The 113,351-nt window shown below is 68.7% G+C and carries 105 protein-coding genes and 1 pseudogene (2 of these 106 cut by a window edge); 53 read left to right on the top strand and 53 right to left on the bottom strand.

The genetic code is table 11. The annotated features are described in order from the left end of the window. From BHE75_RS02155 to BHE75_RS02140, 4 genes are all read right to left on the bottom strand, one after another. A protein-coding gene (locus BHE75_RS02155) for a DUF2312 domain-containing protein (RefSeq protein ID WP_015459103.1) crosses the window boundary here: on the bottom strand, positions 1-108 show its beginning. Its footprint begins 135 nt before the window's first position; the window shows 108 of its 243 coding nt (coding positions 1-108); it begins with the start codon at positions 106-108; its stop codon lies off the left edge, out of view. Between the two features lie 181 nt (positions 109-289). Further along, on the bottom strand, positions 290-898 hold the full coding sequence (locus BHE75_RS02150) for a PEPxxWA-CTERM sorting domain-containing protein (RefSeq protein WP_015459102.1): 609 nt from the start codon (positions 896-898) through the stop codon (positions 290-292). 163 nt (positions 899-1,061) lie between these two features. Then, complete coding sequence (locus BHE75_RS02145; RefSeq protein ID WP_070932068.1) at positions 1,062-2,414, bottom strand: metal-dependent hydrolase family protein; 1,353 nt, start codon at positions 2,412-2,414, stop codon at positions 1,062-1,064. Between the two features lie 113 nt (positions 2,415-2,527). Further along, entirely contained in the window at positions 2,528-2,941 is a 414-nt protein-coding gene (locus tag BHE75_RS02140) for a DUF1244 domain-containing protein (protein WP_015459100.1), read from the bottom strand. A gap of 79 nt (positions 2,942-3,020) precedes the next feature. On the opposite strand from BHE75_RS02140, the gene pyk reads away from it, so the two are divergent. Beyond that, entirely contained in the window at positions 3,021-4,484 is a 1,464-nt protein-coding gene (pyk, locus tag BHE75_RS02135; protein ID WP_015459099.1) for a pyruvate kinase, read from the top strand. Positions 4,485-4,514: 30 nt separating this feature from the next. Here the strand turns inward: pyk and msrA are convergent, their stop codons facing one another. The 3 genes from msrA to pabB form a co-directional block, all read right to left on the bottom strand. Next, positions 4,515-5,225 (bottom strand): peptide-methionine (S)-S-oxide reductase MsrA, encoded by a 711-nt coding sequence (gene msrA, locus BHE75_RS02130; protein ID WP_070932066.1) that lies wholly within the window; start codon positions 5,223-5,225, stop codon positions 4,515-4,517. Between the two features lie 119 nt (positions 5,226-5,344). Further along, positions 5,345-6,547 carry a pyridoxal phosphate-dependent aminotransferase gene (locus tag BHE75_RS02125; RefSeq protein WP_070932064.1) on the bottom strand — a complete coding sequence of 401 codons (1,203 nt, stop codon included), beginning with the start codon at positions 6,545-6,547 and terminating at the stop codon, positions 5,345-5,347. A gap of 177 nt (positions 6,548-6,724) precedes the next feature. After that, positions 6,725-8,485, bottom strand: a complete 1,761-nt coding sequence (gene pabB, locus BHE75_RS02120; RefSeq protein WP_070932062.1) for an aminodeoxychorismate synthase component I — start codon at positions 8,483-8,485, stop codon at positions 6,725-6,727. 44 nt (positions 8,486-8,529) lie between these two features. Here pabB and BHE75_RS02115 point away from each other — a divergent pair, with 44 nt between their 5' ends. Continuing rightward, complete coding sequence (locus tag BHE75_RS02115) at positions 8,530-9,198, top strand: MBL fold metallo-hydrolase (RefSeq protein WP_070932060.1); 669 nt, start codon at positions 8,530-8,532, stop codon at positions 9,196-9,198. Between the two features lie 20 nt (positions 9,199-9,218). On the opposite strand, the gene BHE75_RS02110 is transcribed toward BHE75_RS02115, so the two are convergent. After that, entirely contained in the window at positions 9,219-9,650 is a 432-nt protein-coding gene (locus tag BHE75_RS02110; protein ID WP_015459094.1) for an MAPEG family protein, read from the bottom strand. Positions 9,651-9,847: 197 nt separating this feature from the next. On the opposite strand from BHE75_RS02110, the gene rpmF reads away from it, so the two are divergent. The 5 genes from rpmF (at position 9,848) to BHE75_RS02085 (ending at position 12,977) form a co-directional block, all read left to right on the top strand. Next, positions 9,848-10,027: a 50S ribosomal protein L32 gene (rpmF, locus tag BHE75_RS02105; RefSeq protein ID WP_015459093.1), complete on the top strand. Its 180-nt coding sequence runs from the start codon at positions 9,848-9,850 to the stop codon at positions 10,025-10,027. Positions 10,028-10,181: 154 nt separating this feature from the next. Continuing rightward, positions 10,182-11,219, top strand: coding sequence for a phosphate acyltransferase PlsX (gene plsX, locus BHE75_RS02100; protein ID WP_015459092.1), 1,038 nt, complete (start codon positions 10,182-10,184; stop codon positions 11,217-11,219). After that, positions 11,216-12,178 carry a beta-ketoacyl-ACP synthase III gene (locus BHE75_RS02095; RefSeq protein WP_070932058.1) on the top strand — a complete coding sequence of 321 codons (963 nt, stop codon included), beginning with the start codon at positions 11,216-11,218 and terminating at the stop codon, positions 12,176-12,178. The genes plsX and BHE75_RS02095 overlap by 4 nt, the downstream gene beginning before the upstream one ends. A gap of 114 nt (positions 12,179-12,292) precedes the next feature. Next, positions 12,293-12,592, top strand: coding sequence for an integration host factor subunit alpha (locus tag BHE75_RS02090; RefSeq protein ID WP_015459090.1), 300 nt, complete (start codon positions 12,293-12,295; stop codon positions 12,590-12,592). A gap of 22 nt (positions 12,593-12,614) precedes the next feature. Further along, complete coding sequence (locus BHE75_RS02085) at positions 12,615-12,977, top strand: MerR family transcriptional regulator (RefSeq protein WP_070935384.1); 363 nt, start codon at positions 12,615-12,617, stop codon at positions 12,975-12,977. 120 nt (positions 12,978-13,097) lie between these two features. Here BHE75_RS02085 and BHE75_RS02080 read toward each other — a convergent pair whose 3' ends face one another. Next, positions 13,098-15,536 (bottom strand): zinc-dependent metalloprotease, encoded by a 2,439-nt coding sequence (locus tag BHE75_RS02080; RefSeq protein ID WP_070932057.1) that lies wholly within the window; start codon positions 15,534-15,536, stop codon positions 13,098-13,100. Positions 15,537-15,626: 90 nt separating this feature from the next. Next, positions 15,627-16,067, bottom strand: coding sequence for a MarR family winged helix-turn-helix transcriptional regulator (locus tag BHE75_RS02075; RefSeq protein ID WP_070932055.1), 441 nt, complete (start codon positions 16,065-16,067; stop codon positions 15,627-15,629). 104 nt (positions 16,068-16,171) lie between these two features. On the opposite strand from BHE75_RS02075, the gene BHE75_RS02070 reads away from it, so the two are divergent. Both BHE75_RS02070 and BHE75_RS02065 read left to right on the top strand, forming a co-directional pair. Further along, positions 16,172-16,930: a DUF899 domain-containing protein gene (locus tag BHE75_RS02070; RefSeq protein WP_070932053.1), complete on the top strand. Its 759-nt coding sequence runs from the start codon at positions 16,172-16,174 to the stop codon at positions 16,928-16,930. Between the two features lie 29 nt (positions 16,931-16,959). Then, positions 16,960-17,730 (top strand): VOC family protein, encoded by a 771-nt coding sequence (locus BHE75_RS02065; RefSeq protein ID WP_070932051.1) that lies wholly within the window; start codon positions 16,960-16,962, stop codon positions 17,728-17,730. Between the two features lie 99 nt (positions 17,731-17,829). Here BHE75_RS02065 and BHE75_RS02060 read toward each other — a convergent pair whose 3' ends face one another. Continuing rightward, positions 17,830-20,601 (bottom strand): TonB-dependent receptor, encoded by a 2,772-nt coding sequence (locus tag BHE75_RS02060; protein WP_070935382.1) that lies wholly within the window; start codon positions 20,599-20,601, stop codon positions 17,830-17,832. Between the two features lie 202 nt (positions 20,602-20,803). On the opposite strand from BHE75_RS02060, the gene BHE75_RS02055 reads away from it, so the two are divergent. Genes BHE75_RS02055 through BHE75_RS02040 form a run of 4 tightly spaced genes read left to right on the top strand, consistent with a single transcriptional unit; the run spans position 20,804 to position 24,314 of the window. After that, entirely contained in the window at positions 20,804-21,187 is a 384-nt protein-coding gene (locus tag BHE75_RS02055; protein ID WP_015459083.1) for a VOC family protein, read from the top strand. Positions 21,188-21,219: 32 nt separating this feature from the next. Then, positions 21,220-22,137 (top strand): 4-hydroxybenzoate octaprenyltransferase, encoded by a 918-nt coding sequence (ubiA, locus tag BHE75_RS02050; protein WP_070932049.1) that lies wholly within the window; start codon positions 21,220-21,222, stop codon positions 22,135-22,137. Positions 22,138-22,195: 58 nt separating this feature from the next. Then, entirely contained in the window at positions 22,196-23,542 is a 1,347-nt protein-coding gene (locus BHE75_RS02045) for a TldD/PmbA family protein (RefSeq protein WP_070932047.1), read from the top strand. Continuing rightward, the gene (locus tag BHE75_RS02040; protein WP_070932045.1) at positions 23,529-24,314 is read left to right on the top strand and encodes a 3'(2'),5'-bisphosphate nucleotidase CysQ; all 786 of its coding nucleotides are present in this window, start codon (positions 23,529-23,531) and stop codon (positions 24,312-24,314) included. The genes BHE75_RS02045 and BHE75_RS02040 overlap by 14 nt, the downstream gene beginning before the upstream one ends. 5 nt (positions 24,315-24,319) lie before the next feature. Here the strand turns inward: BHE75_RS02040 and gcvA are convergent, their stop codons facing one another. Next, positions 24,320-25,246, bottom strand: coding sequence for a transcriptional regulator GcvA (gene gcvA, locus BHE75_RS02035; protein WP_070932043.1), 927 nt, complete (start codon positions 25,244-25,246; stop codon positions 24,320-24,322). A 97-nt stretch (positions 25,247-25,343) separates the two neighbouring features. On the opposite strand from gcvA, the gene BHE75_RS24330 reads away from it, so the two are divergent. Both BHE75_RS24330 and BHE75_RS02030 read left to right on the top strand, forming a co-directional pair. After that, complete coding sequence (locus tag BHE75_RS24330; protein WP_015459078.1) at positions 25,344-25,508, top strand: hypothetical protein; 165 nt, start codon at positions 25,344-25,346, stop codon at positions 25,506-25,508. Positions 25,509-25,520: 12 nt separating this feature from the next. Then, complete coding sequence (locus BHE75_RS02030; protein ID WP_070932041.1) at positions 25,521-25,871, top strand: hypothetical protein; 351 nt, start codon at positions 25,521-25,523, stop codon at positions 25,869-25,871. A 57-nt stretch (positions 25,872-25,928) separates the two neighbouring features. On the opposite strand, the gene BHE75_RS02025 is transcribed toward BHE75_RS02030, so the two are convergent. The 7 genes from BHE75_RS02025 to BHE75_RS01995 form a co-directional block, all read right to left on the bottom strand. Then, positions 25,929-28,541 carry a M1 family metallopeptidase gene (locus tag BHE75_RS02025; RefSeq protein WP_070932039.1) on the bottom strand — a complete coding sequence of 871 codons (2,613 nt, stop codon included), beginning with the start codon at positions 28,539-28,541 and terminating at the stop codon, positions 25,929-25,931. A 120-nt stretch (positions 28,542-28,661) separates the two neighbouring features. After that, positions 28,662-31,031 carry a phenylalanine--tRNA ligase subunit beta gene (pheT, locus tag BHE75_RS02020; RefSeq protein WP_070932037.1) on the bottom strand — a complete coding sequence of 790 codons (2,370 nt, stop codon included), beginning with the start codon at positions 31,029-31,031 and terminating at the stop codon, positions 28,662-28,664. Then, a complete protein-coding gene (gene pheS / locus BHE75_RS02015; RefSeq protein WP_070932035.1) occupies positions 31,028-32,110 on the bottom strand; it encodes a phenylalanine--tRNA ligase subunit alpha in 1,083 nt (360 codons plus the stop codon). Before pheS ends, pheT begins: the two co-directional genes overlap by 4 nt. Before the next feature lie 41 nt (positions 32,111-32,151). Further along, positions 32,152-32,466: a GIY-YIG nuclease family protein gene (locus tag BHE75_RS02010; RefSeq protein ID WP_070932033.1), complete on the bottom strand. Its 315-nt coding sequence runs from the start codon at positions 32,464-32,466 to the stop codon at positions 32,152-32,154. A gap of 200 nt (positions 32,467-32,666) precedes the next feature. Next, positions 32,667-33,044: a 50S ribosomal protein L20 gene (gene rplT / locus BHE75_RS02005; protein WP_070932031.1), complete on the bottom strand. Its 378-nt coding sequence runs from the start codon at positions 33,042-33,044 to the stop codon at positions 32,667-32,669. A gap of 12 nt (positions 33,045-33,056) precedes the next feature. Further along, positions 33,057-33,260 carry a 50S ribosomal protein L35 gene (rpmI, locus tag BHE75_RS02000; RefSeq protein ID WP_015459071.1) on the bottom strand — a complete coding sequence of 68 codons (204 nt, stop codon included), beginning with the start codon at positions 33,258-33,260 and terminating at the stop codon, positions 33,057-33,059. Positions 33,261-33,391: 131 nt separating this feature from the next. Beyond that, complete coding sequence (locus tag BHE75_RS01995) at positions 33,392-34,594, bottom strand: phospholipase D-like domain-containing protein (protein ID WP_254684337.1); 1,203 nt, start codon at positions 34,592-34,594, stop codon at positions 33,392-33,394. Between the two features lie 163 nt (positions 34,595-34,757). Between BHE75_RS01995 and rpoZ the strand changes: the two genes are divergently transcribed. Then, complete coding sequence (gene rpoZ / locus BHE75_RS01990) at positions 34,758-35,099, top strand: DNA-directed RNA polymerase subunit omega (protein WP_015459069.1); 342 nt, start codon at positions 34,758-34,760, stop codon at positions 35,097-35,099. 84 nt (positions 35,100-35,183) lie between these two features. Here rpoZ and BHE75_RS01985 read toward each other — a convergent pair whose 3' ends face one another. Then, on the bottom strand, positions 35,184-35,696 hold the full coding sequence (locus BHE75_RS01985; RefSeq protein ID WP_051128838.1) for a winged helix-turn-helix transcriptional regulator: 513 nt from the start codon (positions 35,694-35,696) through the stop codon (positions 35,184-35,186). Between the two features lie 122 nt (positions 35,697-35,818). Here BHE75_RS01985 and BHE75_RS01980 point away from each other — a divergent pair, with 122 nt between their 5' ends. The 3 genes from BHE75_RS01980 to BHE75_RS01970 all read left to right on the top strand — a co-directional run bounded on the left by BHE75_RS01980 (position 35,819) and on the right by BHE75_RS01970 (position 39,890). After that, positions 35,819-36,124 carry a CC_3452 family protein gene (locus BHE75_RS01980; RefSeq protein WP_070932028.1) on the top strand — a complete coding sequence of 102 codons (306 nt, stop codon included), beginning with the start codon at positions 35,819-35,821 and terminating at the stop codon, positions 36,122-36,124. 104 nt (positions 36,125-36,228) lie between these two features. Further along, positions 36,229-38,325: a RelA/SpoT family protein gene (locus BHE75_RS01975; protein ID WP_015459066.1), complete on the top strand. Its 2,097-nt coding sequence runs from the start codon at positions 36,229-36,231 to the stop codon at positions 38,323-38,325. Positions 38,326-38,372: 47 nt separating this feature from the next. After that, complete coding sequence (locus tag BHE75_RS01970; RefSeq protein ID WP_015459065.1) at positions 38,373-39,890, top strand: lipopolysaccharide biosynthesis protein; 1,518 nt, start codon at positions 38,373-38,375, stop codon at positions 39,888-39,890. Between the two features lie 6 nt (positions 39,891-39,896). Here the strand turns inward: BHE75_RS01970 and opgC are convergent, their stop codons facing one another. The 3 genes from opgC to tsaD all read right to left on the bottom strand — a co-directional run bounded on the left by opgC (position 39,897) and on the right by tsaD (position 43,115). Then, positions 39,897-41,000, bottom strand: coding sequence for an OpgC domain-containing protein (gene opgC / locus BHE75_RS01965; RefSeq protein ID WP_070932026.1), 1,104 nt, complete (start codon positions 40,998-41,000; stop codon positions 39,897-39,899). A gap of 109 nt (positions 41,001-41,109) precedes the next feature. Further along, the gene (locus tag BHE75_RS01960; protein ID WP_070932024.1) at positions 41,110-42,087 is read right to left on the bottom strand and encodes an NAD(P)H-dependent glycerol-3-phosphate dehydrogenase; all 978 of its coding nucleotides are present in this window, start codon (positions 42,085-42,087) and stop codon (positions 41,110-41,112) included. Next, a complete protein-coding gene (gene tsaD, locus BHE75_RS01955) occupies positions 42,084-43,115 on the bottom strand; it encodes a tRNA (adenosine(37)-N6)-threonylcarbamoyltransferase complex transferase subunit TsaD (RefSeq protein WP_070932021.1) in 1,032 nt (343 codons plus the stop codon). Before tsaD ends, BHE75_RS01960 begins: the two co-directional genes overlap by 4 nt. Before the next feature lie 42 nt (positions 43,116-43,157). Here tsaD and hemC point away from each other — a divergent pair, with 42 nt between their 5' ends. From hemC to BHE75_RS01935, 4 genes are all read left to right on the top strand, one after another. Further along, positions 43,158-44,072 (top strand): hydroxymethylbilane synthase, encoded by a 915-nt coding sequence (gene hemC / locus BHE75_RS01950; protein WP_070932019.1) that lies wholly within the window; start codon positions 43,158-43,160, stop codon positions 44,070-44,072. Further along, complete coding sequence (locus tag BHE75_RS01945) at positions 44,069-44,761, top strand: uroporphyrinogen-III synthase (protein ID WP_070932017.1); 693 nt, start codon at positions 44,069-44,071, stop codon at positions 44,759-44,761. The genes hemC and BHE75_RS01945 overlap by 4 nt, the downstream gene beginning before the upstream one ends. Positions 44,762-44,776: 15 nt before the next feature. Beyond that, positions 44,777-45,700 carry a hypothetical protein gene (locus BHE75_RS01940; protein ID WP_070932016.1) on the top strand — a complete coding sequence of 308 codons (924 nt, stop codon included), beginning with the start codon at positions 44,777-44,779 and terminating at the stop codon, positions 45,698-45,700. A gap of 128 nt (positions 45,701-45,828) precedes the next feature. Continuing rightward, on the top strand, positions 45,829-46,524 hold the full coding sequence (locus tag BHE75_RS01935; protein ID WP_015459058.1) for a pirin family protein: 696 nt from the start codon (positions 45,829-45,831) through the stop codon (positions 46,522-46,524). A gap of 28 nt (positions 46,525-46,552) precedes the next feature. Here the strand turns inward: BHE75_RS01935 and BHE75_RS01930 are convergent, their stop codons facing one another. Then, positions 46,553-47,044 carry a hypothetical protein gene (locus tag BHE75_RS01930; RefSeq protein ID WP_015459057.1) on the bottom strand — a complete coding sequence of 164 codons (492 nt, stop codon included), beginning with the start codon at positions 47,042-47,044 and terminating at the stop codon, positions 46,553-46,555. A 136-nt stretch (positions 47,045-47,180) separates the two neighbouring features. Between BHE75_RS01930 and BHE75_RS01925 the strand changes: the two genes are divergently transcribed. After that, entirely contained in the window at positions 47,181-47,930 is a 750-nt protein-coding gene (locus BHE75_RS01925) for a sulfite exporter TauE/SafE family protein (protein ID WP_041865374.1), read from the top strand. Positions 47,931-48,470: 540 nt separating this feature from the next. After that, positions 48,471-48,797 (top strand): annotated as a pseudogene (locus BHE75_RS24825) (glycine zipper 2TM domain-containing protein); the annotation flags it as partial. A gap of 19 nt (positions 48,798-48,816) precedes the next feature. Here the strand turns inward: BHE75_RS24825 and BHE75_RS01915 are convergent. The 3 genes from BHE75_RS01915 to gmk all read right to left on the bottom strand — a co-directional run bounded on the left by BHE75_RS01915 (position 48,817) and on the right by gmk (position 50,560). Beyond that, positions 48,817-49,281, bottom strand: coding sequence for a cupin domain-containing protein (locus BHE75_RS01915; protein WP_070932014.1), 465 nt, complete (start codon positions 49,279-49,281; stop codon positions 48,817-48,819). Further along, positions 49,278-49,838, bottom strand: coding sequence for a hypothetical protein (locus BHE75_RS01910; protein ID WP_015459053.1), 561 nt, complete (start codon positions 49,836-49,838; stop codon positions 49,278-49,280). Before BHE75_RS01910 ends, BHE75_RS01915 begins: the two co-directional genes overlap by 4 nt. 89 nt (positions 49,839-49,927) lie before the next feature. Then, the gene (gmk, locus tag BHE75_RS01905) at positions 49,928-50,560 is read right to left on the bottom strand and encodes a guanylate kinase (RefSeq protein WP_015459052.1); all 633 of its coding nucleotides are present in this window, start codon (positions 50,558-50,560) and stop codon (positions 49,928-49,930) included. A gap of 167 nt (positions 50,561-50,727) precedes the next feature. Between gmk and BHE75_RS01900 the strand changes: the two genes are divergently transcribed. The 3 genes from BHE75_RS01900 (at position 50,728) to BHE75_RS01890 (ending at position 53,328) form a co-directional block, all read left to right on the top strand. Continuing rightward, entirely contained in the window at positions 50,728-51,162 is a 435-nt protein-coding gene (locus BHE75_RS01900) for a lipocalin-like domain-containing protein (RefSeq protein WP_015459051.1), read from the top strand. Then, positions 51,159-51,731 (top strand): DUF2585 domain-containing protein, encoded by a 573-nt coding sequence (locus tag BHE75_RS01895; RefSeq protein WP_070935376.1) that lies wholly within the window; start codon positions 51,159-51,161, stop codon positions 51,729-51,731. The genes BHE75_RS01900 and BHE75_RS01895 overlap by 4 nt, the downstream gene beginning before the upstream one ends. A 97-nt stretch (positions 51,732-51,828) precedes the next feature. Further along, complete coding sequence (locus BHE75_RS01890) at positions 51,829-53,328, top strand: catalase (RefSeq protein WP_070932012.1); 1,500 nt, start codon at positions 51,829-51,831, stop codon at positions 53,326-53,328. A 395-nt stretch (positions 53,329-53,723) separates the two neighbouring features. Here the strand turns inward: BHE75_RS01890 and dnaN are convergent, their stop codons facing one another. The 3 genes from dnaN to BHE75_RS01875 form a co-directional block, all read right to left on the bottom strand. Continuing rightward, the gene (gene dnaN / locus BHE75_RS01885) at positions 53,724-54,836 is read right to left on the bottom strand and encodes a DNA polymerase III subunit beta (protein WP_015459048.1); all 1,113 of its coding nucleotides are present in this window, start codon (positions 54,834-54,836) and stop codon (positions 53,724-53,726) included. 152 nt (positions 54,837-54,988) lie between these two features. After that, positions 54,989-55,504 carry an outer membrane protein gene (locus BHE75_RS01880; RefSeq protein ID WP_070932010.1) on the bottom strand — a complete coding sequence of 172 codons (516 nt, stop codon included), beginning with the start codon at positions 55,502-55,504 and terminating at the stop codon, positions 54,989-54,991. A gap of 290 nt (positions 55,505-55,794) precedes the next feature. Continuing rightward, positions 55,795-56,370: an outer membrane protein gene (locus BHE75_RS01875; protein ID WP_070932008.1), complete on the bottom strand. Its 576-nt coding sequence runs from the start codon at positions 56,368-56,370 to the stop codon at positions 55,795-55,797. Positions 56,371-56,523: 153 nt separating this feature from the next. Between BHE75_RS01875 and BHE75_RS01870 the strand changes: the two genes are divergently transcribed. The 6 genes from BHE75_RS01870 (at position 56,524) to recF (ending at position 63,253) form a co-directional block, all read left to right on the top strand. Beyond that, positions 56,524-57,012: a hypothetical protein gene (locus BHE75_RS01870; RefSeq protein ID WP_070932007.1), complete on the top strand. Its 489-nt coding sequence runs from the start codon at positions 56,524-56,526 to the stop codon at positions 57,010-57,012. A gap of 111 nt (positions 57,013-57,123) precedes the next feature. Further along, a complete protein-coding gene (rlmN, locus tag BHE75_RS01865) occupies positions 57,124-58,332 on the top strand; it encodes a 23S rRNA (adenine(2503)-C(2))-methyltransferase RlmN (RefSeq protein WP_070935374.1) in 1,209 nt (402 codons plus the stop codon). Positions 58,333-58,543: 211 nt separating this feature from the next. Beyond that, a complete protein-coding gene (lptB, locus tag BHE75_RS01860; RefSeq protein ID WP_015459043.1) occupies positions 58,544-59,323 on the top strand; it encodes an LPS export ABC transporter ATP-binding protein in 780 nt (259 codons plus the stop codon). Between the two features lie 45 nt (positions 59,324-59,368). Beyond that, positions 59,369-60,928: an RNA polymerase factor sigma-54 gene (gene rpoN / locus BHE75_RS01855; protein ID WP_070932005.1), complete on the top strand. Its 1,560-nt coding sequence runs from the start codon at positions 59,369-59,371 to the stop codon at positions 60,926-60,928. Between the two features lie 124 nt (positions 60,929-61,052). Then, complete coding sequence (locus BHE75_RS01850; RefSeq protein ID WP_015459041.1) at positions 61,053-62,063, top strand: GGDEF domain-containing protein; 1,011 nt, start codon at positions 61,053-61,055, stop codon at positions 62,061-62,063. Between the two features lie 83 nt (positions 62,064-62,146). After that, positions 62,147-63,253, top strand: coding sequence for a DNA replication/repair protein RecF (gene recF, locus BHE75_RS01845; protein WP_015459040.1), 1,107 nt, complete (start codon positions 62,147-62,149; stop codon positions 63,251-63,253). On the opposite strand, the gene BHE75_RS01840 is transcribed toward recF, so the two are convergent. After that, positions 63,235-63,825: a hypothetical protein gene (locus BHE75_RS01840; protein ID WP_070932003.1), complete on the bottom strand. Its 591-nt coding sequence runs from the start codon at positions 63,823-63,825 to the stop codon at positions 63,235-63,237. The two genes, recF and BHE75_RS01840, sit on opposite strands and share 19 nt — an antisense overlap. A gap of 140 nt (positions 63,826-63,965) precedes the next feature. On the opposite strand from BHE75_RS01840, the gene BHE75_RS01835 reads away from it, so the two are divergent. Both BHE75_RS01835 and gyrB read left to right on the top strand, forming a co-directional pair. After that, positions 63,966-64,535, top strand: coding sequence for an energy transducer TonB (locus tag BHE75_RS01835; RefSeq protein WP_070932001.1), 570 nt, complete (start codon positions 63,966-63,968; stop codon positions 64,533-64,535). A gap of 103 nt (positions 64,536-64,638) precedes the next feature. Then, on the top strand, positions 64,639-67,134 hold the full coding sequence (gene gyrB, locus BHE75_RS01830) for a DNA topoisomerase (ATP-hydrolyzing) subunit B (RefSeq protein ID WP_438830579.1): 2,496 nt from the start codon (positions 64,639-64,641) through the stop codon (positions 67,132-67,134). 34 nt (positions 67,135-67,168) lie between these two features. Here gyrB and BHE75_RS01825 read toward each other — a convergent pair whose 3' ends face one another. Further along, positions 67,169-67,729 carry a hypothetical protein gene (locus BHE75_RS01825; RefSeq protein WP_015459036.1) on the bottom strand — a complete coding sequence of 187 codons (561 nt, stop codon included), beginning with the start codon at positions 67,727-67,729 and terminating at the stop codon, positions 67,169-67,171. A 155-nt stretch (positions 67,730-67,884) separates the two neighbouring features. Between BHE75_RS01825 and BHE75_RS01820 the strand changes: the two genes are divergently transcribed. Then, on the top strand, positions 67,885-70,218 hold the full coding sequence (locus BHE75_RS01820) for a GH92 family glycosyl hydrolase (RefSeq protein ID WP_070931998.1): 2,334 nt from the start codon (positions 67,885-67,887) through the stop codon (positions 70,216-70,218). A 99-nt stretch (positions 70,219-70,317) separates the two neighbouring features. Beyond that, entirely contained in the window at positions 70,318-71,340 is a 1,023-nt protein-coding gene (locus BHE75_RS01815; RefSeq protein WP_070931996.1) for an alpha/beta hydrolase, read from the top strand. Here BHE75_RS01815 and purT read toward each other — a convergent pair. The 8 genes from purT to BHE75_RS01775 all read right to left on the bottom strand — a co-directional run bounded on the left by purT (position 71,328) and on the right by BHE75_RS01775 (position 81,802). Further along, entirely contained in the window at positions 71,328-72,497 is a 1,170-nt protein-coding gene (gene purT, locus BHE75_RS01810; RefSeq protein WP_070931994.1) for a formate-dependent phosphoribosylglycinamide formyltransferase, read from the bottom strand. The two genes, BHE75_RS01815 and purT, sit on opposite strands and share 13 nt — an antisense overlap. 104 nt (positions 72,498-72,601) lie before the next feature. Beyond that, entirely contained in the window at positions 72,602-73,945 is a 1,344-nt protein-coding gene (locus tag BHE75_RS01805; protein ID WP_070931992.1) for an L-serine ammonia-lyase, read from the bottom strand. A 34-nt stretch (positions 73,946-73,979) separates the two neighbouring features. After that, entirely contained in the window at positions 73,980-75,011 is a 1,032-nt protein-coding gene (locus tag BHE75_RS01800) for a BPSS1187 family protein (protein WP_139181605.1), read from the bottom strand. Further along, positions 75,008-75,772: a phosphatase PAP2 family protein gene (locus BHE75_RS01795; RefSeq protein WP_070931988.1), complete on the bottom strand. Its 765-nt coding sequence runs from the start codon at positions 75,770-75,772 to the stop codon at positions 75,008-75,010. The genes BHE75_RS01800 and BHE75_RS01795 overlap by 4 nt, the downstream gene beginning before the upstream one ends. A 61-nt stretch (positions 75,773-75,833) precedes the next feature. Then, positions 75,834-78,938, bottom strand: a complete 3,105-nt coding sequence (locus BHE75_RS01790; protein WP_070931986.1) for a TonB-dependent receptor — start codon at positions 78,936-78,938, stop codon at positions 75,834-75,836. Positions 78,939-79,032: 94 nt separating this feature from the next. Continuing rightward, on the bottom strand, positions 79,033-80,067 hold the full coding sequence (locus BHE75_RS01785; RefSeq protein ID WP_070931984.1) for a FecR family protein: 1,035 nt from the start codon (positions 80,065-80,067) through the stop codon (positions 79,033-79,035). Further along, positions 80,064-80,555, bottom strand: a complete 492-nt coding sequence (locus BHE75_RS01780; protein WP_041865363.1) for an RNA polymerase sigma factor — start codon at positions 80,553-80,555, stop codon at positions 80,064-80,066. Before BHE75_RS01780 ends, BHE75_RS01785 begins: the two co-directional genes overlap by 4 nt. 164 nt (positions 80,556-80,719) lie before the next feature. Beyond that, the gene (locus tag BHE75_RS01775; RefSeq protein ID WP_070931980.1) at positions 80,720-81,802 is read right to left on the bottom strand and encodes a Rieske 2Fe-2S domain-containing protein; all 1,083 of its coding nucleotides are present in this window, start codon (positions 81,800-81,802) and stop codon (positions 80,720-80,722) included. 139 nt (positions 81,803-81,941) lie between these two features. Between BHE75_RS01775 and BHE75_RS01770 the strand changes: the two genes are divergently transcribed. Continuing rightward, positions 81,942-82,820 carry a LysR family transcriptional regulator gene (locus BHE75_RS01770; RefSeq protein ID WP_254684336.1) on the top strand — a complete coding sequence of 293 codons (879 nt, stop codon included), beginning with the start codon at positions 81,942-81,944 and terminating at the stop codon, positions 82,818-82,820. On the opposite strand, the gene BHE75_RS01765 is transcribed toward BHE75_RS01770, so the two are convergent. After that, complete coding sequence (locus tag BHE75_RS01765; RefSeq protein ID WP_070931976.1) at positions 82,792-84,696, bottom strand: ATP-binding protein; 1,905 nt, start codon at positions 84,694-84,696, stop codon at positions 82,792-82,794. The genes BHE75_RS01770 and BHE75_RS01765 overlap by 29 nt on opposite strands. Further along, positions 84,693-86,576 (bottom strand): putative bifunctional diguanylate cyclase/phosphodiesterase, encoded by a 1,884-nt coding sequence (locus BHE75_RS01760; RefSeq protein WP_070935370.1) that lies wholly within the window; start codon positions 86,574-86,576, stop codon positions 84,693-84,695. The genes BHE75_RS01765 and BHE75_RS01760 overlap by 4 nt, the downstream gene beginning before the upstream one ends. Before the next feature lie 678 nt (positions 86,577-87,254). Here BHE75_RS01760 and BHE75_RS01755 point away from each other — a divergent pair. From BHE75_RS01755 to BHE75_RS01745, 3 genes are all read left to right on the top strand, one after another. Next, positions 87,255-88,349, top strand: coding sequence for a sensor histidine kinase (locus BHE75_RS01755; RefSeq protein ID WP_015459022.1), 1,095 nt, complete (start codon positions 87,255-87,257; stop codon positions 88,347-88,349). Further along, positions 88,346-89,146 carry a LytR/AlgR family response regulator transcription factor gene (locus BHE75_RS01750; RefSeq protein ID WP_015459021.1) on the top strand — a complete coding sequence of 267 codons (801 nt, stop codon included), beginning with the start codon at positions 88,346-88,348 and terminating at the stop codon, positions 89,144-89,146. The genes BHE75_RS01755 and BHE75_RS01750 overlap by 4 nt, the downstream gene beginning before the upstream one ends. Before the next feature lie 104 nt (positions 89,147-89,250). Further along, a complete protein-coding gene (locus tag BHE75_RS01745; protein WP_070931974.1) occupies positions 89,251-90,006 on the top strand; it encodes an isocitrate lyase/PEP mutase family protein in 756 nt (251 codons plus the stop codon). Positions 90,007-90,018: 12 nt separating this feature from the next. On the opposite strand, the gene msrB is transcribed toward BHE75_RS01745, so the two are convergent. The 3 genes from msrB to BHE75_RS01730 form a co-directional block, all read right to left on the bottom strand. Beyond that, a complete protein-coding gene (gene msrB, locus BHE75_RS01740; protein ID WP_070931972.1) occupies positions 90,019-90,519 on the bottom strand; it encodes a peptide-methionine (R)-S-oxide reductase MsrB in 501 nt (166 codons plus the stop codon). Positions 90,520-90,624: 105 nt separating this feature from the next. Next, positions 90,625-91,848, bottom strand: a complete 1,224-nt coding sequence (locus tag BHE75_RS01735) for an ABC transporter permease (protein WP_070931970.1) — start codon at positions 91,846-91,848, stop codon at positions 90,625-90,627. After that, positions 91,845-92,783 carry an ABC transporter ATP-binding protein gene (locus BHE75_RS01730; RefSeq protein WP_070931968.1) on the bottom strand — a complete coding sequence of 313 codons (939 nt, stop codon included), beginning with the start codon at positions 92,781-92,783 and terminating at the stop codon, positions 91,845-91,847. The genes BHE75_RS01735 and BHE75_RS01730 overlap by 4 nt, the downstream gene beginning before the upstream one ends. Before the next feature lie 111 nt (positions 92,784-92,894). On the opposite strand from BHE75_RS01730, the gene queG reads away from it, so the two are divergent. Continuing rightward, positions 92,895-94,046: a tRNA epoxyqueuosine(34) reductase QueG gene (queG, locus tag BHE75_RS01725; protein WP_254684335.1), complete on the top strand. Its 1,152-nt coding sequence runs from the start codon at positions 92,895-92,897 to the stop codon at positions 94,044-94,046. A 24-nt stretch (positions 94,047-94,070) separates the two neighbouring features. Here queG and BHE75_RS01720 read toward each other — a convergent pair whose 3' ends face one another. From BHE75_RS01720 to BHE75_RS01710, 3 genes are all read right to left on the bottom strand, one after another. Continuing rightward, positions 94,071-95,003, bottom strand: a complete 933-nt coding sequence (locus BHE75_RS01720; RefSeq protein ID WP_139181604.1) for an alpha/beta fold hydrolase — start codon at positions 95,001-95,003, stop codon at positions 94,071-94,073. 195 nt (positions 95,004-95,198) lie between these two features. Further along, on the bottom strand, positions 95,199-95,570 hold the full coding sequence (locus tag BHE75_RS01715) for a hypothetical protein (RefSeq protein ID WP_139181603.1): 372 nt from the start codon (positions 95,568-95,570) through the stop codon (positions 95,199-95,201). Further along, the gene (locus BHE75_RS01710; RefSeq protein WP_070931966.1) at positions 95,567-96,256 is read right to left on the bottom strand and encodes an EI24 domain-containing protein; all 690 of its coding nucleotides are present in this window, start codon (positions 96,254-96,256) and stop codon (positions 95,567-95,569) included. The genes BHE75_RS01715 and BHE75_RS01710 overlap by 4 nt, the downstream gene beginning before the upstream one ends. 83 nt (positions 96,257-96,339) lie before the next feature. Between BHE75_RS01710 and BHE75_RS01705 the strand changes: the two genes are divergently transcribed. Then, positions 96,340-97,335, top strand: coding sequence for an adenosine kinase (locus BHE75_RS01705; RefSeq protein ID WP_070931964.1), 996 nt, complete (start codon positions 96,340-96,342; stop codon positions 97,333-97,335). Positions 97,336-97,372: 37 nt separating this feature from the next. Here the strand turns inward: BHE75_RS01705 and BHE75_RS01700 are convergent, their stop codons facing one another. From BHE75_RS01700 to BHE75_RS01685, 4 genes are all read right to left on the bottom strand, one after another. Further along, on the bottom strand, positions 97,373-97,900 hold the full coding sequence (locus tag BHE75_RS01700; RefSeq protein ID WP_015459012.1) for an LptA/OstA family protein: 528 nt from the start codon (positions 97,898-97,900) through the stop codon (positions 97,373-97,375). A gap of 5 nt (positions 97,901-97,905) precedes the next feature. Then, positions 97,906-98,544: an LPS export ABC transporter periplasmic protein LptC gene (lptC, locus tag BHE75_RS01695; RefSeq protein ID WP_015459011.1), complete on the bottom strand. Its 639-nt coding sequence runs from the start codon at positions 98,542-98,544 to the stop codon at positions 97,906-97,908. Further along, positions 98,537-99,154, bottom strand: coding sequence for a ribonuclease D (locus BHE75_RS01690; RefSeq protein ID WP_070935361.1), 618 nt, complete (start codon positions 99,152-99,154; stop codon positions 98,537-98,539). Before BHE75_RS01690 ends, lptC begins: the two co-directional genes overlap by 8 nt. A 51-nt stretch (positions 99,155-99,205) precedes the next feature. Continuing rightward, positions 99,206-100,003: a TerC family protein gene (locus BHE75_RS01685; RefSeq protein WP_070931963.1), complete on the bottom strand. Its 798-nt coding sequence runs from the start codon at positions 100,001-100,003 to the stop codon at positions 99,206-99,208. 255 nt (positions 100,004-100,258) lie between these two features. Here BHE75_RS01685 and BHE75_RS25155 point away from each other — a divergent pair, with 255 nt between their 5' ends. The 7 genes from BHE75_RS25155 to BHE75_RS01650 all read left to right on the top strand — a co-directional run bounded on the left by BHE75_RS25155 (position 100,259) and on the right by BHE75_RS01650 (position 108,837). After that, a complete protein-coding gene (locus BHE75_RS25155; protein WP_070931961.1) occupies positions 100,259-101,035 on the top strand; it encodes a cold-shock protein in 777 nt (258 codons plus the stop codon). Positions 101,036-101,265: 230 nt separating this feature from the next. Further along, on the top strand, positions 101,266-102,549 hold the full coding sequence (gene murA / locus BHE75_RS01675; RefSeq protein WP_015459007.1) for a UDP-N-acetylglucosamine 1-carboxyvinyltransferase: 1,284 nt from the start codon (positions 101,266-101,268) through the stop codon (positions 102,547-102,549). A 237-nt stretch (positions 102,550-102,786) separates the two neighbouring features. Next, complete coding sequence (locus tag BHE75_RS01670; protein WP_070931959.1) at positions 102,787-104,985, top strand: putative bifunctional diguanylate cyclase/phosphodiesterase; 2,199 nt, start codon at positions 102,787-102,789, stop codon at positions 104,983-104,985. Positions 104,986-105,026: 41 nt separating this feature from the next. Beyond that, on the top strand, positions 105,027-105,782 hold the full coding sequence (locus BHE75_RS01665) for a 16S rRNA (uracil(1498)-N(3))-methyltransferase (RefSeq protein WP_070931957.1): 756 nt from the start codon (positions 105,027-105,029) through the stop codon (positions 105,780-105,782). Between the two features lie 57 nt (positions 105,783-105,839). Continuing rightward, positions 105,840-106,199, top strand: coding sequence for a DUF4870 family protein (locus BHE75_RS01660; RefSeq protein WP_015459004.1), 360 nt, complete (start codon positions 105,840-105,842; stop codon positions 106,197-106,199). A 64-nt stretch (positions 106,200-106,263) separates the two neighbouring features. Then, positions 106,264-107,637 (top strand): glutamate--cysteine ligase, encoded by a 1,374-nt coding sequence (locus tag BHE75_RS01655; RefSeq protein WP_070931956.1) that lies wholly within the window; start codon positions 106,264-106,266, stop codon positions 107,635-107,637. A gap of 444 nt (positions 107,638-108,081) precedes the next feature. Then, on the top strand, positions 108,082-108,837 hold the full coding sequence (locus BHE75_RS01650) for a CPBP family glutamic-type intramembrane protease (RefSeq protein ID WP_070931954.1): 756 nt from the start codon (positions 108,082-108,084) through the stop codon (positions 108,835-108,837). On the opposite strand, the gene BHE75_RS01645 is transcribed toward BHE75_RS01650, so the two are convergent. After that, positions 108,834-110,651 (bottom strand): ABCB family ABC transporter ATP-binding protein/permease, encoded by a 1,818-nt coding sequence (locus tag BHE75_RS01645; protein WP_070931952.1) that lies wholly within the window; start codon positions 110,649-110,651, stop codon positions 108,834-108,836. The genes BHE75_RS01650 and BHE75_RS01645 overlap by 4 nt on opposite strands. Positions 110,652-111,197: 546 nt before the next feature. Between BHE75_RS01645 and BHE75_RS01640 the strand changes: the two genes are divergently transcribed. Further along, positions 111,198-112,997, top strand: coding sequence for a hypothetical protein (locus tag BHE75_RS01640; protein ID WP_254684334.1), 1,800 nt, complete (start codon positions 111,198-111,200; stop codon positions 112,995-112,997). A gap of 58 nt (positions 112,998-113,055) precedes the next feature. Beyond that, on the top strand, positions 113,056-113,351 hold the beginning of the coding sequence (locus BHE75_RS01635) for a glucose 1-dehydrogenase (RefSeq protein WP_070931948.1). The gene runs 559 nt beyond the window's last position; only the first 296 of its 855 coding nucleotides appear in the window; the start codon lies at positions 113,056-113,058; its stop codon lies beyond the right edge, outside the window.

The following is a 113,351-nucleotide window of genomic DNA, read 5'->3' as shown; positions in this document are numbered from 1 at the left end:
ATAGACGTCCTTGATGTCGTCCGAAATGCCCTTCTTCTCTTCTTCCAGCCGCTCGATGCGCTCGATGAACAGCCTCAGCTGATCGGCCGCGACATTAGGTTCGCTCATCCGGTCGTTCACTCCTGATTCGGTGGAAGCGGAGCCTCTAGAGCGGTTTCGCCCCGCACGGAACCGGTCTCGTCTTCCGGGGCCGCATTTTCCGCGCCGTCCGCCCGAAACGCGAAAGCGCCGCCGGCCTCATGGCCGACGGCGCCCCCCCTGCGATCCGGGTCCGTCTATGCGGCCGTTATCAGGCGGCGATCGCCACCCGGCGCGGCGCGCGCAGGCGCATCGCGCCGCCGACCAGGCCGAAGCCCGCGATCAGCATCGCCCAGCTCGCCGGTTCCGGCACCGGGGCGGAGACGACGTCCTGCCCGATCAGCGTGACGGTGGCGGAGATGGTCTCGGTGATGGGATGGCCGAAATCGAGGCCGCCGAGATTTTCCAGCGCCACCTGATAGGTCGCGCCGTTGGCGGTGATCGTCGTCGGCCCGTCCCAGGTCAGGCCCCCGGCGGCGGTGAAGAAGGCGACGGCATACCAGCCGCTGGCCTCGCCCGGAGCCGAGCCACCCGGCGTGAGGAACGAAAGCTGGGCGGCCAGTTCCACCGCGCCGGCGCCGATGCCGCCGATCGAGATGTCGATGAAATCGAAAGTCCAGCTCTCGCCGATCTCCAGCGTCTTCAAGCTCGTCGGCAGATCCGCGAGCGTGGCGGAGAAGTTGCTCCACCCCAGCTGATTATAGGAATAATTGACGTAGGTATTGGCGGCGCTCTGGTCGATCTCGAACGTCACCGCCGCATTGGCGGGCGCGATCGCAGCAAGACCGAGGCTGGCCGCGGCGGCGATCTTCAGGAACATGGATTTCACGCTACTACTCCCCTCTGGAATATAACGTCGGGAGCAAAGCAGGAATCGTGCCAACAACGGCAATTCTAGTGCAAAACACTGTTAACTATTACGAGATGTAAACTAGCCCGACAGGAGTAGCGCGGGAGCCCAACCCTCCCGCGCCATCCGAACATCAATCGACGGGGAAGGGCTGGCGCTTGCCGCCGAGCTTGTGGACGGTGCCGTGGCGCATCACGAAATCCACCGTTTCCAGCCGATGCACATCTTCCAGCGGGCTTCCCGCGACGGCGATGATATCGGCATCCTTGCCGGGCTCGATGCTGCCCAGCCGGTCGGCGCGGCCGAGCAAGTCGGCCGCATCCAGCGTCGCCGCACGGATCGCCTGGTCCGCGGTCATCCCCGCTTCCAGCATCAGCGCGAATTCCTGCGCATTGTCGCCATGCTTCGACACGCCGGTATCGGTGCCGAAGGCGATCTTCACGCCAGAGCGCACCGCCAGCGCGTGATTCTTCTTGGCGGCGGCGGCGGCGGCCTCCGCCTTCACCAGCGTCGGCGCGGGCAGCGCGCCGGCCCGGGCGTTGCGCAGCGCCGTCACCGGCGCGATCATCGTCGGCACCAGATAGGCGCCCTTCGCCTTGAACAGCTTCACCGTATTCTCGTCGAGGAAGCTGCCATGCTCGATCGAATCGACGCCCGCCTCAAGCGCGGTCTCGATCCCTTCCTTGCCATGGGCATGCGCGGTCGCCTTGCGGCCGAAGCTGTGCGCGGTCTCGACGATGGCGCGCATCTCGTCCAGCGTCATCTGCCGGCCGAGCCCGCCGGCAACGTTGGAGAGCACCCCGCCCGTCGCCGCGAACTTGATGACTTCCGCCCCATCGCGGATCTGGGCGCGCACCGCGCGGCGGCATTCGTCGGCGCCGTCGCAGATATTGGTCTGATGCTGGTGCATCGCCTCATAAAGATCGCGGTTCACGCCGTTGGCGTCGCCATGCCCGCCGGACACGGAGATCATCTTCCCCGCCGGCACGATCGTCGGCCCCGGCAGGTCGCCGGCGTTGATGGCGTCGCGCAGCGTGGCGATGCCGCGCGGCTCCCCGCCCAGATCGCGCACGGTGGTGAAGCCCGATTCGAGCGTGACGCGGGCATGGCGGGCGGCGATGACGAATTCGTCCTCATAATCGCGCCCCGGCCCTTCCAGCCGTTCCTTCAGCGGATCGCCGTCGCTGTAGAGGTGGACGTGCATGTCGATCAGCCCCGGCAGGACGAAACGGTCCTTGAGGTCGACCAGTTCGGCCCCGCCCTCCGGCGCGGCGAAGCCGTCGCGCACCTCGGCGATCTTGCCGTCGCGCACGATCACGGTGGAGGCGCCGCGCGGCCTGCCGCCCGGCCGGTCGAGCAGCGCGCCCGCGTGGATATAAGTGACATGCGCCGCCGCCTGGGTGGCCGAAGCCGCGGGCGCGGCCTGCGCATGGGCGGTCCCGGCCATCAGGATCGCCGTGCAGGCCGCCAGTATCGTCTTTCGCATTTTTTGTGATTCCCCCTTTTGATCCATCACCTTATCCCGGTTCGGGCGGATGGGAATAGGGGAACGATAAAATCGGGCCGCCACCCGGAAAGAGCGGCGGCCGCCCCCGCCCCTCAGCGCGACGGATCGGTCTGGGAGGGCGGATCGCTGGCGGGGAAGCTGTCTTCCAGCGACTGGTCCAGCCCCTCGTCCAGCGCCTCCTGCTCGCGGGTGCGGTTCAGCGCCATGCTCGCTTCCATCTTCGCGATCTGCTCGGGCGTGGCCGGCGTGTTGTTGCGCGCCTTCCATTCGCCATAGGGCATGCCGTAGACGAGGTGGCGCGCCGTCTCCGCATCGAACTTGCCGTGCGAGGCTTCGGAAACCCAGTCCGCCAGGCAGTTGCGGCAGAAGCCGGCCAGCCCCATCAGATCGATATTCTGGGCATCCGCCCGGTGCCGCAGATGGCGCAGCAGCCGGCGGAAAGCGGCCGCCGCGGTCGCATCGTCGATCACATCTTCCGGGCGCTGGACCGTTTCTGTGGGTTTCATGGCGCAAACTCCAAACTTGATCTGTCGCAAATAGGGACTAACGAGCCGGCTTCATCCCGCAAGCAGAGGATCGATGCCGATGGCAAACAAGTTCGCCGCCCAGGCCCGAGAGCGCAAGGTCCGCGTGCTCGCCACGCTCGGTCCCGCCAGCGCGACGCCGGAGATGATCCGCAAGCTCTATCTGGCCGGTGCCGACGCATTCCGCATCAACATGAGCCACGGCGGCCATGACGACAAGGCGGCGCTGGTCACGGCGATCCGGGCGCTGGAGAAGGAGCTGGACCGGCCGACGACGATCCTGTTCGACCTGCAGGGCCCGAAGCTGCGCGTCGGCACCTTCACCGACGGCGCCGTCCACCTGCGCACGGGCGATCCCTTCCGGCTGGATCGCGATCCCGCGCCCGGCGACCAGCATCGCGTGCAGCTTCCCCACAAGGAGATATTCCAGGCGCTGCGCCCCGGCGCGCGACTGCTGCTGGACGACGGCAAGCTGGTGCTGCGCGTCACCGACGTGGACGAGGATCGCGTCGACACCATCGTTGAGGTCGGCGGCCCGCTTTCCAACCGCAAGGGCCTGAACGTGCCCGACGTGGTGGTGCCGATGGCGGCGCTCACCGAAAAGGACCGGAAGGACCTTGCCTTCGCGCTGGAGCAGGGGGCCGACTGGATCGCCCTGAGCTTCGTCCAGCGGCCCGAGGACGTGGCCGAGGCGCGCCGGCTGATCGGCGGCAAGGCGGCGCTGCTCGCCAAGATCGAGAAGCCGGCCGCGCTGGACCGGCTGGAGGAGATATTGGAGCTGGCCGACGCGGTGATGGTGGCGCGCGGCGACCTTGGCGTGGAGCTGCCGCCCGAGCTGGTGCCGCCCGCGCAGAAGCGCATCGTCGAAACCGCGCGCCGCATGGGCCGGCCGGTGGTGGTCGCCACCCAGATGCTGGAATCGATGATCCAGTCCCCCTCGCCCACGCGTGCGGAAGTGTCGGACGTCGCGACCGCCATCTATGACGGCGCGGACGCGGTGATGCTTTCGGCCGAATCGGCGGCGGGAAGCTGGCCGGAGGAAGCGGTGGCGATGATGAACCGCATCGCCGTGTCGGTGGAGCAGGACCCCGGCTATCAGGCGCGCCTCCACTTCACCGAGACGCCGGCCGATCCCACCACGGCGGACGCGCTGGCCGAGGCCGCCGGCAATATCGCGCGCACGGTTTCGGCCGCCGCGATCATCTGCTTCACCCTTTCGGGCTCCACCGCGCGCCGCATCTCGCGCGAGCGGCCGGACGTGCCCGTGCTCGTCCTCACCCCCAGCCAGGCGACCGCGCGGCGGCTCGGCCTGCTCTGGGGGGCGCACGCCGTCCACACCCGCGACGTCGCGAGCTTCGAGGAGATGGTCGGCAAGGCCAAGCGCATGGCGCTGCGCCACAAGATCGCCCATGCCGGCGATCGCATCATCGTGATGGCGGGCGTGCCGTTCGGAACGCCGGGATCGACCAACGTGCTCCATGTCGTCCGCCTCACGGGCCAGGAGCTGAAGGGGCACGGCGCCTGAGGGATGCGACGGGCCGGCGGGCCGCTCGCCTCACCCGGCGACCAGCACCGGCCTGGCCCGATAGAGCGACGGAAAGGCCTGCCGGAGCGCGGCGATCTTCGGTAGGTCGTTGACGCGGATGTAGAACTGGTCGGGATGCCGGGCCAGATAGTCCTGATGATAGGGCTCGGCCGGGAAGAAGGCCTTGCCCGGCTCGATCCGCGTCACGATCGGGCGGGGCCAGGCCCGCGCCTTGCCGAGCTGGGCGATATAGGCCGCCGCTACCCGCCGCTGCGCCTCGCCGGCGGGCATGATCGCCGATCGATATTGCGGGCCGACATCCGGCCCCTGCCGGTCCTGCTGGGTGGGATCGTGCACCACCGAGAAGAAGATCTGCAGCAGCCGGCCATAGCTGATCTGGCGGGGATCATAGGTGATGCGCACCGCCTCGGCATGGCCGGTGGCGCCCGACCGGACCGTGCCGTAACGCGCCGCCGCCCTGGCCCCGCCGGCATAGCCGGACACGGCGGAGGTGACGCCCTTCACATGCTGGAACACGCCCTGCACGCCCCAGAAGCAGCCGCCGGCGAGGATCGCGGTGTCGGAGGATGCGGTGGAAGGCGGATCGAGCGCGGGCGGCGGCAGGCGCACCACCGTCTCGGCGGCGGTCGCGGCCGAAAAATCGGGCCGCGCGATCGGCGCCAGCATGCCGACCGCGACGCCCGTGGCCAATAAAGCTGCGATCAGATGGGTCCGCGCCACGCTGCACCTCGCATATCCGCGATGATGGATAAGTGGGCGGGCAGCGGCCGGTTGCAAGGCCGGCGGTGGAAAAGGTCGCCCCTTTCGCCTCCGATCTGGCGAAGGGGGCGGCCCCTGGCTTATTTCAGCGCGGCGCAGGCCTCGGCGATGCGATCGCAGGCCGTGGTCAGGATCGATTCGGAGGTGGCGTAGCTCACGCGGAAGGCCGGCGAGAGACCGAAGGCCCCGCCATGGACGGCGGCGACGCGGCCTTCGTCCAGCAGATAGCCGATCAGCATCTCGTCATTCTCGATGACGAGGCCGGCCGGCGTCTTGCGGCCGATCAGGCCCGAAACGTCGGGATAGACGTAGAAGGCGCCTTCGGGGACCGGGCAGTGGATGCCGTCGATCGCGTTCAGCCGGCCGACCACCAGATCGCGGCGGACCTGGAAGGCGCGGGCGCGATCCTTGAGGAAGCCCTGGTCGCCGTTGAGCGCGGCCGTCGCCGCCGCCTGCGCGATCGAGCAGGGGTTGGAGGTCGATTGCGACTGCAGCTTGGCCATCGCCTTGATCAGCCAGGTCGGCCCGCCGGCGAAGCCGATGCGCCAGCCGGTCATCGAATAGGCCTTGGAGCAGCCGTTCACCGTCAGCGTCCGCTCATAGAGGTCGGGCGCGACCTGGGCGATCGTGGTGAAGTGGAAATCGTCATAGACGATATGCTCATACATATCGTCGGTCATCACCCACACGTGCGGGTGGCGGCGCAGCACCTCGGCCAGGGCCTTCAGCTCGGCTTCGCTATAGGCCGCGCCCGAGGGGTTGGACGGCGAGTTGAGCAGCACCCACTTGGTCCGCGGCGTGATCGCGGCATCGAGCTGTTCGGGCGTCACCTTGTAATTCTGCGCGGCGCCCGCCGCGATCATCACGGGCACGCCGCCCGCGAAGGCGACGATGTCGGGATAGCTCACCCAATAAGGCGCGGGGATGATCACCTCGTCACCCGGATCGACGGTGGCGACCAGCGCATTGAACAGGGTGTGCTTGCCGCCCACGTTCACGCTGATCTGCGCGGGTTCGTAGACCAGGCCGTTGTCGCGCTTGAACTTGGCGGCGATGGCGGCCTTCAGCTCGGCCGTGCCGTCGACATTGGTATATTTGGTCTTGCCCTGCTGGATCGCCTCGATCGCGGCGGCCTTCACGAAATCGGGCGTGTCGAAATCGGGCTCGCCGGCCGAAAGACCGATCACGTCGATCCCCTTCGCCTTCTGCTCCAGGACGCGGCTGGTCATGGCAAGCGTGGCGGACGGCTGGATGCGGCCGAGCGCGGCGGACGTGAAGGTCATGGATCGTGTCCCCAGGGGATTGACAGGCGCGCGGGCCTATAGCCTCCGCGCCCCCTTTCCTCAACCGCGGCGGCGCAACATTGGACAAGAAATTGGTGGCTGCCGTGAAGCTGGATTGCGCGGGGCCCGGTTTTGGGAGTGGGCCGGCACCGCCCGAAAACCGCTAGCAGCGAAGTTTCAAACCAGTCGCGCCGGGATCAGCCCACGCAGCGAATTGCCGATGAAGAAGCCGCCGGCCAGGTCGGCGGGCGCGAGGTCCCCCTCCTCGGCGCGGCCCTCGGCGATCAGCACCNCGCGGAGGATGCCGGGCAGCAGGCCGCGCTCCAGCGGCGGCGTCACCAGCCGACCGCCGCGCGCCACGAACAGGCTGGTGAAGCTGCCCTCGGTCAGCCGGCCTTCGGGATCGGTGAACAGCACCTCGAAAGTGCCGGCGGCGCGGCGCGCATCATCATGCGCGGCGCGATCGCTGGTCTTGTGGCGCAGGCGGAAATCGCCCGGCGCCACCGGCAGCGGCGCCATGGCCACGTTCGCCACGGCCGGATTGGCGGGCAGCGGCCGCACCTCCACCGCCAGCGCCCCGCTCGGCGAAAGCATCAGGCGCACGCGGCGCGGATCGCGCAACCGGAAGGTCGCGGCCTGCAATTCGTTGCGGGCGACGTGGCGGTCGAACGGGAAATCCAGCGCGTCGGCCGATGCCTTCATGCGGGCGAGGTGGCGTTCCAGCTCCACCAGCCCGCCGGCAGCGTCGAACCGCATCGTCTCGATCAGATCGAACGGGCGCATCGACGCCGTCACGAACGCGCCCTTGGCCAGGCACTCGCGCCATTCGCCCGCCGCGGTCGAATCGGCGACCACCGCCGATCCCAGCCCCAGTTCCGCAACCCTGCTCCCCTGTTCCATCGCCAGCGTGCGAATCGCGACGTTGAACGCCGCATCGCCCGCCGGATCGAGCCAGCCGATCGACCCCGTATAGGGGCCGCGGGCGTCGGCCTCCACCCCGGCGATGATTTCCATCGCGCGGATCTTGGGGGCGCCCGTCACCGATCCGCAAGGGAATATCGCCGCCAATACGTCCACCGCGTCGCGCCCCGGCGCCAGCCGCGCGGTGACGGTGGAGGTGAGGGTGTGGATGGTCGGGTATGTTTCCACGGTGAACAGAGCGGGCACCGCCACGCTGCCGGCCTCCGCCACGCGGGCGAGATCGTTGCGCAGCAGATCGACGATCATCAGATTCTCGGCGCGTTCCTTGGCATCGGCGGCCAGCGCCCCGGCCAGCGCCGCATCACGGGCGGGATCGGCATCGCGCCGCGCGGTTCCCTTCATCGGCCGGGCGGTGAGGCGCCCTTCCTCCAGCGTGAAGAACAGCTCCGGCGAGCAGGAGAGCAGCCAGTGCCGGCCGGTGAAGACCACCCCGCCCCAGCCGCTCCGGCTGGCGCTGCGCATCGCGGCGTAGAGCGCAAGCGGATCGCCGGCCATAGGGACGTCGGCCCGGAAGCTGAGATTCGCCTGATAGATGTCGCCCGCCGCGATATAGCCCGCCACCCGATCGAAGGCGGCGGCATAGTCCGCAAAGGCGATGCGCGGGCGCGGGGCCCCCGCCCATGCCCCCGCCGGATCGCCCAGCATCGCGGCGAGCGCATCCGCATCGGGCCGGGAAAATCCCTCGAACAGCCCGAACCACAGAAGCGGCGCGCCGCCCTGGGCCACCGGCAGCCGATCGAGCCGCCCTTCCAGCGCCAGCCCGGCCTCGTAACCGATATAGCCCGCCGCATGCAGGCCCCGCGCGGCGGCGGCGCGCAGCGCCGCCAGCGCGGGCGCCACCTCATCCCGCCGCGACGCTGAAACCACCCCGATGGGCCGCACGTAGAGCCGCGCGCCGCCGCCGTCCGCGCGGGCGTCGTCGAGGAGGATGAAGGGCTGGTCGCTGTCGATCGTCACGCCGCCTGTTGCCGCGCCGGAAGCCCTTTCGTAAACCCCCGTCGATGACTGAGACCCTCCCCCCGCTCCGCGCGGCCATCGTGCCCGTCACCCCGCTCCAGCAGAATTGCACGCTGATCTGGTGCACCCGGACGATGCGCGGCGCCTTCATCGATGCCGGCGGTGATCTGCCCCGGCTGAAGGCGGCGGCGGAGAAAGCGGGCGTCACCGTGGAAAAGCTGCTCGTCACCCACGGCCATATCGATCATTGCGGCGGCACCGGCATCCTCGCCCGGGAGCTTGGCGTGCCGATCGAAGGCCCGCACGAGGACGACCGCTTCTGGATCGCGCGGCTGGCCGACGACGGCCGCAATTACGGGATCGAGGGCCAGCCGTTCGAGCCCGATCGCTGGCTTGGCGACGGCGACACGGTGACGGTGGGCGATCTGGTGCTGGACGTGATTCACTGCCCCGGCCACACGCCCGGCCATGTCGTGTTCCACCACGCGCCCTCGCGGCTGGCCATCGTCGGCGACGTGCTGTTCCAGGGATCGATCGGCCGGACCGACTTTCCGATGGGCAACCATGCCGACCTGATCGACGCGATCACCCGCAAGCTCTGGCCGCTGGGGGCGGAAACCGCCTTCGTCTGCGGCCATGGCCCGATGTCCACCTTCGGCCACGAACGGCAGACCAACCCGTTCGTCGCCGATCAGGTGCTGGCGCGGGGATAAGCCCGCCGCGCCGATCCGAATCAGCCGGCCACCATGTCCGCCGTCACCGGCGTCGGCATGCCGAGATAGGCGATCACCAGCGCCCAGCCGGCAAGGCCGATCAGCACCAGCCATGTGACGAGGATGCCGATGATCCGCCCCTTGGCGGGCTTATCCACGCTGTCCATCCCGAAGGCGTGGAGGATGCGCCCCACCACGAAGGCCGCCGCCAGAATCGACAGCCAGAGCTGCGATCCGCGCGCCAGCTCGATCAGGCCGACCAGGATCAGGAAGAAGGGCGTATATTCCGTATAGTTGGCATGCGCGCGCATCCGGGCGAGGAGCAGCGGATTGCCGCCGTCGCCGGTCAGCACCTTGGCGCTGGTGCGGATCTGGCTCACCCGGAAGCCCAGCCAGAGGTTGATGATCGTCGCCGCCGCGGCGAAGGTCAGCGTGATCGGCAGGATCGTCATGCGGCTGTTCCCCCTCCATTTTTGTCGATGAACTGGTTCGCACGGCGCACGGCAGCTTGCAACATGGGCCGAAATCGCTATAGGGCACCCGTTCGCGACGAGCCTGGCCGCTTGGTCCTCCACCCCGACGGGTGCGGGTCCGCTGGCGGCGAAACTCGTCGCTTATTCTTTTTTGCACAGATGGAACAGGTGCCGAGATGGCCGTCCCTAAGAGAAAAACTTCGCCGTCGCGGCGTAACATGCGCCGCAGCCACGATGCGCTTTCGGTCGAATCCTTTCAGGAATGCCCGAACTGCGGCGAGCTGAAGCGCCCGCACAACCTGTGCAACGCGTGCGGCCACTATAATGGTCGCGAGATCGTTTCGGTCGAAGCCTGAACCGGTCGGCCGGTCTTTCTGGCGATAGCGAATCGGGGCGCCTGGCGCCGCGATTTGGATCGCCGGTCCGGCCTGTTCCAGCGGTTGAGACCTTGATGGGATCGACGGTGGCGATTCGCGCCCGTCGGATCGGGGTCTGAGGAGAAGAGGGGTCATGGCAGGAACGCCGCGAATCGCCATCGATGCGATGGGCGGCGACGGCGGCCCCGCGATCATGCTGGAAGGCGCGGCGCTGGCCGCCGCGCGCGATCCATCGCTCAGCTTCATCCTGTTCGGCGACGAAAGCGTCGTCGGGCCCGAACTCGCGCGCCATCCCGCCCTCGCCGGACGGGCGGAAATCGCCCACGCGCCCGAGGCGATCAGCGGCGAGGACAAGCCCAGCCAGGCGATCCGCCGCGCCAAGACCACGTCGATGGGCCTCGCCATCGCGGCGGTGAAGCAGCATCAGGCCGAAGCCGCCGTCTCCGCCGGCAATACCGGCGCGCTGATGGCGATGGCCAAGCTCGCGCTGCGCACCATGAAGGGCATCGACCGCCCCGCGCTCGCCGCCCTGCTGCCGACGCTGGGCGACAATGATCTGGTGATGTTGGATCTGGGCGCCAACACCGAATGCGATGCCCGCAACCTCGTGGAATTCGCGGTCATGGGCGCGGCCTATTCGCGCTGCGCCCTAGGCATCGAACGGCCGCGCGTCAGCCTGCTGAACATCGGCACCGAGGAACTGAAGGGCACGGACGAGCTGCGCGATGCCGCCGCCCGCCTGCGCGCCGAGGATCATCTGCATCTGAGCTTCGAAGGCTTCATCGAGGCCGACCGGCTCGGCCGCGGCGAAACCGATGTCGTGGTGACGGACGGCTTTTCCGGCAATATCGCGCTGAAGACGATGGAGGGCACCGCCCGCTTCGTCGCCGATCTGCTGCGCCGCGCCTTCACCAGCTCCGTCCGCTCGAAGATCGGCTTCCTGATCTCGCGGCCGGCCACGGAATTGCTGCGCCACCGTCTCGATCCCAACAATCATAATGGCGCGGTCTTCCTCGGCCTCAACGGCGTGGTGGTGAAAAGCCACGGCGGGGCCAATGCACAAGGTGTGGCGAATGCGATCGGCGTGGCGGCAAGTCTGGTGAAGAACGATCTGGGACGGCGCATCGCCGAGGATCTCGATCAGGTCCGCGCGCACGAGGTGAAGGCATGAGCCGCCGGGCCGTGATCGCGGGCAGCGGATCGGCGCTGCCGGCCCGCCGCATCTCCAACGCGGAACTGGCCGAGACCGTCGATACGTCGGACGAGTGGATCGTCGAGCGCACCGGCATCCGCTTCCGCCACGTCGCCGGCGAAGGCGAGACCACCGCCACGCTGGCCACCGATGCCGCGCGCCGCGCGCTCGACGCCGCCGGCATGGCCGCCGCCGATATCGACCTGATCGTGCTCGCCACCGCGACGCCGGACCAGACCTTCCCGGCCACCGCCACCAAGGTGCAGGCGGCGCTCGGCATCGACGATTGCGTCGCCTTCGACGTGCAGGCGGTCTGCTCGGGCTTCCTCTATGCCTTGTCGGTGGCGGAAAGCATGATCCGCGCGGGCGGCGCCACCAACGCACTCGTCATCGGCGCGGAAACCTTCAGCCGCATCCTCGATTGGGAGGATCGCACCACCTGCGTGCTGTTCGGCGACGGCGCCGGCGCCATCGTGCTGCGGGCCGAGGAAGGCGGCGACGCCGGCGTCCTCTCCGTCGCGCTGCACGCCGACGGCCGGCACAACCAGCTTCTTTATGTCGACGGCGGCCCTTCGACCACGCAGACGGTGGGCAAGCTGCGCATGAAGGGGCCGGAAGTGTTCAAGCATGCGGTGGTCAATCTCGCCGCGGTGCTGGGCGAAACGCTGGCCAAGGCCGGCCTCGGCGTGGCGGACGTGGATTGGGTGGTGCCGCACCAGGCCAATCGCCGCATCCTCGATGCCACCGCCCGCAAGCTCCATCTCGCGCCGGAAAAGGTGATCGTCACCGTCGACCAGCACGCCAACACCTCGGCCGCGTCGGTTCCGCTCGCCTTCGATACGGCGGTGCGCGACGGACGCATCAAGCGCGGCGACCTGCTGGTGTTCGAGGCGATGGGCGGCGGCTTCACCTGGGGGGCGGCGGCGATCCGCTACTGAAAGCCGATGTCCTCATCGGCCTGAACTGGCACACGGGCTGCGGAATCAACCCTTTGCGTCGCGTTCCTTGCGGCGTATGGTCATTCTCCCACGGACTTGACGAAGGGGACGTTGATGACCGAGGCAGGCACCCTGACCAGAGCGGACCTGGCCGAAGCTGTTCACCGCAATATCGGCCTTTCCAGGGCCGAATCGGCGGGAATGGTTGAACAGATACTGGACCATATGAGCAAGGCGCTGGAGCGCGGCGAGAATGTGAAGATCTCCGGATTCGGCAGCTTCGTGCTGCGCGACAAGGGGGAACGCATGGGCCGCAATCCGAAGACGGGGGTGGAAGTGCCGATCGCGCCCCGCCGCGTGCTCACCTTCCGCGCCAGCCAGATGATGCGCGATCGCATCGTCAAGGCGGGCTGAGCGGATAAACTTGGCCGGTCGCGTGGAATCGGGTCGCACAGACAAGGCCGATTCCGCCTTCCGCACGATCGGCGAGGTCGCCCAGGACCTGGGCATCGCGCAGCATGTGCTGCGTTATTGGGAAACGCGCTTTCCGCAGCTTCGCCCGCTGCAGCGCGCCGGCAACCGCCGTTATTATCGCCCCGCCGATGTCGCGCTCGTCCGCCGCATCGACGCGCTGCTCAACCGCGAGGGCTATACCATCAAGGGCGTGCAGCAATTGCTTGCAGCATCGGCCACGGCGCCCGCCGATTCCGCGCCGGCGCCCGCGCCCAACGATGACGATCTGATCGCCGCGCTCGAATCAGTGCGGGACGAACTGCGCGCCGCCCTCGCTGCCGACTGAGCCCCACCGCGCCGGCAAGCCAGCGGCGGATTCCAAAGCCGATCGGCATTTGCCCGCGACGCCCAAGGGCGCCTGAAACGGGGGTGGCGATTCGCTGGCGCAGCCGCCCCCCCGCCCGCCTCAGGGCAGGGCCATCCAGTCGCTCTCGCCGCCGCCGATCGGCATGCCCGGCGGCACGCGCGATGCCTTGGACTGGGCAGCGGCCAGCTTGTCCAGCGCGCCGCGATCCTGCAGCAGCCGCGCGGTGCTGCGGCTCCAGGCCGCATCGGCCGTGGCGCCCGAAACCTTCGCCAGCCGCGTCGCGATGCCGGCCAGCCGATCCTCGATCAGCGCCGCGACGCCGGGATCGCTATCCCCGTCGCGCGCCGTGGCCGCCAGCGTCAGCAGGGTGCGCCAGGCGACGCGGCGGCCGAGCTCGCCGGGCCGGTTGTCGATCACCGCCGCCGTCAGCCTGTCGATCAGGCCGGCCACGCCCGGCCCGTCCTGCCGCGCCACCCGCGTCAGCCGCNCGGGTGCCAGCAGCGCGTTCAGCGTCACCGTCGCGGCGGCATCGGCAGCGGCCAGCGGATCGAAGATCGGCCCGCCGGCATTGGCGAACACCTCGATATCGAACTGGCGATCGTCATTGCCTTCCTTGCCGGCCGACATCAGCGGCAGCAGGCCGGCGGGCACCGTCAGCGCCTCGGGCGATAGCGTGGCGATCAGCGCGTCGATCGCCGCGGCCTGCGCATCGGCCGGCACGGGCTGCGCCACCTCATGCCCGTCGCCGCGCACGGCATAAGCGAAGTCCACGCCGCCGATCAGCTTGGCGGCCGCCTCCACCTGATAGCGATGCAGCAGCCAGATCGGCACGAACTTGCGGCGCAGGTTGCTCACCGGTTCGCCGGGATGGAGCGCCGCCAGCCCGAAATGGCCGATCGCGGCGCGGCGCACCGCCATCATGCGATTCAGCTCCGCCACCGGATCGGCGCCGTCGTCCCACAGGCTCGCCCAGCGGTGGCTGGTGTCCACGGCGCGCGCATCGCCGTCGCTGGCGAAGCGGAGGCCCGCCGCCTGCATCGCCGCCGCCTTGGCCGCCGCCGCGCGATCGGCATCCTCGCCGGGCGCCGGCGCGCCATAGAGCCAGTCGACCGCGAACAGGTCCCACCGGCCCACGCCCACGCCATAGGCATCGGAAAGGTCGGGCACGCCATCCTTCAGGCCGATGCGCGGCGCCGGATAATCCATCACCGATGCGCGATCCTGCGTGCTGGCCGCGAAATTGTGGACGAGGCCCAGCGCATGCCCCACCTCGTGCGCGGCGAGCTGCCGCAGCCGGGCGAGCGCGACCTGCGCCGGATCATCGGGTCCGCCCGATCCCACCTTGTCGGCCCCCACCAGCCCTTCGAAGATCAGCATGTCCTGCCGCACGCGCAGCGAGCCCAGCAGCACCGATCCCTTGACGATCTCGCCCGTGCGCGGATCGGCGATCACCTGGCCGTAGGACCATCCCCGCGTCGCCCGGTTCACCCAGTTGACGACATTGTAGCGCACGTCGAGCGGATCGGCGCCCTCGGGCAATATCTCGGCGCGGAACGCATCCTCATAGCCCGCCGCCTCGAACGCCTTCGCCCACCAGGCGACGCCGTCGCGCAGCGCGCTGCGGATCGGCTCCGGCGCGGAGCGATCGATGTAGAAGACGATCGGCTTCTTCACCTTCGATCGCGGCGCGGCCGGGTCCAGCTTCTCCAGCCGGAAGCGGTTGGCGAGATCGTAGACGATCGGGCTGCCCAGCGGCACGGCATAATCCACCGCCTGGCTGGCGAAGCCGCCCGCGCGCGGATCGAACCGGCGCGGCTGGTAGCCGGCGTCCGGCAGGCGGATCAGCGAATGGCGGACGACGAGGCTGATCTGGCGCGGATCGGGGGCGATGTTGGCGATCTCCTCCCCCGGCGTTTCGGAGGCATAGGTCTGCCGCGCCTCCAGTTCGATATTGTCGGGAAACACCTTCACCGCCGCCGGATCGGCCGCGCTCAGCGCATCGACCAGCTTGAAGCCCGGCGCCCCGCCGCGCTTCAGCGCATCGGCGATGCCGATCACGTCGCGCGTGAGGAAGCCCGATATGTCGACGAGCAGGCGGCCGCCGGCCTCGGTGCCGGCGACATCGCCCATCCAGATCGTGCTGTAGGCGAAGCTGTCCCGCGCCGCCGCCTGCTCGGGCGCGGGCGCGCTGCTCGCGCGGAAACGGGGATTTTCGAACTCCACGGCGATCTTGCCGCCGATCCGGCGGAAGACGAGGATCTGGGTCGGCCCGTTGAGCGCCTTGTCGAGCCCGATCGGCGCGGAGCCCACGCCCGTGCGGAGCGCGGTGGCATAGAGGAAGCGGCCCGCTATCCCGTCCGCATCCGGCGCCGGCAGCGACAGCAGGATACGGCCGCGATCGCGATCGACATGCACGGGCAGCAGCCCTTCCGCCCGCACCGTGCCTTCGAGCGCCTTTTGCGGCGCGGCGGGCGCGGCATGGACGGCCGGCGCCACAAGCGCGGCCAGCGCGGTTCCGATCAGGAAGTTGCGGATCATATGCCCCCTCGCCCTCGATTTCCCTCACCCGTCGCTACCGGTGGCGGGAGGCGGCGACAAGCCCTTCGCGGAATGGGGAAAACAAAGGCGTCAGGCGATGGCGCGCAGGCTGCCGCGCAGCGCATCGGCATCGCCCGCCTGCACCTCGATCGCGGCATGGGTGCGTTCCCAGATCGGCACGGCGGCCGCGAGCAGAGTGCGGCCCGCCTCGGTCAACGCCAGCCGCCGGCTGCGCCGGTCGTCCGGGTCGACCGCCACCGTCACCAACCCGCGCCGTTCCAGCGGCTTCAACGCGGCGGTCAGCGTCGTCCGGTCCATCGCCAGCAGTTCCGCCACCGCCTTCATCGCCGGCGGAAACGGCCGGTTGAGGGACATCATCAGCGAGAATTGCCCGCTGGTCAGCCCCACCGGCCGCAGGGCCTCGTCGAACCGGCGGGCCAGCGCCCGCGCCGCCCGCTGCACATGCAGGCAAAGGCAGGAATCGCGCACGAGCAGCGTGGTTTCAAAAGGAACGGCGGCCGCTTTTGACATGATCGATATATGTTGATATCAACCTAAAAAGTCAAGCGAGACTCGGGGAAAACGGGACGTCGCCGGGGCGCGGCCGCCCCTCCGCAAGGCCCAGGAGAGTGACGATGCAGACCCAGTCCACCACCCATCACGCCGTCGCCAGCCGCGAGGAATGGCTGGAGGCGCGCAAGGCCCTTCTCGCACAGGAAAAGGCCTATACCCGCGAGCGGGATCGCCTGACGGCCGAGCGCCTGGCGCTGCCCTGGGTGCGGATCGACAAGGATTACATGTTCGATACGCCCGCCGGCCGCCGATCGCTGGCCGATCTGTTCGACGGGCGCAGCCAGCTCGTCATCTATCATTTCATGCTGCCGCCCGAATGGGAGGCCGGCTGTCCGGGCTGTTCCTTCCTCGCCGATCATCTCGGCGGCACGCTCGCCCATCTCAACCATCATGACGTCACCGTCACGGCCGTATCCCGCGCGCCGCTGGACCGGATCGAGGCCTATCGCCGCCGCATGGGCTGGCATTTCCCCTGGGCATCCTCCCACGATTCCGATTTCAACCGCGATTTCGGCGTGACCTTCACGGCGGAGGACGTCGCCGCCGGCACCGCCATCTATAATTACGAGCCCACCTCCGCGACCGGCGAGATGCCCGGCCTCAGCGCCTTCCACAAGGACGAGGCGGGCCAGATCTTCCATACCTATTCCACTTACGGGCGCGGACTGGAGGAGGTGCTGGGCACCTACATGATCCTCGATCGCGCGCCGTTCGGCCGCAACGAGGAAAGCACGATGGACTGGCTGCGCCGGCATGACGAATATGAGGATGCGGCCCCGACAAGCTGCTGCGGCAGCGCATCCTCCCAGGCCGCCGCCTGATCCTTGCCCCGGAAGATGGAGATCGCGCGATGAACCCCCATCATGGCCGCTTCGCCTGGTATGAGCTGCTGACCGACGCGCCCGCCGCCGCGCGGGATTTCTATGCGAAGGTCGTCGGCTGGCAGGTGCAGGATTCGGGCATGCCCGGCGTCGATTACGGCCTGTTCACGGTGAACGGGGTCCCCATCGGCGGATCGATGGCCATTGCCGACGGCATGGGCGCGGACGGCAAGCCCGGCTGGATCGGCTATGTCGCGGTCGAGGACGTCGATGCGTCGGCCGCCGATTTCGCGGCCAATGGCGGCAAGCTGCATATGGGGCCGCACGACATACCCGGCGTCGGCCGCTTCGCGATCGTTTCCGATCCGCAGGGCGCCACCATCGCCCTCATCACCGAACCCGTGGACGCCACCGCCGCCCGGCTGAAGCCGATGGAACCCGGCCACGGTTCCTGGCACGAGCTGCTATCCCCCGATCCCGCCGCCGCGCCCGATTTCTATGCCGGCCGCTTCGGCTGGCGGAAGGGCGACGCGATCGACATGGGGCCGATGGGCACCTACCAGCTCTATGGCCCCGGCGACCAGATCATCGGCGGCATGATGCGCCGGCCGGACGGCTTCGACGGCCCGGCCTGGTGCTATTATTTCGATGTCGATGCGATCGACGCCGCGGTCGACCGGGTGAAGGCGGCGGGCGGCACCGTGGTCAACGGGCCGATGGAGGTGCCGGGCGGCGCCTGGATCATCCAGGCGACCGATCCCCAGGGCGCGATGTTCGCGCTGGTCGCGCCGAAGCGCTGAAAACCGCCAGGAAAAAAGGGGCGGGCCGATGGCCGCCCCTTTCCAGTCGGGCCGGCGGGCCGGGGAAGGACATCCCCTCCCCCGGCCCGCCCGTGCCGATCAGAACTTCGTCCGCACCGTCACGCCATAGGTGCGCGGTTCCGCCAGGAAGGCGTTGAACAGCTGGGTGGAAGGCGTGCCGAAGGCGGCGGTCTGCCCGGTGGTGCCGCTGCCCTGGCCGGGGGAATCGAAGGCCACCTGCATGTAATTGGTGTTGAACAGGTTCTGGCCCCAGAATTCGATGCCCCACTGGCCGTCGCCGCCCGTCAGGCCGACGCGGGCATTGACCACCATCACGCCCTGCTGCCGCTTTTCGATATCAAGGTCCGAGCCGGTATTGATCCCGCTCTGATAGCGATAGTCGGCATAGACCAGGCCCTTCAGCCCGTTCCATCCGATATCGGGCGTCCAGGTCGCCGATCCGGTCAGGGTATAGAGCGAGGAGTTGGACAGCCGCGATCCGGGAAGCTGGAAGAAGGCGGCGTTCAGCGGCTTGCCGTCCGCGCCCACCAGATTCTTGCGATATTTGGTGTCGGCGTAGGTGAAGCCTTGCATCACCATGAAGTTGGGCGAAAGCGTCATATAGGCTTCCGCCTCGACGCCCTTGCTGACCACGCCGCCCTTGGTCTTGCCGGGGCAGGCGCCATTGGTGCTGTCATTATCGGTCGGCGCGCCGCCCAAGTCCGACTTGCAGGCGTTGATGCTCTCGACCACGAAGTTCACGCCGTTGAAGGTGTTGAGCTGGAAGTTGTCGAACACCTGGTAGAAAGCGGAAAGATTGAGATCGAAACCGCGCCCGTTGAACTTGGCGCCGATTTCGGTGGCGTGCACGCCTTCGGGCTTGAAGGTGAGCTGCTGCAGGTTGGGCGCGCGCGCATTGCCGGCGCCGATCGCGCCGGTGCCGTTCACCAGCGTCGATCCGTCCGTGTAGGCGATCCGCCCCGCGCGATCGAGGCTGTTGCGATCGAGGTTGAAGCCGCCGGCCTTATAGCCCTTCGAATAGCTGGCATAGAGCAGCAGCTCCTCGATCGGCTTGTAGCTCAGCACGGCCGTATAGGTGAATTCGTCCTCCTTCTTCTTCGCATTGTCCTGCGCGAAGGCGCCGCCGGGCACCGACGGGATCAGGCAGGCGAGCTGCTGGAGCGCGGAGAAGGGCGACACGCTGATCGCCGGGCAGATATCGTTGTCGATATCCTGGAAGCTGGCATCCAGCGTCTTGCGTTCGTTGGTGTAGCGGCCGCCCAGCGTGACGCTGATCTGGTCGGTCACCTCGAACACATTATGGGTGAAGAAAGCGAAGTTGCGGCTGTTCTGCTTGTAATGATCGCGGCTGCCGACATTGCTGAGCGAGGCGCCCGGCATGCCCAGCGCGGCCGCCAGCGCATTATATCCGCCCACCGGCACGCCCGGCGCCAGCCCGCTCAGCAGGCCCACGAGCTGGCGGATGTTCGCCGGCACGCCGGGATTGCTGGCGATCGCCCCGCCCACGGCGGGGTTGAAGCAGTTCGTGCCCTGCAGCGACAGCAGGCTCGGCGCGCCGAGCTGCGCGCCCAGGTTCGCCGCCAGCAGGCAGTTGGCGAAGTCCTGGAAGTCCGAACCCAGTGTCAGATTGTCATTCAAAGTCAGATCTTCATTGGCGAAATAGCCGCCGACCAGCCAGTCCAGCTTGCCGTCGAAGGCCTTGCCCTGCACCCGCAATTCCTGCGTGAAGGTCTTGAAGCGCTGGTTGGCGCTGCCGTCGTCCTGGCGGTGCAGCAGATCGAGATTGTTGAAATCCGCATCCTGGCCGCGCTTCCACCGCCAGTTGCGATAGGCGGTGATCGAGGTGATCTGCGCCTCGCCCAGATCGTAATTCACCTCGCCCGAAAGGCCCCAGTCGCGCACGTCGCCGCGATAGGACTGGCCCGGCGTGATGGCGACGCGGCGGGCATAGGGATCCTGCGGGATGGTGGCGCCCAGGCCGCGCAGGATGCCCGCCACGGTGGACGGGCCGAAGACGAGGCTGCCGTCCGCCGCGCGCGTCACGTTGCGCGCCGGCAGATAGGGCGCCGCGCAGCATTCCTCGTTGCGATCGGAATAGTCGCCGATGATCCGCACCGAAAGCTCGTCGGTGGGTTCGTAGAGCAACTGGCCGCGCGCCAGCCAGCGATCGCGATTGTTGATGTCGCGGCCGGAAATCAGATCCTTGATGAAGCCGTCGCGCTTGGCATAGACGCCGTCCAGCCGGAAGGCGAGCGTATCGGTGATCGGCCCGGTCAGGCCGAGCTGGGCGCGCCAATAATCGTAATTGCCGTAGGTAAGCTCCGCCGTGCCCTCATGCTCGAACTTGGGCTTGGCGGTGATGACGGAGATGAGGCCGGCGGAAGCGTTGCGGCCGAACAACGTGCCCTGCGGGCCGCGCAGCACCTCGATCCGGTCGATCGCGCCAAGTTCCGTCAGGCCCACGCCCGATCGGTTGCGGTAGACGCCGTCGATGAAGGTCGCGACCGAGCTTTCCAGGCCCGGATTGTCGCCCACCGTGCCGACGCCGCGGATGCGCGCCACGCCCGCGCCCGCTTCGGACGAAGTGGAGGAAACGAGCAGCGAGGGCGATACCTGGTTGAGCTGGCGGATATCCGACGCGCCCGAATTCTGCAGCGTATCCGCCGTGATCGCCGAAACCGCGATCGGCACGTCCGACAGCGCCTGGCTGCGCCGCGTCGCCGTGACGATAATGTCTCCCTGCTGCACGATCGCCGCGTCCCGCGCGGCGATTTCGGCCTGGTCCTGGGCCAGAGCGGGTGCCGCGAACCCCACAAAAGCGGATGAGAGCAGCCAAAGCGCCTTGTTCATCATCACTCCCCCAATTTTTCTGATTGCCGTATACGTAAGCTCACAACTTCCCGGCGGCCAAGTGCAATCCGTGCATCGGGATAGGAAAAAGCGGGGACTTGCGACGTTTCTGCAACAGACCAGACTAAATAGATTTCAATCTGATACTTAATTTCTCCACCTTCCCTTACGGAATGCTTGGCTTTGACAAAGGAGTGGGAAAATGGGTGTGCTTGGCATAGGCGGCCTTTTCTTTCGCGCCGCCGATCCGCAAGCCTTGACGGCCTGGTATCGCGATCATCTCGGCGTCGGGGCGGGGTGCGGCCCGGCGGGCGACAGCCCGGACGACTGGGCATGGCGGGTCGCCGCCGGCCCGGTCGTCTTCCAGCCCTTCGCCGCCGACACCGATTATTTCGCGGCCGATCATCAATGGATGCTGAACCTCAGGGTCGAAGGGCTCGACGCGCTCCTCCAACGCCTCCGCGCCGCGGGCATCGCCATCATCACCCGCGACGATTGGGATACCCCCGAAACCGGCCGCTTCGCCCGCATCCACGACCCGGAAGGCAATCCGATCGAATTGTGGGAACCGCCCGCCGGGGCCTGACAGGGCGGGGCGAGGGCGCTAGGACGGCGTTCATGACCGAGCCCGCCGCCGAACCCGCGATCGTCCCCGATTCCGAACAGCGCGCGATCGTCGCGGCGCTGCCGTCGCGCGCGCGCGATCTCGTGCAGCTCGGCCGCTTCGATCGCCCGATCGGCGCGTGGCTGCTCTTCTGGCCCGGCGCCTGGGCGATCGCGCTGGCCGGCGCGCCGTGGCGCTGGGATCTGCTGCTGCTGTTCGCCGCGGGCGCCATCGTCATGCGCGGCGCGGGCTGCGTCTATAACGACATCGTCGACCGCGATCTGGACCGCAAGGTCGAACGCACGCGCAGCCGCCCGCTCGCCTCGGGGCGGATATCGCTGAAGCTGGCCTGGGGCTTCCTGATCGCGCTCTGCCTCGCCGGCCTCGGCATCAACCTGATGCTGAACCCCACGGCGCAGATCATCGCGATCGCCAGCCTCGCGCTCGTCGCCGCCTATCCCTTCATGAAGCGCATCACGTGGTGGCCGCAGGCCTGGCTGGGCCTCGTCTTCTCCTGGGCGGCGCCGGTCGGCTGGGCGGCGGTGGCCGGCCGGATCGATCCCCCCGCCCTCCTCCTCTATGCCGGCGCGGTCTGCTGGGTGATCGGCTACGACACCATCTACGCGCTCCAGGATATCGAGGACGATGCGCTGGCGGGCGCGAAATCCTCCGCCCGCGCGCTCGGCCGCCATGCCCGCCCCGGCGTCGCCGGCCTCTACGCCGTGGCGCTGCTCTTCTGGGCGGCGGCGCTCTGGTCGATCCGCCCGCAGCCGCTCGCGCTGGCCGCCCTGGTCCCGATGGCGCTCCACCTCGGCTGGCAGATCGCGACGCTGCGCACGGCGGACGTGGCGGACGCGCTTGCCAAGTTCCGTTCGAACCGCTTCGCCGGCCTGCTGATGTTCCTGGCCTGCGGCGTGGTGGGCGCGGCCTGATAGGCCTTCCCACCATTTTGGGCGTGACCTTGGCCCGCGCCCAACCTAAGTCCGGCGGATGCTTACCATCGCCCAAGCCGAAGACCGCGTCTCCACCCTGATCGCCGCCGCCCGCAAGGCCGGCGCGGATGCGGCCGACGCGCTCTACGTCTGCGATGCCTCGACCCAGGTTTCCGTGCGGCTCGGCCGGCTCGAGGATGTCGAGCGATCGGAAGGCGAGGATATCGGCCTGCGGGTGTTCGTCGGCCGCAGATCGGCCAGCGTCTCCTCCTCCGATCTCTCCGCCGACGCGCTGGCCGCGCTGGTCGAGCGCGCGGTGGCGATGGCGCGCGAGGCGCCCGAAGACCCCTGGGCCGGTCTCGCCCCCGCCGATCGGCTGCTGACCGGCGCCGCGCCCGATCTGGAGGCCGACGACGGCGCCGATCCCGCCCCCGCCGCGCTGCGCCAGCGCGCGCTGGCAGCCGAGGATGCCGCGCGCGCCATCGCCGGCGTCACCAACAGCGAGGGCGCAAGCGCATCCGCCGGCCGATCGGTGATCGCGCTCGCCACCAGCCACGGCTTCGCGCGCGGCTATTCGACGACGGGCTACAGCTCGTCCGCCAGCGTCATCGCGGGCGAGGGCCTCGGCATGCAGCGCGATTATGCCTATCACAGCACGCGCCACTTCGCCGATCTGGAGACCGCCGACGCGATCGGCCGCCGCGCCGGCGAGCGCGCGGTGACGCGGCTCAACCCCGGCCGGCTCGCCAGCGGCGCGATGCCGGTATTGTTCGATCCGCGCGCGGGCGCCAGCCTGCTCGGCCATTTCGCCGGCGCCATCACCGGGGCGGCGGTGGCGCGGCGGACGAGCTTCCTCCTCGACAAGATGGGCGAGGCCGTGTTCGCGCCGGGCATCGTCGTCCGCGACGATCCGCACCGCATTCGCGGCCTGCGCTCCAAGCCCTTTGACGGCGAGGGCCTGCCCACCGCGCCGGCGGACCTGATCGCCGACGGCATGCTGACGGGCTGGCTGCTCGATTCCGCTTCCGCCCGCCAGCTCGGCCTGGCGCCGACCGGCCATGCCGTGCGCGGCATCGGCGGCGCGCCGGGGGCGGGCGCCACCAACCTTCACCTGGCGGCCGGCGCGCTTTCGCCCGCCGACCTGATGGGCGACGTGAAGCAGGGCCTCTACGTCACCGAGCTGATCGGCCAGGGGGTGAACCCGGTGACGGGCGATTACAGCCGGGGCGCATCCGGCTTCGTGATCCGCGACGGCCGGCTTGCCGAGCCGGTGGCGGAGATCACCATCGCCGGCAATTTGATCGATATGTTCCGCCGCCTCACCCCGGCGAGCGACCTGGAATTCCGGCGCGGCGTGGACGTGCCGACGATCCGCGTGGAAGGGATGACCATTGCCGGCGCTTGACGCCCTCCTGGAAAAAGTAAGCGCCATCGCATCGGCGGCCGGCCGCCTCGCCCTGCGCCGTCAGCAGGGCGAATATCGCCGCTGGGAGAAGGAACCGGGCCATCCGGTGTGCGAGGTCGACATCGAGCTGGACGGCCTGCTGCGCCAGCAACTGAGCGAGCTGGACCCGGAAGCGGGCTGGCTTTCCGAAGAAACCGCCGACAGCGCGGAACGCCTGCTGGGCGTGCGCACCTGGGTGGTCGATCCGATCGACGGGACGCGCGATTTCCTGCGCGGGCGGCCGGGCTGGTCGGTATCGATCGCGCTGGTCGAGGGCGGCCGCCCGCTGATCGGCGTGCTGGACGCGCCCGCGCGCGGCGAACATTGGCGGGCGCAGACGGGCGGCGGCGCCACCCGCAACGGCGCGCCCATCCATGTCAGCGGCCGCACGCAATTCCCCGGCGCGCGCGTGCCGGCGGATTCGCTGCCCAAGGTGGATTCCGATCTGGTGGCGGTGGCCAAGCCCAATTCGATCGCGCTCAGGATCGCGATGGTCGCGGCCGGCGAGGCGGACCTGCTCGCCACGCTGCGCTGGGGGCATGAATGGGATATCGCCGCCGCCGCCCTGATCGCGCAGGAAGCCGGCGCCACGGTGACGGACGCGCTCGGCCGGCCGCTGCGCTACAATTCCACCAAGGGCGAGGCCTTCGGCGTGCTGGCGGCGACGCCCGGCATCCACGCCGCCGCGATCGATCGGCTGGCGAGCCGCGCCGCTTCCGCCGTGGTGCGATAAGCGGCTCAGCCCGGCCGGAACGCCCCGGTATCGTCGATCGCCGCATGTTCGGCGACGCGGGCCAGCAGCCAATCGCGGAATGCCCGGATCTTGGGCGTGTTGCGCTTATATTCCGGATAAACCAGCCAGAAGGCCCCGCCGCCGAAGACAACATCGTCGAACGGGCGCACCAGCCGGCCGGCGGCGATATCCGCGTGCCACAATGCCGGGGCGAGGATGGCGAAGCCCTGGCCGGCGACGGCGGCGGCGCCTTCGATGGCCTGGGAATCGAGCCGGATCGACGGGCGGTGCGGCGCCTCCGCCACATCGATCCCCTTGGCGGCGAACCAGTCGATCCACCACACATCCTCGGGGCTGAGGCGCGGCTGGCGCAGCAGATCGGCCGGGGTGAGCGGCGCGCCGTCCGCCGGCAGCAGCGCCGGGCTGCACACCGGCGCGAAATGGACGCGGAACAGGAAATGGCGGACGAGGCCCGGCCATTCGCCGTCGCCGCTGCGGATCGCGCAGTCGAACTCCTCGCGGGCGAAATCGATGATCCGGTTGTCGGTATCCAGCGCGACCGCGATATCCGGCTGGGCGATCTGGAACCCGCCGAGCCGGGGGGCGAGCCACAGCGCCGCGAAGCTGTGGACAGCGCTGATCCGCAGCACCCCGCCCAGATCCTCGCTGGCATTGGCGAAAGCCGCCACAAGCTGATCGAACGCGCCGGTGACGACGGGCGAAAGCCGCCGGCCGACATCGGTGAGCACCACCTGCCGCGCCTTTCGCAGGAACAGCCGCGCGCCCAGCCGCTCCTCCAGCAGGCGGATCTGGTAGCTGACGGCCGCCTGCGTCATCCCCAGCTCGTCGGCCGCGCGGGTGAAGCTTTCGTGGCGGGCCGCCGCCTCGAAGGCGCGGACGGCGGCGAGCGGCGGGAGCGATATGCGCGACAAGCCCAAGGTCTCCTTATGGATTCATGCCGAATATCGCGTTGTTCCCTTGGTCTGTCGAGACCAGACTGGGCCCCGACCAGACACAGGGAAACAGGCCATGAGAGACGAATTTCTGGGTGCCGCATGGGCCGACAATCATCGTTTATGGGCCGAAACCATCGCCGACGCGCTGCGCTGGGCCGCCAATCTGCCGGTGCCCGGCCGGGCGGGCGATCCGGCCATCCAGACCAGACAGGAGGCGCGCCTGCATAAGGCCCGCTGAAGGACCGATGCCATGACGAACAGCGGCGACAGCTTCATCCTGCGGCGATGGGCCGGCCGCGTCCGCACCGAGGATGCGGCGACCTACACCGCCTATATCGCCCGCACCGGGGCGATGGATTATGCGGCCACGCCCGGCAATATCGGCTTCCAGCTCGTCACCCGCGACCTGGGCGACGGCACGACCGAGGTGACGACGCTGAGCTGGTGGCGATCGATGGAGGCCGTCCGCCTCTTTGCCGGCGAGGACGTGTCGCGCCCGCGTTATTATCCCGAGGACGATCATTTCCTGATCGCGCGGCCCGACCATGTCGAGCATCATCTCGTCCGGGCATCGCAGCTGCAATGGCCGGGGCCGGCCTGAAAAAAAGGCCGGACCGCCACCGAGGCGATCCGGCCCGAACAGGTGCCTTGCCGGGGATCAGCCGGCGAAGGCGGCGTCGATCTCCTTGCCGCGCGCGGCCTTCAGCGCGCCGCAGCTCCGCACCTTCTCGATCGTGCGGTCGAGCGTCAGCGCGCCGCGGCCGAAGGCGGCGACCTGCGGCTTGAGCGCCGCTTCCAGCACGCCCGCCTGCTCGACCGAGCAGACCGCCGACGGAATCGACAGCATCGAATTGACGCTGGTGAGGTTGGTTTCCCGCGCCAGCTTCTCGAAATTGGCGGTGAGATAATCGACGCCGATCGGCTGGGTGGGGAGCGTGGCGGTGATGCCGTTGACGATGCTTACCTTCTCGCTGGAGCGCAGGCGCTGGTCGCCCATCTTGCCGATCAGCCAGTTGGCCACTTCCGGCCGGCCGGACGCGGCGATCGCGATCACGGCGCGGCCCCGGAAATAGGCGTCGGTCGATCCCATGGCGCGTTCGAACAGCGATTCCGCCACCGGCGCGCCGCCATCCTCCACCTGCACCCTGAGCGCCGTGCCGAGGAAGGCCGGATCGAGCGCATCGGCATTGCCGCCCAGATAGGCGGTGGCGGCGGTGGCGAGCTTGGCGCGGGTGGCGGGATCATGCGCGTCGCGCGTCACCAGCGTGACGAGATCGGTGCGCAGCTTCTGCACGTCCGGGCTGTCCTTGGCGTGCGCGCCGCGCGCCGGATCGAAGCCGATCGCCGCCAGCTTGGGCAGGTAGGTGGCCAGCAGCGTGCGGTGCAGCCCGTCACGCCCCTTGCCGCTCACCACCCCGCGGCGATCCAGCTCGGCCAGCCGCGAACCGCCGCTGACGGCCGCGTTGGAATCGGGGTTGGCGACGAAGGCCTTCGCCGCTTCCACCAGACGGGCGGGCGCGGCATGGCCGGCGCGGAAGCTGGCCCACAGGCTGTCGATCGCGGCCAACGCCTCGCCCGAGGGCAGGCGCGGCGCGGCGGCGATCAGCGCGGACCAGTCCGCATCGCCCAGATCGAAGCGGTAATAGCCGTTGCCGCCGGCATTGGGCACCAGCGGCCCGGCGCCCTTGATCGTCATCCGCCCCTGCGGCTGATCGATCAGGGTGCAGCCCTTCTCGCCGCCATTGTCGACGCAGAAGGGGATCGTCCAGGTCGTCGCCGGCACCTCGCCCGCGCCGATCGCGGCATAGCGCTTCTGCGACAGCGCCAGATCATTGCCCGCGCGGCGGACATCGACCACCGGCACGCCCTGCTGGTCGACGAAGCCCTTCATGCTGGTGACGATGCGCGGATCGCCCGCGGCCTCCGCCAGCGATCCGAAGAAATCGTCGGCGGTGGCATTGCCGCGCGCATGGCGGGACAGGTGAAGCTGGACGCCCTTCTGGAAGGTGTCGCGGCCCATATAGCTTTCGACCATGGCGACCACCTGCCCGCCCTTGCCATAGGTGATGGCATCGAAGGCGCTGTCGATCTCGCCGCTGTCCTCGATCGGCTCGCGGATCGGGCGGCCGACCTTGAGCGCGTCGATATCCATGGCGGACAGCGCCTCGTCGATCGCGCCGACGCCGATGTTCAGCTCCGGCCGCCACTCGTCGGCGATGCGGTAGCCGATCCAGTTGGCGAAGCTTTCGTTCAGCCAGATATCGTCCCACCAGGCGGGGGTGACGAGATCGCCGAACCACTGGTGGCCCAGCTCATGCGCCACGACCATGCCGAAATTCTGCTTCTGCCGGGTGGGCGAGGCATCGTCCAGGATCAGCAGCGTATCGTCATAGACGACAGCGCCCGCATTCTCCATCGCGCCGCCCATCACCGGCGAGGCGATCTGATCCAGCTTGGGGAAGGGGAAGGCCGATCCGAAATAATTTTCCAGAAGCTGCACGATGCGCGGCGTTTCCCGCAGCGCATAGGCCATCTTGTCCTTCTGGCCCTTGGTGGCGACGATGCGCAGCGGCAGCGGCGTGGGGCGCTGCGGGGTCGCCGGCACGGTGCCTTCCACCACATCGAACGGGCCGACGGCGAAGGCGACCAGATAGGTCGGCAGCTTCTCCGTCACCGAATAGGTGTGGCGCACCATGCCGCCGGCCTTGGCGGTGCCGGTCTCCGCGCCGTTGCTGATGGCGACATCGTCGGCCGGCGTCGTCAGCGTGACGGTGAAGGGGGTCTTGAAGCCGGGCTCGTCGAAGCTCGGGAAGGCGGCGCGGGCATCGATCGATTCGAACTGCGTCCAGGCATAATAACGATCGCCCACCTTGATGCGGTAGAGCCCGGCCGCGCCGTCGCCGAAGGCGGCGTCATAATCGAAGGCCAGCGTGGCCTTGCCTGCCGGCAGCGGCCTGGCGAAATCGAGGCGGACGACGCCGAGCTGGTGGACCTGCGTATAGGTGGCGGCGATGGTGCCGCCGCCCGCCTTGGCCCAGGCCTTCGATACCTTGAGGTCGCGGCCGTGGAGGAAGAGCGTGCGGGTGGCCGCCTTCACCTCCACGTCGATCTCGGTATGGCCGGAAAAGCGCGGCTTTTCGGGATCGACGGCCAGGTCCAGCCGATAGGCCACCGGCGTCGCCGTATCCGGCAGGCGGCCGGTGGGGACATTCTGGGCCTGAGCGGCCGCCGGGATCAGCAGGGCGGAGACACCAAAGAGCAAGTTGCGCATGGAAGCAGGCTTTCCGATCGTGAGGATGACCGGATGTAGCCCCGACCCGTGTGCCACTGCAATAAGGCACTATGACGGTGCGAGGGGAGGCGGACGGACATCCGCCTCCCCTTTCGCGGATCAGGCCCTGAGCGTCGCGCCGATCTTCGTGGCGGCGGCCACCACCCTGGCGGCGATCGCCTGCAGATCGGCGTCGGTGAAGCTCTTCTCGCCCGGCTGGAGCGTCACTTCGATCGCTAGCGATTTCTGGCCCTCGGGCACCCCGGCGCCGGTGAAGACGTCGAACAGGCGGGCGTCGACGATGGCCGCCTTGTCCGCGCCCTTCACCGCGCGCACCAGATCGTCCGCCGCGCGATCGGCGGGGACGAGGAAGGCGAAATCGCGCGTCACCGGCTGCAAGGCCGGCGGGGCGAAGGCGGTGCGCATATGGCCGCTCGCCCGCTTGGCGGGGATCGCATCCAGATAGACCTCGCCCGCGATCAGCGTGCCTTCGACATCGAAGGCGCGCGCCGTGCCGGGATGAAGCTCGCCGAATTCGGCCAGCACCGTCTTGGGGCCGAGGCGCAGCGTGGCCGAGCGGCCGGGATGATAGACGGGCGACACCGCCTCCATCACCTGCAGCCGATCGACCGGCGCGCCGGCGGCCACCAGGATCGCCAGCGCCTCCGCCTTCGCATCATAGGCGTCGAAGGCCTGCGCGCGGCCGGCCTGCCAGCTGCGCGAGGCGCGATCGCCCGCCAGCACGAAGCCCAGCGTCGGGCGCTCGGCATCCGCCAGATAGCGGCGGCCGATCTCGAACAGGCGGATCGAAGCCGCGCCGCGATCGGCATTGCGCTTGGCCGCCGCGATCAGGCCGGGCAGCAGCGACGGCCGCATCACCTTCAGCTCCTCGCTGATCGGGTTGGCGAGCGTCCAGGCGCCGCCGCCGAATACGCCGGCCTCGGCCTCGGACACGAAGCTCCACGTCACCGCCTCGTTGAGGCCGCGCGCGGCCGCCGCGCGGCGCACCTTGCGCTCGACGAGCTGGGCGGGCGTCGCGGTCGGCCGGGCCACGCCGTCGACGCGCGGCAGCGGGGTGGAGGGCACCTTGTCGATGCCTTCGATGCGGACGATCTCCTCGACGATATCGGCCGGGCCGTCCACGTCGCGCCGCCAGCTCGGGATCAGCACCGTCCAGCCGGCATCGACCTTGAAGCCCAGCGCCGCCAGGATCGCGCGCTGGCGATCGGGCGAGACGGCGAGGCCGGCCAGCCGCTCGGTAAGCCCGGTATCGAACTTCAGCGTGCGCAGCGCCAGCGGCGGCTCACCCGCCTCCACCGCGTCGGATGCCTCGCCGCCGCACAGGTCCTGCACCAGCCGGGTGGCGATGGCGAGGCCGTCGCCCAGGAAGGCGGGATCGACGCCGCGTTCGAAACGGCTGCGCGCATCACTGGTCAGCCCCAATTTCTGCCCGGTCCGCGCGATATTTTCCGGCGTGAAGTAAGCGCATTCGATCAGCACGTCGGTGGTCGCTTCGGTCACGCCCGAATGCTCGCCGCCCATGATGCCGCCGATGTCGTGGACCTGCGCATCGTCGGCGATCACGGTGATCTCCGGGTCCAGCGCATAGCTTTTGCCGTTCAGCGCCAGCACGCTTTCGCCCGCCTTCGCCCGCCGCGCGACCAGCGCGCCCTTCAGCGTCGCGACGTCATAGACGTGGAGCGGGCGGCCATGATCGAACATCACATAATTGGTGATGTCGACCAGCGCGGAGATCGGCCGCTGGCCGATCGCCTTCAGCCGGTTGGCCAGCCATTCGGGCGACGGGCCGTTCTTCACGCCGCGCACGACGCGGCCGAAGAAGGCCGGGCAGCCTTCGGGATCGTCGGTGCGGATTTCGACCGGGCAGGGGAAGGCGCCGCGGATCGTGGGGATATCGAGCGGCTTCAGCTCGCCCAGCCCCGCCGCCGCCAGATCGCGGGCGATGCCGCGCACGCCCATGCAATCCTGCCGGTTGGGGGTGATGGCGACGTCGATCACCGGATCGGTGAGGCCGGCCCATTCGGCATAGCTTGCGCCCACCGGCGCGTCGGCCGGCAGCTCGATGATCCCCTCATGCGCGTCCGACAGCTCCAGCTCGCGCATCGAGCACATCATGCCGCGCGATTCGACGCCGCGGATGGCGGCGATCTTCAAGGTGACGTCGAGGCCGGGCACATAGGTGCCGGGCGCGCCGAACACGCCGACCAGCCCGGCCCGCGCATTGGGCGCGCCGCAGACGACCTGCAGCGGCTCGCCCTCGCCGGTATCGACCGAAAGCACCTGCAGCTTGTCCGCCTGCGGATGGCGCTCCGCCGTCAGCACGCGGGCGATGCGGAAGGCGCCGAGCTTGGCGGCCGGATCCTCCACCCCTTCGACCTCGAGGCCGACCTGGGTGAGCGCGACCAGTATCTCGTCCAGGCCCGCCTGCGTATCGAGATGGTCCTTGAGCCAGGAAAGCGTGAACTTCATGCGCCGACTCCAGCGGAAAGGGTGGGGACGTCGAGCGCCGCGAAGCCATAATGCCTCAGCCAGCGCAGATCGCCGTCGAAGAAGGCGCGCAGATCGTCCATGCCATATTTGAGCATCGCCAGACGATCGATGCCGCAGCCGAAGGCGAAGCCCTGCCACTCATCGGGATCGAGCCCGCAGGCGGCGATGACGCGCGGATGGACCATGCCGGAGCCGAGGATCTCCATCCAGCCGTCCGGCTCCGCCCCGCCGACGACGCGGCGGCCGTCGACCAGCGTGTAGCCCACGTCCACCTCGGCCGAAGGCTCGGTGAAGGGAAAATAGCTGGGGCGCAGGCGCAGCACGATATCGTCGCGCTCGAAATAGGCCTTCACGAAGGTTTCGAGCGTCCACTTCAGATGGCCGAGCGTGATGCCGCGATCGATCACCAGCCCTTCGACCTGATGGAACATCGGCGTATGGGTGGCATCCGAATCCGAACGATAGGTGCGGCCGGGCGCGATGATGCGGATCGGCGGCTCCTGCGAGGTCATCGTCCGGATCTGGACGGGCGAGGTGTGGGTGCGCAGCAGCATCTTCTTCCCGTCCTTCTCGTCCGGGAAATAGAAGGTGTCGTGCATGGCGCGCGCCGGATGGGTTTCCGGGATGTTGAGCGCGGTGAAATTATGCCAGTCGTCCTCGATCTCCGGCCCGGTCGCCACCGCGAAGCCGAGATCGGCGAAGATTTCCGCCAGCTCGTCCATCACCTGCGCGACGGGATGGACCGAACCCTGCGGCGCGGATGCGACCGGCAGCGTCAGGTCGATCGTTTCGGTGGCGAGGCGGGCCTCCAGCGCGGCGCCTTCCAGCGCGGCCTTGCGGGCGGCGATCGCGTCGGCCACCTCGGTGCGCAGCCCCTGGATCAGCGGCGCCTGCACCTGCCGCTCCTCCGGGCTCATGCCGCCCAGCGTCTTCATCAGCGCCGCGATCTCGCTCGCCTTGCCCAGCGCGGTCACACGCACCGCCTCGATGGCTTCGAGGCTGTCGGCGGCTTCGGTGATCGAAAGCAGCTTCGATCGGATCAGATTCAGATCGGTCATGTCTACCCCGTCATCCCCGCGAAGGCGGGGATCCATAAACTCTAGCGCTGCGGGATTGCAGAGCCGAGGCGAAGTCTCGGCGCCAGATCAACCCAGCCGGGATTGGAGGCTTCGATCAGGTTGAGCTTCCATTCCCGTCGCCATTTCTTGAGCTGCTTCTCACGCGCGATGGCGGAGTGCATGTCGTCGAAGCTCTCGAAATAGACGAGGCGCGTGATGCCGTAGCGGCTGGTGAAGCCCTTTATCAAGCCTTCGCGATGCTCATGCAGCCGTTTCGCCGGATCGGATGTCGCACCGATATAGAGCGTTCCGGGCTTTCCGCTCGCAAGGATGTAGGCGAAGGGCTGCCGGTCCATTCTGTTTCCCCTCCCTCGCCCGTCATCCTTGCGCTGCGGCTATCCCTAAACTCCAGCGTTCGCGACGGAGCCGCAACCTCGAAGAATAGGGATCCCGCCTGCGCGGGAATGACGATCGAGGGCGAACGAGGGGACAAAGAAAAAGGGCGCGGACCACTTCAGCAGTCCGCGCCCCTTTCGAGCTTCAGGCCTGGTGCCGGTTACGCCGCGACGCGGGCGCCTTCCGGCAGGGCGGCCTTGGCCTGGGCGACGATGGCGCTAAACGCGGCGCCTTCGTGCATCGCCATGTCGGCCAGCACCTTGCGGTCCAGCTCGATGCCGGCCAGCTTCAGGCCGTGCATGAACACGCCGTAGGTCAGGCCTTCGACGCGGACCGCGGCGTTGATGCGCTGGATCCAGAGAGCGCGGAACGAGCGCTTCTTAACCTTGCGGTCGCGATAGGCATACTGACCCGCCTTCTCCACCGCCTGGCGGGCGATGCGGATCGTGTTCTTGCGACGGCCATAATAGCCCTTCGCCGACTCGAGAATGCGATTATGCTTCGCCCGGGTGGTAACACCCCGCTTTACGCGTGCCATCCGTCAGTCTCCTTAGTTCAGGCCGTAGGGCGCCCAGAGCTTCACGGTGCGCGAATCGGCATCGGAGAGCACGGTGGTGCCGCGGTTCTGGCGGATATACTTGGCGTTGTGCGAGATCAGGCGGTGGCGCTTGCCGGCCACGCCATGCTTCACCTTACCGGTGGCGGTAAGCTTGAAGCGCTTCTTGACCCCGCTCTTGGTCTTGAGTTTGGGCATTTTCGTCTCCTGATATGCGACGTCATGGGACGGCCACGGCAGCCCATACCGGCCGGGCAGTCCTGCAGAATCGCGGAAGCCGGCGCCTTTAGCGGAGCAGGCCCGCTTTGGCAACCGGCCAGCCGCCTCACTCAATCCGCATCCACGCCGAAGTTCAGCCGCCAGGTGAGCCGCGCATCGACGACGGCGAGCAGATAATAGGCCATCCGCCAGCGCAGCCGGGCGAGCCAGCCGCTTTCCCGGCGGTGGATTGCGCGGGTGACATGGCGGGAGGCCGCGCATTCCCCGTCCACATAGCCGTGCAGATGATCGGCGAAGGCCCGGTCCTCGATCCGGAGCATCAGCTCCAGATTGAGGTAGAGGCTGCGGATATCGAAATTGGCCGAGCCGATATAGACGGTGTCGTCGACGACGATCAGCTTGGTGTGCAACTTGCACGGCTGGAATTCGTAGATCCCCACCCCACGCCGGAGCAGCCGCCTATAGGTGTGGCGGGCGGCGGCGACGGTGGAGAGGCTGTCCGATTTCGCGGCGGTGACGATGCGCACCGGCCCCCGCTGCGCGGCATTGCCGATCCGCCGCACCATCGCCGGGTTGGGGATGAAATAAGCGGCGATCATGTCCAGCCGGCGGGCGGCGCGGATATCGTCCTTCACGGCGCGCGCCCAGGGGTTCAGCCGGCGCGTCGGCCCGCCGATCAGCCAGCGCACCGGGCCGGCAAGCTGGCTCCACTGGCCGAGCGCGCGGCGCAGGTCCCGCATCCGGGCGCGCGGCGTCGCCGCCCAGGCGGCCAGCGCGTCGAAATAGCCGGCCAGCCGTTCCGCCGCCGGCCCTTCCACCACGAGGCCGAGATCGCGCCACGCCTCCGGCCGGGAGGGCGGGGCGAAATAGGCATCCTCGATATTGAAGCCGCCGATCAGCGCGCGGCCGTCATCGGCCAGCGCCAGCTTCTGGTGGTTGCGCAGCAGATAGCGGCGGCCGAAGCGGGGGATGAAGCGGCAGATATCGGCGCCGCGCGCCTCCAGCGGGTGGAAGAAGGCCTGGTTGGCGGGGCTGCCGAACCCGTCGACGATCAGCGACACCCGCACCCCGCGATCAAGCGCGGCCAGCAGCGCATCCCGCACCGCGCGGCCGGCCTGATCGGCGGCGTAGGTGTAATAAAGCAGGCGCAGGCTGGCTCGCGCATCGGCGATCAGCGCGATCAGCGCCTCCAGCCGCTCCGGCCCCTCGGTCAGCAGCGCCAGCCGGTTGCCGGCGACGACGAAATCGCCGCCATGCTCCACGCGGCCGGCATCGCCCCCGATCGCCTTTCCTGTGGCGTCCCGCTCCGTCATTGCCCCCTGCATGCGCCAAGGCCGGGCGCCGCGCAATCGGGCGGCCGCGGCGCTTGCGACGGGCCGCCCGCGCCACGGGCCGCCGCAGTTTCATTGACTCCGGGTCGCCCTGCTGCTAGCGGCCAGCCTTTCCCGAAGCTTCAACAACCAAGCGGAGCGACAGATGGCGCGCGTAACCGTCGAGGATTGCGTCGACAAGATTCCGAACCGGTTCGATCTGGTGCTGCTCGCGGCGCAGCGCGCCCGGCAGATTTCCGGCGGCGCAGAGCTGACGCTCGACCGCGATCGCGACAAAAACCCCGTGGTCGCGCTGCGCGAGATCGCCGAGCAGACCGTCACGCCGGACAACCTGCACGAGGCGGTCGTCTCCAACCTCCAGCGCGTGCGCGTGGACGATGACGACGCGCCGGACGAGGTCGGCTCGCTCGCCGCTTCGGCAGAGGCGCTGCGCCTCACCGCCGCCGCGCCGCCGCGCAACCAGAATATCGGCGGCGACTACGAGTGACCGGACGATAATGACGGGACAAGGGGGCTTCGGCCCCCTTTTCTTTTTGGGGCCGAGTTTCTTGGGGCCGGGCCGGGGGCGCAGCTATTTGGCGCCGATCGGCTCGCCCGTATAGATGCAGCGGGCCTCCGCCCGCTCCAGATCGGCGCGGTCCACCCAACGCAGGTCATGCAGCCCCAGCGGCCGGCCGTCCTCGGCGCGGACGATCACGTCCGCCACCGGCTTGCCGTCGCGCGCATCCACCAACACCGGATTGTTGGGCACGCCGGCTTCCCACTTCTCGCCCCATTGGCGCAGCGCGATCAGCGTGGGCAGCAGCGCCTCGCCCTTGGGCGTCAGCCGATATTCCACCTTGCGGCGGTCCTCGGGGCAATCGCGCCGTTCCAATATGCCATGTTCGACCAGCCGCCCCAGCCGGTTGGCCAGGATGTTGCGGGCAATGCCCAGAGTCGTCTGGAACTGTTCGAAATGGCTTAGGCCGTTGAAGGTCGCGCGCAGGATCATGAAGGACCAGCGCTCGCCCATCGCCTCCAGCGCGGCGGGCAGGCTGCACTGGATCACGATCCGCTTGATCTGGTCGGCCGATCTCATGGCCATGAAGCTAAGCCTTTCCGGCGCCGCTGGCAAAGCCTTCCGGCTCCGCAACGCATTCGCCATTTAAGTTGCAATCTGCAATCTAAGCAGGTAAGTTTCACATCGCAACTTATAGGAGGGATTCCATGTTGCGCCCCATCCTTCTCCCCATGATCGCGCTTGCGGCCGCACTCCCCGCCCAGGCGCAGGTGCAGCCCATGTATCACGCGGGCCTTGCCAAGCCGCTCACCGCCACGCTGGTCGTCAAGGATCTGCGCTGGTCGTGCATCGGCGACAGCTGCTCGGCGATTCGCAACGGCACTTCGCCCGACGTCAACGTCTGCTCGGCCGTGGCGCGCAAGCTGGGGCCGGTCACCAGCTTCTCCGCCGGCCCCCGCACCTTCGATCAGGCCGCCATCGACAAGTGCAACCTCGCCGCCGGCCACGGCTGATCGCTCCCACCTCACGCCCCTGCTTGCGGGCAGGGGCGGTTTCTTGAGCGGTCCATTGCTTTCTTTTGTTGCAAAGATGCGTGGCGACGCCACATCATGGCAGCGTGTTGCGCCAGTATGAACTAGTCGATCGGGTCCTGAGCTACGATCCCAACGCCGATGAGGCGCTGCTTAACCGCGCCTATGTGTTTTCCATGCAGGCCCATGGCAGCCAGAAGCGGGCATCGGGCGACCCTTATTTCAGCCATCCCATCGAGGTGGCGGGCATATTGACCGACCTCCACCTCGACGACGAGACGATCGCCACCGCGATCCTCCACGACACGATCGAGGATACCGTCGCCACGCCCGAGCAGATCGAAAAGACGTTCGGCCCCAACGTCGCCCGGCTGGTGGACGGCGTGACCAAGCTTTCGAAGATCGAGGCCCAGACCGAGAATGAGCGGGCGGCGGAGAATCTCCGCAAGTTCCTGCTCGCCATGTCGGGCGATATCCGCGTGCTGCTGGTGAAGCTGGCCGACCGGCTGCACAATATGCGCACGCTCCACCACATCCCCAATGCCGACAAGAGGCGGCGGATCGCGCGCGAGACGATGGACATCTATGCCCCGCTCGCCGAGCGGATCGGCATGTACGAGTTCATGAAGGAGATGCAGACGCTCGCCTTCCGGGAGCTCGAGCCCGACGCCTATGCCTCGATCACCAAGCGGCTGGAGCAGCTTCAGGACGGCGGCGGCGACCGCATATCGCGGATCGGATCGGGCATCCGCATGCTGCTGGGCCGCGCCGGGGTGAATGCCGACGTCACCGGGCGGGAGAAGCATCCCTATTCGATCTGGCGCAAGATGGCCGAACGGCACATCAGCTTCGAGCAATTGTCCGATATCATGGCCTTCCGCGTCATCGTGGCGGACGAGGCCGAATGCTATCGCGCGCTGGGGATCATCCACCAGAAGTGGCCGATGGTTCCGGGCCGGTTCAAGGATTATATCTCCACCCCCAAGCGCAACGGCTACCGATCGCTCCACACATCGGTGATCCATGGCGAGAAGGCGCGCATCGAAATCCAGATCCGGTCGGCGGAGATGCATGCCCAGGCCGAATATGGCCTGGCCGCCCACTGGGCCTACAAGCAGGGCAACGGCCAGCCCGACGCGCAGGCCAACTGGATCCGCGACCTCCTGGAAATCCTGGAGCATGCCGAATCGGCGGAGGAGATCCTCGAGCATACCCGCATGGCGATGTATCAGGACCGGATCTTCGCCTTCACCCCCAATGGCGAGCTGATCCAGCTTCCCAAGGGCGCGACGCCGGTGGATTTCGCTTATGCCGTCCACACCGATCTCGGCGATCAGGCGGTGGGCGCCAAGATCAACAGCCGCGTCGTGCCGCTGCGCACGCCGATCGAGAATGGCGATCAGGTGCAGATCCTGCGGTCCAAGGCGCAGGAACCGCAGCCCGGCTGGCTCAACTTCGTCGTCACCGGCAAGGCCCGCGCGGCGATCCGCCGCTTCGTGCGCCACAAGGAACGTGACGAGAGCATCGCGCTGGGCCGCAAATTCTATGACGAGATCGTCCGTCGCCTGCCCGCCCAGCTGGGCCAGGAGGCGCTCGCCGCCGCTCTCAAGCGGCTCAACATGGCCGATCAGGACGTGCTGATGGAGGCGATCGCGCGCGGCTCCATATCGGACGCAGAGGTGATGGAGGCGCTGATGCCGGGCGCGGGCGGCGGCGACGTCGCCGGCGCGCGGCCGGCGCCGCAGCAGCGCGAGGCGATATCGATCAAGGGCCTCACCCCCGGCGTCGCCTTCACGCTCGCGCCCTGCTGCAACCCCGTGCCGGGCGACCGCATCGTCGGCCTGCGCCGGCCGGACGAGGCGGTGGAGGTGCATGCGATCGACTGCCCGACGCTGGCCGACGGGGTGGATGCCGACTGGGTCGACCTCGCCTGGGGCGACGGCAGCGACGGCGGCACCGCGCGGCTGACGGTGATCGTCAAGAACGAGCCCGGATCGCTGGGCGTGATGGCCAGCATCCTCGGCGCGCAGCAGGCAAACATCGTCAATCTCGCGCTGGTCCACCGCGATTCGAGCTTCCACACCTTCCAGCTTTCGATCGAGGTGCATGACGTTACGCACCTGATGCGCATCCTGGCTGCCCTAAGGGCCGCGGACGCCATCTCCTCGGCCGAGCGCGCCTGACGCGCTTTACGCTTCAACAGCGGGCGATCCCGCACTAAGAGCGTCCGATGGAGAGGCCGGGGTCGCTGGCGGCGGCAGAACAGCAGGATGATATCGCCGATCTGGCGAAGGGCGGACGCACGAACTTTTTCGGCTTCCTGCTGCGGCTTGTCGCGCGCATCCCCTTCCTGTTCATCGCCGGCCGCCTCTATGGCCCGACCGAGCTCGGCCGCTTCGCGCTGGCCATCCTCGTCCTCGAATTCGCCGCCCAGCTCGCCACGCTCGGGCTGAAGCGCGGGCTGGCCCAGCAATTGTCGCGGAACGAGCGGCCGCACGTCCATATCGTGTGGGATGCGCTGCTGATCGCGGGCTGCGCGTCGGCGATCGCGGCGGCGATCCTCGCGGCGCTGCCCCAGCTCATGTTCCCCAACAGCAAGATCAACGGCCTCGAGCAGCTGATGCCGCTGATCATCTTCGCGATCGCCTGGTCGGACGTGTCGCTGGCGGCGCTCGCCTATCGCCACAACGTCGCCGCCACGGTGCGTGCGCGCGCGATCATCGAGCCGTGGACGATCAGCATCGCCGCGTTCGGATTCTATTTCTATTCGCAGCGCGACGGGCTGATCCTGGCCTATGCGCTGTCGATGGTGGCCGCGCTCGCCGCCTCGCTCTATCCCTTCATCCGCGCCTACGGCCTGCCGCGCGGCTGGCACCCGGAGCCGCGCCCGCTGTTCGCCATCGCCCGGCGCAACATGCCGCTCGCCGCCGCCGACGCGATCGAATGGGGCACGCGCAACGTCGATCGCTTCATCCTCGGCCTGTTCTTCCCGCCGGCCACCGTCGGCATCTACTGGGTCGCGCAACAGATCGTGACGCTGCCGCAGAAGCTGAAGACCAGCTTCGATCCCATATTGGGGCCGGTGATCACCCAGAATCTGGAAGCCGGCAACAAGGCGGCCGTCGCCGCGCAGGTGCGGCAGGTGGGCTTCTGGATCATCGCCGCGCAGGCCGGCATCGCCCTGTCGCTGTCCATCCCCGGCGAGGCGGTGATGGGACTGGCCGGGCCGGAATTCGTGGGCGGCACCGCGGCGCTCGCCTTCCTGCTGCTGGCGGAGGTGGTGGCGGCAACCGCGGTGGTTTCCGAATCGGCGCTCATCTACATCGCCCGCCATCGCAACCTGATGATCTCGCTGGCGACGATCAGCCTGCAGGTGGCGCTGAGCTTCGCCTTCATCCTCGGCGCGCGCGCGCTGGGCCTGCCGCTCGCCGTGCAGGCGGTGGGGCCGGCCGTTGCCCTGCCGGTGGCGCTGGGCTTCGCCTCGATCGCCAAGGCGCGGCTGCTGTCGAAGCTGCTCGGCGCCCCGGTATCGGGCTGGCGCTGGGCGCTGATCTGGGCGGCGGCGGCGGCGGCCGTGGTCGGCTTCATCGCCATCCAGGTGCCCGAATGGCTGGAGCTGACGGTAGGCGTGCCGCTGATCCTGCTGAGCTACGGCCTCGTCATCTGGTATAAGGGCTTCACCCCCGAGGACCGGGTCCTCTTCAAGCTGGGCGGCAGCGGGCCGGCGCCGCTGGCTTCGGAACGCTGATCCCGCTCAGGCCGCCTGCGATGCGGCCACCGGCGGGCGAGCCTTCTTCCGGTGCTTGCGCCGGTCCCCCCAGGCGGCAATCGCCAGCGACAGGCCGAGCAGGGTGGCAAAGGCCAGCAGATAGCCGGCAAAGCCCCAGTCGAGCGAGCCGAAGCCCCAGCTCAGCACGTAGATCAGCGGAATGCTCGCCGCGAAGACGTTGAGGCTGTTGCGGCCGAGGCTGGCGAGGAGCTGGAACGGCCAGAGCTGCAAATGCCCCCTCAACCAGGTGAGCAGGCCGATATAGCCCGCCAGCACCAGCGCTGAATGGAACAGCCAGACCGGCGAGTTGAGCGGGCGGTTCACCAGCTCATATGTCAGCGGCAGCACCCGTTCCGCCGCGACGATCCGCGCCAGCGCGCTGACCGCAAGCGCCCCCCAGATCCACGCCGTCGCCGCCGGCCGCGCCTCGAACCAGGCGAAGATGCGGTGGTGCAGCCGCAGCGCGCCGGCGATCAGCGGCAGGAAGAAGGTAAGCTGCCAGGCCAGCACGTTGAGCGAATGGCCGTTGCTAAGCACCACCCTATCGGGCGTGAAGACGACGCCCGCGACCTGCATGGCCGCCCAGAGCAGGATCGAGCATCCCGCCAGCAGCAGCGGCGACCGGCGCAGCAGCAGGATCGCGACCGGCGTCAGCAACAGCAGCGCGACATAGAGCTGGAGGACATCGAGGAAGGCCGGCGCATCCAGCAGGGTGAGGAAGCGGATCAGCGCGGCGAAGGGCGGCTCGACCATCGGCCGCAGCTTCCAATAGCTGTCCAGCGCCGGCGGGGCGGCATAGGCCAGCGGCACGATCACCGCGAGCACGATCAGGTTGATGACGTAGAGCTCGCCCGCCCGCTTCACCGCCGCCTTCATCGGGCTGGGGCGCTTCAGATAGACCATCCCGACCATGTAGCCGGACATGGCGACGAAGAGCGACGCGGCGGAGGAATAGCCATATTGCGTCAGCGTCGGGATGGTGGGCCCGTGATAGTGGAACAACGTCCGCAGCGGGATCGAGATGTGATTCAGCAGGATGGTGACGATCGCTATGCCGCGAAGGATATCGATACGTTGGTCGCGCTCCATCACGATCGTCTCCTCGGGGCATGCCACGGCCCTGCCGCCGGCATTGCCCGGGTCTTTTAAGGGACGGCGGCGTGATCCGCCAAACGCATTGATGGGCGCTTCGTCCCGTTCAATGCTCCGCCCGCAGCGGCCGGGCGAGCAGCGCATCGACCACCTCGTCCACCGCCATCCGCCCTTCGAGCAGCGCGCACACCGCCTCGGTGATCGGCATGTCGACCCCGGCCTCCCGCGCCGCCGCGCGCAGCACCGGCGCCGTGAACGCGCCTTCGGCCACGGTGCGGCGATCGGCCAGCAGATCGGCCGCGGCCTTCCCCTGGCCGAGGCCGAGGCCCAGCGAGAAGTTGCGCGAGCTGGTGGAGCTGCAGGTCAGCACCAGATCGCCCAGCCCCGAAAGGCCGGCCAGCGTTTCCGCCCGCGCGCCACGGGCGAGGCCGAAGCGCGTCATTTCAGCGAAGCCTCGGCTGATCAGCGCCGCCCCTGCATTCTGGCCGAGCGCGCGGCCCTCGACCACGCCGCAGGCGATCGCCAGCACATTCTTCACCGCGCCGCCGATCTCGGCCCCTACCACGTCGGTCGCGGCATAGGGGCGGAAGGCCGGCCGGGCGATCAGCGCGGCGATGCGCGCGCCGGTATCGGCATCCTCGCAGGCAAGCGTGATCGCGGTGGGCAGGCCCTTCGCCACCTCATGTGCGAAGGTGGGGCCGGACAGCACGGAAAGCGTGGCAGTGGGGCAGGCCTCGTGCGCCACCTCGTGCATCAGCCGCATCGTGCCCGCCTCGATCCCCTTGGCGCAGAGGATCAGGTGGCGCGGCCGGGCATCGAGCTGGGCGAGCACGGCGCGCATATGCTGCGACGGCGTCACCACCAGCAGCGGATCGGCCTCCGCCACCCAGCCCAGGTCGCCGCTCGCCCGGATCGAGGGCGCCAGCGGCACGCCGGGCAGGAACAGCGTGTTTTCGTGGGCGTCGTTGATCGAGGCGACGACCTCCTCCTCGCGCGCCCAGAGCCGCACCTCGCGCGTGCCCTCCGCCGATGCGACCTGTGCGAGCGCGGTGCCCCAGGCGCCGCCGCCGATGATCCCGATCATGCCTTCACCCCCGCGCCGCGCGCCTTTTCCGCATGGGGATCGAGCGGCCAGCGCGCCCGCGCCGGCGCATCGAGCCCGTCCACCAGCCCGGCGCGGAAGCGTTCGGCCCCCGCCCAGGCGATCATCGCCGCATTATCGGTGCACAGCCATTGCGGCGGGGCAACGAAGCGCAGGCCATGTTCGGCCGCAAGCCCTTCCAGCGCGGCCCGCACCGCCTTGTTGGCAGCGACCCCGCCGGCCACCACCAGTGCCGTCGCCTCGACCGCGCCGAGCTGGCGGCGCGTGCGATCGATCAGGCAATCCACCACCGCCTGCTGGAAGGAAGCGGCGATATCCTCCGCCGCATATTGCCCCGAATCGCGCGCGCGCAGCACCGCGCTCTTGAGGCCGGCGAAGGAGAAATGCGGCTCGCCCGATCCCACCAGCGGGCGCGGCAGCGGCACCGCCTTGGGATCGCCCGCCAGCGCCGCCTTCTCCACCGCCGGGCCGCCGGGAAAGCCGAGGCCCAGCAGCTTGGCCGTCTTGTCGAAGGCCTCGCCCGCCGCATCGTCGATCGTGGTGGCCAGCCGGCGATAGGCGCCGACGCCTTCCACCAGCAAAAGCTGGCAATGCCCGCCGGAAACCAGCAGCAGCAGATAGGGGAATTCCAGGTCGGGATCGGCCAGCCGCGGCGAAAGCGCATGGCCTTCCAGATGGTTGACCGCGATCAGCGGCTTGCCGGCGGCCAGCGCCAGCGCCTTGCCGGTGACGAGGCCAACCATCACCCCGCCGATCAGCCCCGGCCCGGCGGTGGCGGCGATCGCATCGACATCGGCCAGCGACACGCCGGCTTCGGCGAGCGCCGCCGCGACCAGCGGGGTCAGCGCCTCGACATGCGTGCGCGCGGCGATTTCCGGCACGACGCCGCCGAAGGGGCGATGATCGGCTTCCTGCCCGGCGAGCTGATGGGCGCGGATCGCGCGATCGGCGGTGACGAGGGCGGCGGCGGTTTCATCGCAGGAGGATTCGAGGCCGAGGATCAGGGTCATGCCCGCTTCCCTGCCACCGCGCGGCGCGTTAGGGCAACCTTCATGCAATTTCCTCTTCGTCTCGGCACGCGCGGATCGCCGCTCGCCCTCACCCAGGCCAATATGGTCAAGTCCGCGCTGATGGCGGCGCATGGCTGGGCGGACGACGCGATCGAGATCGTCCCCATCCGCACCAGCGGCGATCGCATCCAGGATCGCGCGCTGGCCGATGTAGGGGGCAAGGCGCTGTGGACCAAGGAGCTGGACCGGGCGCTGGCGGATGGCGGGATCCATTTCGCCGTCCATTCGATGAAGGATGTCGAGACGGCCCGCCCGGCCGAGATCGTGATCGCGGCGATGCTGCCCCGCGCCGACGTGCGGGACCGGCTGATCGGCGCGGAAAGCCTGGCGGCGCTGCCCGAGGGCGCGGTGATCGGCACCTCATCCCCGCGCCGCGCCGCGCAGGTGCGCCGCGCGCGGCCAGATGCGAGTGTCACGCTGTTCCGCGGCAATGTCGACACGCGGCTGGCGAAGCTCGCCGCCGGCGAGGCGGACGCCACCCTGCNCGCCGCCGCCGGCCTCAGCCGGCTGGACCGGCCGGACGTGGGCGCGCCGATCCCGATCGAAACCATGCTGCCTGCCCCCGCCCAGGGCGCGGTGGGCATCGAGACGCTGGCCGCCAATGCGGACATGCGCGCGGCGCTGGCGGCGATCGATCATGCCCCGACCAGCGCCTGCGTGCGGATCGAGCGCGCGCTGCTCGCCGCGCTGGCCGCCGATTGCCGATCGCCCGTGGCGGCCCTCGCCGAACCCGCGGCCGACGGCGCCTATCGCCTGCGCGCCGAAATCCTGACCGAGGATGGCGGCGAGCAATCGGGCGGCGAGGCCATCGTCCACGGCCCCGACGAGGCGGCCGCCCTTGCCGCCAACCTGCTGGCCCGCGCCAGCCCGCGGCTGAGGCGCCTGTTCGGCCGGTGAGGCGCGTCCTCATCCTGCGGCCCGAGCCGGGCGCGTCGGCCACCGCCGCGCGGGCGGCCGCGCTGGGGCTGGAGGCGGTGGTCGCCCCGCTCTTCGTCACCCGGCCGCTGCCCTGGCAACCGCCGCCGGCGGACCGGTTCGATGCCGTGATGCTGACATCCGCCGCCGCCGCCCGGCTGGGCGGAGACGGGCTGGCCGCCTATCGCGCGCTGCCCGCGTTCGCGGTGGGCGCCGCCACCGCCGATGCCGCGCGGGCGGCGGGCTTTGCCGATATCCAGGCCGGCGATGCCGATGCACCGGCCCTGCTGGAGCGGATCGCCGCCGCCGGCCACCGCCGCCTGCTGCACCTCGCCGGTCGCGAGCATCGTGCGGCGGCGCATCCGGCGATCGCCATCGATCGTGCGATCGTCTATGCGGCCGATGCCGTGGAGGCGCTGCCCCGGCCGGCGCGGGCGGCCCTGGCGGAGGGCGCCGTGGCGCTCCTCCATTCGCCGCGCGCGGCGCGCCACTTCGCCGGCCTGGTCGATCGGACGGCGGGCATCGGCATCGCCGCGATCAGCCCGGCGGTGGCCGAAGCCGCCGGCAAGGGCTGGGCTGCCATCGGCATCGCCGATCACCCCGACGATGCGGCCCTACTGGCGGTGGCGGCCGCGCTGTGCGATCAAGCGGATCGATTGCGAAACGGATGAGGCATGGCGCACCGAATGGAAGAACCAGGCACGGAGCATGAAGCGCAGCCGGCGCCCGCGACGGTGACGATGGAACGGCAGCGCGGCCGAGGCCCCTCCTTGCTTCTGGCCACCACGGCCTTCGTGCTGGGCGCGGGCATCACCGCTTATGCCGTCCATAGCTGGCGCCCGGCGGCGGAGCTGCTGACCCAGCCGGCCGACCCTGCCCAGCCCCCGATCGTGGAGGCACCGCCGCCGCCGCAGGCGGCCCCTTCCCTCCCCCTCATCGATCCGATGGCGCAGGCCGCGATCGACCAGCGCGTTTCGGATATCGAGGCGCGGCTGGGCCGGATCGATGCGCGGGCCAGCGCCGCCGTCGGCAATGCCGATCGCGCCGAAGGGCTGCTGGTCGCCTTCGCCGCGCGCCGCGCGCTCGATCGCGGTGTCCAGCTCGGCTATATCGAGGGCCTGCTGCGCGACCGTTTCGGCGAAAGCCAGCCGCAGGCGGTGGCGACGATCATCGCCGCCAGCCGCCAGCCGGTGACGCTGGACGACCTGCGATCCGGCCTGAGCGACGTCGCCCCGGCGCTGGCCTCGCAGGCCCCCAATGAAAGCTGGTGGGACGGCGTGAAGCGCGAGATCGCCGGCATGATCGTGATCCGCAAGGCCAACCGGCCTTCGCCCGCGCCGGCCGACCGGCTGGCCCGCGCCCGCCGCGCGCTGGAAGGCGGCCGCGTGACCGAGGCGCTGGCCGAGGTTTCGCGCATGCCCGGCCGCGAGCGCGCGCAGGACTGGATCGCCGCCGCCCGCCGCTATGCCGGCGCGCGCGACGCGCTCGATACCATCGAGACGGCGGCGCTGCTGGCGCCCCGCGCACCGGCTCATACCCCGCCGGCCGCGGAAACCCCGGCCCCCGGTGCGCCGGCGAACGAGCGAGCACCCGCCGCGCCCCCGGCCTGAGCGGCGGCATCCCTCCAAGATCGGAAACGATGCTTTTCGATCATTCGCATTTATAATGCAATCGATCGGGCCTATCTCTCCCTGCAAGCAAGGGCGCATTTTCCAGGCGCCCTTCGGGAGACACGACCATGATCGAACTTCGCCCCTTCTCGAGCCTCGGCGCCGCGAACCACGGCTGGCTCGATGCGCACCATCATTTCTCCTTCGCCAACTATCATGATCCGGCCCGGATGGGCTGGGGCAACCTGCGCGTGTGGAATGATGACGTGATCGCGCCGAAGACGGGTTTCCCGCCCCATCCGCATTCGGACATGGAGATCATCACCTATGTCCGCGAGGGTGCGATCACCCACAAGGACAATCTGGGCAATCACGGCCGCACCGAGGCCGGGGACGTCCAGGTGATGTCCGCCGGCACCGGCATCGCCCACAGCGAATATAATATGGAGGATGTCGACACCCGCATCTTCCAGATCTGGATCCTGCCCACCAGCCGGGGCGAAAGCCCGAGCTGGGGCGCCCGCCCCTTCCCCAAGGGCGACCGGGCCGGCCAGTTCGTCGTGCTGGCGAGCGGCTATGACGATGACGACGCGCTGCGCATCCGCACCGATGCCCGCGTGCTCGGCGCGACCTTGAAGGCGGGCGAGAGCGCGACCTACCGGCTGGGTGCCGACCGGCGCGGCTATATGGTGCCGGCCGCCGGCCGGGTGAGCGTCAACGGCGTGGAGGTGAACGCCCGCGACGGCGCCGCCATCCGCGATCTCGACACCATCACGGTGACGGCGATCGAGGATGCGGAGATCGTGCTGGTCGACGCGGCCTGAACGATCCGCCCGAACCCATCGGGGTGCCTTATCCGGGCACCCCGGTGATATGCCATACGGGCTGGCCGGAGGGGGCATCGCCCACATCCTTCGGCCGGCTCAGGCTCACCCATCCCTGCTGGTGGATCGGCGCGCCGTCGGTATGTTCGCCATTCACCTCGACATAGACGGTGATGGTGAACCTGTCCCCCGCGCGCTGCATCGCCCCGATCCCGCCGACCTTGGGCTCGTAGCGGGCGACATCGGCGAAGCCCTCGGCGAATTCGGCGGGCGTCTTGCCCGTCGCCCGGCCGGCGTCCGCCCACAGCTTCCACGCATCGTCGTAGCGCCGCTTGGCAAGCAGCGCATAATAATCGACCACCACCTGATGCGCGCCCAGATGGCTTTCCGGCCCCATCGGGCGCCGATCGATCATGATGCCGGTATCTGGCGAGGCCTCGGCGACACCGGTTGTCGATCCGGTGCCGCATCCAGCCACCGCCAGCACGGCGAAGGTGCCGAAGATCCTGGGTCCGACCACATGTCCCTCCCCTGTCCACAGCCAATGCCTGTCGCAACGATAGGCAGCTTGCACCAATTGCAACGGCACCGAAAGGGGTTAGATGGCGCGGGCCGAAGGCAAGTTTCCAGCCCGCTTCCTTCCTTGCGAGATGCCGATGCCCACCGAATGGACCTTCTACGCCTTCGCCATTCCCGCCGTGATCCTGGTGGGCCTCGCCAAGGGTGGCTTCGCCGGGCTGGGATCGCTCGGCATGCCATTGATGGCGCTGGCGCTGCCGCCGGTGCAGGCGGCCGCGATCCTGCTGCCGATCCTGATCGTGCAGGATGCGGTGGGCGTATGGGCCTTCCGCAAGACGTGGGACGGCCATGTGCTGGCGGTCACCCTGCCGGGCGCCGCGATCGGCATCTTCCTGGGATGGCTGCTGGCGGCGCGGGTATCGGCGGATGCGGTGCTGGCGGCGGTGGGCGTAATCGCGATGCTGTTCGGCATCCATCGCCTGTGGATCGAACGGCGCGGGGCGATCACCGCATCCTCGCAATCGCCCGGCTGGGTGGGATCGATCTTCGGCATGATATCCGGCTTCACCAGCCAGATCGCCCATGCCGGCGCCCCGCCCTTCCAGATGTGGGTGCTGCCGCGCCGGCTGCCGCGCGACATCTTCGTCGGCACCAACGCGATCTTCTTCGCGGCGGTCAACTGGATCAAGGTGCCGGCCTATGCCGCGCTCGGCCAGTTCACCAGAACCAACCTCGCCGCCACCGCCGTGCTGATGCCGGTCGCGATCCTGGCCACCTTCGCCGGGGTGGTGCTGGTGCGCAAGGTATCCGCCGAACGCTTCTACACCCTGATCTACGTGCTGCTGATCCTTGTCGGCGCCAAGCTGCTGTGGGATGCCCTGGCCTGACCGTTTCAGCTACGGAATATTTTTGCGCGGGAAAGCAACCGGTGGCGCGGACGGGAGTTTCCATCCCACCCATGAAGGGAGTTCCGCATGCGCCCATTCATCCTGGCAGGCCTGATCGCGGTGATGGCCACTCCGGCCGTCGATGCCCAGACCAACACCCCTTCCGGCGCCCCCTCGCTGCGCCCGGCAAACCCGTCCGCGCCGGCAGCCCGCCCGGCCCCGGCCCCCAATCGCCAGCCGAGCACCAAGCCGGCGCCGAACCGGCCGCCCAATACGCGCCCACCGCAGAATTCGCGGCCGCCGCAAAATGCGCGACCCCCGCAGAACCGGCCGCCCCAGGCNCGTCCGCCGCAGAACCGGCCACCGCAAACGCGTCCACCGCAGCACCGGCCGCCATCCAGCAGCCGCCCGCCCAATCACCGGCCGCCGAACACGCGCCCGCCGCAGCATCGCCCGCCCGCGACGCGGCCTCCCAACCATGCGCCGTCGCTCAGGCCGGTCTACCGGCCCACGTCGCCCCAGCGTTACACGCCCTATGGCGACTGGCGGAACTACCGCAACTATGACTGGAACCGCTACGATTCCCGTTACGGCGGCTATGACGCGCAGCGTTATTATCGCGACGGGCGCTATTATCGGGAACGGCAGCTCGGCCGTTACGATCGCGTCTATCGCGGCTATGACGGGCGCTATTATTGCCGCCGGCCCGACGGCACCACCGGCCTGCTGATCGGCGGCGCGATCGGCGGCATTCTCGGCAACTCGCTCACCTACGGCGATTCCCAGATATTGGGCACGCTGATCGGCGCGGGCGCGGGCGCGCTGCTGGGGCGGGAGATCGATCGCGGCGGCGTGCGCTGCCGCTGACCGGCTGATCCGCCCTCGATCAGGCGCCGTCCGGGGACCAGCCGGGCGGCGCTAGCTCGAACCCCTCGAAGCGGAAACCGGGCGAGACGACGCAGGAAACCAGCGCCCAGCCGCGATCGGCCGCCGCCGCCTGCCAGCGGTGGGGGGCGATCACATATTGGGGAATCTCCCCGGCGAGGAGATCGCCGCCAAGCCGCACCTCCCGCACCTCCTCCCCGGCATCGTCCTCCCCGGCGTCGCCGCCGGCCACCGACAGGCGCAGCGGCGATCCCGCATGCCACAGCCAGATTTCCGTCGCATCGACCCGGTGCCAGTGGGATCGCTGGCCTTCCTCCAGCAGGAACAGGATGGCCGTGCCGCTGGGCCGGGCGCCGTCCGCCGCATCGGCGCGCCAGGTTTCGCGATACCAGCCGCCTTCGGGATGCGGCGCCAGCGCGAGATCGGCGATCAGCCGCGCGGCCTCGCTCTCGCCCGCCCCCGTCATCGCGGCGCGGGCGTCGCCATGAACCAGCGCGCGATCACCGCGCCCGCCACGACGAGGCCGATGAAATCGCCGATCGCCATGTAGATGAAGTGGCCCCAGCCATAATGGTTGAACACCGGCTGGCCGAGATCGAGATAGAGCACGGCGGCGGCGGCGAAGAGCACCACCAGCTTCAGCCGTTCGGCAAAGGAAGCGGCGCGCCCGGCGACGCTCCACAATGCCAGCCCGATCAGCGCGGCGGTTATGATCGACAGGGTCAGCCCGCCGAACAGCGATCCCGCATCCACCAGCGGGAAGCCGGCGCTGTTATAGTGGATCGTTGCGATCGGCCCCTGGCCGTAGAGCGTGGTGCCCTGCGCGGTGTTGGGCCATGGCACCATGTAGGTGCCGGTGCCGGACCGCGTCAGATTCTGCGCGAGCGCGGCCTGCACGGCGGCATTCTCGCTTTCGTTGGCGACCTTGAAGGCCAACCCGCTGAGCGGCGTTGCCCAGAAGATGAAGCCCACCAGCCATTGGGCGATTCCGCCCGCGATCGCACCCAGCCCCAGCCTGATCATGCCATCCTCCCCAAGGTATGGATGATGAACAGGTTAGGCGCGTTCCTGTTCCGCCGGAAGAGGCTGGCCGGATTCCGGGGCCGGCCCCCTCAGCCCATCAGCTTGCGGGTGAAACCGATCAGCCCCGTCTGGCGGCGGCGCTTCAGCCGTTCGGCCTCCAGGATCGTGCGGACCTGTTCGAAGCAGCGATCGACATCGTCGTTGACCAGCACATAGTCATAGCCGTCCCAGTGGCTGATCTCGGACGCCGCGCGCTCCATGCGGCGGGCGATCACCTCCGCGTCGTCGGTGCCCCGCCCGGTCAGGCGGCGGCGCAGCTCGTCCAGCGACGGCGGCAGGATGAAGACGCGCACCGTATCGCCGCCGGCCTGCTGGTGGAGCTGCTGCGCGCCCTGCCAGTCGATATCGAACAGCACGTCGCGCCCCGATTCGAGCGCGGCATGCACCGGCGCCTTGGGCGTGCCGTAACGGTTGTCGAACACATGCGCCCATTCCAGGAACTCGCCGTCCGCCACCATCCGGCGGAATTCGGTGAGGTCGACGAAATGATAGTCGATCCCCTCCTGCTCGCCGGGGCGCATCGGCCGGGTCGTCGCAGAAACCGACATGGTGATGCCCTTGTCCGCGGCCAGCAGCTTGCGCGCTATGGTCGACTTGCCCGCGCCCGACGGCGAGGACAGCACGAAGAGGACACCGCGACGGGCGAGATTGGCGTAAGGCATGGCCGCCTTTGCCTCCACGCGCCGGTTCGGTCAACGGGTGGCGCTTTGCCACGCAAGAAGGCAGGATAGCGCTTTCGGGGCCTGGCACCCGAAGGAACGATCGGGCGTTCAACAGCATAGGATGCGACGGATGCGATGCCGCAAGGGGACGATCGAGAGGACAGCGCATGACCGCGGATGACGAGAAGCTGCGCCGCAAGCTGCTGGGCGCCTGGGAACTAGTGCTGTGGAAGAACCGCCGCCACGACGAGGATATGGACTATCCCTTCGGCCGCGATGCGCGCGGGCTGCTGGTCTACACCGCCGACGGGCATATGTCGGTGCAGATGGTGCGTCCCGGCGTCCAGCCGCTGGGCGCGCCGCCGGCCAGCGCCCCGATCGAAAAGCTGCGGGCGGCCTTCAACGGCTTTGTCGGCTATTTCGGCCGCTTCACGGTCGATGCCGCCCATTGCATCGTCGTCCATCATATCGACGGCGCCTGGCACCCGGACGTGAAGGGCGATCAGGTGCGCCACTGCCGGATCGTCGACGACCATCTGTTCCTGGAGGGCGAGGCGCCGACCGGCTGGGTGACGATCGAGTGGCGCCGGGCGGGGGCGTGAGGCCGGCGCGCAGGGGTATCGCCCGCACCCATATCCTGATCGCCGCCGCGATCGCCGCGATCGCGATCGCCACGCTCCTGGCGATGGGCCGCCCGCCGATCTGCACCTGCGGCACGATCGAGCTGTGGCACGGCGCGGTCGACGCCGGCAACAGCCAGCATGTCGCCGACTGGTATACGCCCAGCCACATCGTCCACGGCTTCCTCTTCTACGCGCTCGGCTGGCTGCTGCTGCGCCGGCGGCCGGTGGGCGAGCGGCTGGTGCTGGCCGTCCTCATCGAGGCGGCGTGGGAGGTGATCGAGAACACCCCCTTCGTCATCGACCGCTATCGCGAGGCGACGATCGCGCTCGGCTATACCGGCGACAGCGTGCTCAATTCCGCCGCCGATATCGGCTGGATGGTGCTGGGCTTCCTTCTGGCGTGGCGCCTGCCGGTCGCCGCCACCGTCGCCCTTGCCGTCGCGCTCGAACTGCTCGCCTTGTGGGTGATCCGCGACAATCTCACGCTCAACGTGCTAATGTTGCTGTGGCCTATCGAGGCCGTCCGCGCCTGGCAGGGCGGCGCCTGATCGACAGGCCCGATCACTGCCAGCGCCTTTAATCGTTGGAGTCGCAGACCCAGACCCGACACCTTCCCAGTCCTCGCTTCCCAGGAAAGGCTCGACCATGGCTGACCGAACGACGTTGACGACCACTGCCGGCGCCCCGGTGGGCGACAACCAGAACTCGCTGAGCGCCGGGCGCCATGGTCCGCTGTTGCTGCAGGACTATCAGCTGATCGAAAAGCTCGCCCATCAGAATCGCGAGCGGATTCCCGAGCGCGTGGTCCATGCCAAGGGCTGGGGCGCCTTCGGGCAGCTCACCATCACCAACGACATCAGCCGCTACACCAATGCCAGGGTCTTTGCCCAGGTCGGCAAGAAGACGGACCTGCTGATCCGCTTCTCCACCGTGGCCGGCGAACAGGGCGCGGCGGATGCCGAGCGCGACGTGCGCGGCTTCGCCATCAAATTCTATACCGAGGAAGGCAATTGGGATCTGGTGGGCAACAACACGCCCGTCTTCTTCGTGCGCGATCCGCTGAAATTCCCCGATTTCATCCGCACCCAGAAGCGCCATCCCCGCACCAACATGCGATCGCCCACGGCGATGTGGGATTTCTGGTCGCTGAGCCCCGAATCGCTCCACCAGGTGACGATCCTGTTCTCCGATCGCGGGCTGCCGATCGGGCCGCAATTCATGAACGGCTATGGCAGCCACACTTATTCCTTCTGGAACGACGCGGGCGAACGTTATTGGGTGAAGTTCCACTTCAAGACCCAGCAGGGCCACCGCCATTATACCAACGAGGAATCGGTGGGCGTGATCGGACACACCCGCGAATCCTACCAGGAGGCCTTGTTCGGCGGGATCGAGCGCGGCGAATATCCGCGCTGGAACATGTTCGTGCAGATCATGCCCGAAACCGACGTGGGCAAGACGCCTTATGATCCGTTCGACCTCACCAAGGTATGGCCGCACGGCGATTATCCGCTGATCGAGGTCGGCGTGGTCGAGCTGAACCGCAACCCGGACAATTATTTCGCCGAGATCGAGCAGGCCGCCTTCTCGCCTTCCAACATCGTGCGCGGCATCGGCTTCTCGCCGGACAAGATGCTGCAGGGGCGGATCTTCTCTTATGCCGATGCGCATCGCCACCGGCTGGGCACGCATTATGAGGCGCTGCCGGTGAACGCGCCGCGCTGCCCCGTCCACCATTATCACAAGGACGGCGCGATGCGGTTCTTCCGCAACGATACCGGCAACCCCGATGCCTATTACGAGCCCAACAGCTTCGGCGGCCCGGTGGAGGACAGGAAATATCTGGAGCCGCCGCTGCGCATCTCGGGCGAGGCGATGCGTTACGACCATCGCGAGGGGAATGACGATTATTCCCAGCCCCGCGCGCTGTTCCACCTGTTCGACGATACCCAGCGCTACCGCCTGTTCCGCAACCTCGCGGCGGCGATGCAGGGCGTGCCGCAGCATATCGTCGATCGCCAGATCGGCCATTTCGAGAAGATCGATCCGGCCTATGCCGCGGGCGTGCGCGCCGCGCTGGCCGAAGGATCGGGCTTCGAGGATGCGCGCGACACCCAGCCGCCGGCCTTCGAGCCCGCCGAATAAGCGGATCATGATCGAATGAGGCGCGGAGGGCCGCGGGCGAACCATCGCCCGCGGCCTTTCCCTTTCCGGGCCGGATCGTGACGCGGGGAGACGGGGGGCACGGCCGGTAACGGCGATGCCATCGACAGGTCATCGCCGCGTCACGTCGCCATGGGATTCATCCGCTACCGGGCTCCGCGCCGGTATGGGAAGCGCCATCCCGGGCGGGTGGCTCCCCCCTTCCGACCCGGCATCCGGTCCAGCAAAGGCGGCGACGATATCGGCGATGACGATCGCCGGTTTGCGCTTGATCAACGGCGTGATGCGCCGTCGCGGTCCGCCATGTTCGGGATGCGTTTCGCCCGATCGGAAACGCCGTCAGGGGGGCCGGGCACCCACGCCCGGCCCTCATGTCCTCAGACGCGCATCGGCATCAGCACGTAGAGCGCCGGTGCGGTGTCGTTCTCGCGGATCAGCGTCGGTGCCGCGGCATCGGCCAGGTGCACTTCCACCATGTCGCCCTCGATCTGGCCGAGGATGTCCATCAGGTAGCGGGCGTTGAAGCCGATGTCGAAGCTGTCGGCGACATATTCGCCGGGCACTTCCTCCGCCGCCGTGCCGTTTTCCGGGCTGGTGACGGAGAGCGTGATCTTGTCGCGATCCAGCGACATCTTCACCGCGCGGGTCTTCTCGCTCGCGATCGTGGCGACGCGGTCGACACCCTGCATGAAGCTCTTGGGATCGAGCTTGAGCAGCTTGTCGTTCGCGGTCGGGATGACGCGCGTATAATCGGGGAAGGTGCCGTCGATCAGCTTGGAGGTGAGGATCGCCGATCCCAGCCCGAAGCGGATCTTGGTGGGGGAGAGCGACACCTCCACCGTGCCGTCCAGCTCGTCCAACAGCTTGCGCAGCTCGCCCACGCATTTGCGCGGGATGATGACGTCCGGCATGCCGGCCGCGCCGTCCGGCCGCGCCACGGTGACGCGGGCGAGGCGGTGGCCGTCGGTCGCGGCGGCCTTCAGCACCGGCTGCGCCTCGTCCGACACGTGGAGGAAGATGCCGTTCAGATAATAGCGCGTCTCTTCGGTCGAGATGGCGAAGCGCGTCTTGTCGATGATCTGGCGCAGCGTGGCGGCCGGCAGCTCGAACCGGGTCGGCAGCTCGCCTTCCGCGATCACCGGGAAGTCGTCGCGCGGCAGCGTCGGCAGGTTGAAGTTGGACCGGCCGGCGACGATCTTCATCTTGCCGTCCGCGGCCGAAAGCTCGACCTGCGATCCCTCTGGCAGCTTGCGCGCGATTTCGAACAGGGTGTGCGCCGAAACAGTCGTCGCGCCCGGCACGTCCACCGCCGCCTCGATCGTCTCGACGATCTGCAGGTCGAGGTCCGTCGCCATCAGCTTCAGCCCGCCATCGGCGGCCGCCTCGATCAGCACGTTGGAAAGGATGGGGATCGTATTGCGCCGTTCCACCACCGATTGGACGTGGCTCAGGCTCTTCAACAGCGTTGCCCGCTCGATCGTAGCCTTCATACCTTCCCCGGATTCCCCGCAGCCAAAACGGATATGCGTTATAGCGCGGCTTCCCGCGCCCGCCAGTGGGTTGCGCATAAAAAAGAGGCCGGGGCATTGCCGCCCCGGCCCCCTCTTTCATCGCCGCCCGCATCCATGCGGGCGGGCCGGCATCAGAAGCGGATGCCGAAGCCGCCGACGACCTGGTGACGCGATAGATCGTCTTCATAGTTCGAGTAGCGATATTCGCCCTTCACGAACATGTTGCCGCCGATCGCATATTCCATGCCGGCGCCGAGGCGGATGCCGTCGAGGTTCTTGCTGTAGACGTCGCTCTCGAGGCGGGCGTTGGTGTAGCCGACCTTGCCGTAGAGCAGCGCGATGTTGCTGATCGGAACGCCGATGCGGCCGCCGACATAGAGGTCGCGATCCGAGTTCACGCCATACTTCTTGGTGGTGGAATCGGTCCACTCGCCCTCGAGGCCGAGCACGACGCCCTTCACCTGAACGTCGTAGCCGACGCCGACGCCGTAGAGGAAGCCATCGGGATCGCTCACGCCGGGGGTGGAGACGACGTCATAGCCGAGCACGGCTTCGACGCGCGGGCCGGTGAAGGAGGCGCTGTCCTGGGCGAGGGCCGGGGTAGCGACGACGAGGGCCGCGACGGCGGCGGCTGCAAAACGCTTCATACTAAACTCCTGCTTTCTGGCCGGCCTTATTTGGGTTTTCGAACGACCGGCAGAGCGCCATCTAGGAATGCGAATGTGCGTCAGCCAGTGCAAAATTCGCGATGTTGCCGATATACAACATGTCAAACCCAATAAAATATGGCCGATATGGGATAATATGTCGGGAATAGTTGCATTAATGCAACAACAGAAAGGGCGCCGGCAGCAACCTGCCGACGCCCTTTTCCGAATGTTTCCTGCCCGTAATCATGGGCAGGGCGGCCAGGCTGTCGCCCGGCCTCAGGCCCGCATCAGAAGCGGAAGCCGAAGCCGGCGAGCGCCTGGTGGCGCGAAACGCCCTGCTCATAGTTCGAATAGCGATATTCGGCCTTCAGGTAGGAGTTCGGGCCGATCGCATATTCGGCGCCGGCGCCGACGCGGATGCCATCGAGATTCTGGCCGTCCGAGATGCGGACCGTGCCGTCATCGGCCGAAACCTTGTAGCGGCCGTTGGTGTAGCCGGCCTTCGCGTAGAGCAGGGTCGAGCCGCCGACGACATAGCCGACGCGACCGCCGACATAGATGTCGCGGCCAGCCTTGGCGCACAGGCGCGGATCGGCGGCCGTCGCGGCGCCGATGCACTGCTTCACGTCCGAATCGGTGAGTTCGGTCTCAAGCCCGAACACGGTGTTGCCACGCTGGAAGTCGTAGCCGGCGCCGATGCCGTAGAGCACGCCATCGTCGTGACCGCCATTGGCCTGCGTGCGATCCCAGCCGATCACGCCCTCGACGCGCGGACCGGCGAAGGAACCGGCATTGTCCTGCGCCAGCGCGGGCGTCGCGGCCACGGCGGAGGCGAGCAGAAGGGCGGTTGCTACTTTACGCATAAGAAAGCTCCATCAGGTACTTGGCCCCGATCGCGGGACGGGGGCCTTAAGGCACCGCCCCACCTGTCGCCCGGATGAACGATGCGCGACTGCGTCTGCCCTGTTGCAATGATGCAACAATAAGCGGATGAGGCCGCTGGTGGGGATTCGGCGATGATATGGATGGCAGCGACATTGCTGGCGACGGCGCTGGGCGGTGCCGCGCAGGCGCGCGAGCCGCTGGGGCTGTTCGGCGGCTGGGGGGCGTTCCGCGACGTGCGGCCGCTGCGCTGCTATGCGATCGCCGAGGCGGTCGACGCGCCGCTCACCGGCAAGTGGCGCCCCTTCGCCTCGATCGCCCACTGGCCCGGCCGGCAGGTGCGCGGCCAGCTCCACATCAGGCTGCGCGCGGTGAAGCAGCGCGGCGCGCCGGTGACCCTGGCGGTGGACGGCCGGCGCTTCACGCTGGTCGCCGGCGGCGCGGATGCCTGGGCGCCCGATGCCGCCACCGATGCCGCGATCGTCGCGGCGATGCGTGGCGGGGATTCGATGCGGGTGGAGACGCGCGGCGAGGACGGCAAGCGGATGAGCGACCATTATGAGTTGCGCGGCGCCGCCACCGCGATCGACGCCGCCGCGATCGCCTGCGCGCCCGGCCGCTGAGGCGGTTTCGGCGCGGCATCGCCCACCGGCACCCACAAATCCGGCGAGGCCGGATTCGCCCAAACAGCCTCTCACTGGCAAAATCCGCCCGATTTCACTATGTGGGCGCGCATGAACGCCCCCCAGCCCATCACCATGCCGATTCCCGGCGGCATCGATCCTGTGCCGGTTCCGCGCGCCGCCGTGCCCCGCGCCGACGGCCGCGTCGACCTGATCGGCCTTACCCGCGATCAGCTCCGCGCGCTGCTGGCCGATGCCGGGCTGGAGCCCAAACAGGCGAAATTGCGGGCGAAACAGCTCTGGCACTGGATCTACAATCGCGGCACCACCGATTTCACCGCGATGACGGACATCGCCAAGACGATGCATCCCTGGCTGGAGGAACGCTTCGTCATCGGCCGCCCGCAGGTGGTGCAGGCGCAGGTCTCCACGGACGGCACACGCAAGTGGCTGCTGCGGTCGGACGACGGCCAGGATTATGAGATGGTGTTCATCCCCGATGCCGATCGGGGCACGCTCTGCGTCTCGAGCCAGGTGGGCTGCACGCTCAACTGCCGCTTCTGCCACACCGGCACCATGAAGCTGGTCCGCAACCTGACGGCGGGCGAGATCGTCGGCCAGGTGATGCTGGCGCGCGACGCGCTCGGCGAATGGCCCAGCCAGCCCGAGGGCCGCATGCTCACCAACATCGTGATGATGGGCATGGGCGAGCCGCTCTACAATTTCGACAATGTCCGCGATGCGCTGACGCTCGTTATGGACGGGGACGGGCTGGCGCTTTCCAAGCGGCGGATCACGCTTTCCACCAGCGGCGTGGTGCCGATGATGGAGCGCGCCGGCAAGGAGATCGGCGTGAACCTCGCCGTGTCGCTCCATGCCGTCACCAAGGAGATCCGCGACGAGATCGTGCCGATCAACAAGAAATACGGCATCGAGGAGCTGCTGTCCGCCTGCGCCGCCTATCCCGGCGCCAACAACGCCCGGCGCATCACCTTCGAATATGTGATGCTGAAGGACAAGAATGACAGCGACGAGGACGCGCGCGAGCTGGTCCGCCTGATCCGCCATTACAAGCTGCCCGCCAAGGTCAACCTGATCCCGTTCAATCCCTGGCCGGGCGTGCCCTATGAATGCTCGACCGACGAGCGCATCCAGCGCTTCTCGGACATCGTGTTCAAGGCCGGCATCTCCGCGCCGGTCCGCCAGCCGCGCGGGCGGGACATCATGGCCGCGTGCGGCCAGCTCAAGTCGGCCGCGGAAAAGATCAGCCGCGCCGAGCTCGATCGCCGCGCCGCCGAAAAGCAGGCCGCGCTCGGCTGAACAGGGATATCGGGAGGATCGCGCCTCCCGATGCCTTCGCCCGGTTTGCGCACCCTTGCGATGCGTTTCGGCAACACGGCCGATCGCGCCCTCCCGCTCGCCCTGTCGGCTTCGCCCTTTTTCTTGCCGGCGGGGATGCTATCATGCATGAAGCCTGCCAATTCGGCTTGGCTAACCCTTTGCCAACCATTGCCATGCGAACGGACCCGGCATGAACGACAGCGCCACCATCGAAAGGCCGTCCCATTTTCCGGAAGCCGAAGGCGTGGCGCGCGGGCTTTCGATCGTGTCGATCGCCAAGGCCTATGATCGCCGGCAGGTGCTGACGGACGTTTCGCTGGACGTGGCGCGCGGCGAGGTGGTGGGCCTGCTCGGCCCCAACGGCGCGGGCAAGACGACCTGCTTCTATTCGGTGATGGGGCTGGTGAAGCCCGATGCCGGGCGCATCCTGCTGGACGGGCAGGATATCACCCGCCTGCCCATGTATCGCCGCGCGATCCTGGGCCTGGGCTATCTGCCGCAGGAAACCTCGATCTTCCGGGGGCTGACGGTGGAGCAGAACATCCTCGCCGTGCTGGAGATGGTGGAGCCGGACAAGGATGTCCGCGCCCAGCGGCTGGAAACCCTCCTCGCGGAATTTCACATCGAACGGCTGCGCGGTTCGGCCGCGATGGCGCTTTCGGGCGGCGAGCGGCGGCGCTGCGAGATCGCCCGCGCGCTGGCGGCCGATCCCTCGATCATGCTGCTGGACGAGCCCTTCGCCGGCATCGACCCTCTCTCCATCGCCGACATCCGCGATCTGGTGAAGGATCTGAAGCGCCGCGACATCGGCGTGCTGATCACCGATCACAACGTCCGCGAAACGCTCGACATCGTCGATCGCGCCTGCATCATCTATGACGGGCGCGTGCTCTTTTCCGGAAGCCCGGAGGCGCTGGTGGCCGACGAGAATGTCCGCCGCCTCTATCTGGGCGAAAGCTTCGCGCTTTGAGATGATGCGCGCCGTCCTCGCCTTCGCCGCAGGGGAGCGCCGCTGATGGGGCTGGGGCCTCGCCTCGACCTGCGACAGAGCCAGTCGCTGGTGATGACGCCGCAGCTCCAGCAGGCGATCAAGCTGCTGGCGCTGTCCAACCTCGAAATCGAAGCCTTCATCGCCGAGGAGGTGGAGAAGAACCCGCTGCTGGAGGCGGGCGCGGCATCCGGCGAAGGCGAGCGCGACGGCGCGGGCGAGACCCGCGACGCCCCCGATTTTTCCGACGATGCGCCGGGCGATGGCGACGGCGGCGATTTCGACGGGGAAGGGCCGGAGCCCGCCACCGCCGACCGCCTGTTCGAAACCGGCGACGCCACGGCGGATGCGCCGCTGGACGTGGATTATGACGCGGACGTGTTCCAGCATGACAGCGCGATCGATTCGGCGCGCGGGCTGGACGGCGGCCTCGGCCTCGATATCGCCACCTCGGGCGGCAGCTATTCGGAGGACGGCCCCGATTTCTCGGCGATGGCGGAGGATCTGTCCCTCCAGGATCATCTGCTGGCGCAGGCGGGCAGCAGCCTGTCCGGCAACGACCTCATAATCGCCGGCATGATCGTCGACCTGATCGACGAGGCCGGCTATTTCACCGGCGCCCCGCTCGATCTCTCGCAGCGCCTGGGCGTGCCGCTGGCGCAGGTCGAGCGCGTGCTGGCGACGATCCAGACCTTCGATCCCACCGGCGTCGGCGCCCGCACGCTCGCCGAATGCATCGCGCTGCAGGCCAGGGAGGTCGATCGCTACGACCCCGCCATGGCGCGGCTGATCGACAATCTCGATCTGCTCGCGCGCGGCGCCCTCCCCCAGCTCCGCCGCATCTGCGGGGTGGACGAGGAGGATATGGCGGACATGATCCGCGAGCTGCGCAATTATGATCCGAAACCGGGCCTGCGCTTCGGCGGCGGGCGCATCCAGCCGGTGACGCCCGACCTGTTCGTCGCGCGCACCGCCGGCGGCTGGGCGATCGAGCTCAACGCCGCCACGCTGCCGCGCGTGCTGGTCAACCGATCCTATTATGTCGAACTGGCGCGCGGCCCCCGCGACAAGGCGAGCAAGGCCTGGCTTTCGGATTGCCTGGCCAGCGCCAACTGGCTGGTGAAGGCGCTCGACCAGCGCGCCCGCACGATCATGAAGGTCGCGAGCGAGCTGGTGCAGCAGCAGGAAGCCTTCTTCACGCGCGGCGTCGAGCATCTCCGCCCGCTGACGCTGAAGGCGGTGGCGGACGCCATCGGCATGCACGAATCCACCGTCAGCCGCGTGACATCCAACAAATATCTGTCGTGCGAGCGCGGGCTGTTCGAGCTGAAATATTTCTTCACCAGCGCGATCCAGGCGTCCGACGGCGGCGACGCGGTTTCGGCCGAGGCGGTGAAGAGCCACATCGCCAAGCTGATCGCGGCCGAGGGCGACGATATCCTGTCCGACGACAAGCTGGTCGAGCTGCTGAAGGCCCGCGGCTTCGATATCGCGCGCCGCACCGTCGCCAAATATCGCGAAGGCCTGGGCCTCGGATCGTCCGTCCAGCGCCGCCGCCAGCGGGCGCTTTCCCGGCACGCCGCTTAACCATCTGCGTTTAGCGGATTTTTCCAGATCGTTACGTTAACAGCCCGGAAACGGAAGCCGGGGTAACAGGCGTCTGTATCGGGCGTCCGCCCGTTTCGATCCGCCGGGGGGAGCGACCATATTCATGCCGGACATGCCGGAGAGATCGGAAGCGCGGCGGACATGGGATCGCATCGGCGATCTCCTGTTCACGCACGGGCTGGAGCCGACGGTCGCCAATTTCGATCTCTGCCGCCGTTATGTGATGGGCGATACCGCGCTGGTGAAGACCTTCGACCAGGCGATAGAGCGCCATGGCGGGCTGACCCGCACGGCGCTGGCCGGGCTGATGGCGGTCCACAGCCGCACCGTCACCAGCGACGAGATCATGCGCTTTGCCCAGCAGGCCCGGCAGAAGGCGGAGGAAGCCGCCCATGTGATCGGCGAGACGCAGGGCGACACCCGCCGCTTCGCCGACGTGCTGGAAGCGGGTGCCGTCACGCTCGCGACCGGCGAGGGGCCGGAGGCGGTGATCGCCGAGCTGCTGGCCGAAACCCGGCTGATGACCGAGCGCGCCTGGGCGGCCGAGGACCGCATCCGCAAGGCATCCGACGAGATACAGGAGCTGCGCACCCGCCTTGCCGAGGCATCGGTATCGGCCAACAGCGATCCCTTGACCGGCCTGCCCAACCGCCGCGCGCTGGAGGCGCGGCTGCGCGACGCCTTCGAGGCCGCGCGCGCCCAGCGCCGCACCTTCTCCCTCGCCATCTGCGACATCGATAATTTCAAGCGGATCAACGACACGCACGGCCATCCGATCGGCGATCAGGTGATCCGGCTGATCGCGTCCGCCCTTTCCCGCGTGGGATCGGACAGCCTGTTCGTCGCGCGCTATGGCGGCGAGGAGTTCGTCGTTGTCTTCGACGGCGCCGAGCCGCGCGACGCCATGGCCCAGCTCGATACGATCCGCGCCGATGTCGCCGCCCGGCAGGTGACCTTGCGCCAGACGGGCGAGACGCTCGGCCGCGTCACCTTCTCGGCCGGCATCGCCGGCATGCGCGGGCGGCGCGACACCTCGGCCATGCTGAAGGCGGCCGACGACGCGCTCTATCGGGCCAAGAGCGACGGCCGCAACCGCATCTACGCGGCGGATTGAGCGCCCGCCCGGAAATCCGCTGACCGAAGCGCGCCCGATCAGCGGATGATTCCATCCGCCACGAAACCGCTCTAGGGGATGGCATGGCCGTCACCCGCCTCGCGCTCACCGATTTCCGATCCTACGGCCAGGCGCTGCTCGCCTGCGAGCCGGGGCTGATCGTGCTGACCGGCGAGAATGGCGCGGGCAAGACCAATATATTGGAGGCCGTCTCGCTGCTCACCCCCGGCCGGGGGCTGCGCGGGGCGGCGCTTTCCGAAATGGCCCGCAGCGACGGGCCGGGCGGCTTCGCCGTCGCCGCGCGGCTGGCCGGCGATGTCGAGATCGGCACCGGCACGCTCGCCTCTGCACCTGAACGGCGGCAGGTGCGGATCAACGGGGCGGCAGCATCGGCCAACGCGCTTTCGGAATGGCTGGCGGTGCTGTGGCTCACCCCGGCGATGGACCGGCTGTTCGTGGAGGGCGCGGGCGGCCGCCGCCGCTTCCTCGACCGGCTGGTGCTGGCGCTGGAACCCGGCCACGCCGCCCATGCCGCACGCTACGAGGCGGCGATGCGCGCGCGCAACCGGCTGCTGGCGGAGGAGCGGGACAGCGGCCGCCGCGCCGATCCCGCCTGGCTCGCCTCGCTGGAAGCGGCGATGGCGGAACATGGCGCGGCGGTGGCTGAAGCGCGGGCGCGCACCGTCACGGCGCTGGACGAACGCATCGCCCGCCAGCCCGAAGGCCCCTTCGCCCGCGCCGCGCTGGCGATCGAAGGCGGCGAGGCGATGGCGGAGGCCGCGCTGCGCGAGGCGCTCGCCGCCGGCCGCGCCCGCGATGCCGTGGCAGGGAGGACGCTCACCGGCCCGCACCGCGCCGACCTTGCCGTCATCCATCGCGCCAAGGGCCAGCCGGCCGCGCGCGCGTCGACCGGCGAGCAGAAGGCGCTGCTGCTCGGCATCGTCCTCGCCCATGCCGATCTGGTCGCCGAACGGGTCGGCCGCCGGCCGGTGCTGCTGCTCGACGAGGTCGCCGCCCATCTCGATCCGCTGCGCCGCGCCGCCCTGTTCGATCGGCTGGCGGCCGGCGGCGGCCAGGTGTGGATGACCGGCACGGAACCCGCCTTGTTCGAGGCCGCGCCCGCCGGCGCCCAGCACCTCACCGTCGCCGCCGGGGCCGTCGTTCCGGTCGCTCATCCCAGCAGGTCATAGGCCCGCTCGATCCAGCTCAGGTCATAGAGAAGGAACAGGCCGGCGAAGGCGAGGTGAAAGGCGCGATTGCGCGTCGCCATCGCCGCGAGGCACAGCAGCACCCCCGCCGCCAGCCGGACCTCATATTCCGGCCCGAGCTGCGCCAGCCGCGCCGGCCCCTTCAGGATCGTATCGAAATAATCGACCACGAAGGTGAGCGCGAACAGCCCGAAGAACCAGCGCCGCCGCGACAGGAAATAATCCTCATAACCGGCATATTCGGCCAGATCGTCCGGGAAGAGCAGGCTCGCCAGCAGGAACCAGAGGAACGCGTAGAACAGGATGAAGACGAACAGCTCGAACCGCCAGACGCGGATCGTGGCCAGCCCGAATTCCCACCACCAGAAATGAATCGCCGAAACCAGGATCACCAGCACCCACAAGAGGTGCGGGGCATAAAGCGGCACCCGACCGGGATGCTGCACCAGCCGGGACAGGCCGGAAAGGATGCGGGTGAGGCTGAGGCCCAGCACCACCCCGATCAGCACCCGCAGATGCAGGTAGATTTCGTGGCTGTCGGGTTCCGGCGGCATCGGCGGCGCTCCATCCCATCGGGCAGCGAGCCTATCATCCCATTCCCCTACCGCCAAAAACCGGCCTTTTCCTTGCCGCCCTCCGCCATTAGGCTGGCGGCTACGACCATCGCATCGAACAGATATCCGGGGGGATCAGAATGCCATCGTCCACGCGGCCGCTCCGCGCCCGCCTGCTCGCCATCCTGCTGATCGCCGGGGCGGCCGCGCCCGCCGCCGCCGTGATCTTTCCGAGCGGCGCCACCCGTGACGGAGCGTTGTTTCCGGCCGTGGTGATCGACAAGGCGACGCTCGCCTACACGGCCGACGGCATGGGCAATATCAGCCAGTGCACGGCGATCGTCAGCACCAAATCCGTCCGCCGCGACTATCGCGCCTGCGATACGCTGCGCAATCGCGGCGTGCCCCGCGACATCAAGCCCGCCCTGCCGGTGGCGGACGCCCAGCCGCTGGTGACGCCCGCCGACTATCCCGAACGCGCGGTCAGACGCGGCGATTCCGGCACGACGCGCGCGGTGGTGGAGGTGGACGAGACCGGCAAGGCGGCCGCCTGCTGGGTATTCCTTTCCAGTGGATCGGCCGATCTCGACCAGCGATCCTGCACCCTCATCCTCGCCCGCGCCCGCTACATGCCGGCGACGCTAAAAGGCCAACCGGTCCGCGCCATCGGCATGCGCGACGTGGCGTGGGAAGCGCCGCCGAAGCGGTGAAGCGCCGGCGCCGCGGCATCCGGGCCGCGGGCCAGCGCGAACCGCGCGCCCGAAGGGCCCGCCGCCACCCATTTCGCTTGGGTTTGGCGCTTCGATTCCCTATATGCTCGACATGGCTAGCGAACCCGAGAACACCCCTTCCCCCAACGATTATGGCGCCGATTCGATCAAGGTCCTGAAGGGCCTCGATGCCGTGCGCAAGCGGCCCGGCATGTATATCGGCGATACCGATGACGGTTCGGGCCTGCACCATATGGTGTTCGAGGTTTCGGACAATGCGATCGACGAGGCGCTGGCCGGGCATTGCGACCTTATCCTGATCACCCTCAACCCCGACGGATCGGTCTCGGTCGAGGATAATGGCCGCGGCATCCCCACCGGCATCCATGCCGAGGAAGGCGTGTCGGCGGCCGAGGTCATCATGACCCAGCTCCATGCCGGCGGTAAGTTCGACAACACGTCGGATTCCAACGCCTACAAGGTTTCGGGCGGCCTCCACGGCGTCGGCGTGTCGGTGGTGAACGCGCTGTCCGATTTCCTCGATCTCACCATCTGGCGCGACGGGGAGGAGCATTATATGCGCTTCCAGCGCGGCGATGCCGTGGCCCCGCTCAAGGTGGTCGGCCCGTCCAACGGGAAGAAGGGCACGCGCGTCACCTTCCTGCCTTCGACGGACACGTTCAAGAACGTCACCGAGTTCGATTTCGACAAGCTGGAGCATCGCTATCGCGAGCTCGCCTTCCTCAATTCCGGCGTGCGGCTATTCCTGATCGATGCCCGCCATGCCGAGAAGAAGGAGGTGGAGCTGTTCTACGAAGGGGGCATCGCCGCCTTCGTGAAATATCTCGATCGCGCCAAGACCCCGCTGATGCCGGAGCCGGTGGCGATCACCGGCCAGCGCGACGATGTCGGCATCGATGTCGCGCTGGAATGGAATGACAGCTATTACGAGCAGGTTCTCTGCTTCACCAACAACATCCCGCAGCGCGACGGCGGCACCCACCTCGCCGCCTTCCGCGCGGCGCTCACCCGCACGCTCAACGCCTATGCCGACAAGTCCGGCCTCCTGAAGAAGGAGAAGGTGACGCTGACGGGCGACGACATGCGCGAGGGCCTTACCGCGATCGTCTCGGTCAAGCTGCCCGATCCGAAGTTCAGCTCGCAGACCAAGGACAAGCTGGTCTCGTCCGAGGTGCGCCAGCCGCTCGAGGCGCTGATGGCGGACAAGCTGGCCGACTGGCTGGAGGAAAATCCCGCCCATGCCCGCGCGATCATCCAGAAGGTGATCGACGCCGCCGCCGCGCGCGAGGCCGCCCGCAAGGCGCGCGAGCTGACCCGGCGCAAGGGCGTGATGGACATCGCCTCGCTGCCCGGCAAGCTTGCCGACTGCCAGGAGCGCGATCCCGCCAAGTCCGAACTGTTCCTGGTCGAGGGTGATTCGGCCGGCGGCTCGGCCAAGCAGGGCCGTGACCGCCATTATCAGGCGATCCTGCCGCTCAAGGGCAAGATCCTGAACGTGGAGCGCGCGCGGTTCGACCGGATGCTGTCGTCCAAGGAAATCGGCACGCTGATCCAGGCGCTCGGCACCGGCATCGGCCGCGACGATTTCAACATCGAGAAGCTGCGCTACCACAAGATCGTCATCATGACGGACGCCGACGTGGACGGCGCCCACATCCGCACGCTGCTGCTCACCTTCTTCTACCGGCAGATGCCGGACATCATCGAGAAGGGGCACCTCTTCATCGCCCAGCCGCCGCTCTACAAGGTGGCCAAGGGCCGGTCCGAGGTCTACCTCAAGGATAATGCCGCGCTCGACGAATATCTGGTCGATGCCGGCATCGGATCGATGGTGCTGGAAACCGCCGGCGGCGCGCGCTCGGGCGAGGATCTGCGCGGGCTGATCGATCATGCCCGCCGCATGCGCACGCTGATGGGCTATGTGCCGCGCCGCTACGATCCCGCGATCGTCGAGGCGCTGGCGCTGACCGGCGCGCTCGATCCCGCCGGTTCGCCGGAAGCCCATGCCGAGGCCGCCGCGCGCGTGGCCGGCTGGCTCGGCCGCGGCGACCCGGAAGCGAGCTGGAGCGGCACCGCCACTTCCGACGGCGGCTATCATCTCGTCCGCCTGTGGCGCGGGGTGAGCGATCACCACGTCATCGACGGCGCCTTCGTCGCCTCGCAGGAAGCGCGCAAGCNCCACACGCTCGCCGCCGAGCAGGCGACGACTTACGCCACCACCGCGCGCATCGTCGCGGTCAAGGCGGCGGAAAAGGCGGCCGAGGCCGAGGAGGGCGACGAGCCCGCGATCGACACGCGCGGCAAGCCGGTGACGCGCCCGTCCGAGCTGCTGGAGGCGATCTTCGCCGCCGGCCGCAAGGGTCTGTCGATCAGCCGCTACAAGGGCCTGGGCGAGATGAATGCCGAGCAGCTCTGGGAAACCACGCTCGATCCGGCCAACCGCTCGATGCTGCAGGTCGAGGTGTCGCAGGCCGACGTGGCCGACGAGATCTTCACCCGCCTGATGGGCGACATCGTCGAGCCGCGCCGCGAATTCATCCAGGAAAACGCCCTCTCCGTCGCCAATCTCGACGTGTGATCGGATCGCCGGCGCGCCCGGCGCTCCGCCGCGGTCAGGATCGCTTCTGGCTGGCGGACGGAGTGTCGGCGGTGCGCTGGCGGAGGCGGCAATTGCGGGCGGCCTCCAGTCCGCGCAGGAAGCCGCGACGGGCATAGCCCGCATCGATCGCGGCATTCAGGCGGCGCTGCGCCGGGGCGGCGCCGGAAACCTCGCGCACCAGGCCGCGAAAGGGAAGGATTCCGTTCACGATCATCTTGCCGCCGGCCTCGGCCAGCTTGGCGGCCTTGTTTTCCTTCGCCACGGTTCCTTCCAGGTCCGGCCCCAGCACCGCATCCAGCTCCGCCAGCGCATGGCCGATCTGGTCGCAGCTCCCCACCCCCTCCATGGCATAGGGATATTGCGCGGCGGCGATCAGCACCGGCGGGATCTTCTTTTCCATGATGCCGACATCCTGCGCCGGCTGGCTGACGATATCGCCGGTCTTGCGGGCGACCGCCTCCACCGGGTCCGGCTCCGGCTGGGAGGCGCGCGCCACCGATGGCGGCTTCGGCGGCGGCGCGACCGGCCGGGGAATGCAGGCGGTGCCCATCAGCGGCAGGAGAAAAAGGGCCAATCCGGATCGGCCCCGAAAACGGTGTGGAATGATATTCCCTCGGCTCGGTTCGATCGGGGTGATTATCACCGGGCCGGGCGCGAAGGCCAGCCTCTCGATGCCCGGCACCCCGGCAGGCGCTTGGAACCGGCCGGCCGCCATGCTCTAGTGCGGGGATGTCACCACGCGCGCACCGCCTGCTATCCGCCCTTCTCGCCGCCGCCGTCATCGCCGCCCCGGTGGCGGCGCAGACCACCTATGACAGCGCCGATCCGTTCATCGGCACCGGCGGCGAAGGCCATACCTTCCCCGGCGCGGTCGCGCCGTTCGGGATGGTCCAGGTCAGCCCGGATACGGACACCGGCTGCGAGATACGCGACTGCTACGGCCATGCCGCCGGCTATCGCCATGGCGATCCGACCATCCAGGGCTTTTCGCAGACCCATTTTTCCGGCGCCGGCCATTCCGATCTCGGCGATTTCCTGCTGATGCCGGTGGCCGGCGACGCGGTGCCGCTGGAGCCGAGTGATCCCGCCAAGCCCAGGTCCGGCTATCGGTCGCGCTTCTCGCATGACCAAGAGGTCGCGCGGCCCGGCTATTATGCGGTCTCGCTCATCGACCACGGCGTGCGGGCGGAGCTTACCGCCGGGCCGCGCGTCGGCGTGCATCGCTATGCCTTTCCGGCCGGCAAGGCGGCGCATGTCGTGCTCGACCTGCGCAGCTCGCTCTACAATTATCCGGGCAAGATCCTCTGGTCGTCGGTCCGCCTCCGCGCCGACGGCACGATCACCGGATCGCGCGAAACGCGCGGCTGGGCGCCGGCGCGCAAGCTGTTCTTCGCCATCCGCCCGAACGTTCCGCTCCAGGGCCACGCCTTCCTCGATCGCGAGGAAAACATCCCCTATCGCGGCTTCCAGGGGCCGGGTCGAGGCCGGGAGGATGTGGCGCAGCTTCAGGGCCGCGCGCTCGTCGCGAGGCTGGATTTCGGCAAGCTGGCCTCGCCGCTCGAGGTAAAGGTCGCCATCTCCAGCGTCGACGAGGATGCGGCGATCGCGAACCTCGAAAGCGAGGCGGGCGATTTCGATGCGATCCGCGCCCGCACCAGGGCGGCGTGGGAACAGGCGCTCGGCGCCGTCGAGATCGATGCCCCCGCGCCGATGAAGCGCATGGTGGCCACCGCGCTCTACCATGCATTGCTGGCGCCGAGCATCTTTTCCGACGCGGACGGCCGCTATCGGGGGCCGGACGATCAGGTCCATCGGGCGGAGGGCTTCACCTTCCATTCCACCTTTTCGCTGTGGGACACGTTCCGCGCCGAACATCCGCTGCTGCTGCTGGTCCAGCCGGAATCGCGGAACCTGGATTTCGTGAAGTCGCTGCTCGCCAGCCAGCAGGCGAGCCCCTTCGGCCTGCTGCCCGTGTGGCAGTTCCACGGGCGCGAGACCTGGACGATGATCGGCTATCATGCCGTGCCCGTCATCGCCGACGCCTATCTGAAGGGATTGCGCGGCTTCGATGCCGATGCCGCGCTCGACGCCATGGTCCGGAGCGCCAGCTACGGCCCATATGGCGGGCTGGACGATTATATGAAGCTGGGCTTCGTGCCGATCGACCGCGAGCCGGAGGCCGCGTCCAAGACGGTCGAATATGCCTATGACGACTGGACCATCGCCCGCATGGCCGGGGCGATGGGCCGGGCCGACATCGCCCAGCGGTTCGAACGCCGCGCCGGCAACTGGCGCAACAGCTTCGACGCGCAGAGCGGCTTCCTGCGCGCGCGCAAGGCCGACGGCAGCTTCCGCACGCCCTTCGATCCCACCGCCATCAACTATGGCAGCGACTATACCGAGGGAAATGCCTGGCAATATAGCTGGTTCGTGCCCCAGGATCAGGCGGCGATGTTCGCGCTGCTCGGCGGCGATGCTGCGGCGGTGGCCAAGCTCGACCGGATGTTCGAATTCGACAATTCGAAGCTCGATTACAGCCATGCCGAGGATATTGCCGGCCTGATCGGCCAATATATCCACGGCAACGAGCCGAGCCACCATGTCGCCTATCTCTACGCCTATGCCGGCCAGCCCTGGCGCACGCAGGAACGGCTGAAGCAGATCGTGGAAAGCCAGTATAAACCCACACCCGACGGGCTTTCAGGCAATGACGATCTCGGCCAGATGTCCGCCTGGCTGGTCTTCACCGCGCTGGGCTTCTACCCGGTGGCGCCGGGATCGAACGAATATGTGATCGGCCGCCCCTTCGTCGACCGGGCGACGCTGGCCCTGCCCAACGGCAACCGGCTGCTGATCGTCGCGGAAGGCCTGTCGGATGCGAACCGCTATGTCGGCCGGGTGGCGCTGAACGGCAAGCCGCTGGACCGCGCCTATCTGCGGCATGGCGAGATCATGGCCGGGGGCGAGCTGCGCTTCACCATGCAGCCCGGGCCCGAAAGGACGTGGGGCACGGCGCCCGCCGCCCGGCCTTATTCGATGAGCACCGCCCGGCCCGAAAGATAGCGCGAGGGGCAAGGCGGCACGGGCCGCCACCGATTGCGCGATCGCGGCGGCGGGGGCACCATCATCCCTTCCCTACGGACGGGCGGGGAGGAGGCAGGCATGAAACGCGCATCTTTATGGGCCGCCGGCATTGTCGCGCTTCTTCTGCTCCTCCTGCTGCTGGCCTTCCGGCTCAGCCCGTGGCCGTCCGCCGCCGTCATCACCTACATGTTCTCGCGCGGGGACGATGCGTCGGAGGCCGCGCTCGAAAAGCATGTGCCCGCCGGCATCGTCGCGCGGCGCGACCTCGCCTACGGCCCCGGCCGGGACGAGCGGTTCGACCTCTATCATCCGGCCGGCTCCACGGCGCCGCGCCGCATGATCATCTGGGTGCATGGCGGCGCCTGGATCGCCGGCAGCAAGGATGGCGTCGCCAATTATCTGAAAGTGCTGGCCGGCCACGGCTATGCGACGGTGGCGGTCGAATATTCCACGGGCTTCGGCTCCACCTATCCCAGGCCGGTGGAGCAGGTGAACGCCGCCCTCGGCCATCTCGTGCGCGAAGCCGGCGCGCTCGGTATAGCGCCCGGCCGGATCGTGCTGGCGGGGGATTCCGCCGGCGCGCAGATCGCGGCCCAGATCGCGCTGCTCACCACCGATCCCGCTTATGCCCGCGCGGTCGGCATCGCCCCCGCGCTGCGGCCCGGCCAGCTATCCGCCCTGCTGCTGGTATCCGGCGCCTATGATGTCGGCACCATCAATCTGGAGGGCGACTATGGCTGGTTCCTCAAGACCGTGCTCTGGGCCTATTCGGGCACGAGGAACTTCCTGGAGGACGATCGCTTCCGCCTCGCCTCGATCACGCCCAACGTGACGCCCGCCTTCCCGCGCAGCTTCCTGTCGAGCGGCAATGCCGATCCGCTGGCGCCGCAGGCGGTGGCGCTGGCGGAAAAGCTGCGGAGCATCGGCGTGGAGACGGACACGCTCTTCTTCCCGGCGGACTACCGCCCGCCCCTGCCCCACGAATATCAGTTCAACCTCGATACCGCGGCCGGCAGGCAGGCGCTGGCGGCGATGCTGGCCTTCATCGAGGAGGATGCGCCCGCATCGCCGCCCGCCGCCGCCCCGGGTCAGGCGCCGTAATCGATCCGCACGCGGCCGGCCGCCTCGGCGGCGATGCGGCGGGCGTCCTCGACGCTGCCGGCCCGCGCCAGCGCCACGCCCATCCGCCGGTTCGGGCGCGTCACCGGCTTGGCGAAGATGCGCAGGTCCACCTCGCCGCCCGGCACCGCCAGCGCATCGCCCAACCCTTCGAAGCGGAAATCGCCGGCATCGCGATCGGCCAGGATCACCGCCGAGGCGGACGGGCCGTAGAGCCGTATCTCCGGGATCGGCAGGCCCAATATGGCGCGGGCGTGGAGATCGAACTCGTTGAGGTTCTGGCTGACGAGCGTCACCATGCCGGTATCGTGCGGGCGCGGCGAAAGCTCGGAGAAGATCACCTCCTCGCCCTTCACGAAGAATTCGACGCCGAAGATGCCGTAACCGCCCAGATCGTCCACCACCTTGCGCGCCATATCCTCGGCGGCGGCCAGCGCCGCCCTGGACATGGGCGTCGGCTGCCAGGATTCCTGATAGTCGCCGCGTTCCTGCCGATGGCCGATCGGCGGGCAGAAATGCACGCCGTCGCGCGCCCGCACCGTCAGCAGCGTGATCTCATAATCGAAATCGACGAACTCCTCGACGATCACCCTCTTCCGGTCGCCGCGCATGTTGGCGACGGCATAGTCCCAGGCCCGCTCCAGATCGTCCGCCGTCTTCACCGTGCTCTGGCCCTTGCCGGATGACGACATCACCGGCTTGATCACGCAGGGCAGGCCGGTATGGGCGGCGCCCGCCCGCACCTCCTCCAGCGTCTCGGCATAGCGGTAGCGCGACGTGCGCAGGCCAAGCTCGGTCGCCGCCACCTCGCGGATGCGATCGCGGTTCATGGTCATGATCGTGGCGCGGGCGGAGGGCACGATCGTCACGCCCTCGGCCTCCATCTCGGCCAGCACCTCGGTGCGGATCGCCTCGATCTCCGGCACCACAAAATCGGGCCTGTGCCGCTCGATCGCCGCGCGCAGCAGGTCCGCATCCAGCATCGAGAATATCTCGAACCCGTCAGCCACCTGCATCGCCGGCGCGCCCGCATAGCTGTCGCAGGCGATGACATGGCAGCCGAGCCGCTTGGCGGAGATCACGAACTCCCGGCCAAGCTCGCCCGAACCGAGCAACAGGATCCTTGCGGTGAATGTCATGCCATGCCTTCCGGGGCCGATCGCGGCCAGCGCTGTTTGCCGATACCGCCCGATGCCGTCCCGGCGGCGGTCCCGTCAATCACGGTTTTGCGCCGCGCCAGCCCTCAGCAGGCGACCACGTTCACCGCCAGCCCGCCGAGGCTGGTTTCCTTATACTGCGATTTCATGTCCTCGCCGGTCTGGCGCATCGTCTCGATCACCGCATCCAGGCTCACGACATGGCCGCCGTCGCCGTGCAGCGCCAGATAGGCGGCGTTGATCGCCTTGATCGCGCCCATCGTGTTGCGTTCGATGCAGGGGATCTGCACCAGCCCGCCGATCGGATCGCAGGTGAGGCCCAGATTATGCTCCATGCCGATCTCGGCGGCATTCTCGATCTGGGCGTTGCTGCCGCCCAGCGCCGCCGCCAGGCCCGCCGCCGCCATCGAGCAGGCGACGCCGACTTCGCCCTGGCACCCCATCTCTGCCGCCGATATCGACGCGCGCTTCTTGTAGAGAAAGCCGATGGCGGCGGCGGTGTAGAGGAACAGCCGCGATCCGGCCGGTCCGCCGCCATGGACGAAGGTTTCGTAATAGCGCAGCACCGCCGGGATCACGCCCGCAGCCCCATTGGTGGGCGCGGTGACGACGCGGCCGCCGGCCGCATTCTCCTCGTTCACCGCCAGCGCCCACAGGCTGACCCATTCGAACACCGCCGAAGGATCGGATCGCGGGCCGCGCGCCAGCAGCGAATCGTGCATCGCCCGCGCGCGGCGCTTCACCCGCAATCCGCCGGGAAGCTCGCCCTCACCCTTCAGCCCGCGTTCGATGCAGGCGAACATGGTGGCGCGCACCCGATCGAGGAAGGCGTCCGTCTCCGCCTCGTCGCGCCAGGCGGCCTCGTTGCGGCGCACGGCATCCGCCAGCGTCATCCCGCCCGCCTCGCACATCGCCAGCAGCTCGGCCGCGGATTCGAAGGGATGCGGCTCGACCACGTTCACGCGCGGCGGCTCCACGCCCGCCTCGCGGATCGCGCCCCCGCCCACCGAAAGGAAGCGCCGCTCGATCCGGCTGCCATCCTCCAGCACCGCTTCGAACACCATGCCGTTGGGATGTTCGGGCAGGAAGGTCTCGGAAAAGCGCAGGTCGCGATCCTCGGCGAAGGCGATGCTCGGCCCGCCGCCCAGCGGCAGCCGCCCTTCGGCACGAATCGCCGCGATCAGGCCGGGCGCGGCATCGGGATCGATGTCGTCCGGTTCCCATCCCGCCAGCCCCAGCAGCACCGCCGTATCGGTGGCATGGCCCCGCCCGGTGAGCGCCAGCGATCCGTGCAGCGTGCAGCGCACCCGCGCCACCGGCTGCCCGCTTTCGACAAGCCCGCGCGCGAAGCGGCAGGCGGCGCGCATCGGCCCCACCGTGTGCGAACTGGACGGGCCGATGCCGAGGATGAAAAGTTCCGTGACGCTCATTACCGCTGGCAGATCGAGGAAGGGATGGACGTCCTCAACCGGTCGGCCCTGCGACCGGCTGGCCCAGAAGGAAGCGCCAGTCGCCGAGATAGGCCGGCGCGCCCGCAGCATCAAGCGGCGTGGTGAAATCGCTGGAGACGCTGCCGTGCGCACTGCCCTTGCCGCGCGGCGGCAGCGCCAGCACATGGACATGCGCCGCCGGCACCCGGAGCGCGCGATAGGCCTTCAATATGTTGCGCGCCTGCGGCTCGGCGGCGTGCAGCACGGCGAACCAGCGGTCGGGCGGCGTGGCGCTTTCCGGCGCGGAAACCCACGGCGCGACCACGCGCTGGTCGGTGCCGTCCACCATGGCGTGATAATAGTCCCACGGGCTCGAGAAGAGCGCGACGCGCGCCACCTCATGCCGCTTGGCGATGAAGGCGGCGATGCCGGCGCCCTGCGAATGGCCCGAAACCGCGATGCGCGACCATAAGGGCGCGCCCTGGGCGTCGAGATAGGTCTCCCAGCCCTCGTCCGGATGATGCGCCGCCAGCCATTTGAGCGTGGCGACGAGGCGGCTGACCACCGTCTCGGCCGGCAGGTCGTCGATATCGTCGGACACCGGCTCGCCGAAGATGCGCTTCGCCCTGAGCCGCCCCGCGCAGGTCGGATCGGGATCGTGGCTGCACGCCTCGGCCGTGGCGGGCATGTCGTCATACATCAGCCCGATGGCGCGATAGCCCTGGTCGGCCGCCGCGCTCAGCAGCCATTTGGAATGATCGGGCGCGCCGCCGGTGCCGGGCAGGAAGAGGAAGAGCGGCGATTGCGCGGTGGCGATATCGCGCCGGAACAACGCGATATTGTGCCGCAGATAGCGCCGCACCGCCGGATCGGCCTCGGCCGGCGCGACATAATGGACGGTGCGGCGCGGGTCCGGCACCCAGTTGCGCTCGAGCTGCTGGGCGGTCGAGGGCCGCTGCAGGCCGAGATATTCGTCGCTGGTGGCGGTGCCCGGCACGGGTTTCGCCCCCGCGACGGCGGCTGCGAGCCCGATCATCAGGGCCAATGCGCTGGCGGCGGCCCTCATCGGCCCTGCTCCGCCCGCGCCAGCTCCTGCCGCGCCTGTTCCAGATCGGCGAGAAATTCCGGCGACCGATCGAGCCGCGCGACCACCGCCGTCGCCACCACCCGCGCCGCCGCCACGTCGCTCGGGAAATGCATGCCGCAGATCACCCGGCTCTCGCCATAATCCATCGCGCGCTGGAGGATGGCCGGCGCGCGCTCCGGCGCCAGCCTGGCCAGGATCAGCGCCGCCGCCCAGCCATAGGCGCTGTGGCCCGACGGGTAGGAGGTGCGCTTCTTCGCATCGGGGTCCGGCGCCGGCGCCTTCACCTCGCCGCAGACATGGCTGAGCTGCAGCCGCTGATAGGGCCGCGTGCGGCCATGGTCCTTCTTGGCGGCGAACACCGGCCCGCTCACCTGCCGCTCGACCCGGTTGAGCAGCGCCACCAGCGTGGGCGCGCTATCCCGCCGGATCGGCCGGCCGAAGGCTTCGGCAAAGCGGTCGTAAAGCCAGGCGCCATCCTCCTCGGCCACGGCCCGGCGGGCGGCATCCACCTGCTGGCCGCGCATCACCGCCGCGACATCATCGGCATCGGCCAGCGATCCCTCGGCGGGCGGCGGCGGCAGGACGAGGCCCTTGATCGCGACATCGTCGAAATAGGGCTTCACATCCTTATGGCTGATCGCCGGCGCCTCCCATTCGGGGGATGCGGCGCGCGCGGCCGATGCCGCCCCGCCGATCGCCAGCGCGATCAGCAGCGCCCGGCCTGGGGTGGACCGTTTCATGGGCTCTCTCTCCTGCCTGTATCGCCGGGCGCCCGAACCGGATCGGGCGCCCGGTCCGTCATCAGAATTCGGTCTCGACGCCGAACATGAAGGTGCGGCCGCGCACGTCGTAGACCGAATTATAGTTGAGCGCGCTGCCGCTGTCGGTCCCGTCCGGCAGGAAAGGCCCATACTTGTTGAAGATATTGCGGATGTTGCCGAACACGCGCAGCTTCGGATTCTCGCGCGAGGGCGTGAGCTTGAAGCTCAGGTCATGCCGCCAATAGGCGCCGACATGCAGGAACAGCGGATCGGTGATGTCGCTCTCCGCGAAATATTCCTTCATCTCGTTGCTGTCGACGACGGGGCCGAGATAGACGGCCTTCCACTTGATCGAGACCCGCTTGGTCGCCCATTCGATGCTGCCGGTGGCTTCGTCCTTCGACACGCCGACCTCGCCGACATAATCGGCCTTGTCCTCGCCGGCGGCGCCGTCGAACTTGCTCTCCAGCTTAAACCGGTGGGTGTAGCGGATCTGCAGGTTGAGCCTGCCCGGCAGGTTGAAGCGATCGAGATCGAAGCGATAGGCCAAGGCCGCGTCGATGCCCTGCGCGCGCATCTGGTTCAGATTCTCGTCGCGGTTGATGATCTTGGAAAGCTGGCCGTCGGAATCGCGGGTGATCGCATCGCAGAACTTGTTGTCGATGCCGTTCGGGTCCGAATAGCATTCGAACAGCAGGCTGCTATTGTCGAGCGACGAGATCGCGCCCTTGATGCGGATGTCGTAATAATCGACGCTCATCTGGAAGCCCGGCAGGAAGGCCGGGGCCAGCACGACGCCCGCCGTCCAGGTGTTCGCCGTCTCCTCATGCAGATCCGGGTTGCCGGCATTCGGGGCGAATACCTCGGTGCCGATCTGGGTGAACTTGCCGTCGGGCGCGGCCGCGATGGCGGCGGCGATGCGCGGATCGGCGCGGCAGTTCTGCGATACCGTGCCCGTCGACGTCGCGGTGACGCCGCGGCACACGTCGATCACGTCGTCATAATCGTCGCGCGCGGGCGAGAACAGCTCGGTCGTGTCCGGCGCGCGCTGGGCGCGGCTGAAGGTGGAACGGAAGTTGAGGCCGCGCACCGGCGCCCACTGCGCGCCCGCCCGGAAGCTCACCGTCGTGCCCACCGTGTCGATATTGTAATCCGCCACGCGCAGCGCGCCGTCCAGGCTCAGCCGGTAGGCAAAGGGCATGTCGCGCAGCAGCGGCACGCCCAGCTCCATATAGGCTTCCTTGGCCTCGATCTTGCCGGTGAAGTCGGGGATGTAGGATGCGCTGCTGAGGCCGGTCTGGGTCAGCGCATCGGTCATGCTGCTGCTCCGGTCGCTCCGCCAGGAGAAGCCGGCCGCCACCTGCACCGGGCCCGCCGGCAGCGAAAAGGGCGATCCGCTGACATAGCCTTCCACCGTATCCTGCCGGTTCTTGGCGAAGAATTCGGAATTGGCGCGGATATAGTCCGCCATTTCCGGCGTGATGGAATTGAGCCCGAACAGGTTGAGCGGCACGCAGCCGGCGGCGCGCGCATCCGCGTTGCGGCACTGGATCGTGCCGTCGGACAGCTTTTCGGCGCTCAGCGCATACTGAACATTCTGCATGTTCAGATAGTTGGTGCGGACCTGATATTGCTCGAACTTGCCGTAGCCGTAGGTCAGCGCCCAATCCCAGTCGCCGAACACCTTGCCTTCCAGGCCCGCCCAGCCGCGATTGGTGGTGCGGCGGTTGTAGCGCTGCTGATTGCCCAGCTCCGGCAGGCGCCGGTAGAATTTGACGCCGCTGCTGGAGGAATCGGCGGCGATCTCCGCCGGGACGAACGGGTTGTTGCGGGCGATCCGCCCCACCTCGAACTCGTCATTCTGGCCGAAGGTGGTGGAATAGCTCACCGTCTCCGGCTCGGCAGTCGAGCGCGTCGTCACCTTGTTGTAGATATAGTCGGCGGTGAACTTCACGTCGTCGGTGATCTGATATTCGACCTTGCCGGCGGCGCTCAGCGACTTGCGCGGCGTGATGAGGGTCTTGCTCAGCCGATCCTCATAGCCGTTCTTGGCGGTCACGAAATTCCGGTGGAGCCCGGTCTCGTCATAATAGAAATCGTTGCTGTTGAAGCGCCCGCCCGGAATGGTGGAGCTGAGGTCGGGACGCGAAAGCGTGTTGTCCTCGAAATCATAGGTCACCGAATCCATCGCCCAGTCGCGATCGGTGGCGGCGAGGCGATATTGCCGCTCATAGGTGACGCCCGCCATCACATAGAGCCGGTCGTCCATCAGATGCTTGCCGACGCCGCCCGAATATTCCACGGAATCGCCGCCGCCGTCATAGGTGGCGGAGCCGACCGCGCGGGCCTTCACGCCATCGAACCGGCTGGTGACGACGTTGACGACGCCCGCGATCGCATCCGATCCGTAGACCGCCGATGCGCCCCCGGTGCTGACGTCCACGCGATCGACGAAATATTGCGGGATGGAGCTGAGGCTCACAGCATTCTTGTTGCCCGCGTTGGAAACGGTGCGGCGTCCGTCGATCAGGGTCAGCGTGCGGTTGGAACCCAGGCCGCGCAGGCTGATCGTGGAAAGCCCGCTCGCCTGGATCGCGCTCTGGTTGTTGGCAAGGCTGTCGGCTTGGTCGATGCCCGGCACGTCGTCCAGCGCCTCGGCGATGTCGGTATAGCCGTCCTCGAGCAGGTCGGTCCGGTCGACCTCGGCCACCGGGATCGGGCTGTCGAAGCTCGAATGCTGCAGGCGCGATCCGGTGACGATGATGTCGCTGGTCAGCCGCGGCTCGGCGGAGGCCGCCGCGCGGGTTTCACCCCGAACCGCCCTCCGGATGATGATGACGCCGCTATGCCCGTTCTGGACCACCAGCCCCGATCCCGAAAGCAGGATGTCGAGCGCGGCCGGCACGGTATAGCGGCCCTTGACCGCCGGAGCCTGCTTGCCGCGCACGTCGGCCGACGCGAAGGTCACCTGCTGGTTCGTGCTCCGCGCGAACGCCCGCAGCGCCGATCCCAGATCCTGCGCCGGAATATCCAGGTCGAAGCCCTGCTGCTGCGCATAGGCCGGCACCGCCTGGCTGAAAATCGCGAGCGCCGCCAGCGCTGCCCCGCCCCGCAAACCCATGATGCGCGAAATCCGAATCCCCATTCGTTCCCCCTGTTTTCGAACGATCATCGGGTAGGACGCACTTCATCGGCGGCGGGACAGCAGCGATGCAGCCCCGGATTCGAATTTTTCGCGATCAGTTGCGCCGCAGGACGATCGCCTCGCCGGTTCGCGTCGCGCGCACCCCGTCCAGCACGCTCACGCCCTCGATGAAGGTCTCGACATCCCCGGCCGCGAACACGCCGTTCACCTTGAGGCCGGCGATGCGGGCGTCGGCAATCACCAGTTGCTGCCGGCTGTAACGGTTCATCCGTGCCACCGCCGTCGCCAGCGGCTCGTCGTCGAAGTTCAGCAGCCCGGCTTCCCAGGACGGCCCGACCGGCTCGCTTTGCGTCAGCACGGCGGGCGCCAGCGATTCCACCTGCGCCACCAGCTCCCCGCCCGGCTGCAGGATCTGGTCGGCGGCCACCGCGGCATGGCGCGCGCGCGCCATCTGGGGCACCGTCCGCCCGTCCCGCTCGGTCAGCATCGCGACATGGCCTTCCAGCAGCACCACATGCACCTTGTCGCCCAGCAGCNCCACGCTGAACGAGGTGCCCGTCGCCACCACGATCTTGTCGGCGGCGGCCACGCTGAACGGCCGCAGCGGGTCCTTCGCCACGTCGAACTTGGCGCGGCCCTTCACCAGCGTCAGCGCGCGCCGGCCGGCCTGGAGGGAAACCTTCACCTCGGTATCGCCGTCCAGCGTCAGCTTCGATCCGTCGGCCAGCATCGCCACCCGCCGTTCGCCGATGCCGGTGGCATAGGTGTTGGCGGCGTCGCGCAGCCACAGCAGGCCGGTGAACAGCATCGCCACCAGCACCGCCGCCAGCGCGGCCGCCCATGGCCGGTTCCAGGCGATGCCGCCCGTCCAGCGCCGGCTGTTGGCGCGGCGATAGCTTTCCAGCGCGGCGCTGCGGATGTGGATCAGCTCGGGCAGATTGGCGGCGGATTCGGCCGCCTGCCACAGCCGCACCGCCTCATCGAGCGCGCGGGCATTGTCCGGGTCCGCGACCCAGGCGTCGAACTGGCGCTGCTCCTCGCCGGCCAGATGGCCTTCGGCAAGCGCGATGCACCATTCCACCGCCTGCTCGTCGCGGCTGGGGGGCGTGGTATCGACGGGGCCGTTCATTGCGTTTCCCGCATGCGCGCCATCAGGAAGGCCATCGCCTTGGCCACCTGCTGCTTCACCGCGCTCTTGGAGATGCCGAACGCCTCGCCGATCATCTCCTGGCTCATATTCTCGATGCGATAGAGGGTGAACATCGTCCGTTGCCGCTCGGGCAGCTCGTTGAGCGCCGCGGCCAGGGCGGCAAGCTGATCGCGCCCGGCGGCGATGCGATAGGGATCGACCTGCTCGACACCCAGCCCGTCCATGCCGGCCAGCGTCTCGCGATAGCCGGCGCGCACCCTGGCGCGGCGCGCCTGATCGGTCAGCAGGTTGGCCGCGATCTGGAAGACATAGGCATCGGGCGCGCCTTCGCTCTCGCTGCTGTTCAGCATGCGCACGAAAACCTCCTGCGTCAGGTCCTCGGCCTCCGCATGGTTGCGCACCCGGCGCAGGAAGAACGCCATCAGCGCGGGACGCCAGCGACGGTTGATCTGCTGGACCTCGCGCACCGTATCCTTCCGTATCCCTTCTTCGCGCACCGCTCCCGCTGCCCTTTCATGGCGCCATGGCCACGAGGTAAGACGCGGCAGCGGCGCCGAGGGACAGCGGCATCGACATGGGTTCGCCCTATAGCGGGTTTTCCGGCCCTGTCGCGATGCCCGAAAGGGAAAGATCAGGCGGCGGAGGCGCGGTCCTCGCCGAACGTCACCACCTGGCCGCGCACGCGGCGGCGGAACGCCTCCGCTTCCTCGCGCGGGTTGTAGAACTGGCGATACCAGATGCGCACCTTGCCATAGGGGCCGTCCGCCGGGATCTGCATCGGGTTGAAGCTGGGCTCCTTGTTGGCCCAGATCTCCACATCCTGGCCCAGCGCATCGCGGCTCGCCTGCTGGTAGGCGCGGGCCAGCGCGATCCGGCCCGCCTCGTCCGTGCCGCCGTCCCGCGGCACCTTTACCATCAGCGCGTGCCACAGCCGCACCACGCCATCGGCCACCGGCGTATGCGCGATCAGCATGTGCGAGGGATAGGCGCCCTGCATCGCCGCCTGCAGGATGCCCGGCCCCTGATACCAGGTATCGAGCGACAGCACGCCCGATGCCCCGTCGGTCAGCGTCCGGTGGCCAGCATCGAAGCGCTGGACCAGCCGGTCGTCCTCGAACAGATTGTCGAAATAACGGCAGTCCACGCTGCCGTGGATCGGCGACATATGGCCGAAATCCGCCATGTTATCGACGATCTCGATCGGGTGGATCGGCAGCGTGCCGAAATCGTCGACCAGCCAGCGCACCCAGCCGTCGGCTTCCTGGTCCCATTGGGTGAAGGGCGGCAGCTCCTGATCGGGCGCGCCGCCTTCGGGATCGTGCCACATCCAGATGATGCCGGCCCGCTCGATCACGCGGTAGGTTTTCAGGCAGGCCGCCTTGGGAATGAAGTTGGGCGAATAGGGGATATCGTCGCACTGCCCATCCGGGCCGAAGCGCCAGCCGTGGAAGGGGCAGCGGATCGATTCGCCCTGCACCCGATCGCCATCGCGCACGACATAGGATGTGCTGTTGTGGCCGATATGCGCGCCCATGTGCGGGCAATAGGCATGGACGAGGTGCGGCTTCCCGCTCTCGCCGCGATAGAACACCATGTCCTTGCCGAAGAAATGGAGCGTGGTCGGCCCGGTATCCAGCGTCGCCGCGTCGGCGATCATGAACCAGCCGCGCGGATAGGTGAAGCTGCCCAGCTTATAGTCGGCGGTGCCCGCCATGGCTCTCTCCAGTCGATTCCGGCTTTCCCGAATGGGCCAAGGCTGGCCCCTCGGCCGCCGTGGAACAAGACCGCATGTCGCCCGCCAAATGTGCATTTATGCACATGACAGCCCTTCCCGCGCGTGCCAGACCGGCCCGATGCTGGACTGGGATAATCTGCGCATTTTCCTGACGGCGGTCCGCGCCGGCAACTATACCGCCGCCGCCCGCCGGCTGCGGATCGATCGCACCACCGTCGGCCGCCGGCTCGACCGGCTGGAACGCCAGCTTGGTGTGCCGCTGTTCGAGCAGGGCGAGGATGGCTACCACCCCACCGTCGCCGGCCGCCGCGTGCTCGAGATCGCCGATCGCATGGAGGAGCTGGCCGATGGCCTGGCGGAGGAGATTGGCGGCCGCGCCCGCGCGCCGGCCGGCCATGTCCGCGTCATCATCGCCGCCGATCTCGGGGCGGAACTGATGCCCGATCTCGCCGCCTTCGCCGCCGCCCATCCCGATATCCGGCTGTCGATCCAGTCCTCGGCCGATCCGTGCGAGGATGTGATCCAGCGCAAGAGCGACATCGGCCTCTGCCTCGTCGATCAGCAGCCCGATCATCTGCGCGGCCGCCGCGTCGGCACGCTGCGCCAGGCGCCCTATGCGACCGCCGCTTATACCGATCGGGAAAAGCCCGCCGATCCGGGCGCGGTGGCGCACTGGATATGCTGCGCCGGCCGCCCGCCTTTGCCGGCGATGCGCCGCTGGGACGGCGCCATTGCCGATCGCGCGGCGGTGGCCGCCTATGTCGATAGCTGGGCGGCGCTGCGCGGCGCGGTCGACCAGGGGCTGGGCGCGGCCTTTCTCTGGACCTTCGCCGCCGATCCCGCGCCGGGCCTCCGCCGCATCGCGCCGCCCGATCCGGCGATCGGCATCGACCTGTGGCTGCTGGTGCGCGACGACGTGCCGATGGAGCAGGCCACCCGCGCCTTCCTGCACGACATAGCCGATCGTCTCAGCCGGCGGATCGCTCCGGCGGATTGAGGCTCGCGCTGCCCTGCCGCGCGCCGCGCAGCCGGATGACGGCGGTGGCGCCCTGCCCCGGCCCGTCGCTCTCCAGCGTCAGGCTGCCCTGCATCGCGTTCACCGCATTGGCGCACCAATGGAGGCCGAGGCCGCCGCTCTTGTGGGCGCGGGTGGAAAAGCCGCGATGGAACAGCCGCTCGCCCCGCGCCGGATCGAAGCCTTCGCCATTGTCGGTTATGCCGAGCGCGATCCGGTCGCCCTCGGCCCCGGCGATCCGCTCGATCGTCACGGCGATCCGCCCCGGCCCGCCGCCCGCGCCGCGCGCCTCGATCGCCTCGATCGCATTGGCCAGCAGATTGCCGATCACCTGGCTCAGCAGCAGCGGGCTCGCCAGCACCGGGCACGCCGCATCCGGGCACTGGAAGGCGATCGGCCCGCCCGCGGCATAATGCACGATCGCGGCGTTGCGGCGGACCAGCGCCACGATGTCGCACGGCTCGATCTCCAGCCCGCCATGCGCCTCCGCCTGCTGGCCGCCGATGATCTCGATCAGGTGCGACAGGCTTTCGTCGGCCGCCGCCAGATCGGCGCGCTGGCGCTCGAACTGGGCGAGATAGCTGTCATGGGCCGAACCCAGGAAAGCGGCGAGCTTGCGCCGCCGCGCCGCCGGCACATCGGCGCGCGCCAACTCGTCGAGCGCGCGGCGCACATCCGCATCGGTCGCCACCGGCTCGGCCGCCAGCCCCTGCGCCACGATCACGCTGATCGGATTGAGGCCGTTGCGCACATTATGCATCACCCCGATCGCGCTTTCGCTGCGGCCCAGGCGGAAGGATTGCGCCTCCACCCGCTCGCGCAGGCGGCCCAGCTGGGCCAGCATCGCATCCAGGCTCCGCGCCAGCGATCCGATCTCGTCGCCGCGATCGCCGATCGCCAGCGGCAGCGGCGCGCCGGATGCCGACACCGCCTGCATGTGCCGCTCGATCCGGGCGAGCGGGGCGATCACCTCGCGCCCGATCAGCAGGCGCAGCACCATCAGCACCAGCGCCAGCACCGCCACCGTGCCGACGAACATCATCGCCAGCAGCCTGTGGCCCAGCAGGGTGAAATCGCGCGGCACGACGAAGGTGGCGTTGGCGACATGGATGCGGTTCGGCCCGTCAATGTCGACGGCGATGTCCAGCGTCCGGTCCCGCATGCGGACGCCGGTGGGCTCGTGCGCCCGCCCCAGCCCGAAGCGCGCTTCCAGCTGGAGGAGCCGGCCGAGCTGCGCGGACGTCATCTCGCGCGCGACGACGACATAGCCGGGGCTTTCCCCACTGCCGTCGCTCAGCGTGACGCGCGACAGGCCGATCGCCGCCACCCGGTCGCCCAGCCGGGCGTAGAAATGGGCCGATGGCTCGCGCCCGATCCGCGCGCGCACCGCCTGCGAGCGGGCAAGCGCCACGAAGTCGCCGCCGCGCTCATGGTCGTCCGCCTGCGCCTTGGGATCGATGTAGCGCGCGGCGGCCACCGTCCCGTCGCGATGGACCAGCGCCATGCCATTCATGTCCAGGTTGGAAAGCGCCAGCAGCGAAAGCACGCGCCGTTCGAAGGCGCGGTCGCCATGGCGCAGATAGCCGTAGCTTTCGTCCCACACGCCATAGTCGCGCGCGGCATATTCCATCTTGGCGGCATGTTCCTCCAGCGCGGCGCGGGTGCGCTCGATATGGCCGCGCACCGCATCGGCCTCCAGCCGGTCGAAGCTGGGGATGACGACGGCGTAGAGCAGCCCCCATATGCCGAGGAAGCCGGCGATCCCGGCCAGGGTCAGGACCGCCGTCAGCTTGAAGGCGAGCGTCCTGTCCTGCGGGATGATGCGGGAAAGAAGGCGCCGCGCCGCGGTGGCGGTCACGGCCGCCCGACGGCCCCGGCGCCGGGATGGCCGCCCTGCGCCGGCGCTTCCCCCGCCAGCGCCAGTGCGGCGGTGGCGTCGGCATCGGCGGGATGGCCGTAATAGAATCCCTGGAGGTGCGAGCAGCCGGCCAGCCGCAGCGCCTGGTTCTGCGTCTCGGTCTCCACGCCTTCGGCCACCACGCCCATGCCGAGCGAGCGGGCGAGATGCGTCACCGAATTGACGATCGCCGCCGCCTCCACCTCGCGGCCGAGGCCGTCGATGAAGCTCTTGTCGATCTTCAGGCAGTCGAGCGCATAGTTGCGGATGTTGAACAGGCTGGAATAGCCGGTGCCGAAATCGTCGAGCGCGACGCGGAAGCCCGCGTGCCGCAGCCGCCGCAAGGTCTCGGCGGCGCGCGCATCGTCGTCGAAGATCACCGTCTCGGTGATCTCGATCTGCACCCGATCGGGGGAAATGCTGGCAGCCGCCACCCGCGCGGCCAGCGCATCGACGAAATCCTGCCGGCGGAACTGGCGCGCGGAAACGTTGATCGAAACGAAATGGCCCGGCCAGCGCCGGCATTCGGCCAGCGCCTCCGCCGTCACCCATTCGCCCAGGTCGTGGATCAGGTTGCTTTCCTCGGCGATGGGGATGAACACCGATGGCGGAATCTCGCCATGTTCGGCGCTGTTCCAGCGCAGCAGCGCCTCGAAGCCGACGACCTCGGCAGCCTCGCGCGCGATGATCGGCTGATAGACCACTTCCAGCTCGCGCTTCGCGATCGCCTGCCGCAGCCCCGCCTCGATCGAATGGCGGAAGCGGGCGCTCTCGTCCATGCTCCGGTCGAACAGCCGCACCTGGCTGCGCCCGCCGCGCTTCGCCTCGTAGAGCGCAAGGTCGGCGAGCCGCATCGGATCGGCGGCTCCGGCATCCGCGCCCGGCTCGACCAGCACCAGTCCCAGCGATGCGCTCACCTGCACCATATGATCGAGGATCATGTAATTGGTCGAGCAGGCGCGGACGATGCGCTCGCCCCGCGCCAGCACCTCGACGGCATCGGCCGCGTCGAACAGCAAGGCGAACTCGTCGCCTCCCAGCCGCGCCACCATGCCGGGGCCGGGGCCGATCCCCGCCGTCAGCCGCTGGCACACCTCGCGGATCAGCTCGTCCCCGGCGGCATGGCCCAGCGTGTCGTTCACATTCTTGAAGCGGTCGAGATCGAGCATGCCGATCGCGAAGCCGCCGCGCAGCCCCGCCGCCTGCATCCGCTCGCCCAGCTCGCGCAGGAAGGCCAGGCGGTTGGGCGCGCCGGTCAGGGGATCGTGGCTGGCCATGTGCACCGCGCGCGCCTCGTTGGCGGCCAGGGTGATGGTCCGTTCCTCCAGCCGGCGCACTTCCGCGGCCAGCCGCTCACGGGTCCGGGCCAGGTCCCGGTCCACCTCCCATCGCCGGCAGAGCGCGCGCGCCGTCTGGCGAAGGCCCGTCACGTCGAACGGCTTGGTGACGTAGAACAGCTTTTCCACCGGCCCCGCCGCCCTGGCGATGTCGACCGGGCCGTGATCGGAATAGCCGGTGACGATGACGATGTTGATATCGGGATCGATCGCGCGGATGCGCGCCGCGGTCTCCTTGCCGTCGATGCCGGGCGGCATGCGCACGTCGATGAAGGCGACCGCATAGGGATCGCCGGCGCGAATCGCGGCTTCGGCCAGCGCCACCGCCGCCGTGCCGCAATCGGCATGATCGAGGCGGAAGGCATCCGCTTCCTCCGCCGGCCCATGCCCCGCCGGCCGGACGGCGGGGCCGTCGGCGAAAAGCTCGGAGGCGAGGGCCGCCAGCGCGTCGCGCGCGGATGCGCCCGGCGCGACGCCCAGCGTCCGCCGGTAGGCATCATGCATCGCCGGTTCGTCATCTACGATGAGGACGCGCACTTCCACCCCATATGTTCCCAAGTAACGGGTAGACGAAGAGGGATAATATTTCGTTTACACCCGGCTCCGCCCAAGAAATCGGACAGGTGCGGCATGATCCACCGCCCGCCACAGGGGTCGCGTGGCTGTGGCGGGCGGCGGATCGGCAGGACTGGCCTGCCGCCCCGTCACCGTTTCCGGCGACGGAAGAGGGAACATCAAGCAACCTTCACTGGCGCGGAGATTTGGGAGTCCGCGCGAACAACTCGGCCCAGCGGCTATCGGCGCCCTCCTCGGCCGTCTCGTCGGGCGGGCCATCCGCCCGCTCTCCGAAACGCCCGGCCAGAGGTGCCGGCCGATGCGGTTGCCCGGCGAACGGAGCCCGATCACGGAACAAGCTCAGCTTCACGGACACGGCAACGACTTCCCCGAACCAAATCGCAGGTCTTTTGCTAGGGCGGCACGGCCGCGCGCGTCGCGGGGGCGTCGACGGGCCTGCGCGATGAGGCGACGGGCCGGTCGCCTGTCGACAAAAACGTCATGCCCGTCGACCAAATTACATCTTCAAGGACTTGGCAGCACCGCGCATCCGTGCCCGCGCCGCCGCCTTCTTCCTCATGCGTTGGGTGATTCCCCATTGCGCGAAATGCCTCTATGCAGAGGCGCATGGCCCTCTTCAGCCTCGGCTCGAAACCCTTTTTCGACGATAAGAACCGCGCCTTCTGGATTCTCCAGTCGGCGGGATGGGCAGGCTATCTGCTCCTGCGCTCGCTGGGCGGGCTCGCCAACGGCATGGGCGTACTCTTCCTGGTGCCGAGCGCGCTCAACACCGCCACAGGCTATTCGCTCACCCTGCTGATGGCGTCGATCTTCCGCCGGCTGATCCACCAGAAGCCGATCATCACCTGGGGCGTATCGATCATCGTGGTGATGATCGCGTCGGCCGCCTTCTCGACGATCGAGGTATGGGCGCACGCCACCTTCTACCGACCGGGAGAGATGCCGTCGGGCGTCCAGTTCCTCGGCGCCATCCTGCTCGATTTCGCGCTGCTCGCCGCCTGGTCGGCGCTTTATTACGGCATCAATTTCTACCTGCTGCTCGAACAGCAATCGGATCAGCTGCAGAAGCTGGAAACCCAGGCGTCGGCCGCCCAGCTCGCGATGCTGCGTTACCAGCTCAACCCGCATTTCCTGTTCAACACGCTGAACTCCATATCCACGCTCGTGCTGCTGAAGCAGACCGATCGCGCCAATGCGATGCTGTCGCGGCTTTCCTCCTTCCTGCGCTATACGCTGGTGAACGAGCCCACCGGCCAGGTCACGCTGGCGCAGGAGGTGGAGACGCTGAAGCTCTATCTGGAGATCGAGAAGATGCGGTTCGAGGACCGGCTCCGCCCTAGCTTCGACATCGATCCGGCGGTGTCGCAGGCCCGGCTGCCCTCGCTTCTCCTTCAGCCGCTCGTCGAAAACGCGATAAAATATGCGGTCACGCCTTTGGAGGAGGGCGCGGAAATCGCCGTATCCGCGCGGCTTGCCGGGGATCGGGTGCAGATCACCGTGTCCGATACGGGACCCGGCTTGCACGACGCGGTGAACCGCCCCACATATTCGACCGGTGTCGGCCTGGCGAATATCCGCGACAGGCTGGCACAGGCTTATGGCGCCGACCACCGTTTCGAGATCCAGGGGGAACGGGGGGCCGGGTTCGGCGTCATGATCGAAATACCGTTCAGGACGGAAGAGCCCAAGGAACCCGCATGACCATCCGCACCATCCTTGTCGACGACGAGCCGCTAGCCATCCAGGGCCTGCAGCTCCGCCTGGAAGCGCATGAGGATGTCGAAATCATCGAAACCTGCACCAACGGCAGGGAAGCCATCCGCGCCATCAAGACGCACAAGCCCGACCTCGTCTTCCTCGATATCCAGATGCCCGGCTTCGACGGCTTCTCGGTGGTCCAGGGGTTGATGGAGGTCGAACCGCCGCTGTTCGTGTTCGTCACCGCTTATTCGGATCACGCGCTGCGCGCCTTCGAGGCCGATGCCGTGGACTATCTGATGAAGCCGGTCGAGAATGAACGGCTGGCCGACACGCTCGATCGCGTCCGCCAGCGGCTGGCCGAAAAGCGCAGCATCGAGGAAGCCGGCCGCCTCAAGGAGGCGCTGGCCGAACATGCGCCCGAAGCCGCCGAGGCGATGCCCGACGCAACCGACGCGCCGGCCTCCAGCCGCTTCGAAAAGCTGATCAACATCAAGGATCGCGGCCAGATCTTCCGCGTCGACGTCGACACGATCGAGCGGATCGATGCCGCCGGCGACTATATGTGCATCTATACCGGCGACAACACGCTGATCCTGCGCGAAACGATGAAGGATCTGGAAAAGCGGCTCGATCCGCGCCGCTTCCAGCGCGTCCACCGTTCCACCATCGTCAACCTCGATCTGGTTAAGCAGGTGAAGCCACACACCAACGGCGAATGCTTCCTGGTGCTGGATTCGGGCGCGCAGGTGAAGGTCAGCCGTTCCTATCGCGACGTGGTGGCGCGCTTCGTCCACTGAGGCGCGTCCGGGAAGCGGCGCCCGCGCCTTGAACGCAATCGCCGGGATGCCGTCCCGGCGGTCGCAGGATAGGGTCGGGTCTACGCAAACATAAGGGACCGCCCGTGCCGACCGCCGCCGACAAAGCCCGCATCTTCGCCGATCTCCACGTGCCGGGGCGCCCGCTCCAGCTCTTCAACATCTGGGATGCGGGCAGCGCGCGGGCGGTGGCCGATGCCGGCGCCCCGGCGCTGGCGACGGGAAGCTGGTCGGTCGCGGCCGCCCACGGTCTCGATGACGGCGAGGCGCTGCCGCTCGCCCTCGTCCTCGCCAATCTCGAACGGATCGTCGCCGCGGTCGATCTGCCGGTGACGCTGGATTTCGAGGGCGGCTACGGCGCCACGGCCGACGAAGTCGGCCGGTCCGCCGCCAGCGCGGCCGGAATCGGCGCGATCGGCTTCAATATCGAGGACCAGCAGATCGGCGGGCACGGCCTCCGCCCGATCGGCGACCAGCAGGCCCGCATCGCCGCGATGCGGGCGGCGGCGCCCCACGCCTTCGTCAACGCCCGCACCGACATCTTCCTGAAGGCGCCCGCCGCCGCGCATGACGATGCCGCGATCGACGACGCGCTCGTCCGCGCGCAGGCCTATGCCGATGCCGGCGCCAGCGGCTTCTTCGCCCCCGGCCTGGCCGATGAACGGCTGATCGCCCGGTTGTGCGAACGATCGCCATTGCCCGTCAACATCATGGTGTTCCCGGCCGTGCCGCCCGCCGCCCGCCTCGCCGAACTCGGCGTCGCCCGCATCAGCCACGGCCCCGGCCCCTACCGGCTGGCGATGGCCGCCGTCACCGAGGCCGCCCGCGCGCTCTATCCCTGAAGGCGGGGCTGCTCAGGCCTTTCCGGGCACGAAGGCCAGCGCCAGTCCGTTCATGCAGTAACGCTTGCCCGTCGGCCTCGGCCCGTCGTCGAACACATGGCCCAGATGCCCGCCGCAGCGCCGGCAATGCACCTCGGTGCGGGCATAGCCCAGGCTGCGATCGCCGCGCGTGCCGACCGCATCGGGCAGAGGCCGCCAGAAGCTCGGCCAGCCGGTGCCGCTGTCATATTTGGTGCGCGAGGAGAAAAGCGGCAGCGCGCAGCCCCGGCAGGTGAAGGTGCCGGGGCGATGCTCCTTCAGCAGCGGGCTCGATCCCGGCGGCTCGGTCGCCTCGCGGCGCAGCACGGCATAGGCGTCCGGCCCCAGCCTGCGCCGCCATTCGGCATCGGAAAGCCGGTAGGGGAAGGTCTCCTCCGCCCTGGCATCGCCCGCCAGCAGCCGCCCTGCGCCGATCGCCACCGCCGCCAGCGCTAAGCCGCCGGCCCCCAGCATCTGCCGCCTGTCCATCGCCATGCCGGCCTCCTGCCTTGCGGGACCGATATGGGGAGCGCACCTCCGCTTGTCAGGCCCGGCCGGAAGATGCGCGGAACATCACATTCTGGCCCGGCGCCGGCCCGCTCAGCTGGTCCGCCACCGCCGGAACCAGCGGCGGCGCGGCCCGCCCGATTTCAGCACGCTCACCCGGAACCGCCGCGCCGCGAAGCGGATGATCAGGCCGATCCACAACGCCTGCCAGCCGATCGCCAGCAGGTGCGGCCAGATCTCCGGCGCCTGGGCGGCCCGCGCGATCATCGCGAAGGGGGAACTCCACGGAAAGACCGTCGCCGCCTTCGCCAGCCCGCTCTCGGGCGCCGCCACCACGCTGGAGGCGAGCGCCACCACCCCCAATTGCCCCATCGTCACCGGCATGGAGAGCGTCTGCACCTCGCGCACGCTCGATACCTGCGCGCCGATGCCGAGGAACAGCGCCCCCAGCAGCAGATAGCAGGCGACGAAATAGACGGTGCCGAGCGCCACGAACGCGCCCCAGCCCACCGCCGGCACCGGCAGCGTCACCGCCGGGAACAGGCCGCGCAGCGCCAGCAGGGCCATCGCCCCCCACACCGCGATCCCGGTCAGCGACATGGCGAGCATCGCCGCCAGCTTGCCCAGGAAGATCGCGTCCACCGGCACGGCGGCGGCCAGCACCTCGATCACCTTGTTCGATTTTTCCTCGATCAGGTTGGACAGCAGCATCCCCGCCAGGATCATGGTGAGGAACATCAGCACCAGTTGCCCCGCCCGCGCCGTGGCGGCATGGCCCGCCGCATCGGGGCCGGCCGCGCGCTCCACCACCGTCTCGCGGAAGGCCACCGGCCCCGGCGCGGCCGCGCCGGCATCCGCCATCGCACGGGCAGCGCGCGCCTCGTCATAGATCAGCGCCAGCCGCCCGCGCACGTCGGCCACGCCCGCCCGCGGGCCGATCAGCCGGGGCGCATCGATCCCGCCGCGCGCCACCGCCACCACGCCGTCGCTCCGGTCCGCCAGCAACCGCCGGGTCTGGGCCTCTGCCCCGCCTTCGGGCGCCGCGATATGGAGCATCGGCAGCATCGCATCGCCGAGCCGTTCGGCCAGCCGCCCGCGCGCGGCATGGAGCAGCTCCGCCTCCGCCGGGCCGGCGATCACCGCCACCGCCGGCCGTTTCTGGTCCGCGCCGCCGCCGGCACCCGCGATGCTGAACAGCAGCCCGGCCAGGATCGGCAGCAGCGGCCCGATAAGGAACAGCAGGAAGGCGCGCGAAAACACGCTCGCCACATAATCGCGGCGGGCGATCACCCAGGCGGCGCGAATCACGTCGATCATGCCGCGTCCTCCAGCGCATGCCCGTCCATCGCCTTGGCCGCCGCCTCGCCGGCGATCGCGACGAAGGCGTCGTGCAACCCCGGCCGCTCGATCGACAGCGTCTCGATCCCCGCGCCGCCGTCGATCAGCGCCTTCAAAAGCGGCTCGACCCCGCTGTCGGGCAGCGCGAACCGCCAGAGGTGGCCCTCACGCACCGCGCCGGCCGGCAGCGCCGCGCGCCACGGCCCGTCCGCCGCCCGCGTCGCCAGCCGCACCTCGGGCTTCAGCCGCGCGCGCGCCTCCTCCACCCCGCCTTCGAAACGCACCCGCCCGCCGGCGATGATCGCCACGCGCTGGCACAATCGTTCGGCATGGGCGATCACATGGGTGGAAAAGAGGATGGTCACGCCGTTCGCCGCCTGCGCACGGATCACCGCTTCCAGCCGTTCCTGATTCAGGGCATCCAGCCCGGAAAAGGGCTCGTCCAGCACGATCAGCCGGGGCCGGTGGACCAGCGTACCCAATAGCTGCACCGTCTGCGCCATGCCCTTGGAAAGGGTGCGGATCGGCTTGCGACGCGCCGCGCCCAGGCCATGCGCCTCCAGCATTTGATCGGCCCGCGCGCGGCCTTCCTTCAGCGGCAGCCCGCGCAGCGCACCCATGAAGGCGATCGCCTCGCGCGCCTGCATGCCGGGATAGAGGCCGCGTTCCTCGGGCAGATAGCCCACCTGCCGCGCCACCTTCAGCGGCCGCGCCTCGCCCAGCAGGGTGCGGTGCCCGGCATCGGGATCGATGATGCCCAGCAGCATCCGCAAGGTGGTGGTCTTGCCCGCGCCATTGGGGCCGAGCACGCCGAATATCGATCCCGCCGGCACCGCGAGATCGATGCCGTCGACGGCCCGGAACCCGCCGAAATCCTTTACCAGCCCGTGCGTCTCGATCGCATGCCCGTTCACGTCCGCATCCCGTCCTGCCGCCGCCCGGCGCCATGCCCACCTCCCCGTTTCCGCCCGTTCGGGCTAAGGAAGGGGCGCATCCACCCAGATCGACGAGGTTTCCCGCCCTTCGTGCCCCATTCATCCCACCATATCGACAACAAGGCGTTGACGGCGGAGCTGAAAATCGAGGCACGCCGCCTCGGCTTCGTCGCCTGCGGGGTGGCGCCGGCCGATGCCACGCCCGATTCGGCCATGCGCCTGCGCGAATGGCTGGAAAGCGGCGCGCATGGCGACATGCTGTGGATGGAGGAACGCGCCGGCCAGCGCGGCACGCCCCGCGCGCTCTGGCCGGATGTGAAATCGGTGGTGATGCTGGGGATGAGCTACGCGCCCGCCGAAGATCCGCTGCGGCTGGCGGACGCGCCCGGCATCGCCCGCATTTCGGCCTATGCGCAGGGGCAGGATTATCACGATATCGTCAAGAAGGCGCTGAAGGCGCTGGCCCGCTGGCTGGTCGATCGAGCGGGCGGCGATCTCAAGGTGTTCGTCGATACCGCGCCGGTGATGGAAAAGCCGCTGGCCGAAGCCGCCGGCCTCGGCTGGCAGGGCAAGCACACCAACCTCGTCAGCCGCGATCATGGCAGCTGGCTGTTCCTGGGCGCGATCATGACGACGCTCGATCTGGCGGCGGACGGCCCCGGCCGGGGCGGCTGCGGATCGTGCGACGCCTGCCAGCGGGCCTGCCCCACCGCCGCCTTTCCCGCGCCCTACCGGCTCGATGCCCGGCGCTGCATCTCCTACCTCACCATCGAGAACAAAGGCCCGATCCCGCACGAATTTCGCGCGGCGATGGGCAACCGCATCTATGGCTGCGACGATTGCCTGGCCGTCTGCCCGTGGAACAAGTTCGCCGCCACCGCCGCCGCCAACCGCGCCTTCGCCGCGCGGGCGGAGCTGGCCGCGCCCGAGATCGCCGATCTCCTCGCGCTCGACGATCCCGCCTTCCGCGCGGTCTTCGCCGGATCGCCGATCAAGCGCATCGGCCGGGACCGCATGGTCCGCAACGCGCTCATCGCCGCCGGCAACGATCGCGGCCGCCACCTGCTGCCGGCCGTCCTCCGCCTGCTGGACGATCCCGCCCCCGTGGTGCGCGGCGCCGCGATCTGGGCGCTCGAACGCATCGATCCCGCCGGCTTCGCGGCCGCGCGCGCAACCCGCCTGCCGGCCGAGGCCGATGCCTCCGTCCGCGCCGAATGGCTGGGCGTGGCGATGGAAGCATAACAGCCCATAGGCGCGCCGCCTTCGTTACGGCCGAGCTGGTCCTTCCAGAAATGCGGCGATGGCGTCGACGGTCGCGCGCGGCTGCTCCTCCATCAGCCAGTGGCCGGAATCGGGGATGGCCAGCTCCGTCACGTCGTCCGCCGCCGATCGCATGATGGCCGCCATCGTGCCGCCGAGGGACTGGCTGCCGCCGATCGCCAGCACCGGCATCTTCAGCGGCCCGCGAGCGACGAAGGCGCGATTGTCGATCACGTCCTGATCGAACGCCGCGAATTGCGAAAAGCCCGCATGCATGCGCCCCGGCGCGGCATAAAGCGCCGCATAATGCACCCGCGCATCCTCGGGAAAGGCGGTCCGGCTCGCCGCGAACTCGTTCCAGAACCGGTCGAGATAGATGCGCTCGCGCCCCGCGACGAGGCGCTCCATGTCGGGCCCGCCGAACCGGAAATGCCAGAGCAGCGGGTTCTTCAGTATCTCGTCCCACGGGCCGACGCCGGGCACGGGGGCGTCCATCATCACGAGGCGCGTGGTGCGTTCGGGATAGGATTCAGCGAACGCGAAGGCCACCATGTTGCCGATGTCGTGGCCGACGACATCGGCCCGCGCCGCGTGGAGATGGTCGAGGATACCGGCCATGTCCGCTGCCTGATTCTTCTTGGTGAAGCCGCCCGTGGCGACGGCCGAGAGGCCCAGGCCGCGCAGGTCGGGCACGATCACCAGATGATCGCGCATCAGCCGGCTGGCGAGCGGCACCCACATGTCGCCGGTGTCGCCATACCCATGGATCAGCAGCACCGCCGGCCCCGATCCGCCGAAACGGACATGCAGCGTGGTGCCGTTCGTGGCGATTTCCTCGGATCGGAATCCCTTCGGGAAACCGAATTCCAGCGCGGCTGCCGGCGGCGGTGCCAGCAAGGGGAGGAACAGGGCAAGGATGGCGATCATCATGCGCTTCATGATCTTCTCCCGTCTCCGAATATCCCCCATCGCCGGCAAGGCTCTATCGGGGCCTGCCCGGGATTGGCGGAGCTCGCCCGGCACCGACCACCCACCCCGCCGGGTCGGCATGAAAGACAGCCATTAGGTGTCAGCTTCCGGTAGGTGTGAGCTTCCGGCTGTCCGCGCAACCGGCGCCGCGCCGTCGGGGCCGGATCAGCGCGCCTCCACCCGGCGGCTGAGCGCCGCGATGCAGGATGCCCGGTCGAAATCCTCGCCCGCCGGCGTCCGTGCGTCGAGGTAGCGCACCACCGGCTCCTGCCCGGCCGCGGGCGGATAGAGATAGGCGTCCAGCACGCAGACCGGCCCCGTATATTGCAGCTTGCGCGCCTGCGCCTCGCGCACGTCGAGGTCGGGCACGCCGAACAGCATGTGGAGCGCGCGGGCGTCCTTGCCCAGCACCCGATCGAGCCCCATCGCCGGCGGCGGGGCGTTCACGATCGGGGCCGGTCGCTCGCCGCCGGCGGTGGTGCAGGCGCCGGCCAGCGCCAGCAGGGGCAGGATCAGGACCGAATATCTGCGCTTCAACCGCGGCTCCCATGAAAACGATGCGTCGCCAGCGCCGCGCCGATCACGGGGGCGAGGAGGTTGACGACAGGGATCATGAACAGGCCGGCGGCGACAAGCCCGGTCAGCGCGCGGCCGCCACGGGTGGGCGCGAGGCGGGCCTTGCGCGCGGCCGCGTCCAGATGGCGCACCGCCACCATCTCGTCGAGGTCGCGGCCCAGCGCAATGGCGTTCACCACCAGGAACAGGGCGACCGGGCCGATCGCCGTCAACAGCAGCAGCAGATAGAAAGGCAGCGCCAGCAGATTATATCCGATCATCCGCCCCGCAGATCCCAGGCCCAGCCGCAGCGCCTCGCCCCAGCCGGGCGGCCGCGCGCGCGCCGCCTCGGCCGGATAATGGCGTTCCTCCACGGCGGCGACCACCTCGTCGGAAAACAGGCCGATCACCCCCACCGCGATCGCCGGGAACAGCAGCCACAGGCCCAGGATCACCAGCAGCGCGGCGGCGATCCCGCCCTCGGCCGATCCGATGGCGCAGCTATATCCCTTCACGATCGCGCAAGGGTCGCGCCCGGTCAGCGCCCAGCCAAGCACGAGGCCGGTGACGGCGAAGATCGCCAGCGTCAGCGTGACGGATTTCACCAGCACCCGGCGGATGCGGGGATCGCCCAACTGGCCGATCGAAAGCATGAGCGCGCGGACCATGGCCCTATCTATCCGCCCCGTCCCCGGTTGCGCCATCCCCGTCGTCCGTCTAGGCGCGGCTTTTCCACCTCAGGGAGACCCGCGTGACCGAACCCCGCCTCGATATCGTCGCGATCGGCAATGCCATCGTCGATGTCATTGCCCAGGCCGATGATGCCTTCATCGCGAACGAAGGCGTCGCCAAGGGATCGATGCGGCTGATCGACACCGAAACCGCGACCGGCCTCTACGGCCGCATGGGCCAGGCGATCGAGGCGAGCGGCGGTTCGGCCGCCAACACGGTGGCGGGCGCGGCCGCACTCGGCCGGCGCTGCGGCTTCATCGGCCAGGTGGCCCAGGATCAGCTCGGCGAGGTGTTCGTCCATGATATCCGCGCGCTCGGCGTGGAATTCGCCACCCCCGCCCGCGAAGGCGAGCCGCCGACGGCGCGCTGCCTGATCCTCGTCACCCCCGACGGCCAGCGCACGATGAACACCTATCTCGGCGCGTCGCAGTTCCTGCCGGCCGAGGCGCTGGATCGCGACATGATCGCGTCCGCCGCGATCCTGTATCTCGAAGGCTATCTGTGGGATCCGGCGGAGCCGCGCGCGGCGATGCAGACGGCGATCCGCATCGCGCGGGATGCCGGCCGCAAGGTGGCCTTCACGCTTTCCGACGCCTTCTGCATCGAGCGCCATCGCGACGACTTCAAGGCGCTGATCGCCGACGGCGCGATCGACATCCTCTTCGCCAACGAAACGGAGATCCTGTCGCTCAACCAGACTGAAGACTTCGAGGCCGCCGTCGCCGCCACCGCCGGCCAGGTCGAAACCCTGGTCGTCACCCGTTCGGAAAAGGGCGCCATCGCCGTGCGCGGCGGCGAACGCTTCGCGGTTCCCGCCCAGCCGATCGATGCCGTGGTCGATACCACCGGCGCGGGCGATCTGTTCGCCGCCGGCTTCCTCGCCGGCCAGGCCGAAGGCCGTTCGGTGGTGGACAGCCTCACCATGGGCGCGATCGCGGCGGCCGAGGTGATTTCGCATTTCGGCCCCCGCCCGGTGGCCGACATCAAGGCGCTGGTCGCCCGGAAACTGGGCTGATCGCGATCCCGGGCGGGGCGACCCGCCCGGTTTCCCTTCAATTGCCGCTGGATTGCCGGACGGTGAAGCGCCCGGTCACGCGGCCGCCCTGGCCGCCGGCGACGCCCTGGCCATCGATCGTCGAACGGCCGCTGTTGAGGTCGATCACCAGCCGGTTGCCGTTCACCGTGTTCTGGCCCTGGTTCAGCGTCACATTGCCCAGCATGGTGATCAGCCGGCGGTCGAGATCATAGATCGCCACCGATCCGCGCGCCGTTTCCGATGGGCTGCGCACCGTCACGCCGCCGGACGCATCCAGCCGCTTGATCTGGGTGCCGCTGGCGCCGCCGGCATAGGCCACGGTCAGCCGCGCCGAATTCATCGTCAGGTCGGTCTGGCGGACATTGACGTTGCCGGAGAAGATGGCGCGATCGGCGCGGTCCTGCACCTCGATGCGGTCCGCCTCCACGTCCACCGGCGCGTTGCTGTCATGCCCCTTGAGCGCCGAAACCGAATTCTGGCTCATCGCGGGGCCGGCGGCGAGGCCGATCAGGATCGTGGCGAGGATGGCTGGTCGGCGGGTCATGCTGCTCATCTGCCGCCGCGCTGCACGATATGCAAGCGGGCACGGCCATCGAGCACGACGGTGCGGGCGGCAAGGTCCGCGGTCATCCGGTTGGCGCTGAAATTGCCGAGCCGCATCTGCCCGTCCACCGCGCCCCCGCTTTCCACCTGCCGGGTCTTCAGGTCGACCTCCACGTCGCGCGTGTCGAGGCGATACTGGTCCGGTCCGTCGAAGCGCACGGGGCCGTCGATATAGACCTTCTCGCTGTCCATGTCGTAGCGGCCGGTCTTGGCGCCGATGGTGGCGGGGCCGTCGGCCAGCTGGATCTCGGCGGAAAGATTGGCGAGCTTCACCACCGGATCGCGTGAGCTTTTCTGCACTGCCGATCCCGCGCGGATGGCGAAGGGCTGGCCCTTCGAATCCTCGCCGCGATAGATGGCGTCGGCGACCCGCAGCCTTTCCCTGGCCACCTCCACCCGATCCTTGGCGAGGACGAAGGAGATGTCGCGCCCCATCGTCAGCGGCGCCACGGCGAGGATGGCGACGAGCGCGCCGATCGCGCAGGGCAGCAGGATCCTGAGCACGCCGATCACGCGGTCATGGCCCGCGCCCGGCGCGGCCCAGGACTGGCGATCGCCGCGCGCAAGATCGGCGGCTTTAGACATGCGCGAAGATGTCGATCTCAGGCCAGCCGGCAAGGTCCAGCGCCGCGCGGTGCGGCAGGAAATCGAAGCAGGCCTGCGCCAGCGCGGTCCGCCCCTCGCGCGCCAGCCGCTCGTCCAGCTTCTCGCGAAGCTGGTGGAGGAAGCGCACGTCGGACGCCGCATAGTCGCGCTGCGCGTCGGTCAGCTCGGGCGCCCCCCAGTCGGACGACTGCTGCTGCTTGGAGACTTCCTGGCCGAGGNTCTCGCGCACCAGCTCCTTCAGGCCATGCCGGTCGGTATAGGTGCGAATCAGGCGCGATGCGGTCTTGGTGCAATAAACGGGCTCGGCCATCACCCCGAGCCAATATTTGATCGCCGCCAGATCGAACCGGGCGAAATGATAGAGCTTGAGCCGCGCGGGATCGGCCAGCACCGCCTTCAGATTGGGCGCGTCATAGGCGCTGCCGGGGCCGAAGCGGACGAGATGCTCGTCGCCATGGCCGTCGGATATCTGGACGACGCACAGCCGGTCGCGCTGGGTCACGAGCCCCATCGTCTCGGTATCGATGGCGACGGGGCCGGGGGCGAGCACGCCTGCCGGCAGGTCCTCTTCGTGGAAATGAACGGTCATCCCATCCGCATAAGCGCGCAAGGCCCCGCGCTCAACAACCGAATCGGCCGCTCACGCCCCCTGCCGCCGTTCGGCGCGCCTCGCCTGGGCGCGCCGCTGCCAGATGTTGAGCGCCTCGACGCCCGCCGAAAAGGCCATCGCCGCGTAGATATAGCCCTTGGGCACATGCACGCCGAAGCCGTCGGCGATCAGCACCGCGCCGATCATCAGCAGGAATCCCAGCGCCAGCATCACCACCGTGGGGTTGCGCTCGATGAACTCGGCCAGCGGATCGGCCGCCAGCAGCATCACGGCGACGGCGGTGATCACGGCGATCACCATCACCGGCAGATGATCGGTCATGCCCACCGCGGTCAGGATCGAATCGATCGAGAACACCATGTCGAGCAGCAGGATCTGGATGATCGCGGTGCCGAATCCCAGCGCCACATGCGCCTTCTTGTCCAGCAGATCCCCGGACGGCGATGGGTCCACCGAATGGTGGATCTCGGTGGTGGCCTTCCATACCAGGAACAGCCCGCCGACGATCAGGATGATGTCCCGCCAGGAAAATCGCGTCTCGAAGGAGGGCACGCCATGCGCATCCGGCACGCCCTGCCAGCCCAGGTCGAACACCGGCGCGGTCAACCCCACGATCCAGGCGATCATCGACAGCAGCGCCAGCCGCATCACCAGCGCCAGGCCGATTCCCAGACGCCGCGCGCGGCGCTGCTGATGCTGCGGCAACTTGTTCGAAAGGATGGAAATGAAGATGAGGTTGTCGATGCCGAGCACGACTTCCATCACCACCAGCGTCACCAGCGCCGCCCACACGGCGGGATCGGCGAAGATCGCAAGCATATCTGTCATGGAGATCACCTTGCCGCTTGGTTTTGTCCCTCACAAGCGCGGCTGTGCGACAAACTGTAAAGCGTGGATTCGGCTGCGATCCTACACCGGTTGCCCCATCCTTGCGGGCGATGAGTCGAAAGCTCTCGCGCCAGGGCTCTTTTTCCGCTATTGATAGTGGCTGGCGCGCTGGTTTCGGCGCCGGAAGTCTCGTGGCCGCGCCCGGCTTTGAGGACTTGAAAATTCGTGGGGCGACGGGAAAGACTTGGGCAAAGCATGAGTTTCGATAGAGGACGGCGCGGGCAGCGCGGCGGCAGGGACAAGCGCGACAGTTTCGGCGACGAAAGCTATGGCGGCTTCGGTGGCGGTGACCGCTTCGGCGGCGGCGGCGATCGCTTCGGCGGTGGCGGCTTCGGCGGCGGCGGTTATGGCGGCGGCGGCGATCGCTTCGGCGGCGGCGGCGGCGGCGGCGGTTTCCGTGGCGGCGGTGGCGGCTTCGGCGGCGGCGGTGGTGGCGGCTTCGGCGGCGGTGGCCGCGGCATGCCCGCCCAGGTGATCGGCGAAGGCACTGGCGTTGTTAAATTCTTCAACGGACAGAAGGGCTTCGGCTTCATCGTCCGCGACGATGGCGGCGAAGACGTGTTCGTCCACATCTCGGCGGTCGAACAGGCCGGCCTCACCGGTCTTGCCGAAGGGCAGCCGCTGGGCTTCACCCTCGTCGATCGCGGCGGCCGTATCTCGGCCACCGATCTCAAGATCGACGGCGAACCGCTTCCGGTCGAGGATCGCGCGCCGCGCGATGCCGGCGCCCGTGGCGGCCCGCAGCGCCAGCTGACCGGCGAACGCGCCAGCGGCACGGTGAAGTTCTTCAACGCGATGAAGGGCTTCGGCTTCATCCAGCGCGATGACGGCCAGCCGGACGCCTTCGTCCACATCTCGGCCGTCGAACGGGCCGGCATGACCAACCTCAACGAGGGTGATCGGCTGGAGTTCGAACTCGAGGTCGATCGTCGCGGCAAATATGCCGCGGTGAACCTGAATCCGATCCAGTAAGCTCCGGCTGGCGGGCTTCGGCCCGCTGGATCGCATGAAAGGCCCGGCCCGCCCCAAGGCGGCGCCGGGCTTTTTGCTGGCGGCGTGCCGCAACCGCAGGCCCCCGCCGCCTACGATCGCTCACAATCGCCCGGCCCCTCCGCCCATCCATCGCGAATCGGGCCCCGCCCGCCCATGCCGCGCCGCTGCCGCCGCTTGCGCGCGCGGCGCGAAACGATAGAAGCCTTTTCATGGATCGCATCATCATTCGCGGCGGCCAGCGCCTCGCCGGCCGCTTGCCGATTTCGGGCGCCAAGAACGCCGCCCTCACCCTCATGCCCTGCTCGCTGCTGACCGACGACAAGCTGACGCTCGGCAACCTGCCGCGCCTCGCCGATGTCGACAGCTTCGGCCATCTTCTCAACGAGCTGGGCGTGACAACGAAGGTCTCGCGCGGGCCGGACGGCGAATATGGCCGGGTGATGACGATGGATGCGCAGCGTATCGCCGCCACCGTCGCGCCCTACGATATCGTCCGCAAGATGCGCGCTTCGATCCTGGTGCTGGGGCCGCTGCTGGCCCGCGCCGGCGAGGCGACGGTGTCGCTGCCCGGCGGCTGCGCGATCGGCAACCGGCCGATCGATCTGCACCTGAAGGCGCTGGAAGCGCTGGGCGCGGAGATCGAGCTGGCCGCCGGCTATGTCCGCGCCATCGCGCCGGACGGCGGACTCAAGGGCGGGCGGATCGTCTTCCCGGTCGTATCGGTCGGCGCGACGGAAAATGCGGTGATGGCCGCCGTCCTCGCCAGCGGCGAGACGATCATCGACAATGCCGCGCGCGAGCCCGAGATCACCGATCTCTGCAACTGCCTGGTCGCCATGGGCGCGGAGATCGACGGCATCGGCACCGAACGGCTCGTCATCCAGGGCAAGCCCCGGCTGCACGGCGCCGAATATCGCGTCATGCCCGATCGCATCGAGGCCGGCAGCTATGCCTGCGCGGCCGCGATCACCGGGGGCGAGCTCGATCTCGTCGGCGCGAAGGCGGACGACATGCAGGCGGTGATCGACGATCTGCGCCAGGCCGGCGTCCATGTCGCCGTGCGCGACGGCGGCATCACCGTCGCCGCCGACGGCCGGCTGCGTGCGCTGACCTTGTCCACCGCGCCCTTCCCCGCCTTCCCCACCGACATGCAGGCCCAGTTCATGGCGATGCTGGCGCTGGCGGACGGAGCCAGCGTGCTTACCGAAACCATCTTCGAGAACCGCTACATGCACGTGCCGGAACTCACCCGCATGGGCGCGGATATCCAGGTGCGCGGCCGCACCGCCGTGGTGCGCGGGGTCGAGAAGCTGCGCGGCGCCGAGGTGATGGCCACCGATCTGCGCGCCTCGATGAGCCTGGTGCTCGCCGGCCTCGCCGCCGAGGGCGAGACCCAGGTCCACCGCGTCTATCATCTCGATCGCGGCTATGAACGGCTGGAGGAGAAGCTCTCCCAGGTCGGTGCCGATATCGAGCGCGCGGGCGGGGACTGATCCCGCGCGCGCGGCGATTCGCCGGCCGCCGCCCTTGGCTGGTTGAGGATCAGAAACGAGCGGCCGGGCGGATTTTACGGTATCGCCGACAGGGGCCGCGATCATGGCATCCACCCAAGTGGCGGATAGTAACCGTGAAATTCGTCCCGTCATCGTCCAATTAAATTTGTCCTCCGCGCAAACTGTTAAATATTCGCACCTAAGATAGGACTTGGCGGTCCTTGAACATGGTGCCCGATGGCGAAGCGGACGAACGATTTCCTCCGTCAGTTCCTCCTGCCGATCACGGCGGTGGTGGTGCTGTTCGCCGCGACTGTGGCGGTCCTGCTGGTGTGGGCGACGCGCGAGGCGGATGCGCTTTCCGAGCGCCGCCAGGCCATGATGGTCGATACCATCCTCAAGGATAATGCCGCCCGCGTCGCCCACGATCAGGAAGCGATCACGCTGTGGGACGAAGCGCTGCGCGGCGTGCGCGCCGACCCGCCCGATCTCGACTGGATCGACGGCAATATCGGCCGCTGGCTGCACACCTATTACGGCCATGACGACATCTTCATCCTCGATGCCGCCAACCGGCCGATCTATGCGCTGCGCGGCGGGCGTCGCGCGGCCCCCACCGCCTTCGGCGCGATCGGCGGCGAAGCCCTGCCGCTGGTCGCCGCGCTGCGCGCCAGCCTGCGCGCGCCGGACCGGGGGGACGCCGTCGACCCCGCGACCAGCGGCTACAGCCCCGGCGCCAGCGACATCACCGTCATCGACGGCCATCCGGCGGTGGTCAGCGTCAAGCCGATCGTCGGGGATCAGGACCGGGCGGCCCAGGCGCCGGGTTCCGAGCCGCTGCTCGTCAGCGTCCAGCATCTCGACGGGCCGTTCCTTGAAGCGATGGCCAGGCAATATCTGCTGGACGGCGCCCGTTTCTCCTGGGCTCTCCAGCCCGTCCCCGGCCAATCCCATGCCGTGATCCGGTCCCGCCGGGGCGAAACGGTGGGCTATCTGGTCTGGAACAGCTTCGCGCCGGGCAGCCGCGTGATGGGCAAGGTGGCGCCGGTGCTGATCGTGGCCCTGCTGGCGATCACGCTGATCGTGGCCCTGCTGCTGCTCCACATCCGCCGCACGCTCGCGGCCCTCAGGGCCAGCGAGGCGCACGCCCAGCATCTCGCGCTCCACGACAACCNCACGGGGCTCGCCAACCGCACCCTGTTCCGCAGCCGCATGGATCTGGCGCTCGTCGCCGTCCGGCGCGGCGGCACGCCGCTTGCCATGCTGTGCCTCGATCTCGATCGCTTCAAGCCGGTCAACGACACGCTGGGCCACCCCGCCGGCGATCAGCTGCTCTGCCAGGTCAGCGCGCGGCTGAAGGCGGTGACGCGCGATACCGACACGGTCTCGCGCCTCGGCGGGGACGAATTCGCCATCATCCAGGCGCATGCCCCCACCATCGAAAGCGTCGAGCGGCTGTGCCAGCGCATCGCCACCGCCCTCAACGAGCCGTTCGACGTCGACGGCACCATGGTTTGCGTCGGCGTCAGCATCGGCGTGGCGATCGCGCCGCTCCACAGCACCGATCGCGTCGACCTCGGCCGCAAGGCGGATATCGCCCTCTACGAGGCCAAGGCGCGCGGCCGGGGCCGCGTCGTCCTGTTCGAGGAAGCGATGGACGCCTCCGTCCAGCGCCGCCAGGCAATCGAGAAGGACCTGCGCGAGGCGATCGCCGCCGGCAACCAGTTCGAGCTTTACTACCAGCCCGTCCACGATGCCCGCACCCGGGCGGTGATCGGCGCAGAGGCGCTGGTCCGCTGGCGCCATCCCCTGCTCGGGCTGATGGCGCCGGCCACCTTCGTGCCGATCGCCGAGGAATGCGGCCTGATCGAGCCGATCGGCGAATGGGTGCTGCGCGAGGCGCTGGCCGCCGCGCGCGACTGGCCGCTGGAAAGCATCGCCATCAATCTTTCGGCGGTGCAGCTCCGCAATCCGGCGCTCGTCGATATCGTCCAGGGGGCGATCACGGCGAGCGGCATCGAGCCCCGCCGCGTCGAGCTGGAGATCACCGAGACCAGCTTCGTCGAGGATGAGGATATCTGCCGCGCCAATGTCGCGGCGCTGCGCGCGCAGGGCGTGCGGATCGCGCTCGACGATTTCGGCACCGGCTATTCCTCCTTCACCCATCTGCGCACCTTCGCGGTGGATCGCATCAAGGTGGACCGTTCCTTCGTCGCCGGCATCAACCGGCGGGAAGGCGGCAGCGCCATCATCCGCGCCATCGTCGGCCTCGCCAATGCGCGCGGCATCGCCGTCACCGCCGAGGGCGTCGAAACCGACGGCCAGGCCGAATGGCTGGCGGCGATCGGCTGCGGTACCCTGCAGGGCTATCTGATGTCGAAGCCGATGCCCGCCCGCGCGATCGGCAGCTGGTTCGACGCCGGCATCGCCGCCTGAGGGGATTTCCCGGCCCCGGCGATTCCGGTAGGAGCCGGATCATGCCCGCAACCCCCGCCTGGCCGCCGGCCAGCACGCCCCGCCTGTTCGTCGATACCCCGCTCGATACCGGGATTTCCGTTCCGGTCGAAGGCGCCGCCGCCAATTATCTCGGCAACGTCATGCGGCTCAAGCCGGGCGATCCCGTCCGCCTGTTCGACGACCGGAGCGGTGAATGGCTTGCCGAGGTGGCGGAGATATCGAAGCGCGCGCTCCGCCTCGCCGTCACGGGCCATCTCGCCCCGCGCGAGGCGGTGCCCGACCTGTGGCTGCTCGCCGCGCCCATCAAGAAGGGCCGGATCGACTGGGTGGCCGAAAAGGCGTGCGAGCTGGGCGTCGCCCGCCTCGCCCCCGTCATCACCCGGCGCACCATCGTCGATCGGCTGAACGGCGAACGGCTGCGCGCGCACATGATCGAGGCGGCCGAGCAATGCGGCCGCACCGCGCTGCCCACCCTTGCCGAGCCGGAGAAGCNCGACGCCCTGCTCCGCGTCTGGCCCGCCGATCGCGCGCTCTATTTCGCCGACGAGGCGGGCGATGCGCGGCCGCTTGCCGCCGTCGCCCGCCCCGGCCCGGCCGCGATCCTGATCGGCCCCGAAGGCGGCTTCACCGATGAAGAGCGCGCCGCGATCCGCGCCCTGCCGCAGGCGGTGCCGGTCACGCTCGGCCCCCGTATCCTGCGCGCGGAGACCGCCGCCGCCGCCGCCATCGCGATCTGGATGGCGACGGCCGGGGACTGGCGCTCGGAAAATATTTGAAAAATATCGCGGGCCTGCCATCCTCCCTGGGCCAACAGGAACGGGGGCAGGATCGCAATGAACGAACCCGGCACCAGCCCGCAGGCGGGCTTCGACCTCAATCATCCCACGATCATCGCGCTGCTTTATCTCGGCAGCTTCGTGGTCGGCATCACCGCGCTGATCGGCCTGATCCTCGCTTATGTCTGGCGGGGCGAAGCCGGATCGGGCTGGGAGACGAGCCATTACACCTTCCACATCCGCACTTTCTGGATCGCGCTGGTCGCCGCTTGCGTGTCGACGGTGCTGATGCTGGTGCTGATCGGCTTCATCGGCTTCGTGGTGATCGGCATCTGGGTGGTGGTGCGCACCGTGCTCGCCCTTCTCGCCGCGCAGAAGCGCCAGCCCATCGCCAACCCGGAAAGCTGGCTCTGGTAGCGGCGCGTCTCCAACCGCAACTGATCACTGGCTAAGGGCCGCTCCGGTCGCTATGGGCGCGAGAATGAGCACGCGCACCGCATCGGGCCAGGAAGACCCCTTGATCGAGGGTCGCGACGACCTTCTCTCCATCTTCGCGAACGGCGAAAAGCCCCGCGAACGCTGGCGCGTCGGCACCGAGCATGAGAAGTTCGTCTATTGGCTCAAGGATCATCGCGCGCCTTCCTATGAGGAGCCGGGCGGCATCCACGCGCTGCTGATCGGGCTCACCAAATATGGCTGGGAACCGGTCTATGAGGGCGAGAACGTCATCGCGCTCGCCGGCCCGGACGGCAATGTCAGCCTGGAGCCGGCCGGCCAGCTCGAGCTTTCCGGCGCGCCGCTCGAGAACCTGCACCAGACCTGCGCGGAAACCGGCCGTCATCTGGAACAGGTGAAGGCGGTGGGCGACCGGCTCGGCCTCGGCTATCTCGGCCTCGGCTTCTGGCCGGACAAGACCCGCGCCGACCTGCCGATCATGCCCAAGGGCCGCTACGAGATCATGCTCCGCCACATGCCGCGCGTCGGCAGCCTCGGGCTGGACATGATGCTGCGCACCTGCACCATCCAGGCCAATCTGGATTATTCCAGCGAAGCGGACATGGTGAAGAAGTTCCGCGTCAGCCTGGCGCTCCAGCCGCTCGCCACCGCGATCTTCGCCAATTCGCCCTTCACCGAAGGCAAGCCCAACGGCTTCCTCTCCTTCCGTAGCCATATCTGGACGGATACCGATCCGCACCGCACCGGCATGCTGCCCTTCGTGTTCGAGGACGGCTTCGGCTATGAACGCTATGCCGATTACATGCTCGACGTGCCGATGTATTTCGTCTTCCGCGACGGCGGCTATGTCGATGCCGCCGGCCAGAGCTTCCGCGATTTCCTGAAGGGCGAGCTGCCGGCGCTGCCGGGCGAAAAGCCGCGCCTGGGCGACTGGAACGATCATCTTTCCACCGCCTTCCCCGAAGTGCGGCTGAAAAGCTTTCTGGAGATGCGCGGCGCCGATGGCGGCCCCTGGGGCCGGATCTGCGCGCTGCCCGCCTTCTGGGTGGGCCTGCTCTACGATCAGACCGCGCTCGACGCCGCGTGGGACGAGGTGAAGCACTGGACGATCGAGGACCATCACCGCATCCGCGCCGAGGTGCCGAGGCTCGGCCTCAAGGCCCAGGGACCGCGCGGCCGCACCTTCCAGCAGCTCGGCCAGCAGATCCTCGCCATCGCCGATGCCGGCCTTTCGGCCCGCGCCCGCCTCAACGGCACCGGCGACAGCGAACAGGGCTATCTCGATCCGATCCGCGAGATCGTCGAATCCGGCAAGACCCCGGCCGAACGCCTCCTCGACAAATATCATGGCGAATGGGGCGGCGACATCTCCCGCGTCTATGAGGACATGCGCTTCTAGGGGGGCCGCCCCAGATCGTCGGGCCAACGCGGGCGGGAAGCAGGGGGGGGACTCGCCCCCTCCTCGCCCCCCTGCCGAACGCGTTTCAGCAGCGGTGGAGAGGCCGCCAACTTACCTTTTCCCACTCGTCACTCCGCGCAGGCGGGAATCCATTGTGTCGGGAGCTATCGACTCAATCGAGCCAGCCGCCGTCCATGGATTCCCGCCTGCGCGGGAATGACGTTTTTTTTTTGGGGGGNGGGAGGAGACTGCGAAATGTCCGCTCCCTCGGTTTTCGGTCGTCAGTCAGGCCCGTCCGGCATTCCGAAACCCGGCAACCTATCGGCTGGGGCCTGCCCGCGCAGCCCGGACTTCGCTTACGATCCTGGCGCACCCCATTGCCTCACCGTATCACCCATGCAACACAGTAAGCCACTCGCATGAAGCAAATGGGGGCTCACGATCTTGCAACGGAACGCGCTTCGCGGCTGGCTGTCCGGCATCGCGGTCGTCCTGGTCCTCGCGCTTTCGCAGGAGGCGCGCGATCTCGCGGCCGCCATGGGGCTGCCGATTCCCCGCCTGCCCATCCCTTATGGCGGGTCGATTCTCGATAATCTGCTGGCGGTCGCCATCGTCTTGGCCGGCGGCGCCCTGCTGCTCCGCCGTTTCGCCGGGGTGCCCCGCAGCCTCGGCCTTGGCTTCAACGGCTGGCGCGGGCCGCTGCTCACCGCGCTGGCCACCCTTCCCTGCTGGATCGGCCTCGCGATCAACGGCACGCTGGCCCGCGACTGGTCCGCGCTCGATCTCGCGCTGCTCGCCTTCGCCTTCCCGCTGGCCGAGGAGATCGCCTTTCGCGGCTTCGGCTTCATCTTCGCCCGGCGGGCGCTGGGCTGGCCGCTCGGGCTGGCGGTGACCATGCAGGCAATCGGCTTCGGCCTCGTCCACTGGATCGGATCGGGCGGGGGCGAATTCAGCGCCATCGCCCTGCAGATCTTCGTCATCACCGGCCTGGGCGGCGCGATCTTCGCGCTGCTCGATGCGCTGGACGGCTACGGCATCTGGAGCGGCTGGGTGCTCCACGTCTCGCTCAACGCCGCCTGGACGATATTCTCCGTGTCGGAAAACGCGGCCTCGGGCTGGCTGGGCATCGGCCTCCGCCTCGGCAGCGCCGCGCTCGCCCTCCTTCTGGTCTGGAAGTTCCGGCGGCCGGCGCGGGCCTAATCTTTCTCCACCAGCTCGGCCGCGCGCTCCGCCTGCTGGCGCGCCCACATCTCGGCATAGACGCCGCGTTCCTCCAGCAGGGCAGCATGCGATCCCCGCTCGACGACGCGGCCCGCCTCCATCACCACGATCTCGTCGGCATGGACCACGGTGGAAAGGCGGTGGGCGATGATGATCGTCGTGCGCCGTTCCGAAATCGCATCCAGCGTCGTCTGGATCTCGTCCTCGGTGCGGCTGTCGAGCGCGCTGGTCGCCTCGTCCAGGATCAGGATCGGCGGATTCTTCAGCAGCGTGCGGGCGATCGCCACGCGCTGCTTCTCGCCGCCCGAAAGCTTGAGGCCGCGTTCGCCCACCCGCGTGTCATAGCCCTGCGGCAGCGACCGGATGAAGCTGTCGATCGCCGCCCCGCGCGCCGCCGCCTCCACGTCCTCGTGCGTCGCGCCGTCGCGGCCATAAGCGATGTTGTAGCCGATCGTATCGTTGAACAGCACCGTATCCTGCGGCACGATGCCGATGGCGCGGCGCAGGCTCGACTGGCTGACCTCCCTTATGTCCTGCCCGTCGATGGTGATGCGGCCGCCGCTGATCTCGTAGAATCGGTAGATCAGCCGGGCGAGCGTGGACTTGCCCGCGCCCGAAGGCCCGACCACCGCCAGCGTGCCCCCCGCCGGGATGGCGAAGCTCACGCCCTTCAATATCTGCCTGTCGGGATCGTAGCCGAAGCGCACGTCCTCGAAACGCAGCGCGCCGCCCGCGACCTTGAGCGCCGGCGCGCCGGGCCTGTCCACCACCTCGGGCGGCGTATCGATCAGGCCGAACATCGCCTCCATGTCGATCAGCCCCTGGCGGATCTCGCGATAGACCATGCCCAGCATGTCGAGCGGACGGAAAAGCTGGGCCAGCAGCGTGTTGACCAGCACGACATCGCCGGTGGTGAACATGCCGCGCGACCATCCCCACACCGTATAGGCCATGGCGCCCGCCATCATCAGGTTGGTGATCAGCGACTGGCCGATATTGAGCGCGGCGAGCGACGTCTCCACCTTCACCGTCGTGTCGGTCAGCCGGCGGACGGCGGTGGCGTAGCGCCGCTGCTCGACATCCTCGGCATTGAAATATTTGACCGTCTCGTAATTCAGCAGCGAATCCACCGCACGCTGGGTGGCGGCGCCGTCCTGCTCGGCCCACAGCCGGCGCACCGCCATGCGCCATTCGGTCACGCGGCGGGTGAAGAGGATATAGGCGGCCACCATCACCAGCGTCGCCGCCACCATCCCCCAGCCGAACTTGACGAGGAAGATGGCGCATACCGCCACCAGCTCGATGATCGTCGGCGCGATGTTGAACAGCAGGAAATAGAGCATCGTGTCGATGCTCTTGGTGCCGCGCTCGATGATGCGGGTCAGCGCGCCGGTGCGGCGTTCGAGGTGGTAGCGCAGCGACAGCGCGTGGAGGTGGCGGAACACGTCCTCGCTCAGCCGCCGCGCGGCATCCTGGCCGACGCGTTCGAAGATGGCGTTGCGGATATTGTCGAACAGCACGCCGCCGAAGCGGGCGGCGGTGTAGGCGACCACCAGCGCGACCGCGAGGCCCACCGCCGGCTCCAGCCCCGGCGCCATCCGGTCGATCGCCGCCTTGTAGGCGAAGGGCATGACCAGCGTCGCCGCCTTGGCCAGCAGCACCAGCGCCAGCGCCACCACCACGCGCAGCCGCAGCGCCGGATTGTCGGCGGGCCACAGATAGGGGAGAAAGCGCTTCAGCGCGGCGAGGCCGGCTTCCGGGCTGGCGGTGTCGGATGGGCGATCAGGCGGCATGGCGCCCTAGATAGAGCACGCTTGGCCGAACGCCAGTGCCTGCCGGGCGCAAGCATCGGTTACGAACGCCCGCAGGATGCGATCGGCGCGGCGGAAGGGGAAGGTTTCGGGAAGAAAGCCGGGTTGTCCGGCTCGTGCCGGCTGCGGCCCAGTGGGGGTGGGCCGCAGCCGGAAGAGCGAGGCCGGTAGATGCACCGCGTTCGTTCCGTGGGGGCAGAACATTGAACGCGGGCTCGACCACTCTTGGCGACCGTCTTCACCGGCGTTTTGGGGGGACCAGAACCTCCAACCCGCCGGCACTCGAAGCCGGATCGCTTCGCGGTGGCGCTTAGCCTCCGCTGATCCCGTTTATGCCCCGATCGCCCCCCGAAACTAAGTAAGAGACCGCATTTTACTGCTCGGTTCCCCCGTTCGTCGCATGCAGCGCAACCGATGGTGACACATCGACTTTCTGGGTTTATCGAAACGTAACGCCTACGCTGTTACCGTTACAGCGCCGGGCGGAGAATCGCGGCCGGTGGGACAGGCGGCCGGAAATGAGGGGGTGTGGCAGACCAGGCTGACATTGTTCCTCGCGGGGTGGACGGCCGGCGAATCGAAGCGGAGGTGGCGCGCATCTCCGCCGCGACCGATTTCGCGCGCGCGCCCGTCATGCGCCGGCTGCTGGACTTCCTTGTCGCCGAAACGCTGGCCGGCCGCGGCGATTCGCTGAAGGCCTATGCCGTGGCGGTGGATGGTCTCGGCCGCCCCGACGATTTCGATGCCCAGGCCGATAGCTATCCCCGCGTTCAGGTCGGCCGCCTGCGCCGCATGCTGGAGGCCTTCTACGCCCGCGAAGGCGTGGCGGACGGCATCCGCCTCCACATTCCGCCGGGCCAGTATCGGGTCTTTTTCGAATCGGATGTCCCATCGCCGGCCGCCGCGCCCGATTCGTCCACCGCCATCGGCGAACCCGCAACGGGAACTGCCACCCCGCCCATGGCGGGCGAAGGCGGGGCGCCCGCCACGTCACCGCCCTGGATCGCCATCGTCGGCACCCTGCTGGCGATCGTGGTCGCCGCCCTGGTCGGCGCCGCCATCTACCTTACCCATCCCGCCGACACGGATATGACGGGCGACCCCAATCGCCTCACCCTGCCGCCCGAGCTGAGCTTCGCGCCGATCACCGGCCCTGCCGACAGGACCGCGATCGAACGGTCCATCGATACCTTCCTGGTCGACGGCCTCAGGCGGAGCTGGCTGATCCGCCTGCACGAGGAGGAAAAGGGCGTCACCCAGGCCGAGGCGAGCGAGGCCGTCCGCCGCGAGCTGGCGCAGGAACCGCCGAATCGCCGTCCCTATTTCCGCCTGACCGGCACGCTCACCAGCGGCGCCGAGCCCGAGCTTCAGCTCCAGCTCACCAACATCCGTTCGGGTGAACTGGTCTGGACGGGCCAGGCCGCGATCGGCGACGGGCCGGACGCGATCAGGACCGCGCTCTCGCCTATCGTCACCGAGCTGATCCAGCCTTATGGCGTGATCGCCACCGCCACCCGCGCGGTGGAAGGCGACCGTTTCGCGCCGGGCCACCGCTGCCTCTTGGAATTCGATCGCTATCGCCGCGATCGCAACGCCGCGCTCAACCTGCGCCTGCGCGAATGCGTCGATCACACGCTCGCGCTCGAGCCCGGCCATGCGATGGCGCTTGCCGCCAAATCCTTCCTGGAGCTCGACCGCAAGGTCTACCGGCTCGATCCGTCCGCGCCGGACGATATCGCCGTCACCAGCCTGGCCTATGCCCGGCGCGCGGCGATGGCCGATCCCTACAACGCCTTCATCCAGCTCACGCTCGCCCGCGCTTCCCAGTTCGCGGGCACCTGCGCGCTCACCGTCCGCAGCAGCCGCCGCGCGCTGGAGCTCAACCCCTATGACCCCGATCTGATGGGGATTGCCGGCCTGCTGCTGCTGAACTGCGGGCAGCCCGATGCCGAGGATCTGATCCGCCGGGCGGTGAAGCTCGATCCGGAAGCGCCGCTCGGCACCCGCAACATGCTGATCTACCTCGCGCTCGACAGGAACGACATCGCCACCGCCCAGCGGATGGTGGATGCGCTGCCGCCGCCAACCGCCACCATCCAGGCTTCCAACGAGCTGGTGCGCGCCGTCGTCGCCGCCAGCGCTGGGGATATGGCGAAGGCGAAGGCGGCCTGGGCGCGGCTGGAGGCGGTGGACCCGCAAACCGCGCAGGACCCCGATTCCATGTATCGCCGCTGGATGATGCCGCAGCGCCTGCGCGATCACAGCCTCGCCGTGCTCGCCCGCGCAGGCTTGATCCCGCCGCGCGCTCCGTCCGCCGCAGCGCCCTGAACCTCCGCCTCCTTCGCCGGTTTTCCCGCATGCGGGCGGATCGAGGAGGAGAGGCAGGATGGCACAGGCGCCGCAACCGATGATCCATGAGGATGCGCTTCCGGGCAGCGAGGCGAATCTCGATCCCGCGCCGGACTGGCGCCCCCGCTATCCGGGCTCGGGCCGCCTCGCCGGCAAGGTCGCGCTCATAACCGGGGCGGACAGCGGCATCGGCCGCGCCGTCGCCGCCCTCTTCGCGCGCGAAGGCGCGGATATCGCCATCCTCTACCTCTGCGAGCATGAGGATGCCGAAGCCACCGCCGCCATCGTCCGCGCCGAAGGGCGCCGCGCGATCGCCATTGCCGGCGACATCGG

The sequence above is a fragment of the Edaphosphingomonas haloaromaticamans genome, from assembly GCF_001853345.1.
In the GTDB taxonomy this organism is placed as follows: domain Bacteria; phylum Pseudomonadota; class Alphaproteobacteria; order Sphingomonadales; family Sphingomonadaceae; genus Sphingomonas_E; species Sphingomonas_E fennica.
Note: the sequence above shows the minus strand (reverse complement) of the source record. Positions and strands in the feature narration are given on the sequence as shown.

What these genes read in the sequence shown, in the direction of transcription:
- BHE75_RS02150 (WP_015459102.1), bottom strand. Translation starts at nt 898, where the DNA reads ATGTTCCTGAAGATCGCCGCCGCGGCCAGCCTCGGTCTTGCTGCGATC.
- BHE75_RS02145 (WP_070932068.1), bottom strand. Translation starts at nt 2,414, where the DNA reads ATGCGAAAGACGATACTGGCGGCCTGCACGGCGATCCTGATGGCCGGG.
- BHE75_RS02140 (WP_015459100.1), bottom strand. Translation starts at nt 2,941, where the DNA reads ATGAAACCCACAGAAACGGTCCAGCGCCCGGAAGATGTGATCGACGAT.
- pyk (WP_015459099.1), top strand. Translation starts at nt 3,021, where the DNA reads ATGGCAAACAAGTTCGCCGCCCAGGCCCGAGAGCGCAAGGTCCGCGTG.
- BHE75_RS02125 (WP_070932064.1), bottom strand. Translation starts at nt 6,547, where the DNA reads ATGACCTTCACGTCCGCCGCGCTCGGCCGCATCCAGCCGTCCGCCACG.
- BHE75_RS02115 (WP_070932060.1), top strand. Translation starts at nt 8,530, where the DNA reads ATGACTGAGACCCTCCCCCCGCTCCGCGCGGCCATCGTGCCCGTCACC.
- BHE75_RS02110 (WP_015459094.1), bottom strand. Translation starts at nt 9,650, where the DNA reads ATGACGATCCTGCCGATCACGCTGACCTTCGCCGCGGCGGCGACGATC.
- rpmF (WP_015459093.1), top strand. Translation starts at nt 9,848, where the DNA reads ATGGCCGTCCCTAAGAGAAAAACTTCGCCGTCGCGGCGTAACATGCGC.
- plsX (WP_015459092.1), top strand. Translation starts at nt 10,182, where the DNA reads ATGGCAGGAACGCCGCGAATCGCCATCGATGCGATGGGCGGCGACGGC.
- BHE75_RS02095 (WP_070932058.1), top strand. Translation starts at nt 11,216, where the DNA reads ATGAGCCGCCGGGCCGTGATCGCGGGCAGCGGATCGGCGCTGCCGGCC.
- BHE75_RS02090 (WP_015459090.1), top strand. Translation starts at nt 12,293, where the DNA reads ATGACCGAGGCAGGCACCCTGACCAGAGCGGACCTGGCCGAAGCTGTT.
- BHE75_RS02075 (WP_070932055.1), bottom strand. Translation starts at nt 16,067, where the DNA reads ATGTCAAAAGCGGCCGCCGTTCCTTTTGAAACCACGCTGCTCGTGCGC.
- BHE75_RS02070 (WP_070932053.1), top strand. Translation starts at nt 16,172, where the DNA reads ATGCAGACCCAGTCCACCACCCATCACGCCGTCGCCAGCCGCGAGGAA.
- BHE75_RS02065 (WP_070932051.1), top strand. Translation starts at nt 16,960, where the DNA reads ATGAACCCCCATCATGGCCGCTTCGCCTGGTATGAGCTGCTGACCGAC.
- BHE75_RS02060 (WP_070935382.1), bottom strand. Translation starts at nt 20,601, where the DNA reads ATGAACAAGGCGCTTTGGCTGCTCTCATCCGCTTTTGTGGGGTTCGCG.
- BHE75_RS02055 (WP_015459083.1), top strand. Translation starts at nt 20,804, where the DNA reads ATGGGTGTGCTTGGCATAGGCGGCCTTTTCTTTCGCGCCGCCGATCCG.
- ubiA (WP_070932049.1), top strand. Translation starts at nt 21,220, where the DNA reads ATGACCGAGCCCGCCGCCGAACCCGCGATCGTCCCCGATTCCGAACAG.
- BHE75_RS02045 (WP_070932047.1), top strand. Translation starts at nt 22,196, where the DNA reads ATGCTTACCATCGCCCAAGCCGAAGACCGCGTCTCCACCCTGATCGCC.
- BHE75_RS24330 (WP_015459078.1), top strand. Translation starts at nt 25,344, where the DNA reads ATGAGAGACGAATTTCTGGGTGCCGCATGGGCCGACAATCATCGTTTA.
- BHE75_RS02030 (WP_070932041.1), top strand. Translation starts at nt 25,521, where the DNA reads ATGACGAACAGCGGCGACAGCTTCATCCTGCGGCGATGGGCCGGCCGC.
- BHE75_RS02025 (WP_070932039.1), bottom strand. Translation starts at nt 28,541, where the DNA reads ATGCGCAACTTGCTCTTTGGTGTCTCCGCCCTGCTGATCCCGGCGGCC.
- pheT (WP_070932037.1), bottom strand. Translation starts at nt 31,031, where the DNA reads ATGAAGTTCACGCTTTCCTGGCTCAAGGACCATCTCGATACGCAGGCG.
- pheS (WP_070932035.1), bottom strand. Translation starts at nt 32,110, where the DNA reads ATGACCGATCTGAATCTGATCCGATCGAAGCTGCTTTCGATCACCGAA.
- BHE75_RS02010 (WP_070932033.1), bottom strand. Translation starts at nt 32,466, where the DNA reads ATGGACCGGCAGCCCTTCGCCTACATCCTTGCGAGCGGAAAGCCCGGA.
- rplT (WP_070932031.1), bottom strand. Translation starts at nt 33,044, where the DNA reads ATGGCACGCGTAAAGCGGGGTGTTACCACCCGGGCGAAGCATAATCGC.
- rpmI (WP_015459071.1), bottom strand. Translation starts at nt 33,260, where the DNA reads ATGCCCAAACTCAAGACCAAGAGCGGGGTCAAGAAGCGCTTCAAGCTT.
- BHE75_RS01995 (WP_254684337.1), bottom strand. Translation starts at nt 34,594, where the DNA reads ATGACGGAGCGGGACGCCACAGGAAAGGCGATCGGGGGCGATGCCGGC.
- rpoZ (WP_015459069.1), top strand. Translation starts at nt 34,758, where the DNA reads ATGGCGCGCGTAACCGTCGAGGATTGCGTCGACAAGATTCCGAACCGG.
- BHE75_RS01985 (WP_051128838.1), bottom strand. Translation starts at nt 35,696, where the DNA reads ATGGCCATGAGATCGGCCGACCAGATCAAGCGGATCGTGATCCAGTGC.
- BHE75_RS01980 (WP_070932028.1), top strand. Translation starts at nt 35,819, where the DNA reads ATGTTGCGCCCCATCCTTCTCCCCATGATCGCGCTTGCGGCCGCACTC.
- BHE75_RS01970 (WP_015459065.1), top strand. Translation starts at nt 38,373, where the DNA reads ATGGAGAGGCCGGGGTCGCTGGCGGCGGCAGAACAGCAGGATGATATC.
- opgC (WP_070932026.1), bottom strand. Translation starts at nt 41,000, where the DNA reads ATGGAGCGCGACCAACGTATCGATATCCTTCGCGGCATAGCGATCGTC.
- BHE75_RS01960 (WP_070932024.1), bottom strand. Translation starts at nt 42,087, where the DNA reads ATGATCGGGATCATCGGCGGCGGCGCCTGGGGCACCGCGCTCGCACAG.
- tsaD (WP_070932021.1), bottom strand. Translation starts at nt 43,115, where the DNA reads ATGACCCTGATCCTCGGCCTCGAATCCTCCTGCGATGAAACCGCCGCC.
- BHE75_RS01940 (WP_070932016.1), top strand. Translation starts at nt 44,777, where the DNA reads ATGGAAGAACCAGGCACGGAGCATGAAGCGCAGCCGGCGCCCGCGACG.
- BHE75_RS01935 (WP_015459058.1), top strand. Translation starts at nt 45,829, where the DNA reads ATGATCGAACTTCGCCCCTTCTCGAGCCTCGGCGCCGCGAACCACGGC.
- BHE75_RS01925 (WP_041865374.1), top strand. Translation starts at nt 47,181, where the DNA reads ATGCCCACCGAATGGACCTTCTACGCCTTCGCCATTCCCGCCGTGATC.
- BHE75_RS01915 (WP_070932014.1), bottom strand. Translation starts at nt 49,281, where the DNA reads ATGACGGGGGCGGGCGAGAGCGAGGCCGCGCGGCTGATCGCCGATCTC.
- BHE75_RS01910 (WP_015459053.1), bottom strand. Translation starts at nt 49,838, where the DNA reads ATGATCAGGCTGGGGCTGGGTGCGATCGCGGGCGGAATCGCCCAATGG.
- gmk (WP_015459052.1), bottom strand. Translation starts at nt 50,560, where the DNA reads ATGCCTTACGCCAATCTCGCCCGTCGCGGTGTCCTCTTCGTGCTGTCC.
- BHE75_RS01900 (WP_015459051.1), top strand. Translation starts at nt 50,728, where the DNA reads ATGACCGCGGATGACGAGAAGCTGCGCCGCAAGCTGCTGGGCGCCTGG.
- BHE75_RS01890 (WP_070932012.1), top strand. Translation starts at nt 51,829, where the DNA reads ATGGCTGACCGAACGACGTTGACGACCACTGCCGGCGCCCCGGTGGGC.
- dnaN (WP_015459048.1), bottom strand. Translation starts at nt 54,836, where the DNA reads ATGAAGGCTACGATCGAGCGGGCAACGCTGTTGAAGAGCCTGAGCCAC.
- BHE75_RS01880 (WP_070932010.1), bottom strand. Translation starts at nt 55,504, where the DNA reads ATGAAGCGTTTTGCAGCCGCCGCCGTCGCGGCCCTCGTCGTCGCTACC.
- BHE75_RS01875 (WP_070932008.1), bottom strand. Translation starts at nt 56,370, where the DNA reads ATGCGTAAAGTAGCAACCGCCCTTCTGCTCGCCTCCGCCGTGGCCGCG.
- BHE75_RS01870 (WP_070932007.1), top strand. Translation starts at nt 56,524, where the DNA reads ATGATATGGATGGCAGCGACATTGCTGGCGACGGCGCTGGGCGGTGCC.
- rlmN (WP_070935374.1), top strand. Translation starts at nt 57,124, where the DNA reads ATGAACGCCCCCCAGCCCATCACCATGCCGATTCCCGGCGGCATCGAT.
- lptB (WP_015459043.1), top strand. Translation starts at nt 58,544, where the DNA reads ATGAACGACAGCGCCACCATCGAAAGGCCGTCCCATTTTCCGGAAGCC.
- rpoN (WP_070932005.1), top strand. Translation starts at nt 59,369, where the DNA reads ATGGGGCTGGGGCCTCGCCTCGACCTGCGACAGAGCCAGTCGCTGGTG.
- BHE75_RS01850 (WP_015459041.1), top strand. Translation starts at nt 61,053, where the DNA reads ATGCCGGACATGCCGGAGAGATCGGAAGCGCGGCGGACATGGGATCGC.
- recF (WP_015459040.1), top strand. Translation starts at nt 62,147, where the DNA reads ATGGCCGTCACCCGCCTCGCGCTCACCGATTTCCGATCCTACGGCCAG.
- BHE75_RS01840 (WP_070932003.1), bottom strand. Translation starts at nt 63,825, where the DNA reads ATGCCGCCGGAACCCGACAGCCACGAAATCTACCTGCATCTGCGGGTG.
- BHE75_RS01835 (WP_070932001.1), top strand. Translation starts at nt 63,966, where the DNA reads ATGCCATCGTCCACGCGGCCGCTCCGCGCCCGCCTGCTCGCCATCCTG.
- BHE75_RS01820 (WP_070931998.1), top strand. Translation starts at nt 67,885, where the DNA reads ATGTCACCACGCGCGCACCGCCTGCTATCCGCCCTTCTCGCCGCCGCC.
- BHE75_RS01815 (WP_070931996.1), top strand. Translation starts at nt 70,318, where the DNA reads ATGAAACGCGCATCTTTATGGGCCGCCGGCATTGTCGCGCTTCTTCTG.
- purT (WP_070931994.1), bottom strand. Translation starts at nt 72,497, where the DNA reads ATGACATTCACCGCAAGGATCCTGTTGCTCGGTTCGGGCGAGCTTGGC.
- BHE75_RS01805 (WP_070931992.1), bottom strand. Translation starts at nt 73,945, where the DNA reads ATGAGCGTCACGGAACTTTTCATCCTCGGCATCGGCCCGTCCAGTTCG.
- BHE75_RS01800 (WP_139181605.1), bottom strand. Translation starts at nt 75,011, where the DNA reads ATGAGGGCCGCCGCCAGCGCATTGGCCCTGATGATCGGGCTCGCAGCC.
- BHE75_RS01795 (WP_070931988.1), bottom strand. Translation starts at nt 75,772, where the DNA reads ATGAAACGGTCCACCCCAGGCCGGGCGCTGCTGATCGCGCTGGCGATC.
- BHE75_RS01790 (WP_070931986.1), bottom strand. Translation starts at nt 78,938, where the DNA reads ATGGGGATTCGGATTTCGCGCATCATGGGTTTGCGGGGCGGGGCAGCG.
- BHE75_RS01775 (WP_070931980.1), bottom strand. Translation starts at nt 81,802, where the DNA reads ATGGCGGGCACCGCCGACTATAAGCTGGGCAGCTTCACCTATCCGCGC.
- BHE75_RS01770 (WP_254684336.1), top strand. Translation starts at nt 81,942, where the DNA reads ATGCTGGACTGGGATAATCTGCGCATTTTCCTGACGGCGGTCCGCGCC.
- BHE75_RS01760 (WP_070935370.1), bottom strand. Translation starts at nt 86,576, where the DNA reads ATGCATGATGCCTACCGGCGGACGCTGGGCGTCGCGCCGGGCGCATCC.
- BHE75_RS01755 (WP_015459022.1), top strand. Translation starts at nt 87,255, where the DNA reads ATGGCCCTCTTCAGCCTCGGCTCGAAACCCTTTTTCGACGATAAGAAC.
- BHE75_RS01750 (WP_015459021.1), top strand. Translation starts at nt 88,346, where the DNA reads ATGACCATCCGCACCATCCTTGTCGACGACGAGCCGCTAGCCATCCAG.
- msrB (WP_070931972.1), bottom strand. Translation starts at nt 90,519, where the DNA reads ATGGCGATGGACAGGCGGCAGATGCTGGGGGCCGGCGGCTTAGCGCTG.
- BHE75_RS01735 (WP_070931970.1), bottom strand. Translation starts at nt 91,848, where the DNA reads ATGATCGACGTGATTCGCGCCGCCTGGGTGATCGCCCGCCGCGATTAT.
- BHE75_RS01720 (WP_139181604.1), bottom strand. Translation starts at nt 95,003, where the DNA reads ATGAAGCGCATGATGATCGCCATCCTTGCCCTGTTCCTCCCCTTGCTG.
- BHE75_RS01710 (WP_070931966.1), bottom strand. Translation starts at nt 96,256, where the DNA reads ATGGTCCGCGCGCTCATGCTTTCGATCGGCCAGTTGGGCGATCCCCGC.
- BHE75_RS01700 (WP_015459012.1), bottom strand. Translation starts at nt 97,900, where the DNA reads ATGACCCGCCGACCAGCCATCCTCGCCACGATCCTGATCGGCCTCGCC.
- lptC (WP_015459011.1), bottom strand. Translation starts at nt 98,544, where the DNA reads ATGTCTAAAGCCGCCGATCTTGCGCGCGGCGATCGCCAGTCCTGGGCC.
- BHE75_RS01685 (WP_070931963.1), bottom strand. Translation starts at nt 100,003, where the DNA reads ATGACAGATATGCTTGCGATCTTCGCCGATCCCGCCGTGTGGGCGGCG.
- BHE75_RS25155 (WP_070931961.1), top strand. Translation starts at nt 100,259, where the DNA reads ATGAGTTTCGATAGAGGACGGCGCGGGCAGCGCGGCGGCAGGGACAAG.
- murA (WP_015459007.1), top strand. Translation starts at nt 101,266, where the DNA reads ATGGATCGCATCATCATTCGCGGCGGCCAGCGCCTCGCCGGCCGCTTG.
- BHE75_RS01660 (WP_015459004.1), top strand. Translation starts at nt 105,840, where the DNA reads ATGAACGAACCCGGCACCAGCCCGCAGGCGGGCTTCGACCTCAATCAT.
- BHE75_RS01655 (WP_070931956.1), top strand. Translation starts at nt 106,264, where the DNA reads ATGAGCACGCGCACCGCATCGGGCCAGGAAGACCCCTTGATCGAGGGT.
- BHE75_RS01645 (WP_070931952.1), bottom strand. Translation starts at nt 110,651, where the DNA reads ATGCCGCCTGATCGCCCATCCGACACCGCCAGCCCGGAAGCCGGCCTC.